The 113,112-nt window shown below is 56.1% G+C and carries 113 protein-coding genes and 1 pseudogene (2 of these 114 cut by a window edge); 69 read left to right on the top strand and 45 right to left on the bottom strand.

Features of this window, described 5'->3' with window-relative positions:
* The 3 genes from QCD60_RS24360 to QCD60_RS24350 all read right to left on the bottom strand — a co-directional run.
* Positions 1-1,571 carry the 5' portion of an AvrE-family type 3 secretion system effector gene (locus QCD60_RS24360; protein WP_279789300.1) on the bottom strand. It extends 3,898 nt beyond the left edge of the window, so the window shows 1,571 of its 5,469 coding nt (coding positions 1-1,571); it begins with the start codon at positions 1,569-1,571; its stop codon lies beyond the left edge, outside the window.
* A 338-nt stretch (positions 1,572-1,909) separates the two neighbouring features.
* Positions 1,910-7,915 (bottom strand): AvrE-family type 3 secretion system effector, encoded by a 6,006-nt coding sequence (locus QCD60_RS24355; protein ID WP_279789298.1) that lies wholly within the window; start codon positions 7,913-7,915, stop codon positions 1,910-1,912.
* A gap of 133 nt (positions 7,916-8,048) precedes the next feature.
* Positions 8,049-9,221, bottom strand: coding sequence for a pectate lyase (locus QCD60_RS24350; RefSeq protein WP_279789296.1), 1,173 nt, complete (start codon positions 9,219-9,221; stop codon positions 8,049-8,051).
* A 679-nt stretch (positions 9,222-9,900) separates the two neighbouring features.
* Here QCD60_RS24350 and QCD60_RS24345 point away from each other — a divergent pair.
* Positions 9,901-10,452 carry an RNA polymerase sigma factor gene (locus tag QCD60_RS24345; RefSeq protein WP_279789295.1) on the top strand — a complete coding sequence of 184 codons (552 nt, stop codon included), beginning with the start codon at positions 9,901-9,903 and terminating at the stop codon, positions 10,450-10,452.
* Positions 10,453-10,572: 120 nt separating this feature from the next.
* Here QCD60_RS24345 and QCD60_RS24340 read toward each other — a convergent pair whose 3' ends face one another.
* Positions 10,573-11,460 (bottom strand): LysR family transcriptional regulator, encoded by an 888-nt coding sequence (locus tag QCD60_RS24340; protein ID WP_279789293.1) that lies wholly within the window; start codon positions 11,458-11,460, stop codon positions 10,573-10,575.
* A 372-nt stretch (positions 11,461-11,832) separates the two neighbouring features.
* Between QCD60_RS24340 and QCD60_RS24335 the strand changes: the two genes are divergently transcribed.
* A complete protein-coding gene (locus QCD60_RS24335) occupies positions 11,833-12,432 on the top strand; it encodes a YfiR family protein (RefSeq protein ID WP_279789291.1) in 600 nt (199 codons plus the stop codon).
* A 19-nt stretch (positions 12,433-12,451) separates the two neighbouring features.
* Complete coding sequence (locus tag QCD60_RS24330; RefSeq protein ID WP_279789289.1) at positions 12,452-14,539, top strand: EAL domain-containing protein; 2,088 nt, start codon at positions 12,452-12,454, stop codon at positions 14,537-14,539.
* A gap of 296 nt (positions 14,540-14,835) precedes the next feature.
* Here the strand turns inward: QCD60_RS24330 and fliB are convergent, their stop codons facing one another.
* From fliB to QCD60_RS24310, 4 genes are all read right to left on the bottom strand, one after another.
* Complete coding sequence (gene fliB / locus QCD60_RS24325) at positions 14,836-16,008, bottom strand: flagellin lysine-N-methylase (RefSeq protein ID WP_279789287.1); 1,173 nt, start codon at positions 16,006-16,008, stop codon at positions 14,836-14,838.
* Positions 16,009-16,178: 170 nt separating this feature from the next.
* Positions 16,179-17,111: an ABC transporter substrate-binding protein gene (locus tag QCD60_RS24320; RefSeq protein ID WP_104153959.1), complete on the bottom strand. Its 933-nt coding sequence runs from the start codon at positions 17,109-17,111 to the stop codon at positions 16,179-16,181.
* Between the two features lie 73 nt (positions 17,112-17,184).
* On the bottom strand, positions 17,185-18,171 hold the full coding sequence (locus QCD60_RS24315) for a ribose ABC transporter permease (protein WP_279789283.1): 987 nt from the start codon (positions 18,169-18,171) through the stop codon (positions 17,185-17,187).
* Between the two features lie 29 nt (positions 18,172-18,200).
* Positions 18,201-19,712, bottom strand: a complete 1,512-nt coding sequence (locus QCD60_RS24310; protein WP_279789282.1) for a sugar ABC transporter ATP-binding protein — start codon at positions 19,710-19,712, stop codon at positions 18,201-18,203.
* A gap of 308 nt (positions 19,713-20,020) precedes the next feature.
* Between QCD60_RS24310 and QCD60_RS24305 the strand changes: the two genes are divergently transcribed.
* The 3 genes from QCD60_RS24305 (at position 20,021) to QCD60_RS24295 (ending at position 22,329) form a co-directional block, all read left to right on the top strand.
* A complete protein-coding gene (locus QCD60_RS24305; RefSeq protein WP_104153956.1) occupies positions 20,021-20,650 on the top strand; it encodes a YbhB/YbcL family Raf kinase inhibitor-like protein in 630 nt (209 codons plus the stop codon).
* Positions 20,651-20,931: 281 nt separating this feature from the next.
* Entirely contained in the window at positions 20,932-21,303 is a 372-nt protein-coding gene (locus QCD60_RS24300) for a hypothetical protein (RefSeq protein ID WP_279789279.1), read from the top strand.
* A gap of 687 nt (positions 21,304-21,990) precedes the next feature.
* Positions 21,991-22,329, top strand: coding sequence for a zinc ribbon domain-containing protein YjdM (locus tag QCD60_RS24295; protein WP_279789277.1), 339 nt, complete (start codon positions 21,991-21,993; stop codon positions 22,327-22,329).
* Positions 22,330-22,639: 310 nt separating this feature from the next.
* On the opposite strand, the gene QCD60_RS24290 is transcribed toward QCD60_RS24295, so the two are convergent.
* From QCD60_RS24290 to QCD60_RS24280, 3 genes are all read right to left on the bottom strand, one after another.
* Positions 22,640-22,852, bottom strand: coding sequence for a hypothetical protein (locus tag QCD60_RS24290; RefSeq protein ID WP_104151513.1), 213 nt, complete (start codon positions 22,850-22,852; stop codon positions 22,640-22,642).
* Positions 22,853-23,086: 234 nt separating this feature from the next.
* Positions 23,087-25,660 (bottom strand): PAS-domain containing protein, encoded by a 2,574-nt coding sequence (locus QCD60_RS24285; protein ID WP_279789274.1) that lies wholly within the window; start codon positions 25,658-25,660, stop codon positions 23,087-23,089.
* Between the two features lie 23 nt (positions 25,661-25,683).
* Positions 25,684-26,406, bottom strand: a complete 723-nt coding sequence (locus tag QCD60_RS24280) for a response regulator (protein WP_279789272.1) — start codon at positions 26,404-26,406, stop codon at positions 25,684-25,686.
* A 355-nt stretch (positions 26,407-26,761) separates the two neighbouring features.
* On the opposite strand from QCD60_RS24280, the gene hpaE reads away from it, so the two are divergent.
* The 3 genes from hpaE to QCD60_RS24265 all read left to right on the top strand — a co-directional run bounded on the left by hpaE (position 26,762) and on the right by QCD60_RS24265 (position 30,227).
* Positions 26,762-28,216 carry a 5-carboxymethyl-2-hydroxymuconate semialdehyde dehydrogenase gene (gene hpaE / locus QCD60_RS24275; RefSeq protein WP_279789270.1) on the top strand — a complete coding sequence of 485 codons (1,455 nt, stop codon included), beginning with the start codon at positions 26,762-26,764 and terminating at the stop codon, positions 28,214-28,216.
* Positions 28,217-28,347: 131 nt separating this feature from the next.
* Positions 28,348-28,572, top strand: a complete 225-nt coding sequence (locus QCD60_RS24270; RefSeq protein WP_347950254.1) for a hypothetical protein — start codon at positions 28,348-28,350, stop codon at positions 28,570-28,572.
* A 62-nt stretch (positions 28,573-28,634) separates the two neighbouring features.
* Positions 28,635-30,227 (top strand): recombinase family protein, encoded by a 1,593-nt coding sequence (locus QCD60_RS24265; protein ID WP_279789268.1) that lies wholly within the window; start codon positions 28,635-28,637, stop codon positions 30,225-30,227.
* Positions 30,228-30,231: 4 nt separating this feature from the next.
* On the opposite strand, the gene QCD60_RS24260 is transcribed toward QCD60_RS24265, so the two are convergent.
* From QCD60_RS24260 to QCD60_RS24210, 11 genes are all read right to left on the bottom strand, one after another.
* Positions 30,232-30,546 (bottom strand): hypothetical protein, encoded by a 315-nt coding sequence (locus QCD60_RS24260; RefSeq protein ID WP_279789266.1) that lies wholly within the window; start codon positions 30,544-30,546, stop codon positions 30,232-30,234.
* The gene (locus QCD60_RS24255) at positions 30,543-30,827 is read right to left on the bottom strand and encodes a hypothetical protein (RefSeq protein ID WP_279789264.1); all 285 of its coding nucleotides are present in this window, start codon (positions 30,825-30,827) and stop codon (positions 30,543-30,545) included. The genes QCD60_RS24260 and QCD60_RS24255 overlap by 4 nt, the downstream gene beginning before the upstream one ends.
* On the bottom strand, positions 30,814-31,107 hold the full coding sequence (locus tag QCD60_RS24250) for a hypothetical protein (RefSeq protein ID WP_279789262.1): 294 nt from the start codon (positions 31,105-31,107) through the stop codon (positions 30,814-30,816). Before QCD60_RS24250 ends, QCD60_RS24255 begins: the two co-directional genes overlap by 14 nt.
* Positions 31,104-31,445, bottom strand: a complete 342-nt coding sequence (locus tag QCD60_RS24245; RefSeq protein ID WP_279789260.1) for a pyocin activator PrtN family protein — start codon at positions 31,443-31,445, stop codon at positions 31,104-31,106. Before QCD60_RS24245 ends, QCD60_RS24250 begins: the two co-directional genes overlap by 4 nt.
* A complete protein-coding gene (locus QCD60_RS24240; protein ID WP_279789258.1) occupies positions 31,438-31,596 on the bottom strand; it encodes a hypothetical protein in 159 nt (52 codons plus the stop codon). The genes QCD60_RS24245 and QCD60_RS24240 overlap by 8 nt, the downstream gene beginning before the upstream one ends.
* Complete coding sequence (locus QCD60_RS24235; protein ID WP_279789256.1) at positions 31,583-31,867, bottom strand: phage antirepressor KilAC domain-containing protein; 285 nt, start codon at positions 31,865-31,867, stop codon at positions 31,583-31,585. The genes QCD60_RS24240 and QCD60_RS24235 overlap by 14 nt, the downstream gene beginning before the upstream one ends.
* A 53-nt stretch (positions 31,868-31,920) precedes the next feature.
* Positions 31,921-32,091 carry a hypothetical protein gene (locus tag QCD60_RS24230; protein ID WP_279789254.1) on the bottom strand — a complete coding sequence of 57 codons (171 nt, stop codon included), beginning with the start codon at positions 32,089-32,091 and terminating at the stop codon, positions 31,921-31,923.
* Between the two features lie 5 nt (positions 32,092-32,096).
* The gene (locus tag QCD60_RS24225; protein WP_279789253.1) at positions 32,097-32,309 is read right to left on the bottom strand and encodes a hypothetical protein; all 213 of its coding nucleotides are present in this window, start codon (positions 32,307-32,309) and stop codon (positions 32,097-32,099) included.
* Positions 32,310-32,505: 196 nt separating this feature from the next.
* The gene (locus tag QCD60_RS24220) at positions 32,506-32,913 is read right to left on the bottom strand and encodes a type II toxin-antitoxin system HicB family antitoxin (RefSeq protein ID WP_279789251.1); all 408 of its coding nucleotides are present in this window, start codon (positions 32,911-32,913) and stop codon (positions 32,506-32,508) included.
* 37 nt (positions 32,914-32,950) lie between these two features.
* On the bottom strand, positions 32,951-33,133 hold the full coding sequence (locus tag QCD60_RS24215; protein ID WP_279789250.1) for a type II toxin-antitoxin system HicA family toxin: 183 nt from the start codon (positions 33,131-33,133) through the stop codon (positions 32,951-32,953).
* A 114-nt stretch (positions 33,134-33,247) separates the two neighbouring features.
* Entirely contained in the window at positions 33,248-34,399 is a 1,152-nt protein-coding gene (locus tag QCD60_RS24210) for a Bro-N domain-containing protein (protein WP_279789249.1), read from the bottom strand.
* A 338-nt stretch (positions 34,400-34,737) separates the two neighbouring features.
* Between QCD60_RS24210 and QCD60_RS24205 the strand changes: the two genes are divergently transcribed.
* Entirely contained in the window at positions 34,738-35,109 is a 372-nt protein-coding gene (locus QCD60_RS24205) for a hypothetical protein (protein WP_279789247.1), read from the top strand.
* Positions 35,110-35,116: 7 nt separating this feature from the next.
* Here QCD60_RS24205 and QCD60_RS24200 read toward each other — a convergent pair whose 3' ends face one another.
* Positions 35,117-36,376, bottom strand: a complete 1,260-nt coding sequence (locus QCD60_RS24200; RefSeq protein ID WP_279789245.1) for a hypothetical protein — start codon at positions 36,374-36,376, stop codon at positions 35,117-35,119.
* The gene (locus tag QCD60_RS24195; protein ID WP_279789243.1) at positions 36,366-37,493 is read right to left on the bottom strand and encodes a nucleoid-associated protein; all 1,128 of its coding nucleotides are present in this window, start codon (positions 37,491-37,493) and stop codon (positions 36,366-36,368) included. The genes QCD60_RS24200 and QCD60_RS24195 overlap by 11 nt, the downstream gene beginning before the upstream one ends.
* Positions 37,494-37,609: 116 nt before the next feature.
* Between QCD60_RS24195 and QCD60_RS24190 the strand changes: the two genes are divergently transcribed.
* Both QCD60_RS24190 and QCD60_RS24185 read left to right on the top strand, forming a co-directional pair.
* Positions 37,610-38,089: a hypothetical protein gene (locus QCD60_RS24190; protein WP_279789241.1), complete on the top strand. Its 480-nt coding sequence runs from the start codon at positions 37,610-37,612 to the stop codon at positions 38,087-38,089.
* Entirely contained in the window at positions 38,090-38,569 is a 480-nt protein-coding gene (locus QCD60_RS24185; RefSeq protein WP_279789239.1) for a hypothetical protein, read from the top strand. It abuts the gene before it with no gap.
* Positions 38,570-38,629: 60 nt separating this feature from the next.
* On the opposite strand, the gene QCD60_RS24180 is transcribed toward QCD60_RS24185, so the two are convergent.
* Positions 38,630-39,847, bottom strand: coding sequence for an IS256 family transposase (locus QCD60_RS24180; RefSeq protein ID WP_279784912.1), 1,218 nt, complete (start codon positions 39,845-39,847; stop codon positions 38,630-38,632).
* A gap of 109 nt (positions 39,848-39,956) precedes the next feature.
* On the opposite strand from QCD60_RS24180, the gene QCD60_RS24175 reads away from it, so the two are divergent.
* On the top strand, positions 39,957-40,928 hold the full coding sequence (locus tag QCD60_RS24175; RefSeq protein ID WP_279789237.1) for a hypothetical protein: 972 nt from the start codon (positions 39,957-39,959) through the stop codon (positions 40,926-40,928).
* A 97-nt stretch (positions 40,929-41,025) separates the two neighbouring features.
* Here the strand turns inward: QCD60_RS24175 and QCD60_RS24170 are convergent, their stop codons facing one another.
* The 4 genes from QCD60_RS24170 to QCD60_RS24155 form a co-directional block, all read right to left on the bottom strand.
* Positions 41,026-41,634, bottom strand: coding sequence for a hypothetical protein (locus QCD60_RS24170; RefSeq protein ID WP_279789235.1), 609 nt, complete (start codon positions 41,632-41,634; stop codon positions 41,026-41,028).
* Between the two features lie 9 nt (positions 41,635-41,643).
* Positions 41,644-41,817 carry a hypothetical protein gene (locus QCD60_RS24165; protein ID WP_279789233.1) on the bottom strand — a complete coding sequence of 58 codons (174 nt, stop codon included), beginning with the start codon at positions 41,815-41,817 and terminating at the stop codon, positions 41,644-41,646.
* A gap of 809 nt (positions 41,818-42,626) precedes the next feature.
* On the bottom strand, positions 42,627-42,845 hold the full coding sequence (locus tag QCD60_RS24160) for a hypothetical protein (RefSeq protein WP_279789231.1): 219 nt from the start codon (positions 42,843-42,845) through the stop codon (positions 42,627-42,629).
* 243 nt (positions 42,846-43,088) lie between these two features.
* A complete protein-coding gene (locus QCD60_RS24155; protein WP_279789229.1) occupies positions 43,089-43,811 on the bottom strand; it encodes a S24 family peptidase in 723 nt (240 codons plus the stop codon).
* A gap of 140 nt (positions 43,812-43,951) precedes the next feature.
* On the opposite strand from QCD60_RS24155, the gene QCD60_RS24150 reads away from it, so the two are divergent.
* The 5 genes from QCD60_RS24150 (at position 43,952) to QCD60_RS24130 (ending at position 47,717) form a co-directional block, all read left to right on the top strand.
* Positions 43,952-44,185: a hypothetical protein gene (locus QCD60_RS24150; protein ID WP_279789227.1), complete on the top strand. Its 234-nt coding sequence runs from the start codon at positions 43,952-43,954 to the stop codon at positions 44,183-44,185.
* 191 nt (positions 44,186-44,376) lie between these two features.
* Positions 44,377-44,904, top strand: a complete 528-nt coding sequence (locus QCD60_RS24145) for a phage regulatory CII family protein (protein WP_279789225.1) — start codon at positions 44,377-44,379, stop codon at positions 44,902-44,904.
* A complete protein-coding gene (locus QCD60_RS24140) occupies positions 44,897-45,124 on the top strand; it encodes a TraR/DksA family transcriptional regulator (protein ID WP_279789223.1) in 228 nt (75 codons plus the stop codon). The genes QCD60_RS24145 and QCD60_RS24140 overlap by 8 nt, the downstream gene beginning before the upstream one ends.
* Positions 45,121-47,358: a VapE domain-containing protein gene (locus QCD60_RS24135; RefSeq protein ID WP_279789221.1), complete on the top strand. Its 2,238-nt coding sequence runs from the start codon at positions 45,121-45,123 to the stop codon at positions 47,356-47,358. Before QCD60_RS24140 ends, QCD60_RS24135 begins: the two co-directional genes overlap by 4 nt.
* Positions 47,355-47,717: a hypothetical protein gene (locus QCD60_RS24130; RefSeq protein ID WP_279789219.1), complete on the top strand. Its 363-nt coding sequence runs from the start codon at positions 47,355-47,357 to the stop codon at positions 47,715-47,717. Before QCD60_RS24135 ends, QCD60_RS24130 begins: the two co-directional genes overlap by 4 nt.
* A 98-nt stretch (positions 47,718-47,815) precedes the next feature.
* On the opposite strand, the gene QCD60_RS24125 is transcribed toward QCD60_RS24130, so the two are convergent.
* A complete protein-coding gene (locus QCD60_RS24125) occupies positions 47,816-48,193 on the bottom strand; it encodes a hypothetical protein (RefSeq protein WP_279789216.1) in 378 nt (125 codons plus the stop codon).
* A gap of 58 nt (positions 48,194-48,251) precedes the next feature.
* Between QCD60_RS24125 and QCD60_RS24120 the strand changes: the two genes are divergently transcribed.
* The 39 genes from QCD60_RS24120 (at position 48,252) to QCD60_RS23930 (ending at position 83,498) form a co-directional block, all read left to right on the top strand.
* Positions 48,252-48,575 (top strand): phage holin, lambda family, encoded by a 324-nt coding sequence (locus QCD60_RS24120; protein WP_279789214.1) that lies wholly within the window; start codon positions 48,252-48,254, stop codon positions 48,573-48,575.
* Between the two features lie 43 nt (positions 48,576-48,618).
* Positions 48,619-48,885, top strand: a complete 267-nt coding sequence (locus QCD60_RS24115; RefSeq protein ID WP_279789212.1) for a hypothetical protein — start codon at positions 48,619-48,621, stop codon at positions 48,883-48,885.
* Entirely contained in the window at positions 48,878-49,363 is a 486-nt protein-coding gene (locus QCD60_RS24110) for a hypothetical protein (RefSeq protein WP_279789210.1), read from the top strand. The genes QCD60_RS24115 and QCD60_RS24110 overlap by 8 nt, the downstream gene beginning before the upstream one ends.
* 286 nt (positions 49,364-49,649) lie before the next feature.
* Entirely contained in the window at positions 49,650-50,585 is a 936-nt protein-coding gene (locus QCD60_RS24105) for an antA/AntB antirepressor family protein (protein WP_279789208.1), read from the top strand.
* A gap of 131 nt (positions 50,586-50,716) precedes the next feature.
* Positions 50,717-51,052, top strand: a complete 336-nt coding sequence (locus tag QCD60_RS24100) for an HNH endonuclease signature motif containing protein (protein WP_279789206.1) — start codon at positions 50,717-50,719, stop codon at positions 51,050-51,052.
* A gap of 132 nt (positions 51,053-51,184) precedes the next feature.
* Positions 51,185-51,715 (top strand): phage terminase small subunit P27 family, encoded by a 531-nt coding sequence (locus QCD60_RS24095; RefSeq protein ID WP_279789204.1) that lies wholly within the window; start codon positions 51,185-51,187, stop codon positions 51,713-51,715.
* Positions 51,681-53,450, top strand: a complete 1,770-nt coding sequence (locus QCD60_RS24090; RefSeq protein WP_279789202.1) for a terminase TerL endonuclease subunit — start codon at positions 51,681-51,683, stop codon at positions 53,448-53,450. Before QCD60_RS24095 ends, QCD60_RS24090 begins: the two co-directional genes overlap by 35 nt.
* Before the next feature lie 9 nt (positions 53,451-53,459).
* Entirely contained in the window at positions 53,460-53,648 is a 189-nt protein-coding gene (locus QCD60_RS24085; protein WP_279789200.1) for a hypothetical protein, read from the top strand.
* Between the two features lie 17 nt (positions 53,649-53,665).
* Positions 53,666-54,946, top strand: a complete 1,281-nt coding sequence (locus QCD60_RS24080) for a phage portal protein (protein ID WP_279789198.1) — start codon at positions 53,666-53,668, stop codon at positions 54,944-54,946.
* Complete coding sequence (locus QCD60_RS24075; RefSeq protein ID WP_279789195.1) at positions 54,943-55,899, top strand: S49 family peptidase; 957 nt, start codon at positions 54,943-54,945, stop codon at positions 55,897-55,899. The genes QCD60_RS24080 and QCD60_RS24075 overlap by 4 nt, the downstream gene beginning before the upstream one ends.
* A gap of 152 nt (positions 55,900-56,051) precedes the next feature.
* Positions 56,052-56,339, top strand: coding sequence for a hypothetical protein (locus tag QCD60_RS24070; protein WP_279789193.1), 288 nt, complete (start codon positions 56,052-56,054; stop codon positions 56,337-56,339).
* Between the two features lie 216 nt (positions 56,340-56,555).
* Positions 56,556-56,918, top strand: coding sequence for a hypothetical protein (locus QCD60_RS24065; RefSeq protein WP_279789191.1), 363 nt, complete (start codon positions 56,556-56,558; stop codon positions 56,916-56,918).
* 117 nt (positions 56,919-57,035) lie between these two features.
* A complete protein-coding gene (locus tag QCD60_RS24060; RefSeq protein ID WP_279789189.1) occupies positions 57,036-57,302 on the top strand; it encodes an antA/AntB antirepressor family protein in 267 nt (88 codons plus the stop codon).
* Between the two features lie 260 nt (positions 57,303-57,562).
* Positions 57,563-58,615: an antA/AntB antirepressor family protein gene (locus QCD60_RS24055; protein WP_279789187.1), complete on the top strand. Its 1,053-nt coding sequence runs from the start codon at positions 57,563-57,565 to the stop codon at positions 58,613-58,615.
* Between the two features lie 76 nt (positions 58,616-58,691).
* The gene (locus QCD60_RS24050) at positions 58,692-59,627 is read left to right on the top strand and encodes a hypothetical protein (RefSeq protein ID WP_279789185.1); all 936 of its coding nucleotides are present in this window, start codon (positions 58,692-58,694) and stop codon (positions 59,625-59,627) included.
* Positions 59,628-59,689: 62 nt separating this feature from the next.
* Positions 59,690-61,000, top strand: a complete 1,311-nt coding sequence (locus QCD60_RS24045) for a phage major capsid protein (RefSeq protein WP_279789183.1) — start codon at positions 59,690-59,692, stop codon at positions 60,998-61,000.
* Positions 61,001-61,082: 82 nt separating this feature from the next.
* Entirely contained in the window at positions 61,083-61,337 is a 255-nt protein-coding gene (locus QCD60_RS24040; protein WP_279789181.1) for a hypothetical protein, read from the top strand.
* Positions 61,337-61,918 carry a hypothetical protein gene (locus QCD60_RS24035; protein WP_279789179.1) on the top strand — a complete coding sequence of 194 codons (582 nt, stop codon included), beginning with the start codon at positions 61,337-61,339 and terminating at the stop codon, positions 61,916-61,918. Before QCD60_RS24040 ends, QCD60_RS24035 begins: the two co-directional genes overlap by 1 nt.
* 24 nt (positions 61,919-61,942) lie before the next feature.
* The gene (locus QCD60_RS24030; protein WP_279789177.1) at positions 61,943-62,260 is read left to right on the top strand and encodes a phage head closure protein; all 318 of its coding nucleotides are present in this window, start codon (positions 61,943-61,945) and stop codon (positions 62,258-62,260) included.
* A 74-nt stretch (positions 62,261-62,334) separates the two neighbouring features.
* Positions 62,335-62,946, top strand: coding sequence for a type VI secretion system-associated protein TagO (locus tag QCD60_RS24025; RefSeq protein ID WP_279789175.1), 612 nt, complete (start codon positions 62,335-62,337; stop codon positions 62,944-62,946).
* Positions 62,947-63,007: 61 nt separating this feature from the next.
* Positions 63,008-63,559 carry an HK97 gp10 family phage protein gene (locus QCD60_RS24020; RefSeq protein ID WP_279789172.1) on the top strand — a complete coding sequence of 184 codons (552 nt, stop codon included), beginning with the start codon at positions 63,008-63,010 and terminating at the stop codon, positions 63,557-63,559.
* Positions 63,556-64,245, top strand: a complete 690-nt coding sequence (locus QCD60_RS24015; protein WP_279789170.1) for a hypothetical protein — start codon at positions 63,556-63,558, stop codon at positions 64,243-64,245. The genes QCD60_RS24020 and QCD60_RS24015 overlap by 4 nt, the downstream gene beginning before the upstream one ends.
* A gap of 74 nt (positions 64,246-64,319) precedes the next feature.
* On the top strand, positions 64,320-64,685 hold the full coding sequence (locus QCD60_RS24010; protein WP_279789168.1) for a hypothetical protein: 366 nt from the start codon (positions 64,320-64,322) through the stop codon (positions 64,683-64,685).
* A 58-nt stretch (positions 64,686-64,743) separates the two neighbouring features.
* A complete protein-coding gene (locus tag QCD60_RS24005) occupies positions 64,744-64,887 on the top strand; it encodes a hypothetical protein (protein ID WP_279789166.1) in 144 nt (47 codons plus the stop codon).
* 276 nt (positions 64,888-65,163) lie between these two features.
* Positions 65,164-66,189 (top strand): Bro-N domain-containing protein, encoded by a 1,026-nt coding sequence (locus QCD60_RS24000; protein ID WP_279789164.1) that lies wholly within the window; start codon positions 65,164-65,166, stop codon positions 66,187-66,189.
* A 107-nt stretch (positions 66,190-66,296) separates the two neighbouring features.
* Positions 66,297-66,482, top strand: a complete 186-nt coding sequence (locus tag QCD60_RS23995) for a hypothetical protein (protein WP_279789162.1) — start codon at positions 66,297-66,299, stop codon at positions 66,480-66,482.
* A complete protein-coding gene (locus QCD60_RS23990; RefSeq protein ID WP_279789160.1) occupies positions 66,482-67,444 on the top strand; it encodes a hypothetical protein in 963 nt (320 codons plus the stop codon). Before QCD60_RS23995 ends, QCD60_RS23990 begins: the two co-directional genes overlap by 1 nt.
* Positions 67,445-67,446: 2 nt before the next feature.
* On the top strand, positions 67,447-67,746 hold the full coding sequence (locus QCD60_RS23985) for a hypothetical protein (protein ID WP_279789158.1): 300 nt from the start codon (positions 67,447-67,449) through the stop codon (positions 67,744-67,746).
* A 41-nt stretch (positions 67,747-67,787) separates the two neighbouring features.
* Positions 67,788-68,102, top strand: coding sequence for a DUF1799 domain-containing protein (locus QCD60_RS23980; RefSeq protein ID WP_279789156.1), 315 nt, complete (start codon positions 67,788-67,790; stop codon positions 68,100-68,102).
* On the top strand, positions 68,102-71,536 hold the full coding sequence (locus QCD60_RS23975; protein ID WP_279789155.1) for a hypothetical protein: 3,435 nt from the start codon (positions 68,102-68,104) through the stop codon (positions 71,534-71,536). Before QCD60_RS23980 ends, QCD60_RS23975 begins: the two co-directional genes overlap by 1 nt.
* Before the next feature lie 2 nt (positions 71,537-71,538).
* Positions 71,539-71,883: a phage tail protein gene (locus tag QCD60_RS23970; RefSeq protein ID WP_279789152.1), complete on the top strand. Its 345-nt coding sequence runs from the start codon at positions 71,539-71,541 to the stop codon at positions 71,881-71,883.
* A complete protein-coding gene (locus QCD60_RS23965) occupies positions 71,880-72,581 on the top strand; it encodes a phage minor tail protein L (protein ID WP_279789150.1) in 702 nt (233 codons plus the stop codon). Before QCD60_RS23970 ends, QCD60_RS23965 begins: the two co-directional genes overlap by 4 nt.
* A 17-nt stretch (positions 72,582-72,598) precedes the next feature.
* Positions 72,599-73,333 (top strand): NlpC/P60 family protein, encoded by a 735-nt coding sequence (locus QCD60_RS23960; protein ID WP_279789148.1) that lies wholly within the window; start codon positions 72,599-72,601, stop codon positions 73,331-73,333.
* Positions 73,330-73,599 carry a hypothetical protein gene (locus QCD60_RS23955; protein ID WP_279789146.1) on the top strand — a complete coding sequence of 90 codons (270 nt, stop codon included), beginning with the start codon at positions 73,330-73,332 and terminating at the stop codon, positions 73,597-73,599. Before QCD60_RS23960 ends, QCD60_RS23955 begins: the two co-directional genes overlap by 4 nt.
* Positions 73,596-74,213 carry a tail assembly protein gene (locus QCD60_RS23950; RefSeq protein ID WP_279789145.1) on the top strand — a complete coding sequence of 206 codons (618 nt, stop codon included), beginning with the start codon at positions 73,596-73,598 and terminating at the stop codon, positions 74,211-74,213. The genes QCD60_RS23955 and QCD60_RS23950 overlap by 4 nt, the downstream gene beginning before the upstream one ends.
* Entirely contained in the window at positions 74,191-81,714 is a 7,524-nt protein-coding gene (locus QCD60_RS23945; RefSeq protein ID WP_279789143.1) for a phage tail protein, read from the top strand. Before QCD60_RS23950 ends, QCD60_RS23945 begins: the two co-directional genes overlap by 23 nt.
* Before the next feature lie 3 nt (positions 81,715-81,717).
* Entirely contained in the window at positions 81,718-81,909 is a 192-nt protein-coding gene (locus tag QCD60_RS23940) for a hypothetical protein (RefSeq protein ID WP_279789141.1), read from the top strand.
* Between the two features lie 3 nt (positions 81,910-81,912).
* A complete protein-coding gene (locus QCD60_RS23935) occupies positions 81,913-83,178 on the top strand; it encodes an SUMF1/EgtB/PvdO family nonheme iron enzyme (protein WP_279789139.1) in 1,266 nt (421 codons plus the stop codon).
* An 8-nt stretch (positions 83,179-83,186) separates the two neighbouring features.
* Positions 83,187-83,498 carry a tail fiber assembly protein gene (locus QCD60_RS23930; RefSeq protein ID WP_279789137.1) on the top strand — a complete coding sequence of 104 codons (312 nt, stop codon included), beginning with the start codon at positions 83,187-83,189 and terminating at the stop codon, positions 83,496-83,498.
* Positions 83,499-83,563: 65 nt separating this feature from the next.
* On the opposite strand, the gene QCD60_RS23925 is transcribed toward QCD60_RS23930, so the two are convergent.
* Genes QCD60_RS23925 through QCD60_RS23915 form a run of 3 tightly spaced genes read right to left on the bottom strand, consistent with a single transcriptional unit; the run spans position 83,564 to position 85,283 of the window.
* Positions 83,564-84,142 carry a tail fiber protein gene (locus QCD60_RS23925; RefSeq protein WP_279789134.1) on the bottom strand — a complete coding sequence of 193 codons (579 nt, stop codon included), beginning with the start codon at positions 84,140-84,142 and terminating at the stop codon, positions 83,564-83,566.
* Positions 84,143-84,179: 37 nt separating this feature from the next.
* Positions 84,180-84,719, bottom strand: a complete 540-nt coding sequence (locus QCD60_RS23920; protein ID WP_279789133.1) for a tail fiber protein — start codon at positions 84,717-84,719, stop codon at positions 84,180-84,182.
* A gap of 39 nt (positions 84,720-84,758) precedes the next feature.
* The gene (locus QCD60_RS23915; RefSeq protein ID WP_279789131.1) at positions 84,759-85,283 is read right to left on the bottom strand and encodes a tail fiber protein; all 525 of its coding nucleotides are present in this window, start codon (positions 85,281-85,283) and stop codon (positions 84,759-84,761) included.
* Positions 85,284-85,595: 312 nt separating this feature from the next.
* Here QCD60_RS23915 and QCD60_RS23910 point away from each other — a divergent pair, with 312 nt between their 5' ends.
* The gene (locus QCD60_RS23910; RefSeq protein ID WP_279789129.1) at positions 85,596-86,249 is read left to right on the top strand and encodes an SOS response-associated peptidase; all 654 of its coding nucleotides are present in this window, start codon (positions 85,596-85,598) and stop codon (positions 86,247-86,249) included.
* A gap of 66 nt (positions 86,250-86,315) precedes the next feature.
* On the opposite strand, the gene QCD60_RS23905 is transcribed toward QCD60_RS23910, so the two are convergent.
* Positions 86,316-86,996 carry a hypothetical protein gene (locus tag QCD60_RS23905; RefSeq protein ID WP_279789127.1) on the bottom strand — a complete coding sequence of 227 codons (681 nt, stop codon included), beginning with the start codon at positions 86,994-86,996 and terminating at the stop codon, positions 86,316-86,318.
* A 321-nt stretch (positions 86,997-87,317) separates the two neighbouring features.
* Here QCD60_RS23905 and QCD60_RS30660 point away from each other — a divergent pair.
* Positions 87,318-87,689 (top strand): annotated as a pseudogene (locus QCD60_RS30660) (Bro-N domain-containing protein); the annotation flags it as partial.
* Positions 87,690-88,392: 703 nt separating this feature from the next.
* On the opposite strand, the gene QCD60_RS23895 reads toward QCD60_RS30660, so the two are convergent.
* Positions 88,393-89,181, bottom strand: coding sequence for a hypothetical protein (locus tag QCD60_RS23895; protein WP_279789123.1), 789 nt, complete (start codon positions 89,179-89,181; stop codon positions 88,393-88,395).
* A 245-nt stretch (positions 89,182-89,426) separates the two neighbouring features.
* Between QCD60_RS23895 and QCD60_RS23890 the strand changes: the two genes are divergently transcribed.
* From QCD60_RS23890 to QCD60_RS23870, 5 genes are all read left to right on the top strand, one after another.
* Positions 89,427-90,281: a TRAP transporter substrate-binding protein gene (locus QCD60_RS23890; RefSeq protein ID WP_279789122.1), complete on the top strand. Its 855-nt coding sequence runs from the start codon at positions 89,427-89,429 to the stop codon at positions 90,279-90,281.
* Between the two features lie 23 nt (positions 90,282-90,304).
* Positions 90,305-90,853 (top strand): TRAP transporter small permease subunit, encoded by a 549-nt coding sequence (locus QCD60_RS23885; protein ID WP_279789119.1) that lies wholly within the window; start codon positions 90,305-90,307, stop codon positions 90,851-90,853.
* Positions 90,853-92,181 (top strand): TRAP transporter large permease, encoded by a 1,329-nt coding sequence (locus QCD60_RS23880; RefSeq protein WP_279789117.1) that lies wholly within the window; start codon positions 90,853-90,855, stop codon positions 92,179-92,181. Before QCD60_RS23885 ends, QCD60_RS23880 begins: the two co-directional genes overlap by 1 nt.
* 69 nt (positions 92,182-92,250) lie before the next feature.
* The gene (locus tag QCD60_RS23875; RefSeq protein ID WP_279789115.1) at positions 92,251-92,631 is read left to right on the top strand and encodes a 5-carboxymethyl-2-hydroxymuconate Delta-isomerase; all 381 of its coding nucleotides are present in this window, start codon (positions 92,251-92,253) and stop codon (positions 92,629-92,631) included.
* Positions 92,632-93,427: 796 nt separating this feature from the next.
* Positions 93,428-93,934: a DUF3592 domain-containing protein gene (locus tag QCD60_RS23870; protein WP_279789113.1), complete on the top strand. Its 507-nt coding sequence runs from the start codon at positions 93,428-93,430 to the stop codon at positions 93,932-93,934.
* Positions 93,935-94,046: 112 nt separating this feature from the next.
* On the opposite strand, the gene QCD60_RS23865 is transcribed toward QCD60_RS23870, so the two are convergent.
* From QCD60_RS23865 to QCD60_RS23820, 10 genes are all read right to left on the bottom strand, one after another.
* A complete protein-coding gene (locus QCD60_RS23865) occupies positions 94,047-95,636 on the bottom strand; it encodes an EAL domain-containing protein (protein WP_279789112.1) in 1,590 nt (529 codons plus the stop codon).
* Positions 95,637-95,982: 346 nt separating this feature from the next.
* A complete protein-coding gene (locus QCD60_RS23860; protein WP_279789111.1) occupies positions 95,983-96,303 on the bottom strand; it encodes a hypothetical protein in 321 nt (106 codons plus the stop codon).
* Between the two features lie 671 nt (positions 96,304-96,974).
* Positions 96,975-98,822: a tannase/feruloyl esterase family alpha/beta hydrolase gene (locus QCD60_RS23855; RefSeq protein ID WP_279789110.1), complete on the bottom strand. Its 1,848-nt coding sequence runs from the start codon at positions 98,820-98,822 to the stop codon at positions 96,975-96,977.
* Between the two features lie 208 nt (positions 98,823-99,030).
* Positions 99,031-100,317, bottom strand: a complete 1,287-nt coding sequence (locus QCD60_RS23850; RefSeq protein WP_279789108.1) for a TRAP transporter large permease — start codon at positions 100,315-100,317, stop codon at positions 99,031-99,033.
* A complete protein-coding gene (locus QCD60_RS23845; protein ID WP_279789106.1) occupies positions 100,307-100,834 on the bottom strand; it encodes a TRAP transporter small permease subunit in 528 nt (175 codons plus the stop codon). The genes QCD60_RS23850 and QCD60_RS23845 overlap by 11 nt, the downstream gene beginning before the upstream one ends.
* A gap of 124 nt (positions 100,835-100,958) precedes the next feature.
* Positions 100,959-101,972 (bottom strand): TRAP transporter substrate-binding protein, encoded by a 1,014-nt coding sequence (locus QCD60_RS23840; RefSeq protein ID WP_279789103.1) that lies wholly within the window; start codon positions 101,970-101,972, stop codon positions 100,959-100,961.
* Positions 101,973-102,173: 201 nt separating this feature from the next.
* On the bottom strand, positions 102,174-102,866 hold the full coding sequence (locus QCD60_RS23835; protein WP_279789102.1) for a 4-carboxy-4-hydroxy-2-oxoadipate aldolase/oxaloacetate decarboxylase: 693 nt from the start codon (positions 102,864-102,866) through the stop codon (positions 102,174-102,176).
* Positions 102,867-102,899: 33 nt separating this feature from the next.
* Complete coding sequence (locus QCD60_RS23830) at positions 102,900-103,925, bottom strand: amidohydrolase family protein (protein WP_279789099.1); 1,026 nt, start codon at positions 103,923-103,925, stop codon at positions 102,900-102,902.
* Between the two features lie 210 nt (positions 103,926-104,135).
* Entirely contained in the window at positions 104,136-105,419 is a 1,284-nt protein-coding gene (locus tag QCD60_RS23825; protein ID WP_279789097.1) for a gallate dioxygenase, read from the bottom strand.
* A gap of 10 nt (positions 105,420-105,429) precedes the next feature.
* The gene (locus tag QCD60_RS23820) at positions 105,430-106,530 is read right to left on the bottom strand and encodes a 4-oxalomesaconate tautomerase (RefSeq protein WP_279789095.1); all 1,101 of its coding nucleotides are present in this window, start codon (positions 106,528-106,530) and stop codon (positions 105,430-105,432) included.
* A 231-nt stretch (positions 106,531-106,761) separates the two neighbouring features.
* Here QCD60_RS23820 and QCD60_RS23815 point away from each other — a divergent pair, with 231 nt between their 5' ends.
* From QCD60_RS23815 to QCD60_RS23795, 5 genes are all read left to right on the top strand, one after another.
* Positions 106,762-108,027, top strand: a complete 1,266-nt coding sequence (locus tag QCD60_RS23815) for a LysR family transcriptional regulator (protein WP_279789093.1) — start codon at positions 106,762-106,764, stop codon at positions 108,025-108,027.
* Between the two features lie 139 nt (positions 108,028-108,166).
* Positions 108,167-109,429, top strand: coding sequence for an alanine transaminase (alaC, locus tag QCD60_RS23810; RefSeq protein ID WP_279789091.1), 1,263 nt, complete (start codon positions 108,167-108,169; stop codon positions 109,427-109,429).
* Positions 109,430-109,944: 515 nt separating this feature from the next.
* A complete protein-coding gene (locus QCD60_RS23805; protein WP_279789089.1) occupies positions 109,945-110,373 on the top strand; it encodes a MarR family transcriptional regulator in 429 nt (142 codons plus the stop codon).
* A gap of 55 nt (positions 110,374-110,428) precedes the next feature.
* The gene (locus QCD60_RS23800) at positions 110,429-111,550 is read left to right on the top strand and encodes an HlyD family secretion protein (protein WP_279789087.1); all 1,122 of its coding nucleotides are present in this window, start codon (positions 110,429-110,431) and stop codon (positions 111,548-111,550) included.
* Between the two features lie 67 nt (positions 111,551-111,617).
* Positions 111,618-113,112, top strand: the 5' portion of a protein-coding gene (locus QCD60_RS23795) for a DHA2 family efflux MFS transporter permease subunit (protein ID WP_279789085.1). 101 nt of this gene lie beyond the right edge of the window; only the first 1,495 of its 1,596 coding nucleotides appear in the window; the start codon lies at positions 111,618-111,620; the stop codon falls past the right edge of the window.

The following is a 113,112-nucleotide window of genomic DNA, read 5'->3' as shown; positions in this document are numbered from 1 at the left end:
TGGGTGTCGTCGACCTTACTGCGCAGTTCAAGGCGGTTGAGATCGTCATGATGGCTGAGTAACGCCAGTTGCCCCTGCTGATTGACCGCATAGGAGCGCAGGGGAAGCGCCAGAGGTTCGCTGTTGGTCTGGTCGGTGAGATTGAGCAGGGTATTGCCATCTTTGATGGCATACAGCTTGCCATCCGCCGCGCCAGCCAGTTGTGAGTGAGCAGCGTCACTGCTGCGCTGCCAGATCGACAGCGCAGGTTCATGCTGGAACAGCTTGCCGTCCTGCAGGCGTAGCAGATTACCCTGTTCATCACTGTGGACGCCGGTTAGCTGAGCCCGATAGCTGCTGTCAGGCAGATGCACCAGCTGTGGTGCCGCCGCGGGTAAACGGGGATTGCCTGCAGGCAGGCTAATGGCCAGACTTTCGCTGCTGGCGCCCGGTGACAGTGTGACCTTGCTTTTATCGCCAGAAGTGGCCCTGCTGTGCTGTGACGGGGCATCCAGCAGTGGTCGACTGGAATGCAGCGCGAGATAGCCGGTTGGCGTACTTTCAAGATGGAACAGACGGCCCAGATGGTCGAGCAGCTGATGACTGTCCTGTGCTTCGGTCTGATGATGAGCGAGATAGTGTTGTGCTTTGGCGCCGAGGGTTTCCTGCAGCAACGGGCGTAGATGTGTTGGTGTCTGTTCGTTAATGACCAGCTTGCCGTGCTGGTCAAGGCTGAGGTCTATGGGCTGGGTAGCGGCTTGGGGAGGTTCAGTCGCGCTGTCGGCGTGCAGTGGAGGGGGGAGCGGGGACGATGGAGGCTCACTGGAGTCTGCATTCTGAAGGATATGATTAAAAACCTGCTCCAGGTCATGATGGCCAGATTCTTCTGTGGTGCTGTGTGAGCTGCCGTGTTCGGTGTTTACCGGCGAGGTGTGCTTGGTGGCCTCATCGGAGTGGCTTGCCGTGGCGCCGCCGTTATTGTCATTCGGGTCGGCCGCAAACAGCGCCTGCAGGGAATTGCTTTTTAGCGGAGGAGCGTCCATCGTCCCATTCAGTATGCGCTGACGGGTATCCATCCAGTTCTTTTGCACCTGAGCCCGTTCTGCCGCTGTCGGCTGCTCGTGATCTTCACTATGCAGGGCAATGGTATGGCGTTCAGTCGGGCTGGTTTTTGATGAGGAAGGGATCAATCCACAGCTCAGTCGGTTCAACAGTCCCTTACCCGGTGTCCTATGCGATGTGGACGGCTGTTCAGTGCCCGGTGAAGCAGTTGTGTTGTCTTTCGTGCCGGATATGCCGTGCCGGTTTGATGAAGAGGAACGGGTAGGGTGTTTGCTTTTGCCGGGCAGCAGCGACTTCAGGCTAAAACGGCGCTTGTTGTGTTTAGCTGGGGAGGTGCCATCCGGTGAGTGCTGTGTCTGGTGCAGGTTCTCAGGTAGAGGTAGCGTCCCACCGGTCGCTGCCAGTGACGTAGTGCTGCTTTGCCTGCTCAGTACAGGGGAGGCGATCTGCCTGATGGAAGAAGCTGAGGTGTCCGAATGGACAGACAGACTGTCTGAGACGCTGCGGGAGGTGGTTCCCTGAATTTCCATTATTTCATCCTGATATTGACAACATAGAAGTCATATCAGGGTGGCTCGCTTACCCTGGCTCAGGCTGGCGGTTTACCAGACGCTGTATGCCGTTCAGGTACAACTATCTGCTACCCGAGTGATGCAGGGCAGGCAGATAAACATCTGGGATATGTAGAGGGTAGACAGATCGTAGCCGCCCGATACGGGTTGCCCACGCATCCGACAACTTATTTTTATACGCATGCATGGTGGCTATATGGGTGGTCGCCGCCGATGCACGGTTCCGCATATATGTCGATTTGATGACGAAAAGATGACAGCCGGTGCTGCTGTCATCCTGCCTGTTGTTATGGCTCTTAGTGATTGCGCACTTCCAGTCCTTCGTTCTTCAGTCCACTCATGGCGCTGACCAGCTCCTGGTCAGGGGTCGTCACCTGACCGGCCAGCGTGTAACTACGCGGAATGTCCTGATCGGCACCGTATTTAAAGTTAATGGTACCTGCGGCACGCTCCATATAGACGTTGGCACTGCTTGACCCTCCGACGAACAGTGTCGGTGTGGTAAAGCCTTCCTTATGCTGGCCTGTTTCAAAAATGGTGATGGATTTAATACGGCGGTTCTCCGGGTTCTCCAGCGCCTGCTTGACCTGATCGAGGCCGGCCTTGCCTTTGATAAAGTCAGCCTCCAGCTTCATCCGTGGCTCGTCCTTCAGCTCCAGAGTGACCCAGGTGTAGCAGTTGGGGCGATTGCGGATGTCATTGAGCACTCCGGCAAAGGCGGGGTCATCTTTCATCATCTGGCTGACCTGACTGGCCAGTGCATCCTTACGAGATGGTGCAACCGCTGCCGTCAGCATATTGAGCACACCGCCGTGGTCCAGATGCCGGGTGTTGTAGTGAGCCACCACGGCCTTGGCCACGGTCATCACATCGGTCTTGTTGGTAGCTGCTTCATGCTGAGTTTCGGTTGCGCCGATGCTGCTGAGTGCCGCGTACTGCTCGTCATTGGTATGGGTGACCACGCCAGACTCGACGAAGTGGTTCTTTAGCAGCTGTAACTGCTGTTTGATATCGGTCATCTCTCTGGCGACATTCACGACTTCCTGACTGGCGGCATCTTTGAATGCGCCGGCCAGACCGCTGAACAGCTTGTCCATGGTGCCGGAGGTGACGGCATCGGCCTTTTTCGACTGCACCTCGCCACGTACTTTGACGCCATTGTCTACTGCTACCGCTGCAGCGGTACGCAGGTTGGCAAAGGACGATAGCGTCGTCTGCTGATCCTTGGTGGTTGTAGTGCTTTCCCCGGTATCCGGGTCGGTGGAGGTAGTGGTCGTGTGGCCAGTCGTAAAACCTTCAATAAAGCCCAGCGTCGCTGCCAGGTCGAAGCCCGCGTTGGCGCTGTTCAGCACACCGCTCTTGTCATTGGTGCGATGTTTGGCTTTATCCAGCCCTTCATATTTCAGTTCGTCCTTATTGACGGAGACCAGATTGAACCCTCCCGTCAGGCCACCACCCAGACGCACACCCACGGTAGGATTGCCATCCTTGTCGGTCAGGTCCAGTCGGGCACGGGCGGTGAAGTTAAGTCCCAGATCAATACTGAAATTGGTCTTGGTACCGTGCATGGTGACGTGCTCCATGCCCTTGTTGAACAGCTCATCGGGCGTAATCTTGCCGCTGGTCAGGCCATCGACAAAGGCGTCGATGTCCTTGCCACGCACGTTGAAGATAAACTCATTATGCTGGGCTCGACCTAGTGCTAAGGTTAATCCTGCACCTGCCACCAGATCGGGTTTGAAAGTCATGTGATGCTCGTTGACGTTGACCGGTTTGTTGTTGCTTTCCTGCCCGGTGATTGCCGGCAGGGCATTTTTGCTGATACCGATATTGCCGTTGAAGGTCGGGCCCAGGTTGCGGCTGATGGTGACCTCAACCCCGTCATCCAGCCCATAAAACTCAAGATTGTAGTTGCGCTTCTGCTCCGCACCGGCACCGGGGAAGATGTCGACGGCTTTACCCTGCAGGGAATGGGGAATCACACTGGCCGAGGCATTGGTGTTGTAGCTGCGGGTGAAAATCACGTCATCCATCGGCTTGAGGGAGTGCAGCATGCCCTTCATTTCCTGATTCAGCTGCTGCTGATCTTTAGTCTGGGTGACGGCACGGGCAATCAGGTTGATGCCGTGATCTTCATGGCTGAAAGCACTGATCATGACTTTGGCTGAGTCATACATGCCTTCCACATCCTTATGACTGAGCATGCCGCGGTCGGTAAGATGCTTGACCTGATTCTTCTCGTACTGGTCATCGCGCAGCTGATTGAGATCATGCCTGAGGGTGGCCAGCTGGCCGGCGTCGGGTTGCTTGCCTGACAGCAACTCAGCCTTGTCGATCAGCTTGTCGAGCTTCTGCAGCATCAGGGTGTCGAGTACCAGTCGTGATTTGACCAGTGCCATCCTGTCACTGGGGTCACGCTGGCGGCCCATCATGATCTCGGTCTTCTGATGGCTCATGTTGACGTTGAGATCGGTAAAGGCTTTCAGCAGATGCCCGACATTACTGTCGGCGGAGGCGGGGGCGTGCTTCCAGGTGTTAAGCACTTCGGCACTCAGGGAGTGGCCGGAGCGGTTGGGGTTGAAGCTCTGTTTGAAGTCTTTGAATTTCGATGGTTTGTAGTCAAGCTTTAGCTCACCGCCTGCATCCAGCACACCCTGATGTTTACCCAGTTTGATCAGCTGACGCTCAGCACTCAGCTCCAGCTCGTTGCGCAGTGATTCGATTTCTGACTGTAACGCCTGACCGGCTTCGCCCAGATCCAGTCGCTCCAGACGGGTCTTGATATCCATCTTTTCGCGCTCGGGAGCGAGGCCTGATTTGAGCAGGGTATTGTTGGCTTCAAGTTCCTTGAACAGCGCATGTTCCTGCTCGTACAGCGGCTTCAGACCTTCACGCCCCTGCCACTGATGCTGCACGTAGTTGCCCGCAGTCTTGAGGGGGCGAGGGATTTCCAGGCTGGGCTTGAAGACATGCGCTTTCAGGCGGTCGGTAAACTTACTACTGATCTTGTTGGTTTCCATACCCAGTACGCCACCCACCTGAGCGGTTACTACGTAGTTGGCTCCGGTTGATCCAAACTTCATGCCTTTGGTGGCCAGCGCCAGGTTATCGAATAACTTGTCACGGCTGGTCGCCCCTTCGGCCGCTGGCTGTGGCGGCTGACGCTGCCAGCCATCGGCGCTGTGGCGCAGCTTCTGGCCATTGGCCGTCACCACCTGCAAATCGTGCTGTTCGCTCATGGACAGTTTGGCGCCGTGCAGTTCTTCGGGCAGTTCACGGTGCCGGACTTCGCGCCATTCGCCGTTCAGCTTGCTGCTCTTGGGGCTCATCCAGGCTTCCGCAGGCAGACGGAACAGTTTGCCTTCGTCGGTCAGCGCAAACAGGGTGTGGTCTTTATCCACCTGCAGGTGCGTTATTTCGCCCTGCAAGCCGTTCTGGTGGATGGGCACATCAGGGTGCATGGCACGGCTGGTGTTGGGGCGAACCGAACTGAACTTGAGTTCACCAGCATGAGTCAGGGTGACGGCCTGATAACTGTTGAGCACCGCCGCAGTCTTGATATCGCCGTCCGGCACGCCTTTGGGGCCACCGCCCAGCGCAGGGTTGCCACGGGTTTTAGTGAGAGAAAAGACGTTGTCGGTGCCAAAACGGATGCTGCTGCTGTTTTCATCGATAGTGATCTTTTTCAGCTTGCCACCCTGCAGGGCATAGGGTTGCCCATCGAGGCCTCGCTGTAAGTCTTCAACATTGTCAGCAGCCTTGGTCCACTCCTGAGTGAGTTTATCCTTGAAGTAGAGCGCGCCGTCGTGAGTGGCGAGGGTGCCATTCTTGCCGAAGTCCTGTTCCTGAGTACGCAGGTGGGCCTCCAGCAGACCGGGTTCAACCTTGCTCAGGCCCAGACTATTGTCGATATGCAGCACATCGGAGAGGTTCCAGCCGGGTTTGAAGGATTTGCCGGAGTCGTTCAGCGGGCAGGCGTGACGCTGTTTACCATGGTCCTTGACCAGCGCATGCAGTTCGCCGTTGTTGTCGTGGGTAAAGCCTTCAAACTGCACATCCTTGCCAAACGCATTCTGCAGTTCATGTTGTGGCAAGGTACTGAAGCGCAGCTCGGTTTGCCCGTCGGGCGGCACGCTGGCTTTGAGCAGACGGTTTTCATTATCAACAGCGAACACGTCCTTGCCGTGCAGAGCGATGCTGGTCAGACTGGCCGGTTCATTGTCCTGTCGGCCAACGAGATCGAGTCCCCCGGCATAGCGTGGCTGTAAATCGCGGGCGTCTTCAATGTTGGCCGAGAGCGAGGGCAGCAGGCAGATGGTGGCAGGAATGCCACCGGATGAGAGTTCCCCAGCACCTTTCAGCAGGAGTGCTGTTTCACCCTGTTTGTTAACGCTGAAGGCACTGATCGGGCTTTCGGTAGTGAAGCTGCTTTGCTCGGAGTCAAGTTTGAGCAGCTTGTTACCATCCTTGATGCCGTAGACTCCCTGATCCGCACCGGCGTTGAGCGCTTTTACGCCGCTCTGGTCTTCTTTCCAGAGCTCCAGCCCTGTCAGCTTGTACAGCTCACCTTCGTGTATACGCCAGTGGTTGCCGTTGGCATCGGCATGAATACCCGTTGCCTGGGCGAGAATGCTCGAATCGGCAGGCGCATGGCCTGTTTCACACAGATGGTCGTGAAGGGATGCTGGAGGCGTATCGGTTTTCATGACTGGCGTGGAGCTATGCAGGGCGATAAACCCGGTATGCACATCAGTGCTGAGTTGAAATACCTTGCCCTGCCTGTCCAGAAGCAACTGATCATGGCCCTGATTGCGGCTTTCATGAGCCGCATAGGTCTGGAACGGACGCCCCAGCGTCTGTTGCAGCAGGGTGGCGAGATGAGGGGAGGCCTCTTTGTCCACCGCCAGTTTGCCATTGATGAGCTGCATCTGTGGCGGCTGGATGGCTTCTGTAACAGTAAACGAGGGTAAGGATGACTGACTGCTGCTTGAGGAGTTTGAACCTGGCGGACTGTTCGGGGGTGTCTCCGGAGACTGTGAACTCTCACCTCGATGCATAATCAGCGGATCCGGCCGAAACGGAAGCGGTTCCAGCACCGGGCTGGATACGGGTTCCTTGCCGGGACGTTGGCTGGGAGGGGATGCTGTGCCTGTCTGTTCAATGTCGGATAAGTGGCTGTGTGTCGACGTTGCGGAATTAAATGAGGTTTGTCGGGATGGTATGGCATCGTCATCCAGTCCCTCGTTGTCTCCCTCGGGAATCGACTCAAGAATATCGACCTTGGGCTTGGCTTTTTCAAACGCACTGGCTCCGCGTTGTTGCAGAGCCGCTAAAGCAGCCTGCACATCGGCATCATCATCTGCCTCATCGGCTTCTGGCTCGACAGGAAGCTGAAACACATCCTCAGTGGCAAAAGCGGAAGGCCCACGGGCAAGCATGGCATCCAGCGCCTGCTGCACCTCCGGATCTTCAACCTCAGAGCCAGAATCCGACGCTGAGTCGTCGGAGATATGAAAGACATCCTCAGTGGCAAAGGCCGATGGGCCGCGGGCACGCATGGCATCAAGGGCTTGCTGTACCTCCGGGTCTTCGGCTTCTTCTGTCCGGGTGGGCGGGCCTTGTAGCTGGGAGGCTGAGTTGCTGGAACCGGGCGTGTCCAGAGCAGAACTCAGTACACGATTGCGCATGGTGGACCGTTTGTCAGACTGCTGCCCTTTAAAGGTATCTGATACAGGCTCATATCCCAGCTGATCTTCTTCAATCATTCTGACCAGCAGTGAGTTGGGAGGGTAGTGATGGGCCTGTCTGACAGGTGGAGGCGAAGACTCGCCATGCGTCTTCGCTTCCGATTTTTTGTGATGCCCAAGGCCCATGCCATGCATCAGTTTGGAGGTGAAGGACTTGCTTGATTTATGCTGCTCTGCCGGCGGATTACGTAGCAGCGCCTGAGCCTGTTCCGACAAATTGACATCACTACTGACGGGGTGAGTCCCGGCACGCAGCTGAGCCGACTGTCTGGCGCTGCTGCTGGCCTCATTTTTCTTACCAAAACCAAACTTGCCTTTCAGAAAGCCAGCCTTCTTGTGCTTCTGTTTGCCAACGGGCTGACCATCACTCGATTCTGTTCGCTGATGGAGCTGTGCCGGCAGTGTAGCCTCGCTGCCTTCCCGGGCCAGACTGATGGCCATTCCCTGAGTGCTGCTGTTACTGCCCTGACGCAGTGCAACTGGATGCTGATGCTGATTGCTGTTGTGGATACCGTGGATTTCATGACTGGAACTGCCAGGGATTCTTGTACTCATGTTCAGTGTCATCCGTTATATGTTGATGCCCATGCTCTTGTGGCATTTTTAATCAGCAAACGCCTCTAACCGGACGCTTACAGAGTCTTAGTGACGCGGTAAGCCATCCGGTTGCGTGAAAAATAAGGAGCAATCAGGAAATGTCCAGTGTGCCGGACTTGGGTATGACATACAGCTCTTTGACATTCTCGGTCTTGACGTTGTTGGCGTGTACCTTGACCGCGTTGCTATCACTCTGTAGCAGGTTAACCTTGCCGTTGGTGGCGGTGACGTTGTTGAGATAGATATCCCAGTCGCCTTGCTGACCACCGTTAGTGCGTACTAGCTTGCCAAAATCATCTGCCTGCACATTGTCGAGCTTCAGGGTGCCCGGGGCGTTGAGCTGGAAGATCTTGTCGGCGGCACCTTTGGCACTGCTGTTGGAAATTTCGACCGTACCGCTGCCTTTCATCGTCAGAGCATCTTCGCCGACATTGGTCCAGTGAACTTTGTCCAGTTTGGCATCACCCTTGGTATGAATACCGTCTGCGCCGTTATTACCAATAATCACGTTCTCCAGCTTTGCTCCATCTTCGAGAATAAACAGCGGCTTCTGATTTTCTGACTGGCCACCATCACCCAGTTTGCTACTGGCGGTGTAGGTCTGACCATCGCCATTAAAGGTTTCGCCGGCTTTCACGACGATGGGTTCATCCAGCACGATGGGATTGGAGGAGGCTTTGGGGAACATAGCGGTGGCAACATTGCTGGCGCCTGTGCTGGAACTGGTGGAGCTGTTATTAGTGACGGTCGATTCGCCGTTGCTGGTGGTAGGGGAAGACGCCGGGCTGCTGTCTGACTTGCTGGTGTCTCCCTGACTGTAGCCTCCGCCTTTACCTGTTTCTGCGGGCGTCTGCGGGCTGGTGGGATTACCAAAGGATTGTGGGTTGTTGTCCATCATCTTGCCGACGTCGCGGCTCAGTGGTTTGGTCGTATCAGACAGCTGGTTGCCATTGCCATTACTGCTAAACAAGTTATTCAGCAATTCCTTACCCAGATCCTGCAGCATATTGTTGCTGTTGCTCTGGCTGCTAAACGGGTCTTGCGGGGATGACGAGTTACTGTTGCCTCCTGACTGGTTCTGTCCCAGACCCTGTAGTGCCTGCATCAGCGCCATGACCAGTTGCCTGAGCGGGTCATCACCCTGGCTTTGACCCGTCTGATCGGGTTGTTTGCCCGCGTTGGCTTGAGAACCACTGTTTAAACCGGTGGAAGACGACTGGGGCCAGTCGTTGGAGAGGGGTATGCGTATTTCAAGGCTGATCATGGTGCTCTTCCTCAGCATAGCGACGTTCGTTAACTGACAAAGCGGACGGCAAAAACCTTGTCGTGAAGATGCTGCATGAAGCCATGGGAGGCTTATTTGAGCAGCGGGCGTAGGCCTAAGCTGGGTGGTGAGGGCATTACAGTGGTTCCGTTTTTTTGCACATTTATCTGCACCGTTGTTCCAGCTGGCGGAGCCTGAACCGCAGCGCAGTGACACAAGCAAAAATGAATATCACGATGTGCTGATATTGCAATTTCGTCATTTGTGATTTCTAAATTGCTATATCGGTGTTGGGTATTGTCTCTATTAATTCTTATATTCTTTGTAGGGATAGTCCTACACTAATTGTTGGCGGTTTTTACGTATATTGTTGATCCAAAAATAAGCCGTCTTGTTAATAGCTAATTTCCAAAATGTAAACAATTGGTAAGGGTTCCGAAGAACATGGTAAATGTTTATAAGGTGTTGATTTATAAGAATTAAATTGGTTTTTGTGCGAGTCTTGGATAGATTTTAACTATACGGTTAATATTCTTTCTTAATTGATATTGATTAATTCTCTTTGCTATATCTTTACCCGCCGATTGCATTTGATAGGAATTTGTTTCAGATGAAATCGATTTAGCGTACTTCGAATTGCAGCAGCTACTGCGTAGTGAAGGGTTATAAGGGGATGGATATGCAGAGTATCAGTGCGATGCCAGTCAATACTGCCAGTGAGAGTCCGGCAGTCATCAATATCGAAGCACTTTGTCGTACACAGAATGAGCGGCTCAAGCGCTTTATCCAGAAGCGTATCTGGAACCGCGAAGATGCAGAAGATGTACTGCAGCTGACCTATCTGGAGGCCATGCGCTGTAAAGACAGATTCAATGGTGGTTCAAAACCGGAAACCTGGCTGTTTGGTATCGCAGTGAACCTGACCCGTAATTACTTCAAGCGTCACTATGGTCAGCCGCAGCTGGACGAAATGACGGACGTGCTTTTGTCAGAGCTACAGAGTGAAATCGAAGATGATCCCGGCATGCTGGTCGAGCATGAGCGGATGCTTGATCGTGCTGTCGCAGCCATGGATGCCTTACCTGATGACATCCAGTCCATGTTTCAACTGATTGTGGATGCTGAGTACAGCTATCAGGATACCGCTGACCATGTTGGGGTACCGATTGGCACTATCCGCTCACGCCTGTCGCGCGCACGACAGAGCCTGAAACGGCATATGGAGATGTAAATGGGAGATATAGTGAGGCCATCCGCTCATTATCAAGGCTGGCCTCTGATGTATACGGCTTCTATGCCGCTGGCATCAGGCAGAGCGCTCGTACCCGCGACGTATACTGAGCCGTGCTGCTTAGCCCGGAGGATGATTCCAGATATCCTGATCGCGGAAATAGTCCGCCAGAAAATCGACAAAGTACGTAATCTTGCAAGGCACATGCGTACGGTGCTGGTAGATGGCATAGATGCCCACCGGTGGCCGGCGGTGCTGCGACAACACTTCTACCAGTGATCCCTCGCGCAGATAGGACAGCACCATAAAATTGGGCTTGGTGATAATGCCCGCACCATGGGCTGCTGCTTCACACATCGCCCGTCCATTATTGCAGGACATGGTCCATCGGCTCTTCTGTAATGCACCGCCGAATTCGCGGCCATTCATCACATAACGTAAGGTCTGATGCTCGCTCAGCTCCTCCAGGGTTTGCGGGGTGCCGTGCTTACGCAGGTAGCGCGGAGCTGCATAGTGGCTGAGATAGGTGGTACTCAGACGTTTGGCAACCAGCGTTGAGTCAGGCAAGTCACCAATACGGATCGCGACATCCAGCCCTTCATCAATCAGGCTGACAAACTGGTCACTGAGATTGATATCCAGCTGAATCTTCGGATGGCTCTGCTGAAAGGCGGTAAAGACATCCATCAGGTACATGGTAGAGAAATCAATGGGAGCACTGATTTTCAGCACACCCTGCGGTTCCTTGCCCTGTTGCTCGATCATGCTCTCAAGCTCGCCGAGGTCGGTCAGAATCTGCTGGCACTTTTCATAGTAGAGCATGCCAATTTCAGTCGGGCTGACTCTGCGCGTGGTGCGGTTAAGCAAGCGTACCTTGAGGTGAGATTCCAGCGCGCTGATTTGCTTACTGATCTGTGCGGTTGATACACCAAGATCGGTGGCTGCACTGGCAAAGCTTTCCAGGTCAACGATTCTGCAAAAGCACTGCATGGCATTGAGGGTGTTCATGAGGCGGCCTGTACTGCGTGATGCGAAAAAACATTCCAGCCAATATCCCTAAAAAAATATCTGCCATCAATTGCGGCTCAAACGTTTAAGTATATTGGAGCTGTCAGTTGAAATATTGACTTCATGATATGTAGGGAAAGCCCTACAAAGATTTGCAGTACTCCTTCCTTTTATACCGTCCGGTCAGATCCGCGCAGTATCAGCGGGGGCTGCAAATAGTCAGATTGCTCAGTAATTGAGCGACAGGAAGGGAACACAGACCTGAACTCTGACCACCTATTGCCAGCAGGTAACGATTATCTGATTGCAGGTTAAACCGGGCGCACATACGCAGTAGATCCTGAACACCTATTGAGCAGCAGGTGGCGGTAAATGATTCATCAGCAAGGCACATTGCACGACATGGAAGGGGGCAGATCCAAGACGTTCCGCAGGTCCGTCCGGCGCTTCGTTTCCCTGCATCTGCTGATCATCGTCGCCTCCCTGGCCGGGTTGCTGGCCAGTAGCTGCCTTGCTGATACGGCCAGCCGTTCGGTCAAGGCGGCCTATCTCTATAACTTTGCGCTGTTTACTGAATGGCCCGAGCGTATTGGTGCGCCGTTCCGCCTCTGTGTGCTGGGCGACTCCTCGATGGACGAAGCCCTGCACCGACTGGAGGGCAAACCCGTGCAGCAGGGCTCACGGGTAGAGATTGTCCATACCGAACTGGATCAGGACTGGAGCAGTTGCCGCATGTTTTTTCTCGACAGCGAACATCAGGACAGCCTCAGTCAGGCATTGCACAAGCTGGCATCGTTGCCGGTGCTGACGGTGGCCGACGGAGAAGAAGGCGTACCCCGTGGCTTCATGATTGGTCTGGCCAACCGGGACAACCGTCTGCAGTTCGATATCAATCTGTATGCAGCACGCAATGTGGGGCTGAACTTCAGCGCCCGCCTGTTGAAGCTGGCCAATGATGTGGCTTCGCGCTAGCGCCAGAGAGGGAGATGAGATGGCGACCACTGAGACAAAATACCGCACGATTCGCTGGCAGCTGGTGATGCTGGGGGTGCGTCTGACCGCACTGGCACTGGCGATATTGCTGATATGCACCCTGAGTTATGAAGTGCTTGGCAAGCGTCAGGCTTTGCTGGCAGATATGCAGGTGAATGCCAGCATTACCGGGCGCAACATCGCCGCTGCCATTGTTTTTGGCGACAAAGGCGATGCGCAGGAGGTACTATCGGCGCTGGAGGTGGTGCCCGCTATTCGTCAGGCATCCGTGTTCCTGCCGGATGGGCAAGTGCTCGGACATTTTGCGCGGGCAGGTGACACGACCTGCCAGCCGTTGCAGGCGAACGGGCAGGGTTGGCATCTCAGCTGGTGCAGCCTGACGCTTTATCACCCTGTGACGCTGCACGAGCAGGTGATCGGCACCCTCGCTCTTGAAAACAGTCTGGCCGCACTTTATCGCAGTCTGGGTTTTGACCTGTTGTTCGGCCTGCTGGCGGTGATTATCGCACTGGCAGTCTCTCATCAGCTCTGGTGGCGCTTTGCCACCCGCCTGACCAAGCCCCTGTATCAGCTGTTCCAGCTCACCCAGAAAGTTGAGAAGTATCAGGACTTCAGTCTGCGTGCTGATGTACTGCCTGACAATGAAGTGGGGCAGCTGGCCCACAGTTTTAACCGGATGATGGGCCAGCTTCAGCGCCACCACTCGCGCTTGAGTGAGGAGCTTGAGCAACGCAAGCTGGCGGAGTTTCGGCTCAATCAGCTGGCTTACTACGACAACGTCACCTCTCTGCACAACCGCCATTACTTCAAGGAAAAGCTGGAAGAGGTTGTTCTTCAGGCGGAGCTTCAGTCAGGCAGCTGTGCGGTGCTGTTTATCGATCTGGATGGCTTCAAGAAAATCAATGATACCCTTGGCCATGAGGCCGGTGATGATCTGCTGCGACTGGTAGCTGAACGCCTGCAGTCCAGTGTGCGTGGGCATGACATGGTGTGCCGGCTGGGTGGTGATGAATTTGCCATCATCATTCAGCATCAGGCCAGCAGCAGTCAGCTGGAGTATCTGGGTAATCGCCTGCTGGAGGTGATGTCACCGTCTTTCAACGTGGCGAACACCAAGGTCTTTGTCACTGCCAGTATTGGTGCCTGTCTTTATCCCGAACAGGCTAAGGACAAGCACTCACTGGTGCGCTATGCCGATATGGCCATGTATCAGGCCAAGGAGCAGGGCAAGAATGCCTACTGTCTCTACCTGCCCGGCAGCGTTGACGACATGGATATCAAGTTTCGCCTGGAGCATGACCTGCACGATGCTATCCAGCAGCGTCAGCTGGTATTGGAATATCAGCCGCTGTACGGCTCGCAGAGCCATGAGCTGTTTGGTTTTGAAGCGCTGTTACGCTGGCATCACCCCGAACTCGGCGCCATTGCACCCAGTGAGTTTATCGGCATTGCAGAAGACTGCGGCCTGATCATCCCCATTGGTGAATGGGTGTTGACTGAGGTCTGCACCCAGCTGACCGAGTGGCAGAGGATCAAGCCAGACCTGCGTGTCAGCATTAATTTGTCGGGCTATCAGCTTCGCAATGAACCGGCCATGGCTAGTCTCTGTGCCATTCTGGAGCGCTTTGCCCTGCCGGAAGGCAGCATTGAGCTGGAGCTGACCGAGGGCTCACTGCTGGAAACCACCGAAGTGATGCGTACCCGGCTGCAGCAGTTGCTGCGGGTGGGCTTCCTGCTGGCTATTGATGATTTCGGCACCGGCTACTCTTCGCTGTCCTATCTGCATTGCTTCCCCTTCAATCGCATTAAGGTGGACCGCAGCTTTGTCTCCCGCCTGAACAACGGCCGCGAAAGTCTGGCCCTGATCAAAGCCGTGGTGGCGATTGGCGAGGCGCTGAATATGGAAGTCATTGCTGAAGGAGTGGAAGACGAAATGCAGGCCAAATTGCTGCGCGATATTGGCTGTGACCAGATGCAGGGCTACTTCTTCAGTCGCCCGGTGCCCGCCATGCAGGCCACCCAGATTCTGGTGGCAAGAAATCGCTCTGCTGACCGGGAGCGGGTGAGAAGTGGTGTGGGGACATAAGGATGTATTCGGCGTGGGGGCGGCAACAGCCGGATCCGTCGCTGATGCTATCTTCGTTTATACAATGAGGTTCTGAAGTACAGGGCAAGGCAGGTCAATCGCCCTGCTTTCTGCTATCCGGCAGGCTGAGCCCTCTCCCGAGGGCTCAGTGCTATTTTCCTGATACGTGCTTTTACTGAGTTTTCCTCTACTGAACTTTCTTCTACCAGGCTTGCCTTTCCAAAGCTTTCTTCTGTTCAGCTTTGTATGGCTGAATTGTTTGCTGAAAGCGGGGAAACGCCACCGCCGACAAATCACTATAAAGCGTTGAAATCCAGACAAGTCGCCAGACGGGGCAGTCCCTGCTCATTCAGTTCCAGTCGCAACGCCAGTTCACAGGGGCCAACAGGCTGGTGATTCACCTTGCGGCTGAATTGATAGACCCACTCCACCCACTGCTCATCTGTTGCCAGGGCTGTCGCATCGCTATTGCCGCTGTTGATGACCACCAGTAAGCGCAGTGACATGACCCGGATCACCAGGGTATGGAACCATTCGCGCAGGCTAAGGCCGTAATCCTGACCGGCCGAGGTGTTGGACAACAGCGGAAAGCCGGTTCGGGTTATTTCTGCGGCGGTATAGCGCTGCAGTCGCTGATCCAGCGCTTTGCTGAACTGAGCATAGTAGTGCTGATAACGCGGTTGCAGACGAAACTCAGGCTGGCCTTCGGTGGGCAGCACATCAAAGGCATTGAGGACGCCCTGACGCATACTTTCCGGTGTGCCGGGCCGATCCAGCTGCTCCAGCAGGACGACCAGAGGCAAGGTGGAAGAGCCGGGCGTATTGGCATTACTGGCTGGCTGCCGTGCGACCGGGCTGTCGAACAGTGTTTGCCACTCGGTCACAGGCTGCTGCTCCATCGCTTCCACCTGCAGGGCTAACCGCTGTAATACCTCTGGCAGGCTCCGTTCACTATCCAGTATCTGGCCAATCAGCGCCGTCTGTAGCTGTTGCCAGCGGGAGGCATCCAGCCCCTGCGTCTGTTGCTGAATCAGCCCCTGGCCGTCCTGATGATGGTCAGGCAGTACACTGTCAACCAGTGCGAAAGGGTGAGCATCTGTCAGGCACTTGCGGGCAATTTCGGGACAGCTGAGGGTGCCTGCCTTGGTCTGGAAGTGGTCGAAGGCGCGGTACATGCGCGGGTAGTTCATGCAGGTATCGGACAGCAGGGATTCGCCATAGTCGCGGTGAATGGCGCAAAGGCCCTGATCCAGTGCCGGGCACTGCGCCTTGTCGCGGCGCATATGATAGCCCGAGTCATCTTTGGCGATGATGTCATACAGGGCCGGGTAGGTGTGCTGGTACAGCCTGGCGTGCTTTTCATCGATGGCGATGCGCCAGTCATCATGGCAACAGTTATCCGGGCAGCGGTCTGTCAGACAACGGAACTCTTCGATATAGGCAAAGGCCAGAGTGGTGGGCTGCGCCATGGTTTTCCCTCAATCTGCATGACTTTGATGCCTTGAGTGGCGCAAATGCCTGATCGGGTTCGGCCTGGGGCGTTGTGTTTAGATGGCTAAAAAACAGGCCCGATAAACAGCATCGGGCCTGCAAAGGGTGATAACAGCTTGTTCCGAAAGACGGAGCGTGGAGGCGTCAATTACCAGCCACGGTAATCCTTGACGTTGTCTTTGTTGACCAGTTCAGCCGGAATCAGGATGACCTGCTGGTCAGGCATGGTGCCGTTGAGCATGCCGTATCCCACTTCAACGGCTTTTTCCGCCATCAGGTTGGGGAACTGGGCTGCAGTGGCCACCAGCATGGATTCAGGTTTCTTCAGGTCTTCCTGTGCTACCGGTGCACCATCGACGCTGGTGATGATGAAGTCGCTGCGACGTGCCTGCTTGGCGGCCAGTTCCGCACCGATAGCGGTTGGGTCATTGATGGCAAAGACGCCTTTCAGTTTGGGGTAGGCGGTGAGCAGCGAGGTCATTTTCTCCAGCCCGCCTTCACGGCTGCCACCTGCGTTCTGCTTGTCTGACAGCAGCTTGATATCGGGGTACTTGCTCAACACGTTCTTGCAGCCTTCGACGCGATCAACCACGGCGGATACGGGTGGGCCGTTGATGATCACCACGTCACCCTTGTATTCCATCTGCTTGGCCAGAAACTCACAGGCAATATCACCAGCCTGAACGTTGTTGGTGGTGATGGTGGCATCGGCACCTTCGGCTGCTACATCGACTGCCAGTACCTTGATGCCTGCCGCTTTGGCACGCATGACGGCTGGGGCAATCCCTTTCGGATCAGCAGCAGAAATCAGAATCAGGTCGACTTTCTTGGCGATAAAGTCGTCGATCTGGCTGACCTGACGCTGCAGATCGTAGGCGCTGGACACCACGGTCACCTTGACGTTATCACCGCCGAGTTCTTTGGCTTTCTTTTCCGCGCCCTTAGCAATCTGCACAAAGAAAGGGTTACCCAGGTCAGAGACTGACAAACCGATGGATTTCAGCTCGGTGGCCTGAGCAGCGGTGATGCCAAGGCTGGCAGCAAATACGGCAGCGACACTGGTTTTTAGCATTTTTTTCATCGTGTACGTTCTCGTTCAGGGATTGCTCGTTGGATCGAATGGGGGTGGTCCGGTGAGGGCGTTGTGTACGCCCTCAGGTGCGGGCACCCGAGGAGCTGCGATACTTGTCGAGGATCACAGCGAGGATGATGACAGCCCCTTTGATGACGAGCTGCCAGAAGTAAGACACATCCATCAGTACCAGTCCATTGTTGAGGGTGGCGATGATCAGCGCGCCAATCAGGGTGCCGATGATGGTGCCGACACCGCCGACAAAGCTGGTCCCGCCCAGAATTACCGCGGCGATGGCATCCAGCTCATAGCCGATACCCAGATTGCCGTTGGCACTGTACAGGCGTGAGGCGCTCATCAGCCCGCCAAGGGCAGAGAACAGGCCGCTGATGGCATAGACGAACAGCAGAATGCCGCCGACCTTGATACCGGTAAGACGGGCCGCCTGCATGTTGCCGCCAACGGCATAGATGCGTACGCCGAGCACGGTGTGGTGCAGAATCAGCCAGCTGACCAGAATGACGGCCAGTGCAATGATGACCAGCCAGGGGAAGGGGCCAAGATAATCGTTGCCGATCCAGGCAAAGCTGATGTCGGCATTGAACAGGGTCTGGCCGTCTGCCAGCAGGTAGGCCACGCCACGCAGGGCGGTAAAGGAACCCAGGGTGACGATAAAGGGCGGCAGCCCGACAAAGGCAATCAGCAGGCCATTGGCAAGACCCATGCCCAGACCCGTCAGCAGGGTAAGGGGGACGCTCCATCCGGCAAATCCGGGGTCAAGGCTCAGAGCGAGGGCGACCACTGCGGAGGAGCCGAGAATGGCGCCGACCGACAGATCGATTCCCCCCGTCAGAATGACAAAGGTCATGCCTGCGGCCAGCACGATATTGATGGAAGCCTGCCGGGCGATATTGAGCAGGTTGTCCTGAGTCAGGAAGTTTTCAGACATCAGCGAGAAGATCAACGCCAGGATGATCAGCACCGGCAGGATGCCCATCGCCCGCATGATGTTTTTCAGCTCGCGTGGTTTCCCGGGCTGAGCCGTAGCGGTCAGTGTTGTTGTATTCATTGGTGACTCCGTAACGCAGGGAATTCGGTTCAGGCCGCGGTAGCCAGCGCCATGATGGCTTCCTGAGTGGTGTTGCCCGGCAGCTCACCGGCGATATGGCCATCGCGCATGACCAGTACCCGGTCACTCATGGCCAGAATTTCCGGCAACTCGCTGGAAATCATCAGCACCGCCACACCACGCAGGGCCAGCTCACTGATGGCCCGGTAGATTTCACTTTTGGCGCCGATATCCACGCCGCGGGTTGGCTCGTCGAGAATCAGCACTTTGGGGGCGATTTCCATCCAGCGTGCTACCAGCAGCTTCTGTTGATTACCGCCGGAGAGGGAGCCTGCGCTGACGTTGCGATGGGCAACCTTGACCTTAAGCTCGTCAATGCATTCATCCGCGCGCTGATTGAGGCGGGGATGTTTAAGCCAGCCCAGCCAGGAAAAGCTCGGTAACACGTTGAGCAGCATGTTGTCGCGGGCACTCATATCGAGGAACAGGCCCAGCTCCTTGCGGTCTTCGGTGAGATAGCCAATGCCTGCGTTGATGGCATCCTGCGGATGTCTGAATTGCATGGTCCGGCCCTGCATGGAGAGCGAGCCGGCACTGGCCTTGCTTGCACCAAAGATCAGTTTTGCCAGCTCGGTGCGGCCTGAGCCCACCAGACCGGCCAGACCGACCACTTCACCTGCGCGCAGGCTGAGCGAGCAGGGGGCGACGTCAGTCCCGTCGGTCAGGCCGTCGATTTGCAGCACGGTGTCGCCAAAAGCGTGAGGCTGGCTTTTCTGATACAGCGAGGTGAGCGGGCGGCCAACCATCATCTGTACCAGGCGTTCAGCATCAATCTGCTGCTTTTCCAGCGTACCGATATAGGTGCCGTCGCGCAGTACGCTGACCCGGTCAGCCAGAGCATAGATTTCAGCCATACGGTGGCTGATGTAGACGATGGCCAGCCCCTGGTCACGCAGCTGGCGGATCACCCGGAACAGGGCCTCGGTTTCTCGGTTGGAAAGTGCAGCGGTGGGTTCGTCCATCACCAGCACCCGGCACTGCCTTAACAGTGCCCGGGCGATTTCCACCTGTTGCTGTTCAGCAATGGACAGGCTGGCGACCTTGCAGTCAGCGGCAAAACTGCACGACAGGCGCTGCAGTACCTGCGTGGCCTCCCGATTCATGGCGGCACGATCCACGCGCCAGCCTTTTTTCAGCTCGGCACCGAGAAACAGGTTTTCCGCCACGGTGAGATTGGGCGAGAGCTTGATTTCCTGATGGATGATGGAGATACCTGCCGCTATGGCATCGGCGGGGCCTTTCAGCTGGCAGGCCTTGCCATCCAGCAGGATGCTGCCGTCATCAGCCTGATATACACCGGACAGAACCTTCATCAGCGTGCTTTTGCCTGCGCCGTTCTCGCCCATCAACGCCAGGATTTCCCCCGGATAGAGTTGCAGATCCACGCCCTTGAGGGCATGTACTGCGCCGAAGCGTTTGCCGATGTTTTGCATCACCAGCAGCGGGGTCAGTTCGGCAGGAGTCGGTATCGCCGCGTGCATCTCGGCCTCCGGTCAGTTGTTCTTGAAATTGTTTTCTGATGGAGGGGATTACACAGGGCTTATGTGAATGGCAGATTTGATCGGGGCATGGGCCCGTTAACATTTGAAATATTCGTGATTGAAAACATTGGTGATTGTGAAGGGCAGAGAGGCGGTCTTTTCCGCAAATATTGATCGATTCTATTCTGACCCCATGAGTACAATCGGCGAGGAGCTGACGGTACAAAGGTTGCATTGGCTGCCGTCACGACTACCGTGCAAGATCACTGTGAGTAGTTTTTCTTTCTTCAACAATCAGGTGACCACAGATGAAATTAGTCAGTACCAGCTTCAAACATGGGGATGCGATCCCGCCCCGTTTTGCCTTCGGCAAGATGGACCCGAACAGCCATGTGGCGCTGTCCGACAATGTGAATCCCCATATGGCCTGGAGTGATGCACCGGCAGGCACTCAATCCTTTGTGCTGGTCTGCCACGATTACGATGTGCCGAGCAAGGGAGATGATGTCAATCAGGAAGGCAAGGCTGTGCCTGCTTCATTACCTCGCGTCGATTTCTTTCACTGGCTGCTGCTGGACATCCCCGCCACGGTGAATGAAATTGCCGAAGGCAGCCAGAGTGCGGGTATTACTGCCCGTGGCAAGGCAGGCCCCGCTGCCGCGGAAGGGTTGCGTCATGGCATTAACGACTACACGGCCTGGTTCCATGGCGATGCAGATATGGGCGGCACCTATTATGGCTACGATGGCCCCTGTCCACCCTGGAATGATGAGATCCTCCACCATTATGTTTTCACGGTTTATGCGCTGGACGTACCCGGTATCGAAGTCAAAGGCAGCCTGACAGGGCAGAACATACTGGATGCACTGGACGGCCATATTCTGGGGCTGGCCAGTATGGAAGGGACATACACCCTGAACCCGGCAGTGGCGGGGTAAGGTCTGGTAGCCGGGCGGGCCTGACAGGCCATCCCGACTGAGGAAGACCACACCGGCAACATTAACGTGGTGGTCTGGTCGGCTACCGCCCGTGCCCAGAAGCAACCCTTCCTGACCGCCAGGCTGCTGCAGGTACAGGGGGTGCTGGAGCGCGAGGGGAGGTTATTCACGCTATAGCCGGGCGCATGACGGATCTGGGAGATCAGCTGCATGGGCTCGGCGTCCGTTCCCGCGATTTTCATTGACGGGTCATCTACAACCGCAATCACACCAGAATCACCATGGATGCCTATCGCCCACGCTTTGATCGTCATCATCGCCCGCCACGCAAGCCTCGCATTGCCGATGAAAACATCGACAGGCAAATCAGAGTGCTGCATCAGGCCATGGCAGAGAAACTACTGGCCCAGCCGGCGCTGGTGGAGCAGGTGCTGGCAAAACTGGAAGAACGCTACAGGGCAGGGCTGATCCGGCATGGCGCTTACATGACGTGGTTTTCACTGCTGGACAATATCGATAACCGCGAGCAGTTTCTGGCGGGGTTGCTGGATGATGGTTTCTACATGCGTAAGCTGCGTCGTCGCACCCCTTTTGTAGGTATTCTGACTGAAGAAGAGCGGCAGGCTGCGCTGCTCGCCGATGCGGTCGGGTAGTGGAAAAGAAGCGAGCTGGCATGGTTGAGCCTGCTGATGTCAGGTAGATTGTGCCCACATACAGGCATAGGTGCAGGAGGCCTTGTGGTCGATAAATCTACGCGGGCAATCAGGATACTGGCTGAAGACACCGAGGTGATAATCGGAATCTTCGTAGCTGTTAAAAGGACAGGTTGTTTCCCACCGGCTCCTTTTCTCAACGAGTTTCTTGAGCAGGGTCATGACCCCTGTGATCAGGATGGAAGAATGGACAGTTGGGAGCCCTTCAGCCTGTCATCCGAAGAATACCAAACCGTGTTGTTGTGGTGGTTGTCTCAGTACCCAGGTGCAATAGTGGAAGGCTTAGGTGCAGTGAACTGGAGTGACTGGACTAGTGAAATGCTGAGTTTTGAAAGGTAGGCGTATCCAGCGTCAACAGCGCAAAAGCATAAAAGCGCCAGGAGGAAATGATTAGGCCCTTGCTAATTCGGCGTGCGCAGACAGTTTTTAGTTGAGAAAAACGTCACTACCCATGGCCAGCTGACCGGGCAAAAGGCAGGGCCTGTAACAGGCTGAATGGTGCATGAATACTGGACTCAGGGAAGCTCAGATGACTTTTTACGTCATTTCCCTATATAATGTGCGGCCTTTAGCGCTGTACCGATGATCCGTCGATGCAGTCAGTACGTTCAGAAATGAGGAAACCGCGTGAGCACTTTGCCAGCTTGCCCCCAATGTCAATCCGAATACGTCTATGAAGACGGTAGCAATCTGGTCTGCCCAGAGTGTGCCCATGAGTGGAACCCGAACGAGGCGGCAACCGCTGAGACGGATAAGGTCGTGCGGGACTCCGTAGGGAATATTCTGCAGGACGGCGATACCGTTACCGTCATCAAGGATCTGAAAGTGAAGGGCTCTTCACTGGTGATCAAGGTAGGCACCAAGGCGAAGAATATTCGTCTGGTGGACGGTGATCATGATATCGACTGCAAACTGGATGGTATCGGTGCCATGAGCCTGAAATCCGAGTTCGTCAAAAAGGTCTGAGGTCGCTGCGCGATCCAGACTGATCAGTACCCAGCGTGAGGTAAGTAATGCTTGCTTCACGCAACCTCTCCGAGCTATCTCACCTGCAGACAGTCTCACCTCCAGACAACTCACCCAGGCGCAGTCATACCGGGCACGCAAGCCTGTTCTTCAAGGTTAACGCTGGTGATACGAAGTGATCGACAGTAGGCAACCATCCCTCATCAGAAATGCTGAAACGTCAGAAAAGCAGGAGGTCTTGCAGAAGGATGTCCCCTGAGCGGGGAAGGTCGTGCGGAGTCTTACGGCAGGGGAGGCGATGCGCGGCCCATCAGGCGTGGCGCGCACCGGCAACAGACAGCTCGTCTTTTTTGCTGACGAACAGGGCTTTAACTTTGTTGACGAAACCGGTGATGCAGGCCGCTACAAACTCAGCGCGTTCTACTTCTGCACGCAGGCGGATGATTTCAGTCTTGTCGTAGTGAGACAGGTCTACACGGTCCAGCAGTTCAACAACGCTCAGGTTTTTGATGTCGTCTTTCATGATGTGCTCCAGAAGTAGCTATTAGACTTTAGATGTAGGTATGTTAGTGCTTCTGCCGCGCTGCACAAAACGACATATTTTTAGGTGATTGCTTAGATATTTTCATTAATCGATATTGTCGAGGGTGGCTGAGTGCCTGTATTGATTGAAAGGGATGGAAACAACTCATTAATTTTTTGCAGTAAAGCCTGGAGCTGAACAGCCTTTCTATGAAGGCTTGGTGCTTAACCCGTCTCAACCCGTCAGACATTCCGCCAGTTTTCGCGCCAGAGTGTCGAGGCGATAGGGTTTGGGGAGCAGGGGGAGTGCGGAGGCCAGCCCGTAGTCCTGCAGCAAGCGCTCTTCGGGTAGCCCGGACGTCAGGAGTACGGGCAGCGTCGGGCAGTGGTGCTGGCAGAAGTGCGCCAGTTCAATGCCGCTCTCCCGCGTACCTAAGTTGACGTCACTTAACAGCAGGGCGTAGTGCTGTTCAGCGTTACCTGTGGGGCCAGGCTGCAGTCGCTCGCGGGCCTCACTGGCCGAGCTCACGGCGGTCACCCGGTAGTGCAGATGCTCCAGCAGGCCGATGGCAGCCAGCTGGACCTGCGGGTCATCCTCCACCAGCAAAATATGCTGTTGCTTGCCCATGGGCAGTGTGCGGTCAGTAGTGACAATAGATGGCACTGGCTGCGGATGGTGCAGGGGCAGCCACAGCTGGAAAGTGGTGCCTTCACCGAGGCGGCTGCTGACGGTGATATCCCCTCCTGACTGACGCACAAAACCGTACACCATGCTCAGCCCCAGTCCACTGCCCTGGCCCACCGCCTTGGTCGTAAAAAAGGGTTCAAAAATGCGGTCGATAACCTCTTCGGCAATGCCGTGGCCGCTGTCCTGCACTTCAATCAGTACCCCGTCACTGTCCTGCTTATCCGCTCGACAGGCCTGCCTTGTCCGAAGTGTCAGCTGACCGCCATCGGGCATGGCGGCACAGGCATTCAGCACCAGATTCAGCAGGCTGTTATCGAGCTGGCTGGCATCTACGTAGATCCAGGGATCGCTTTCACAGAGCTGTACCTCAATGCTGATCTGCGGGCCGGCGCTGTATTCAATCAGATCAAGCATCGCCTCAAGCAGTTCGTTGACCTGCACGGCTTCCGGCTGCAGATGCTGACGGCGGGCAAAGGCAAGCAGTCGTTGCACCAGCCCTGCACCTTTCTCCGCTGCGGCCAGTGCTCGCTGGCTCAGGCGCAGACTGCGTTCATCCAACGGTTGATCCGCTGGCGCTTCCTGCAGCAACTGCAAGTTACCAATGATGGCCGACAGCAGATTGTTGAAATCATGGGCGACGCCGCCGGTCAGATGGCCCAGCACATCCATCTTTTGCGCTTGTCGTAACTGGCTTTCGATGGCTTTGCGTTCGGTCAGATCGGAATAAAGAGTGACAAAGCCGCCGTCCGGCATCGGCCGGCTGCGGAACTCCAGCACCTGACCGTTGTGAAAGTAGCGCTCAAAGCGTTGAGGCTCTGCCTGTCGGCGCAGGTTGATTTCAACCATGTCCAGCGGGCTGTTATCGAGGGTGCGGTTGTGATGGGGCAGCTGATTCATCAGGGTCTGAATGTCATCCAGATACATCCCGGCCCGGATGCGCTCAGCAGGCAGTGAAAACAGCGCCAGATACTGCGGGTTCCAGGCGAGCAGGCGATTATCGCTGTCGAACACGCTGAGGCCGTCGTTGATGTTGGCAAAGACGGTTTCCAGCAGACGTGTTTGCTGCTGGAGGTCGGCCGTGAGCGCCTGCAGATCAATGGTGCGCTGACGAAAAACCAGAAATGCCCGGGTCAGACTGCCGACTTCATCATGCCGTGTGGAAGAGGGGGCGGGCTGGTCAGTGACGCCCTGTGCCAGCAGGCTCATCTGCTGGGCGATGGTCTTGAGGTGTCGGCTCAGATCAAGCACCCAGAAGATGCCGATAATCAGCATCAGTAACGCCAGCAGCGTCAGCAGCAGAATACGGCTCTGGCCCCACTGTACTGCCCTGCTAAGTTGCTGCTGCTGGTCACTCAGGCGCTGTTGCAGTTGTTCGACGAAGTGGCGGACCTCGTCAGACAGCGCCGCAGAGTTGGCTCTCACTGCGGCCAGCAGGAAGGCTTTTCGCTCCAGCAACGCATTCTGGTGGCGTTTTTGTTCGATGAGCGTATGGCTGTCGTCCATGAGTTGCTGTAAGGGCAGAGAGAGTGGAGAAGTACCACCGGCATACTGCTGGCGGAGCTGCGCCAGCTGATTTCTCAAAGACTGGGAGAAGTTATCCAGCTGACTGCCACTGACGTTAATGATCAGATGGGTCTTGTCGAGCAGCCCCGGCAACAGGGGCCGCAGCGGTGGAAAGCGTTCCAGCTGATCGAAGCGCTGATTGATGGCATAGAACGTTTGCAGCATATCTTCACGCAGGAACAGCTCCTGCTCGGTATGGTTGATCAGTTCAGACAGCGTGGCGTTCATCTGCGCCAGCTGATGCTGTAACTGCGGTGCCTGATCCAGATGATGAATCTGTGTGGCCAGAGAGGTCAGTTCCTGCTGTCGGGATTTGAGCTCTTCGCTTTCCCGTTGCACCTGAAAAGGGGTTACCGCTTCGGCCACATAAGGCGCCAGCGCGGCCAGACTGGCAGTACGCTCGGCCAGCACCAGTGACGATGAAATGTCCGGCAGAATATCGCGCTGCAGGGCGCTCATGGCGGACTCGGTATTGCGCAGACCAAACCAGCCGACCGCGGCGATCACCACACTGGCCAGACAGACAACGCCCAGGGCAAACAGCAACTTGGTACGCATGCTGGCGTGATGTCGCTGGCTGCTTAGCATTGGCAGATGTGTGCGCTGAAAATGTAGCCTAGACCACGCTCGGTGCGGATCAGCGAAGGTTGCCGGGGGTTGGGCTCAATTTTGCGTCGCAGGCGCAGAATCAATACGTCGATAGTGCGGTCAAAGACTTCCGTCTCGTTGCCTCGTGTCAGCTCCAGCAACTGATCTCGGCTGAGAATGCGATTAGGTGCCCGCACCAGCGCTTCGAGCAGATTGAACTCAGCGTAAGTCAGCTCAAGGGGCTGGCCCTGCGCATCGAACAGTTCGCGGCTGGTGAGATCGAGTATCCAGTCATTGAAGCTGATGCGCTCATGGCTGGATAGATCATCACGTCGTGCGGGTACGCTCAGTTCGGTGGTGCGTCGAATCAGGGCGCGCACGCGTGCCAGAAACTCGCGGTTGTTAAAGGGCTTCATCAGGAAGTCGTCGGCAGCGAGTTCAAGGCCCAGAATGCGATCAGTCTCATCACCCTTGCCGGTCAGCATCATGATAGGAATGACGGACTTGTGCCGTAGCTGGCGGGCGACATTCATGCCGTCCTCCTTGCCCAGTCGCAGATCAATTACTACCAGTGCATGGGGGAGGGCCGTCAGGGCGCTGAACATGGCGTCACTGTCGGCGACAGCAGTGACGTCAAAACCATGCTGCTCCAGTAGCTCAGTCAGCAGGTCTCGCACACCTTGCTCGTCATCGACGATAAGAATCCGGGTTGTCATCTTTCGCTATACCCTGTGGTTATTCTTCTACCGGGCTGCGCCCGCTCTCGCGGCCATAAACAGACATGAGAGGGCATTAGCGGCATTTTTACCAGAAAGCCGCATTTGAAAAATTACAATTATTACAGATCCCGCCTGCCGCAGTGTCATCTGCGAATGCCTTTTATTTATTCCCTCAGCGCCAGCCAGCAAAAAATTCTCTCAGCACGCGGTTGACTAAAATTAAGATGTTAACTAGTTTATTAATATCTTAATTAATGGCTCTGTGCAGCAGGGCTGTGATCAAAACAAGACGTGCTGACGGAGCCGTGACCCGGTTCTGAGTTCGCAGACAGCAAGTGCAGGAGTTCGCAGCGTGATAAAGCATCTGATCAATGGCAAGTGGGTAGAGAGTGCCGACACCTTTGAAACCATTAACCCGACCACAGGGGAAGTACTGGAGGTTGTCGCCCATGCCTCTGCCGGGCAGGTAGCCGAGGCGGTACAGGCAGCCAAAGCAGCCTTCCCCGCCTGGGCTAATATGCCCGTCAAGAAACGCTCCAAAATCATCGAACGCATCGGTGATCTGATTGCAGACAATGTCGATGCGCTGTCTGAACTGGAAACCAAAGACACCGGCTTGCCGCTGTATCAGACTCGCAATGCGCTTATTCCACGCGCTTCGGAGAACTTCTACTTCTTCGCTGAGATGGCCAAGCAGATGAATGGCCACACCTATCCGGTCGATGACCAGATGCTGAACTACACCCTGCACAAGCCAGTCGGTGTCTGTGGTCTGATCTCTCCCTGGAATGTGCCGTTTATGACAGGCACCTGGAAAACGGCACCCTGCCTGGCTCTGGGGAATACCGCTGTGATGAAGCAGTCGGAGCTCAGCCCGCTGACCACGGACTTTCTCGGCAAACTGATCATGGAAGCCGGAGTGCCTGCCGGGGTATTCAACGTGGTACACGGTTTTGGTCGCACCACGGGGGATGCACTGATCCGCAACCCGGACGTCAGCGTCATCTCCTTCACCGGTGGCACCTCTACGGGCAAGCACATTATCGCTAATGCTGGCCTCAAGAAGTTCTCCATGGAGCTGGGCGGCAAGTCGCCTGTGATGATTTTTGACGACTGTGATTACGAGCGTGCCCTCGATGCCACACTGTTTGGCATCTTCTCCATCAATGGAGAGCGTTGCACTGCCGGGTCTCGCATCTTCGTTCAGGAGAGCATTTACGACCGTTTCGCCTCTGACTTTGCCGCCCGTGCCAGTGCCATCAGTGTGGGCGACCCGATGGACATGAACACCAAGGTGGGCTCGCTGATTTCCAGAGATCATTACAAGAAAGTCACCGGCTATATCCAGATTGGTGTGGAAGAGGGCGCCAAACTGATCGCAGGCGGTGACAAACCAGCGGTGCCTGCTCATCTGGCGCAGGGGTATTTCGTTGCACCGACCGTCTTCCGGGATGTCACCAACGACATGCGTATCGCCCGGGAGGAAATCTTCGGCCCGGTGGCGGTGCTGATTCCGTTCAAGGATGAGGCAGATGTCATTGCTATGGCCAATGACAATGACTACGGGCTGGCCTCTTACCTCTGGACTTCGGATAACGGCAAGGTGCATCGCATCGCCAATCAGATCGAAGCAGGCATGCTGTTCGTCAACAGCCAGAACGTGCGTGACCTGCGTCAGCCGTTTGGCGGTATCAAAGCGTCCGGTACTGGCCGGGAAGGTGGTGTGTACAGCTTTGAAGTCTTCACCGAGTTGCGCAACGTCTGCATCAGCATGGGTTCGCACCACATTCCGAAATGGGGAGTGTGATGTAACCGTGCACTCATAGGTTTCAGGCTACGGCAGGCAGCGTCTGCCGTGGCTTTCAGCCTGCACTACAGGAATACGGCAATACCACACAGCGAAACACCTTATTCATAACAATAAACAGGTGATACACCATGAAAATGCCTCGCTTCTCCCTGAAGCAGCTTGCTCTCGCTTCTTTCTGCTCACTGTCTTTTTCCTCTGCCACCTTTGCTTCGACCGTCATGCATGTGGCGAGCTGGTTGCCACCCACCCACACCCAGAATGCCGTGGTGTTACCTACCTGGGGCAAGTGGATTGAAGAGGCGACGGAAGGGCGGGTCAAGGTGGAGATTGATTACAGCCACGGTAATCCCTAACACACCCAAAGTAGATTTAGTGTAAAATTGTCTGCATCCCAGTCACCACGCGGGTTTGCGGCATGCGTGTATACTCCTATCTGCGTTTTTCTGATCCCAAACAGGCGGCCAGCACGTCGGCAGAGCGTCAGCGGTCTTACGCTGAAACCTGGGCGACAGAGCGCGGCCTGGTGTTGGATGATTCACTCACTCTGCGTGACGAAGGCTTGTCGGCGTACCATCAGGCACATGTTAATAAGGGGGCGTTGGGAGCGTTTCTGCAGGCGGTGGATGCCGGTCAGATTGCGCCAGGCTCTGTACTTATCGTCGAAGGCTTAGACCGCCTCTCTCGTGCTTCCCCCATTCTTGCTCAGGCGCAACTGGCGCAAATCATCAATGCCGGGCTGACCGTGGTTACGGCAGCGGATGGTAAGGAATACAACAGCGAGTCTCTCGAAGCGCAACCGATGGATCTGGTGTATTCGCTGCTGGTGATGATTCGTGCGCACGAAGAGTCTGCCACCAAAAGCAAGCGCGTGAAGGCCTCCATCACCCGACGCTGTGAGCAGTGGCTGGCTGGCACCTACCGTGGCCGCATTGCAGCAGGGCGCGACCCGGAGTGGACCCGCTGGGATGACGAGCAGCAGAGAATGGTACTTGTCCCGGAGCGGGCGGAAGCGGTGCGCTACATCGTTCAGCGTTATCGGGAAGGCATCGGCTTTGTGCGGATCGCCAGAGAGATGCAGGAGCGCGGCCTTAAGCATGGTCGCAAGCGCTCCGATTCGCGCGCCTTCGCCAAGCTGGTCAGGCTGCGTGCCTTATTGGGGGAGAAAGCCCTCAAGGTGCAGGGGGAAGAGCACGTATTGCCCGGCTATTACCCGGCACTGGTGACGCCGCAGGAGTTTGATGAGATGACTGGCGTCAGCAAGTCACGGGCCAGAGCCGTGGGGAAGGGTGACGTGCCCGGCTTTCTCACCGGGGCGTCGATCTCAGCCTGCGCCTATTGTGGTTCGCCCATGGCGGGCGTGACCTATCACCACAAATGGCGGGAGGATGGCACTATTGCGCCAGGCCACCGGCGGCTGATCTGTGGCCGGCACAACATGCGGCTAGGGTGCCCGAAAGGAGGCTCGGCGACGCTGGCTGTGTATGAGTCAGCATTGCTCGACTGGTGCTCAGACCAGATGAATCTCGAAGACATGACCCGCAGCAAAGGACAGGCACAATTGCTCCGGGCTGATATTGCCGCACAACGCAGTGAGCAGGCTGCCTTGCAGCAGCAGATCGACAAGCTGATGACGCTGATCCTGCAGGCGGATGAGCCTTCCGTCGCGGTGATGAACAAGCAGCGTGAGCTGGAGAAGCACGTTGCGCAGTTATCGCAAACCATCGAGGCCATGCAGCGAGCGCTTCACCGGGAAGCGCAGCAGGCCCAGCCACAACAGGCAGAGCAGTGGCGAAGCCTGCACAAGGCCGCCGTGGACGCACTGGATTTTGATGCACGCATGCAGCTACGGAAGATGGTGACAGACACCTTTCAGCAGATTCAGTTTGCGTTGTCCTGGGGGGAGAAGGGCACTGGCAGAATGATCGTCACCGGTAAGTCAGGCGTTACCCGGGTGATCGACGTCAAGAAAGGTAAACGGGCTGTCCCACGGAAGCCCGTTGCCTGTTGAGCCGTCAGGCTGCCCGATGCACTGCCTTAGCCAGAGGCTGTAGCGCAGCGTTGAGCAGCAGCGGTGCACTGTTGCCGTTGGTCCACTCCCGGCACTCGCTGTTGGCCTTGCGCTGCACCTTCATATAGCCCTGACACAGCCAGATATTGTGCGTGACCAGCTCGGCCGCCGCATACGCCTCGTGGGCCAGATGCGGCCCCCGCTCAACGATGGTGCCATCTTCCCTGATGATCGCCAGTTGCAACGGTGTGCCGTGCTCATCAGTGGCAGTGATGCCATGAGCGGCGCTAGCCATCAGGAAAATCAAATGTTTGCTCATACCCCCTCCCTCATTAACGGCGCATCCATCCCCTGCAATAACTGGATAGCCTGCTGGCCAAGGCCAATCAGCTGCTGTTGAGTGGTCATCAACTGCTGAGTTAGCCGCGACTGCTCGGCGACCAGCCGCTCACGCTCTGCCAGTTGCTCGGCCATACACTGCTCAAGCCGCTGGTTTTCTCGCCAGAGGTTTTGCAGATCGGCGCAGATCTCCTGCGCTTTCATCGGCTGGCCGTACTTGGTGATGCACTGGTGATCTTCAATGTAGTTATGGCTGTACATGGGCAGCCTCCTGCGCTTTCTCTTTGAACAGCAGCACCTCATGTGGCCGGGCCAGCAGGAAGAAGCCGCATTCCTCCGGGTCTTCATTCCACTGGAACACATGGCCAGTGGGGGAGACCAGCGTGGTGACGGGTGCTGTACCACGCCACGACTGCATCAGTGAGGTCAGCGCCTGCTCTTGTGACTGCTTGTTTTTGCGGACGGCGCTGAGCCTCTGGACCAGCGCTTGCTCCTGATCACACAGCGCGCTCAACTCCGCCAGAACCTTGGACAGTGTCATTGGGAACCCTCCTCATCCTTACTCGCAACGATGCGCTGTGCCTGAGATTGCCCCTGTGCTTCATCAGCGGCGTAGGCCTGAGCGTCGATAAAGGCCGCAAAATGGCGGATGTCGATAAACATCGGTGCTTTGCGGCTGTCATACAGCGTGGTGACTGGCAGCGGTATCTGCCCCTTGCTGATGGCCTCGCGAAAGGTCGAGGCATTCAGATTGCGAAAGTAGCGCTCGCGGATCACCTCCGCTGACACCAGCACATCCCCCAGTGAGCGAAACAGCAGCTCCACCGTGTCAGCGCGGGGTGCCAGCGGCAGGCGCAGCGTGGGCTGGTCGTTATGCATGGGCTTTGCTCCTTGCACTGCGTTGCCATGCGCGCGCCACGTTGCGGCTGACCAGCGAGCGGAACTGCTCCGGCACGTTGGCCAGCGTGCTGCTGCGCTCATCACGGGTGAGCAGACGTGCCCTGCGGCGTTGATATTCACGCGGCGCCATGGTGATCCTCCTTCACGGGAGGCAGCGAGAGGGAGAGCCGCTCGGCCAGCCACGGAATGCCCGGCTGCGTCACCCGGGTAGACAGGCTGTACTGATGGCCACACTCCGGGTGCCACCAGCTGCCCTCTTTAGTCGTGAGGTAGAGGCGGTCACGGCTGGCGTGCTGCGGAAGGTTATGACGATTGAGCAGATCAGCCTCGCGCATACGGCTGATCAGCTCTGGTCGGGTGATGCCGAAATAATCGGCGGTTTGCTTCAGGGTGCGTTGCATGATGCTCCCTCGTCAGTGTGGCTGAGCGTGCCGGGTGGTGGGCCGGCCGCTGCTCAGGGTTTGGGGTTGCGGAAGGGGCGTTGCGCCCACTCACTGCGAACGTACTCTTCAACCCGCGCCCGCATGGGCTCGGGAACCGAGCGAAAGGCCGCACGCCGCTCCTCAAGGGTGGGAAGCGCCAGGATTTCAGCGGCGTAGTGCCTTGGCCGTTTGGGCTGATCCATCGTGCTCAGCCTGCCAGTGGCGCACGGTGCGCAGCCGGGGTGGTGGATGGCAGGGCGGTGGTGGTCGCCATGCCCGTCGGGTGCGCAGCGTGCGTTATCGCAGAGACTAAAACGGCAGAGGTGCCAGACAGCACCGCCCACATGCCTGTTTCGTGCTGGGCACGGGCAATCAGAGCGGGGCTGGAGCTGACGGTGGGGTGGAGGTAGATGGTGTGCATGATAGTGCTCCTCTGTGGTGTAGGAGTAATATCACCTATATGATGTTTTTATGCAATATCAAAATGATGTTAACGATGATTTTTTGCAGGTATGAATATCTTTTAGATTATGAATACCTTCTAGATGCTGCAGACTGTCTATCCCCCTAAAACAACAAGGCCCGCAACTGCGGGCCTGGGTTATGCGCGATGTACATCAGCGCTGGTGCAGCTCGTGCATGGCCGCCACCTGCAAAAAGTGGCTACGGCTGGTGTAACGCTTGTCCTGTTTGATCAGGTTATCAATCTGATAGGTCAGCAGGCGGGGCAGCGTCACGTTCACCTTCTCTGACTTGCCAAGGAAAGGCTCCGGATCGATGTCGATCACAGCCCAGACCCACCCCGCGTAGGCTGCATTTTTAACGTGGTCTTTGACCTGACTGGCTTGAGGCGGGGTCACGCCTTCTTCAGCCAGCATTTCCAGATGCAGGCAGATGGCTTCTTTTGCGTTATCCATGGCCTCATCCAGCGTATCGCCAGCGGAATAGCAACCGGGAATATCCGGTACGACCACACCATAGGCTTGAGTCTCAGACCCTTCCTCAATCGCGATGGGATATTTCATTATCATCTCCACTGAGTGACACCGTGCAGGCAGGGCTTCACTTGAGGCCCGCGTCCTTCAGGATTTTATCTACCAGCCCTTTGCCCAGATCTTTTCTGGGGTGGGGCACCGTTAGCAGCTTGCCGTTCACTGAATGTTTGAGCTGATGGTGGCTACCAGCCACGCGCACAATCACCCATCCATTGGCCTCAAGCAGCTTGATCAGTTCTCGGCTGCTCACGTGTCAACCTCGCTTGCTCATGTGGCGGAAACTATAACTCCAATAACCCTTTGGTGTCGACTGACAGTAACCCCGATAACCCCAAGGTCGGGGCTATCAGGGTGAAAGCGTCCCTCAACCACCGTGCCTGCGCAGATAGTCATCACCGAAGGTGTGCGCCTTTTGCTCCCACTTTGTCAGTGAGGCCTCAGCCAGAGTGCGCTCGTAAGGCGTGCAGCGCTGGGCGAAGCGGGCAAAGGTCAGCCACTCGGTGATCAGCTCGTGGCAGGCCAGCAGATCGCTGACGGGGATGCCCGCCACCTGCTCGCGCTGCTGCTCCAGCCAGAGGCGCTCCATCACCTCGGGCAACTCGTCGAACTGCCGGCGCGGCAGGGTGCCTTTCTGCGCTTCATGTAATAAGCGGTGGCGATACAGCGGCTCATGGCGTTTGGCCAGCACCACGGCGGCAGCGTGGATGGCCTCGCTCACGGGTGGGGCAATCAGCGGCTCGGCCACGGCAACTGCCTGCTGCGGGCTGAGCACCGGCACGGTGACGGTGCCAGGTGGGGTTGAGCCGGTGTGGCGACGGTTGCCGGGCACGTCGGGCGGGAAGGGCACGGCGATTTTGTCGAAGGCTTTGGCCACTGCTTCGCGCACGGTGTACAGCGCAGGCCCGCTGCACTGGTCAATCACCAGCAGGGCGGCATCGCGGCTCAGGCTGCGGAAGGTGGTGGCAGTACCGTTGATATAGTCGGTCAGTGTGCTGATCTGGGTGCGGCGGAAGGCGTCAGAGCAGGGCACCCGATCGATCACCGCGCAAAGGGTGTTGTGGTCGAGGTTGAGCAGGGCGGCCAGTGACAGGCTGGTGATGGCGAAATAGCCGTGGATTTTCCGCACCAGCTCGGAGGCGGGGGGGAAGGCGGTGACGGGGGTCACAGGCACCAGCGTGCGGGCAGGGGTGCCTTCGTAGCGGCCGGTTTTGCGAATAGTGGGGAGGACTTCTGCCGTGACCCATTTCTTAAAGCGTTTCGCTTCGGGTTTACGGCTGGTGAGGATCAGGGAATAAAGACCAGACTCGTTTATACACGCAACTTCCTGCGATCCACCAAGGGTGTCCACATTAAGGACACCCTTTTCATCTTCATCAAGACGACTAATTACTTGTCGTGGATTTGCCAAATCAAGGGCAGAGCAAACATCTACCGCGACGAACCAAGGCTGGTCGTTTAATAGAGTTGAACGGATATCGTGTGAGTCGAAGCTGAAAGAGGTGAGATGCTTTGACATAGCTAGCTACCTGTACTTTAGATCAGTTAGCCCGCTTCCTCGCCGCCAAACGTGGAGAGCGGAACCGTGCGGGTTGGCGGACCGGGTACAGGAACCGGCGCATCCGAAGATGCCCCACACGGCCCGCCCATTACGGGTAGCCATGCATTAAGCACAAAAAAACCGCGAACGCGGCTTATTTGTTCGTCTGTACCTTTCAGGCCGCCAAGCCTGGCACCGGATTTTGCCGGTGCGTGGGGAAGTGTAGGGGGAGTGGAGAGGGGGAGTCAACCGGTGCTTTAAAACTAGGGTCAAAATTACTATATTATGCAAACACTGAATTTCTAATGGATTTTGAAATGGATAATACTAAAGAAGAAAATAATAAAGAAGAAAGCGCAAAGTTAAAGCATACTGACTATGTTAAGTTGGTCTTTGATCATATTAGAAATTATATAATGTGTGGAGCAATTTTTTCTTTAAGTCTTTTTTCAGAAAAAGATCCAAGGAACTCAGGTGTGGCAGTAGTCTTATTTATTCTGGCATGTGCACTTTCTTTACTAAATGCGATGCCGGTAATCATATACTTTTTTAAAAACTGCCATTTTCTTTCCGCGACCAGCAAGAGAGGGCACTCGATAAAGTTCTGGGCATCAGCAGGGTACTTATCTATTGTCATACCTTTAGTCTATTTTGCTGCTACAAAGGCTGTCAATGAAATTGTCAAATAAGGTTTTCTTATAAATTGGATTCTGCAATCTGCCAACAGCTAAAGAAAAATCCAAAAAGTATTGCAATGAGTAGTAGAAACCTAAACCATACAAGTTTCTCTTGTGACTTCTTAGTATGTATTTTGAGGTCTTCAATTGCTGCCATTGCATTGCTTTTTATGTTTTCATCTTCGCTCTCAATAAAATCCTTATATACTGTCCCCACTGACTTCTCTAATGACCTAATTGAGTCTGCTTGAATGTTTAGCATTATATAAACTACGACGGATGCCAACAGCATCGTTGCTAATGACATCAGAACTTTTATGATACTTGAGCCATTATCTACTAATGCTGGAATCAATGCTGTAGCTGGGATTGCTATAAGCTTCTCTTGTTGGCCAATAAGTATTTCATTAGCTTTAGCCATTAGCTCAAGTTTGTTCTTTTCAATGGCTGCAATATGGTTGGCTAGGGAGAATTTACGTATATAAATTTCATAGGTGCTTTTGTATTTTTCGATTATTTCTTTTATGTTAATCAGCATGTTAAATGTACTGCTCTTTCTTCCCTCGCTTAAGCTGGCGAGATCAGAAATAACATGCGTGAGTATCATTCTTCTTTCTGTTGTGTGCACATCAGCAAGATTGATGATGCTTTCAAAGTTGGTGAGAAGCTCTTCATTTATAGATGCTAATTGTAAGAGAGAATCTGCATTAATTTTTGTTGAAATATAAGTTTTATTGTAGCCATGTTTTCCTTCTTCCAGAAAGATAAAGGCAGTAGCACTGTTTTGCCTGTCTTTATGATGTGCTATTGTTTCCAGGGTACGGTTGAAACGTAAATATTTCTCTACCGCAATGAATGAGTTTATTTTTGTTTCTGCACGCTTCCCAAAAAAATATAACTGCTTCTCTTCACATAAGTAGGCAACGCTTGGTGATCTATTGTCTGATATGTCGGAGATGTTTTTATCTAGCCATGAGCTCTCACTGTCTACGATTTCATGGATAAACCTTGCAGGATCAAGCGTGATTTCTAAATCGCCACCTTGAGGGCAGTTATTAATTTCTTCTATGAAGTCTATATCACCGTGCTCTTCACCATTAATTTCATAAATGAAACTAATGTCGATATTCACAGCCTCCAATAGTAGTTCCTTGATGTCACTACCGACATTAGATAGTGAAAATATCAACATATTTCCACTTTTTTCAAAGTCTTGACCTCTGTGGAGTTGGGCAAAGATCTCTACAAGTCTATCCCTTCCACTGGTATTAGTCGTCATTTTCTTCAGGTTCTTCAGTGATTTCGTCTAGCGCACTAATGATAGCATTTTTGAATTTATGTGGCAGGTTTTTGAATGTTAATGAATTTGAATTTTTGTCATAAACAATATTTGCACTGCGTTTGTCATCGTCGGCATACTTGGCGCTATTGACTTCAAAATTGATATTCCAGTCATCTTCTTTGTGATCTATTCTCGTATTTCTCTTTATGGCAGACTCTTTTGGTTGGAATTCATTGCTGATCTCATAATTATTTTCTGAAATGAATTTTCCAAAATCTGCCTCAATGCCAGTGATAGCTTTAACTTTATTATTGATCATATCCACTATGTCAGATAAGAGAATGCTCTTATTGCGACTAGATAACGCATTTTTTAGCATGGTGGACAGGTCATCTTTTATGTCTTTTAGCTGGGTTTTGTCCAGCCCGCTTTCTGTGCAAAACAGCTTTTGGGCTTTATATACATTATTGGTCGATGATAATGATGGTATATAGTCAGAGCAATCAAGAGCTTTTCTAAAGTACCCGCTTGTTTCAGTGTCTCCACGACTAAAGAAACTGAGGTGAGAGTCATTTTTATTGCCTGATCGATATTGAGTTAAGTTTATTCTGACGGCTTGATGTAGTTTATCAATATTAATGCTAATGTTTTCTTCTGGCTCAAGGTTTGCGTTGAACATCAAGCCAGCCTTATCTTTTACCATAACAACGGCTAGAAAATCACAATCTGTGCCCTTATAGTTTTCCTCATATCTAATGAATACTAGATATCCGCCTGATGCGAATCTTTCAGTATCGGCTTTCTCTTGAATAAGCTCAGCAGTTTTGAATGTGAAGTCAACAAAATTTGAGTTAGAACTATTTATGAATGCTTCTAATAATCCTACGTACTTGTAGGTAGATACGTTTGGTTGGAATGTACCATAATTTTTTGTGGTGGATTTACTGGCGTATGCCTTGATTACATCGGATGCCAGCTTAATAACGAATTCGTTGCTTGCATCTAACTCTTTCTTACGATCTTCAATACTGGAGGTTTCAGTATATCCCGGTTTTGATTTTTCGTTACTGCTATATTTAATGAAATTGTGCACGATAATATTTTTTAAATTCATATTCTTTCATGCCTAAAAATCGAATGGAAATTCATGTAAATAATATGTATATAATGGTAACAAAGTTATCACAACTACCTTTTAGGTGTATAGGTATCTAGCTCAAGGACCGAAGCATGTACAAATCCATCACCACCTCACTTCTGCTTTCCGCTGTTTCCCTGGCCGCTGCTGCGGCCCCCACACCCGCCGAGATCGGCCAGCAGGCCCAACAATACGTCAGTATGGTGGCCTGCGACCCGGTGAAAGATAGCTTCCGCACCCTGAAGCTCTGGACCAACCCCAGCGACCGGCCCAGCGGCGCACACCAAGACATCAAAGACATCTACGTGACCCGATGGGTCGGGGATTATGGCTGCCATGAAGGCTATGAGGGGATGAATCTGGTCTTCACCGTGGTGCGCCACGATGGCCGCTCGTATATCGACGTGGCTGCCAATTACCCGCTGTTACCCCATGCCGATCCCTTCAAAGCCGACATTCAGCAGGGCGATAACGGCCAGCTCACCGTGCTCAACGCCGATCAGGATGGCGGCTCGGTGGTGTGGCATTTCGACGAGTCAGACATGGGTGTGGCGCTGAAGGAGGGGGTGTAGTTGGCAAAGTGGTGGTTTCGCGATAACGCCTTGCCGTTGCACTGGTCGGTGTATGTAGCGGTCTTTGTGCTCGGCACGCTGTTGATGTCGCCGGGCCTGCTGGGCGTGTATACCGACTATCGCATCAACCACCACCTGCGCACCGCCACGGCGACGGTGGTGGGCTGGGACACCGTGCCGATCCCGAGACTCAACAGCGAGTATCACACCGTCCGCTATGTGTTCGCCGCAGACGGCCAGCAGTACGGATGCACCACGCTCTGGTGGGATGGCGGCTGGTGCCGCATCGACCCTGACCGCTGGACAGAATCCAAACAAACCAAACGCATCACCATAGACTACGACGCCGAGCTTCCTTTTCTGAACCGCGCCACGGCCGACAACCCGCAACCCAGTTTTATCCTGGGTGGGATAGTCTGGCTCTGGATGCCGCTGATGTGGTGGGCTCAAAGGCGGGAGAGTGCAGGCCGGTGGCGGTGAGGACGGTAGTCTTATAAATATATAAAGGGTCTGTCAAACGAACTGTGTAACTGCTCCCTTTCAGAGTGCGGCCAGCGGCACGCGCTCCTCCCCAAACATCACCTGAAAACTCTGTAGTGCCGGTTTCCAGTGATGAATAGCCTTCCAGTTCTTCGATGCTTCGCGGATAGCCAGAAAGAGTGACTTGAGTGCCGAATCGTCGTTCGGAAAAATGCGCCGATTACGTGTCAGTTTCCGCAGGCTCATGTTCAGGGATTCGATGGCGTTGGTCGTGTAGATCACTTTCCGGATCTCCGGCAGGAACTGGAAGAACGGTATGATGTTGTCCCAGTGACCGCGCCACAACCGCACCACCGCCCGATATTTCTCACCCCAATCGCTCTCAAAGTCATCCAGTTCGCGCACGGCTTCGTCCGCTGTCGCCGATGTGTAAATTCGCTTCAGGGCACCCACAACGACCTTGCTGTCTTTGGTGTTGACATAACGCAAGCTGGCGCGCACCAGATGCACAATACACAGCTGGGTCAACGTTTTCGGAAACACCGCGTTGACCGCTTCCGGCAACCCCTTCAGGCCGTCCATACTGGCGATGTAAATATCCTGCACGCCACGATGACGCAACTCCGTCAGCACCGACAACCAGAACTTCGCCCCTTCGCTTTCGGCCAGCCACAGACCCAGCACTTCTTTCTCGCCGCGCAGATTGACGCCAAGCACAACGTGCGCTGACTTGTTCACCACCTGCTTGTTGTGCTGTACCTTGACCACCAGACCATCCAGCCAGACGATGGGGTAAATCGCTTCCAGCGGTCGCGTCTGCCACGCTTTGGCTTCCTCCAGAACCGCATCAGTAACCTGGGCGATGAGTGTGTGCGAAATCGTCACACCGTATAAGTCCACCAGCGCACTCTCGATATCACGCGTGGTCATGCCCTTGGCGTACAGTGTCAGGATCTTGTCTTCCATCCCCGCCAGCCGAACTTGCCGCTTCTTGAGCAGCTGTGGCTCGAAGCGGCCTTCTCGGTCGCGGGGAGTCTCTATGAGCAAGTCGCCGACATCACTCTGCACCGTTTTACGGCTCTTGCCGTTACGGGTATTGCCCCGCTTGGCACCGGGCTCGGCTTTGTCGTGGCGGTCGTAGCCAAGGTGGTCGTCCATCTCGGCTTGCAGGCTGCGATTGATCATGTGTTGCAGCATCTGGGCGTACAGCTTGCTGACATCCTCCGGGGTCTTACATTCCTGAGTCAGCTCATCCAACATCTCTGGCGTTAGTGCCATGTAACTGCTCCTCGCGGTGTTCCCGCATCATCCCATAAACGCAGTTACACAGTTCAATTTACAGACCCTATATAAAAGTATTTTGAGTAATAAATTGCAGGAGCTCACTTTGGATAAAGATAGCAAAACTCAGGATTCGCTAACTAAAGAAGAAATAGAATTACAGAAATTAATTAAGCCTTTTGTTCTGGCTTTTGTTTCGGTTACATTAATATTTATTCCTTTTCACAGGTTGACTTTTCCGCTGCCCACGCCTTTGCATGCTCTTCAATTGTTACCTGTTTTGTTTTTTGTTGGTGCAATAATAAAATATTTAGTCAATATAGATTTTAAGTTAATTTACTCGTATTTAATGAAAAAATATGGATTGGAGCTGAATAAGGACTCAGAATTAAGGACATCAGGATGGATAGGGATGTTTGGCAGTTCCATATTTGTCTGTGCGTATTATTTTGCGGACAGTGAGGCTTACCTTTACTTGATTGGAGCGTCGTTAATACTGATGCTGTGGTCGATGATGCTTTTTCTAGAGGATATTGCTTTAGTGAAGACGTTAGTCAGTTATTCGTCTTCCAAGGTTCTTATATCATTCTTGTCTATATGCTTGGTTTATTGGGCGAGTGCAGTCTCTCAATCAACTCTAAATGAAGTTTATGGTGTCAGCCCAAGTTATTTTCCCTTTGCTATAGGTTTAGGGATTTTTATAAATATTCTGAAAGTACTTAATTGTTTATCTTTTATTACATTTCCTATTTCGGCAGTTGCAAGTGTTCTAAAATTTCTATCGAAGAATGGCATGAAAGAATTTAATCATTATAATGTTTTTTTCAATGTTTCCCTTCTGGTTAGTATTTTGGCATTGCTGACTTTACCTTTGGTGTGGTCTGACAGTTTTTTAAAGAAAGGGTTAATAAAAGCAGCGGAATCTTTTGATATGAATAGTAATCACCATTGTCAAAATTCGTTATTAATTGATTCTAGTGGCACTAAACGATCTGTAATATTCCTAGGTCAGGACTCTAACAAGGTTTTATATAAGTCAGGGGAAGAGTACAAAATAGTCGACTGTAAACCAGACTAGCAGATGAAGTATTGATATAAGCAATTTTTTTGTTTTTTAAAGTTCATACTAAGCACGCTTCAATTAGCCCAGATTTTACTGGGCTAATTACTTTCCCTTAGACTCGCTTGAATGATGTATCTCTGTCTCTGGGAATGAAATAGCCTTTAATACAATTAGGGTTTCTGATAGCAATCTGAATATGGTTCTGTTTGCGGAACCCGGCAGTAGGATACAGTTCGTCACCTTCAATGAAGGCGGCCCGCACTGAATCAAACTCTGTAATGAGCTCACGGGGCAGGCTGGGGTCACGAAGGCGATTCCACAGGAAGTTAAACAGGCCACAATCAAGGCGGCGGACTAGCCTGTCAGGGCCCAAATGATTAGTTGGGACGGGGAAGCCCGTTGATTGCAGTGTGTCGATATAAAGCTGGTAGTTATCAGCCAGCATATCAATATAGGCTTGGTTCAGCAGGTCGAAACATTCACCAAGGTCAATAACGGCGCCTACTACAAAAGGCGTTTTGATTGAGCTGCTGGGATTACCTTTGCTGGCCCAGTCTTTGGCGCGCTGGAGGTTGTTTTCCCAAAAGTACATGCCGGGGCCAAGCCAGTCGTGGTCATTTGTACTTTCTTTTAAGGGTATTGTTCCATTTACCAGGGCTCGTCCGACTTCTTCGTCACATCCGTGTAAGCCCAACACCAATGTGGGGTGTGATACGTACATGCCATCCTCTTATGCATGTTTTGGATACTGTGCACCTTCTCTGTAGAAGGGAGTCATATTGCCATCCTGATCAAGGATTCCTGCATCCTGAAGCAGTTTTTTTGCTTTGTTCTGGTCTTTGCGCAGCTCTTCGCTCTGCTTACGCAGGGCGTCAGCCAACTGGCGGGCTTGTTCTTCTCTCATATTCACATCCCCTGATGAGAGTGCTGCCTACTACCACAATGCTGTTGCAAGCATCGTGAGGTGTTTGGGGTTTAAGTTTGATCGTTAGATCCACTAGCGGTGGCTGTTGTTGCTATGTGGATGTCGTCTAACAAGCGATAAACGTCAAACGATATATGCTCGCTTCTTAGCTTTGTTTGGCCACGAGGATGGTGGGTCACATAATCTGGATACTCTTCCATGTAGTATGAGACGAGTGCAGGTACTGGGTCTTTGACTACCACTGTTCGACGGTCGATGTTAATGGCGTATGCGAGGGCGCACTCGAGCGTTATGGGGTAAATAAAGCCTTTAAGTGTGCTGTCGGTCCTTTCTACCATGTCAATCCGAACGCGTTGGTTACCCTTTGAGGCGCGCCCAAATGAGACGCCTTGCAGCTTGTCGCCATACCAGATTGATAGCTCAAAACGCCGTGGATGGCGCAGGTATGAACCTGCCTTCTTTTGCCAATTAAGGCCGATGAATCCAGTAGGGCTACTTGGTGGCACCAGGGCTAAAGTTTGACGGTTTATAGGGGCAAGCTTAATCAGCCTGGAATCTACTGAGCTGGGTAGGTCTAGATCTCTAAGGTAGTCAGACTCTACATATCGGTAAGCATCGTCACGCTGTGCTTGATAGTGACTGCGTGCGTCTTCGTATGTTTGCCTAGCTTGACTTTGTGTTGCCGTCACCTTCAACACCTGTTGCTTTTGAACAAGAAATTGAAGGTGAGGGTATCAGGGAAGTTAAGTGAATAGAAGGAGCGAAATAAAGCGACTTGTGCGTTCAGGTCAACCAATACTGCAGTAGTGTTTGGGCTCGTTTGGCACAGGACGCACCTTCCGATTCTTGCGCATATGAACGAGAAGTTGCTTCTTATCAAACGGCTTATGCTCAACTTCAGGTGTGCCGTTATCTACAACTGCTACAGCGTCTTGCTTCGCCTGAGCAGACGCTGAAGGAGCATGAGTGTGCTCTTCTGCTTCTGGTGTTGGGGCGTAAGCTAACATTTTCTTCTCCTGCATTAAAATCAAACAGCATCAGGCTACTAGCACCGATGCTGTGAAGTAATAATATCGATCAGATATTATTCAACTGGGAGTCTACCGCAAACAAAATAAAACATCCATTAAGTGTACATCCATACACTTTGAAGTTGGTTATGCAGTTGAAGCCTTTAAACATCAAGGTTTGAGAGGTGGTAAGACACACCTATCCCTTTTTTAACTGTGCAACTGGATATCTTCGCTGACTCACAAAGCCCCACTAATAATCCTCACCACTCGCCCAATCACTCTCAGGTGATGCTCATCCTGGGGGGTGATCAGCTCATCCCGGTAGGCCGGATCGGCTTTGTTATCTGAGCTGATCAGGATGCCGCCGCCAATCTTCTTGAACAGCCGCTTTACCCTCAGTTCGTCTTCTACGGCGATGGCGTAGACCTTGCCGTCTTTGATCTGTTTGTCGGCGGTGTCGATCAGCACGCGGTCGCCGTTCTGCAGGCGGGGCGTCATCGAGTCGCCGCTGATGTGCACGGCCGCCAGGCTGAGGGCGCTCAGGCCGTCACTGGCGATAAATTCGTGGGGTATTTCAGTCCATTGGGTCACTTCTTCTCTATCCACTACTGTGCCAAAGCCGGCTGCGAGGTGTACGTCGAGCACGGGGATGGGCACATAGACCGGGCGATTGTTGCCGAAGGGGGATTGTTCGGCTTCTCGAATGTAGATGGAGGGCTGGGCGTCACCGTCGATGGTGTCGTGCCAGTGGTCCATCCAGCCATCTGGCAGGGCAAAGGTGTCTTCCAGCAGTTTGGCCAGCTTGTTGCCGATGTTGCGGCTGGGGTTTTCTCCCATGATGGCGCTGATCTGCGACTGGGATTTGCCGGTTTTTTCGATCATGCCTTTTTGTCCGCCTACGGATTCCTGCAGCAAACGGGCGTTGTTGAGGCGGATTTCGGAGAGGGTTCGTCTTTGCATGATTGATGGTTTCTGGCTGCTTAAAGGTGTTTTGATGATACTAATGATTTTATTTGAAAGGTAAAACATCAAAACGGTGTTGTTTTATGATCTTTATGATGGTAATTTGGCAGGGCAATCGGCTGAGGAGGCTTTAGCCCATGTCTAGCTTTCGAGTTTTTATTGCGCAGTTGAGCGCTGAGGAGTTGGCTGAATACGCCGCGCGTTGCGAGAGTTCGCCACGTTATGTGGATCAGTTGAAGTTCAGCCAGAAGGTGCCGCGCCGTGAGTTGATGGCACGTCTGGTATTGCATTCGGGGGGGAGAGTGTCACGGGAGTGCTTGCTTGAGCACTTTTATCCGCCGGCACTGTTTGCTTCTGATAAGGCAGCCTGACCCGCTGCTGAGAGATTGGCCCGGTGCTCACCACCACAGTTCACACCGGGCCACGGCGTAGCCGTTAGGGCGCGGATGGCCTTTCCACCACAGAGCAGCCATCCGCTGGACACAGTCATGCCTGTGCCGTACTGCGTACTCTATCAAAGGTGTACGTGCTTGGGCACTGGCAGCGTTTAGGTATTTTTGCCATGTCTGATTCTTTTGATCGCCTGGAGCGTGAGGTGTTGCCTCTGCCGGAGGCGCTGCGTTTAGTCGCGCGGAGTGAGGCGTATTGCCGGGGCGGTATCACCGGCTTTGCGTATGCCACGGGCCGCAACCCGACAACCCTTTCTCATAAGTTTGATCCTGCCCATACCCACCATGTGCTGAATCTGGTCGAGGTGATGGACTTCCTCCGTTATGTGGAGCCGAAGGGCCGCGCCATTGTGCTGGATGCCTTGCACGCTGAGCTGGGTAATACGTTGTGGTTTGAGGTGGCCCGGCTGGAGTTTGAGGAGGTGCCGGCCAATCTGGTGGCCAGTGCCAGTGAGTTGCTGCGTACTGCCGCCGATACGGTGGAGGCCACGGCGCAGCATATCGAGGACGGGGAGATTTCCGCCAGTGAGCTGGCTGCCACGCAGAAGCTGAGTAACCGGCTGATTCGTGCGGCGGTGGGGTTGTATCAGCGGGCCAGGCTGGTCCATCTGCAGGGCAAGGGAGGGCACTCCCATGGATAACGTCGATAGAGCCAGTGAGCTGATCGAGCTGCGGATGGATCACTGGCTGTCTGCGCGTCAGCCTCTTCTTAGTGGCCCGGTGTTGTTTGAGTGCGTCGATTGCGGCGGTGAGATTCCCGCCCGGCGCAGGCTGGCCATGCAGGAGGGCTGCTGCCGGTGTGCTGAGTGTCAGGCGATAACCGAGAAGCGTGACGCGGCGGCAAGGAGGGCGCGGGGATGAGCTTTGAGGCGCTGGATGAGGTGATGAGCCAGCTGCGGCAATACGGCCTGCAGCCTTCCACTCCGCTGGAGCTGGGTAAGCTGTCACGTTGCCCGATGGAAGGCGACAAGGGCAAGAAGGCGACCGGCTGGTATGTGGTGCATCAGTACCATACGACATCTGGCCGGGTGATGTATTTCGGTGCCTATGGTGACTGGCGCACGCAGGAGCCGCACAAGATCAAGACCAAGGGCGTGCCGCTGACGGCGGAAGAGCGCGAGGTGTTGAAGGCCCGGCAGGCTGAGGCCATGCAGAAGGCGCGGGAGCGTAAGGTGCACGCTGCGCGGGTCGCGGCGAAACGGGCGCGGCAATTCTGGGAGCGTATGAGCGATAAGGGTGCCAGCCCGTATCTGTTGCGCAAGCAGGTAGTGCCGGTTGGGGTAAAGTTCACGCCGAACGGTTCGGTGCTGGTGCCCATGCGTGACCGTAAGTCGAATATTGTCGGCCTGCAGGTGATCTACCCGGCGTCGCACCCGGAGTCGGGGCTGACCAAGCAGTATGTGCCCAAAGGGATGGATAAAGAGGGCGCTTTCCATATGCTGGGCCGTCACCCTGACCCCGGTGAGCCGATTCTGGTGGCGGAAGGCTATGCCACGGCGGCCAGCATCCATATGGCGACGCAGTTTACGGTGGCGGTGGCCTTTGATGCGGGCAATCTGCTGTCGGTGGGTAAGGCCATGCGGGAGCTGTTCCCCGGCCGTCCGCTGATCTTCTGCGCCGATGATGACTGGAAGACCAAGCGCCCCAGCGGTGAAGCATGGAACCCCGGTGTAGAGAAGGCGGACGATGCGGCGCTGGTGTTGGGCGGGCAGTGGCTGAAGCCGACCTTTGGCCCGGATCGGCAGGATAGCTGGACGGATTTTAATGACTTGCACCTGGCCGAAGGACTGGAGCGGGTGCGTGATCAGATCATGGAGGTGGTGCGGCCGGAGGCGGTCGGCGGCTGGAAAGACAAGCTGCAATACACTCAGTCAGGCGCACTGGTGTCGCACATGAGCAACGTGGTGCTGATCCTCTCGAATGATGTGCGCTGGCAGGGTGTGATCCGCCGCGATGATTTCAGCACCAAGGTCTACAAGGCGAAAACGCCGCCCTACGGTGGTAGCACCGGCGAGTGGTCGGATACTGATGACACGATGACCCTTAACTGGCTGTCACAGACCTACAACTTCAATACCAAGATTGGCGCGGTGGTGGAGGCCGTTACGGTGGTGGCGGCGCAGTCGTCGTCGCATCCGGTGAAGGAGTATCTGCTGTCGCTCCAGTGGGATGGCACGCCGCGGCTGTCGTTCTGGCTGAATCAGTGCCTTGGGGTGGCGCCGGGTAAGTATTCGGAGCTGGTAGCCGAGCGCTGGATGGTCGGCGCGGTGGCGCGGGTGATGGATCCCGGCTGCAAGATGGATAACGTGTTGATCCTCGAAGGCGGGCAGGGCGCGGGCAAGAGCACGGCGCTGTCGATCCTCGGCGGTGAGTGGTTTATGGATACGCCCTTTACTCTGGGCGACAAGGAAGCGTTCCAGACCATTCGCGGCAAGTGGATTATCGAGCTGGGCGAGCTGGATGCCTTTAACAAGGCCGACAGCACCAAGGCCAAACAGTTCTTCGGGGCGCGTGTAGATACCTTTCGCGAGAGTTACGGGCGACGGGCGATTGATCTGCCACGCCAGTGTGTGTTCGCTGGCACCACCAATCAGGAGGAATACCTCAAGGACAGCACGGGCAACCGACGTTACTGGCCGGTGACGGTGACAACCATCCACCTGGATGCCATCCGTGAGATTCGTGATCAGCTGTGGGCCGAAGCGATGCAGTGCTACCGGGATGGGGCGATCTGGTGGGTGGAGCCGGAGGAGCGAACGCTGTTTGAGGAGCAACAGGACAGCCGCTATGCGGTGGATGCCTGGGAGCATCAGGTTCTGAACTGGCTGGAGTATTACATTGGTGAGTTTGTGACCAGTGATGTGATTCTGTCGGATGCGTTGAAGCTCGATTTTGGCCACTGGGGCAAGCCTGAGCAGATGCGTATTGGCCACATCATGCACCGGCTGGGCTGGCGTCGGGCACGGCTGACCAAGCCGACGCGCTCCGGCGCCCGGCCCTGGGGTTATAAGCGGCCCGATAACTGGATCAAGTATGAGGAGCAGACCACCCCCGAAGCCAGCCCGGCAGTGGAAGAGCTGGAGCCGGTCCTGTGATTGCCGCGATGGATGCTTTGCTGAAGGACTGGGCGCAGGAGTATCACCCGCCACGTCAGCAGGAGGAGGAGCCGCGCGGGCAAAATATGATTGCCCGTCTGATGGAGAGCAAGGGGGTGTTGATTCGTGGCAGCCCCGGCGGCAAGGTGCTGACTGACCGTGGCTATGACATCGAGCTGATTGTGACGCGACAGCTATCGGAGGCGCTGCGGTTTATCGTGCTGGAGCATTACACCAACCATGACAGTCTGGAGGAACAGAAGATAGCTGCCTGCCGTATTAGCCGGGCGACCTATTACCGTCGCCTGCATGAGGCCCATCTGGCCATTGCTCAGTTGCTGCTGGAGCGCGCAGCGTGAGCCTTCACCTGATCTTGTCCCACCGTCCCAGCTGGCTGTCATGCTGGGACACCGCTACAGCCCGCGCCGTTACTGGCGTGTCCCACTGTCCCACCTTGCTACGCACGCGCGTATACGCGCGCCGCGCGCACGCCTTCTTTTTTCTTTCTTTTATAGGTGAAGAAAGTAGTAGGACAAGTGGGACAGTGGGACAAAGCCAGAAGCCACAAGGGATACAGCCGTCTAACCTTGTGTCTCACCCTGAATTCGCCAGACAGCACCTGATCACCGCTGCTGCGTTTTGCCCAAAACCGGACTTTTTCACCGGGATTGGCCGGGTGTTCGCCTACATTCGCCGGTGGCAGCAAAAAGCCCTTGCTGCCATGAGAATCGGGGTGTTCAATGTCGCTATCTTCGAAGAAGTGCACCCGTAGCAATCGCACTTCACCACTGCAAACCCGGCCCCGTGCCGGGTTTGTCGTTTCTGTAGCACTCATTCTGAGCCTCGCCCTGTGCGGGGCTTTTTCGTTTCTGGGCTGATCGTGGGAGGGCGCAATGCCGGAGAAAGAACCGCAGTTCTGGCTGGCGATCTGGCATGCGTTATCTACCTCGCCAACCTGGCAGGGGGCTGTGATGGCTGCCGTAATTTCCATCTTGCGTGTGTTGTACGACGGCAAAGAGACCAAGCCGGTCCGGCTGGCACTGGAGGCACTGATCTCCGGTGCGCTGACGTTGTGCTCAGGCAGTCTGATTGCCTGGCTCGGTTTGCCGGAGAACGTCGTCATGGCCGTTGGCGGGGCCATCGGTTTTCTCGGTGTGACTACGTTGCGTGGTCTCGCCATCAAATGGGTCGGCAAGCAGGTCGGCTCTGAACGTTAAGCAATCCATTCAGCGATGCATCCCGATGGGGAGGAGGTGAACCATGCCTGCATGGGCATTACAGCTGGTGCTGTTCGTCGGCCGTATCGTGCTGCGAACCGCCATGGATAAACAACTGCGCCACGCCGTTACCTCGGCCATTCTCAGCGCCGAGCAGCAGGGCGGCGATGGCCAGCAGAAGATGGGCAAGGTGCTGGAGCAGGTGAAGGCGTCAGGCATTCAGGCGGTGAAACATGCCACTGAGCCTGAGCTTCGGTCTGTGATCGAAATGCTGCTGCCAAAGGTAGTGGGGAAGGTGGGCAATGAGTGAAGTCGATTACAACGCGATCCGCACGGGCATCATCCAGCCTGCCTTGCAGCTGCTACCGGAGAAGATGCGAAGCCCGCAGGCAGAAGTGATGCTGCTGGCCATCGGCGGGCAGGAATCACGCCTGCACTATCGCCATCAGATCGGTGGCCCTGCCCACGGGTTATGGCAGTTCGAGCAGGGCGGTGGGGTCAAGGGCGTGCTGGAGCACAAAGCCACCCGCGCACTTGCCGCAGAGATCTGCGCCGCACGCCAAGTGCCACCGACCATCCCGGCGGTGTATGCGGCTATCGAGTTCGATGATGTGCTGGCCTGCTGCTTCGCCCGTCTGCTGCTCTGGACTGACCCCGGCCGCCTGCCGAACCGCACCGAGGAGTCGCTGGGCTGGACGGTCTACCACCGCAACTGGCGACCCGGCCAGCCCCACCCGGAAACCTGGCCATTGTGCTGGGGTAAGGCGGTGGAGGGGGTGTATGGGTAGGCGTAACGGCTAAAACACGATTTCTGATTGACGTCTTCAAGGAGTCGCACCTAAACTGCACCCCGAGGCGTAGAAACCTCTTACATACACGGATTACTCCAACCCCGTCAGCGTTGGCTTTTTTGTGCCTGCAACAAGCAGGTGCGCCAGCTATGGCTGCCCGGTTTATGCCGGGAGGGCGACGAATACAATACCCGAAAGGGGAATAAGTCCGCGGTTTGTATGGCCGTTTCTACCCTCCCGACTCCCTATTTCTCGTAGAAAAGAACATACAGGAGTGCCAGACATGGCCAACTCAACTACAGCACTGGTCCCAGTGTTTTCCGGCTCTATCAATAACGAACCCGCTCAACTGGTCGATGCACGCGAGCTGCACGGCTTCCTCAGCGTAAAGAAAACCTTCGCAGCCTGGATTCAAGGTCGAATCACACAGTACGGATTTAAAGAAAATCAGGACTTTGTGAGTTTTTTCCAAAACGGGAAAAAACCTACAGGTGGTCGCCCAAACATTGATTACCACCTGACCCTCGATATGGCCAAAGAGCTGGCGATGGTTGAGCGTAATGAGAAAGGCAGAGAAGCACGCCGATACTTTATCGAGTGTGAAAAGCGATTCCATCAGGCTGCCACCGCCGCAACCACCCCGGCGGCGTTACCAGACAACACCATTGCGCTGGAGTTTTACGAATACCTCTACGAGGGCAAAACGCTTCTCGTCACCGTGGAAGGCAACGATATCTGGTTCTCAGCCGGTAGCCTGACCGAGGCGCTGGGGGTGAGCGAACCCGCGTTTGCATACCGCCGCATTCATCCCCGCTTTGTGCGGGACGATATGCCGCATAAAAACCGCAGAGCGCGGATGATCAAACTGGAAGGGATGGAACAAGTGTTCCTCTACGCGCACGACCAGCGCGTGCCCCCGTTCAGAAAATTCCTGAGCGAGCTGCTCACCCGACCAGAGCTGCTGGAGAAGCCAAGTCAGGATCCGGTCGCACTGGCGGCCCAAGCGCTGGGCAAACAACGCTTCATCATGCAGTTTGACCTCAACCATCAAATGAAGCTCACACCCATTCAGCCCGACACACTGCTGATCAACCCACAGGATCTGGCGAGCATCCACCAGTTAATCAGCGAGCGCATTCCGGCGCAGTTACTGCCCGCCCTGATGGAAGCCGGGCTGCAACGCCTGACCAAACTGACTGGCCGGTATCTGACCAAGTAGCGAGACAAGCCCCGTGCTTTTAGTGCGGGGAGGATGTCAACAACGAGCACTAAGGCCCGCAATAGCGGGCCTTAGTGCTTTTGGGCTAACAGAAATAATCATGAACAACAACTGATCGGTGGGGAGTGTGTATGGCAGCCAGTCCTGAGCGGCGGGCGTCGTCATCCCAGCGTGGGTATGACTATGCCTGGCAACGGGCGCGTGATGGTTATCTGCGCCGTCATCCGCTGTGCTGCCTGTGTGATCGGCAGGGCAAGGTGGTTGCGGCATCGGTGGTTGACCACATCGTTCCGCACCGGGGTGACAAGGCCCTGTTCTGGGATCGCAGCAACTGGCAGCCCCTCTGCAAGCATTGCCACGACAGCGTCAAGCAGCAGCTCGAACGGTCGGGCCGGGTGGCGGGGTGCGGTGCCGATGGCCGCCCCCTCGACCCGAACCACCACTGGAACCGCGCCTCCCCCGGCTGACCATCGCAGGGGGTAGGGGGGTACCCAGACTTTTGCCGATTTTTCTTCTAGACCGCATGCCCCCCTCTTCTTGCACAACCGGGAAAAATGGGGAGGGGGGGTATCTCACGAAAGCCTGATCAGGGAGGGCTTATGGCGGGTAATGCCAACTCAGGACGGCCGGCCAAACCGGCAACTGTCCACCTGCTGCAGGGGAATCGCAGCAAAAAAAGCATGTCGGAGCTGCTGGACGAAGCCGCCACACCGGCGGTGCCTGTGGCAGCACCGCCCATGCCCGACTGGCTGACGGAAGATGCCGCGGCCGAATGGCAGCGCGTATTGCCTGACCTCATCACCCTTGGGCTGATCTCCACCCTCGACATGATGGCCCTCGCCACCTATTGCGAAGCGGTCGCCGACTGGCAGCGGTTTCGCTGCATGATCGCCGAGCAGAACCAGCGCTCAGAATCGGGTGACAAGGGTGACGTACAAACCTTCGCGACCGGTGCCAAACAGATCTCTGTCTGGCGACAGCTGGCCAACGATGCCGAAAAACGCGCTAACGCGGCGGGGGCACAGTTTGGCTTCTCCCCCATGGCGCGGCGAACGCTGAAACCTGCCGCCCCCGCGCAAGGAAACCTGTTCCCCAATGAGCATGAAGAGGCCGCGGCCAAGTACTTCTGAGCTGCGCGAGCTGACGCAAGCAGAAGACAGAGCCACCGCCTATGCTCAGGCAGTAGTGAAAGGGGAACTGGTAGCCGGGCCAGACATCCGCAACGCCTGCAAGCGCCACCTGCGTGATCTGAAAAACGGCCACAAGCGTGGGCTGGTGTGGGATCTGGCTGCTGCCCGGCGCGTGATCGGTTTCTTTGAAGACGTGCTGTTTCTCAACGGTGGTGACTTCGAAGGCATCCCGTTCCTGTGCGCGCCCTGGCAGGCATTCATCCTTGGCAGCCTGTTTGGCTGGAAAGACAGCGACGGCGCCCGACGATTCCGGCTGGCGTACATTGAAACGGCCAAAGGCTCGGGTAAAAGCCCGCTGGCTGCCGGGATCGGCCTGTACGGACTGATGGCCGATGACGAAGCCCGCGCCGAAGTGTACGCCGCCGCCACCAAGAAAGATCAGGCCATGATCCTCTTTCGAGACGCCGTGGCCATGTACAACCAGTCGCCTGCACTGGCCTCGCGGCTGGTGCCTTCAGGCATCGGTGAAAAGGTCTGGAACCTTTACTACCCGCGGACTGCCTCCTTCTTCAAACCGATCAGCGCCGACGATGGCCAGTCAGGTCCGCGCCCACACATCGCCTTGCTGGACGAGATACACGAGCACCGCAACGGCAACATCGTCAACATGATGCGAGCAGGCACCAAGAGCCGCAGCCAGGCGCTGATCTTCATGATCACCAACAGCGGCTCGGATAAAACCAGCGTCTGCTGGGAATACCACGAAATGGGCTCGCGCATCTGCGCAGGCAAAGAGCACAACGACGCCGTCTTCGCCTTCATCTGCAGCATCGACAAAGGCGACGACCCGTTTAAGGACGAAAGCTGCTGGGCCAAGGTCAATCCGTCCCTCGACTTCATCCTCGAAGGCCGCAAAGACGGCATCCCCGGCCGCAAATACCTGCGCGAACAGATCGGCGAAGCGCAGGGCATGCCCTCGAAAGAAGCGGTGGTGCGCCGCCTCAACTTCTGCGAATGGACACAGGCCGCCTCGCCCTGGATCTCATGGGAAATCTGGACGCAGGCCGAAGAGCGGGTGCGCATACGCCTGCTGCGGGATCGCCCCTGCGTCGCCGGGCTGGATCTGTCCAGCACCACCGACCTCACCGCGCTGGTGCTGCTGTTTTACCCCACAGCAGAAGACCCGTGCTGGCGACTGCTGCCGTACTTCTGGATACCGGAAGAAGGGCTGCTCAAGCGCGAAGAGCGTGACCGCGTGCCCTACACCCAATGGCTGCGGGAACGCTTTCTCGAAGTGACCCCCGGCCGGGCTGTCAGCAAAAGCCATGTGCTGCAACGGCTGGTGACCATCTGCGACTACTTCGACGTGCGCCAGATCGCCTACGACCGCTGGCGCATCGAAGACCTCATGCGCATGATCGAAGACGACGGCATCAGCCTGCCCGCGCTGGTACCCTTCGGACAGGGCTACCGTGACATGGGGCCAGCGATAGACGAATTTGAACTGCGCCTGCTCGGCAATCAGCTCCGCCATGATGGCAACCCGGTGCTGACCTGGTGCGCAGGCAATGCCGTCACCAGCTCCGATCCGGCAGGTAATCGCAAGGTCGACAAACAAAAAGCCACTGGCCGCATCGACGGCATCGTGGCCAGCATCATGGCCGTCGGCACCAGCGGCAACGTGGCGGCGGGCAGCGGCACCTCCATTTACGAAGACAGCAATGTCAGCATCTGAGGACAACCCGTGAGATTCATCGCCTTCCTCACCTGGGTCATTGGCCTGAGTGGCTTTGCCGTGCTGATAGCAGGCATCGCCATGATCCACATCCCCAGCGCCATGATCGTCGCTGGCACCGGCATGCTTGGCTGGGCATGGCTGGCAGACAAAGCCGTCGCCAGCCATCGCGCCCGGCAGCCCACCCACACCCCCTAAGCAGCGCAGGAGCCACCATGTTCTTCACCAGCCAACGCCTTGGCGACAGCGCAGACGTCGGCACCGTATCAGACAGCACCAGCAGCTTCTGGCGTGGCCTGATCGGCTCCGGCAGAGCCGTCACTGGTGTCAGAGTCACAGCAGAATCCGCCATGGCCCTGACCGTCCTGCAAAACTGCGTCAGCCTGCTGGCCGAAAGCATCGGCCAGCTGCCCCTTGAACTGTACCGGCGCAAAGAAGGTGGCCAGCGCGAAACAGCCAGCCACCACCCGCTGTACGACGTACTGCGCTACCAGCCCAACCCCTGGCAAACCGCCTACGAACAGCGCGAATTCAGCCAGCTCTGCCTTGGCCTGCGCGGCAACGCCCTCAGCCGCATCGAGCGTCGCAACGATGGCAACGTCGTCGGCCTATACCCGCTGGAGCCGTCACGGGTCATCGTCTGCAAAGGCGCAGACCTGCTGCCGTATTACCGCATCGACGGCAGCGAGCCCGTGCCCATGCGGCTGATCCACCACGTTCGCTGGCTCAGCAAAAACAGCTACACCGGCCTGTCGCCCATCGAAGTGCATGCCGACGCCATCGGCATGGCACAGGCCGTGCGGCAATACACCGGCAAATCCTTCGCCAATGGCACTGCCGTATCAGGCGTGATCGAGCGGCCACGCGAAGTGCAGCCCATCAGAGAACAGGCCACCATCGACCGCATACTCGACGCCTGGCAGACCAAGTTCGGCGGCATCGACAACGTCAAAAAGGTCGCCATGCTGCAAGAAGGCATGACCTTCAAACCGGTCTCCATGACCAACGTCGATGCCGAAATACTCGGCATCCTCAAGGCCACCGCCGTCGACATCGCGCGGATATACAAAATCCCGCTGCACATGGTCAACGACCTCGACAAAGCCAGTTACGCCAACGTCGAAAACCTCGTGATTCAGTACGTCGTCTTCACCCTCATGCCGTGGGTAAAGCGCCATGAACAAGCCATGATGCGAGACTTCCTGCTGCCGAAAGACCGGCGGGACTACTTTATCGAATTCAACCTCTCAGGCCTGCTGCGAGGTGACCAGAAGAGCCGCTACGACGCCTACGCCGTTGGCCGGCAATGGGGCTGGCTGTCCGTCAATGACATCCGCAGGCTCGAAAACATGCCCCCGGTCGAGCACGGCGACATCTACCTGAGCCCGCTCAACATGGTCGACATCGCCAACGGCTACCCCGACACAACCAACCCCGACGTGCGCGCCAGCCTGCAAGAGCAGCGCACACTGATAGACAGGATGCTCGCCGCATGAAACGACACCTCCGCGCAGCCAGCCTGCTGTTTAACCAGCCGCTGCTGACCACGCCCGACATGCTTGATCTGGCCGTGCGCTGGGCCAACCAGACCATGCACCTCAACATCATCAACCTCAGCGTCGGCCAGATCACAGAGCCACGCATGCTGGACGATGCAGACTACCCCGACCCGCAGGCCATCCGCGAAGAACAACGCCGCCGCACCATCGCCGATACCGGGGTCGAAGTGATCCCCGTGCACGGCGTGCTGGTCAGCCGTGGCGCGCACCTCAACCCCTGCGAAACCATGACCAGCTACGAAGGCCTGCGCAGCCAGATCAACCGCGCTGTGGCAGACCCCATGGTTGAACGCATCGTGCTCGACATCGACAGCCCCGGCGGCAGTGCGGTCGGCGCCTTCGAGCTGGCCGCCGACATCCGCGCGGCCACGGCCAGCAAACCCATCACCGGGCTGGTCAACTACATGGCCTATTCCGGTGGCTACCTCATCGCCTCTGCCTGCAGCGACATCATCGTCAGCCAGACCTCCGGCGTAGGCTCCATTGGCGTCATCGCCAGCCACCTCGACCGCTCCAAACTGGAAGAAGGCATGGGCGTCAAAATCACCACCGTCTACCGAGGCGCCCACAAAAATGACCTGACGCCCCACGCACCGCTGAGCGAACAGTCACTCAACGTGCTCGAAGAGATCGTCGAAGAGAGCTACCAGATGTTCGTCAGCGCCGTGGCAGACTACCGCAACCTCAGCACAGCCAGCGTGATGGCCACCGAAGCAGGGCTGTACCGTGGCAAAACCGCCATCAGCGCCGGGCTGGCTGATCGGCTGGAATCACCGCAGGCAGCCGTCGACAACATCGCCCGCGCCATTGCCACCAGCCGCACCGAACGTCAGCAGGCCCGGCGCATCGGCATACGGGCACGCGCACTGGCCGTGCAGGCGAGGCTGTGAGGGGCTCTTGTTGAGCTATGATGGCTCTGGCAGAGATTGCAACTGGCTACCCGGTACAGAGCAGGCGGTGTGATTTAGTTTGGCGCGAGGGTAGTTTTTTAAAAACTGGTTGATATATACTTTGTATATACAAAGTAGATACAGGGAGTGTCATGGAGTTAGTGATCAGCAGTAACATACGCCAGAAGCTTGCATCTAAGCATGGCGTAAGTGAAGAGGAGATCATCCAATGCTTTGCCAACAAAGATGGTAAAGATCTATTGGATGAGCGGGAAGAACACTACACTGACCCACCTACACGGTGGTTTGTGGCCGAAACGGATTTCGGTAGAGTTCTTAAAGTCATGTATATCTATGACCCCGAAATTGGGGTAATCATCAAGTCGTGCTACGAGGCGACAGAAACAATACAGCAGATTTACCGAAGGCACGCCTACTGATGTAGGCGTCTTAACTACGCTGGCTCACTAGCAAAAACTACTTTGTATAAGGGAACTCAAGTTCCCTAAAAGCGCACCTTAAATGAGGTGCTTACTGCCTTTTCAGGACTCCCCTGTAAGGATGTGACTGCTTTCAGCAGTCGAAATGCTGTCGGGCTTCAATCCGCAGCAATGATGGCCGTACACATCCCGTATCGCCATATGAAGGAGCTAAGCATGAACGAACAAGCCAAAATTCCAGGAACTGCAGAAGCGTGGGAATCAGGCGAGTTAGGTCAGGATGAACGGTTCGTTAAAGTAGCAGATCCGATTGACGAAGCGGCGCTGAACGATGCGCTGGATCTGCAGTTGATTTCAATCCGCCTGCAAAAAGCGCTGATTGAAGACTTTAAAATGATCGCCAAAGCTAACGGCATTGGCTATCAACCGTTGATCCGTCAGGTACTGAAGCGGTTTGCCGACTCAGAGAAAAAACGCCTGATCCGTGAAATGATGGCAGAGCGCGAACAGCGCGAAGCCTTTGAAGAGCAACAAGCGAAGAAATTGCAGGAAGAAGCCGAGCGCAAGCAGTACGCGTGATTCGTATCGGAACAACCTGCCTGACCAAAGCCCAGCACCGCTGGGCTTTGTCGTTTCTGTGCCGCCGGGAGGGCGACAGTCATACAATACCTTCGGGAAAAACTGTCCGCGGTCCGTTTGAACCGTTTCGAACCTCCCGGCACCCACACCCTGTACCAAACTCGTGAACGCCATACATTTCTTGGTGTGGGCAAAGTTTTCGCTGCTTGGGTTCAAGAGCGAATCGAACAGTACGGCTTTATAGAAAACCAAGACTACCTGTTAACGGTTTCCAAAACGGGAATCCGTCGAAACGTTACGCAAAAGGATTACCACATCACCCTCGACATGGCCAAAGAGCTGGCGATGGTCGAACGCAACGATAACGGCAGAAGTGCACGTTGACAGGCGTAACCCCCACTGCCTACACTTGTCAGCACTGAACTCATAAGCGGACATCCGCACCCGACAGCCTTTGCGGTTTTTTTGTGCCCGTAAAAAGGTACAAACTCGCCTATACGAAAGTAATGGCCGGGTGGAGAGGCGTTAATACAATACCCTTCGGGGGAATAGGCCCGAGCAGCTTATGAGGCTCAGTTGACACCCGGCTGCCAGCGACTAACTGGCAGACCGCTACTAACTAAACTCATAAGGAGGCCATCCCCATGGCTAACCAATCGCATGCACTGGTACCCGTGTTCAACGGTGTACTTGATAACCAGACTACTCAACTTGTTGATGCCCGACAGCTCCATGCTTTCTTGGAGGTGGGCAAAGACTTTTCTACGTGGATCAAAGATCGAATTGAAGTCTACGGATTCGTCAAAAACTCTGACTTCATAGCTATTCCCCAAAACCGGGGAATAGGGCATGGGCGTGGTAGAACTGACTACCATCTAACCCTAGACATGGCCAAAGAGCTGGCGATGGTTGAGCGTAACGATAAAGGCAGAGAAGCCCGGCGCTACTTTATCGAGTGCGAAAAGCGCCTTCACCAGCAGAGCACACACCCCGCACTGGCCAGTGACAGCGGCAAGCCCTACACCCTGGCCTATCAGGATGGTCGCCACTTCCGTATCATCGTTGAGCCGGGCCGCATCTGGTGCCTTGAAGCCGACGTAATGCGCGTGCTCGGCCTGTACCGCCAGAGCCCGATATTGAAGCAGATTCCTGCAGAGCGTCGCAGCCGCCGCCTCTTCGGCAAGCAGGAATACCCCATGCTCGATGCCGCTGCGGTCAAATGGCTGGCGAATCCTGCCTATGCCGAGCAGGGCAAGGCCAAAGCATTGCAGCAGTTTCTGGAGCAACTGCAGGAAAGTGAACTGTTCAGCAGCGCCAGGCCCAGTGCAGAGCCGGTCAGCCGTGATCGCCTGACCAGCGCCCGCGACGCAGCCAGCCAGTATTACCATGAATGCCAGAAGGTGCTGGCCAACGCAGGCGTCGCCATGCCCCAGCCACAGATAGATCAGGAAAGCGCCGCCCTCGGCCTGCTGACCGAGCTGCTCACCCAGCAGCGTTTTGTGCTCCAGCTCGACCACAACCTGCAAATGCAGTTAGCGCCGATCCCCCAGAGCGCCGTATTCATCAACCCGGCCGATGCCGCAAGCATCACCCAGCTGGTCAAAGAGCGCGTACCCGCGCAGCTGCTACCCGTCGTCATGGAAGCCGGGCTGCAACGCCTGACCCAACTGACCGGCCAGTATTTAACGCAAGGCTGAGTTAAGTCACCACCCGGAGTGGAAAGCCAGCATGGTGACAGCTATGCTGGCTTTTTTTCTAATGGAGATTTGAGCAGTGAGTGGAGATAAAAAGGAAAAAGACTCGACATGGGTTATTTCTACTATTGTAGGGATCATAATTGTCGCCATAGGCATTTTGTATATATGGAAAGTTCAAATTCCTTATATAGGTGAAGGGTGTGGAAAAGACTGCACAGTTGATCACATTAAGCTCCGCGAACAATTCGGTGTTGTTGGAGATTTTTTCGGCGGTGTACTTAACCCTTTAATGGCCTTTGCTACGATTGTTTTGCTTATTATAACTTTAAGGCAAACTCAAGAGTCGCTGAGTATTTCCCAAAAAACACTAGAGCAAACTGAGAATCAGCTTGCTCTGAGTAAACAGGAAATGGAATTAACAAGGCAGGAGATGAAAGAAGCTACAACAATTCAAAAAGAAATTGATAATACTCAGAAACAGCAGAAGTTTGAAAGTACGTTCTTTATTCTTATTTCTCGTATTGAAGAATTGAGAAATAAAGTTACTAAACAGTATGAGGGTATCGACGATCAAGGTTTTGAGAATAAATTTCATGATCGTCTAAATTTTAAAGAATTTCATGAATTGGAAAAAGAACCAATACCTGAAATATATCAAACCTACTTATTCTCATTAGGTCACATTCTTGATTTTCTTAGCAGTAGCTCGTTGGAGAATTGTGATTTTTATAGAAATATCTTGAAAGATATAGTAGGAAAGACAGCACTTAGACATTATCTGTTTTTTGTAGTTTGGAAAAAAAATTTTGATGATGATGTTATTAAAAGTACAATTTTTCACGAAATAGATCTGAGTTTGACAATTAAAGAATTCATACAAGAACAAAGTGACCGCGTTTTGTCTAAAGATATATACAAAGAAAATATCAAACATTTCTTTGATAAGTTTTCATCACACTTAGAAGGTGCCCCTTTTCATAGGGAGTGGCTGAATGTCAAAAGCGATCTTTAAACAATAGGAAATTTTAAACCCGCCCCGGCGGGTTTTTTTTCGTCCGTAAAAAGGAGGACACCATGTCCCTTATTACCCAATTGCGCCATGAGCGCGCTGTAATTAATGATCAGCTTCAGGCACTGGGGCGGGTGGAAGCCGACGGCGGCACCCTGTCGGCTGAACAGCTGGCCGAGTTTGAAACGCTGGAAGCTCAGTTTAACGGCCTGAGCGACAAGCTGGCCCGCGCCGAAGCCAACGAGCGCCGCAATGCCCAGACCGCCGTGCCGGTGGAAGAGGGCGCGCAGGGCAACAAAGGCAGCCCGCGTATTGAAGGCCCCTTTGCTGCCGAGCTGCCCAAGGGCGCGCGCATGGCACAAATGGTGCGGGCGCTGGCCGCCGCCGGTGGCAACCAGCAGCACGCCGCCCAGCTGGCCGGTGATTACGGCATGAGTGCCGATGTCGCCATGGCCCTGAGCACCGTCACCCCCGGCGCCGGGGGCGTACTGGTGCCCACCAACTTCAGCGCCGAGGTGATCGAGCTGCTGCGGCCCAAGTCCGTGGTGCGTCGGCTTGGCACCGTGTCGCTGCCGCTCAACAACGGCAATCTGACCATCCCACGCATCAAGGGCGGGGCGGTCGTGCAATACATCGGTACCGAAGAAGATATCCCCGTCACCACCATGAGCTTTGAAGACCTCAAACTCAGCTCGAAAAAGCTCGCAGGCCTCGTGCCCATCAGTAACGACCTGCTGGCCTATTCCGGCACCAACCCCAACGTTGACCGGCTGGTGGTGAGCGATCTGACCGTGGCGATCGGCCTCACCGAAGACCTGCACTTTATCCGCGGTGCAGGCACCGGCAACCTGCCCAAGGGCCTGCGCTTCTGGGCGCCTGCCTTTAACGTGATCACCGCCCCGGCAGCCACCGACCGCGACACCGTCGAGCTGGCCCTGTCGAGCCTGATCCTGCGGCTGGAGAACGGCAACGCCAACATGATTGCCCCGGCGTTCATCATGGCGCCACGCACCAAACGCTGGCTGGCCTCCCTGCGCGATGGCAACGGCAATTTCATTTACCCCACGCTGGAAAACAACCTGCTCAAGGGCTTCCCGGTGGCCACCACCACCCAGATCCCCACCAATCTGGGCGATAACGGCGACGAGTCAGAGATTCACTTCACTGACTTTGCCGACTGCTTTATCGGCGAAGACGACGATATGGTGATCGACCTCAGCAAAGAGGCCACCTACAAAGACGCCGAAGGCAACATGGTCAGCGCCTTCCAGCGTGATCAGACGCTGATCCGCGTGATTGCCAAGCACGACTTCGGCCCACGCCATGTGGAATCCGTCGCGGTGCTGACCGGCGTCACCTGGGGTAAATCGCTCTAACCGATAGCCACACCCTCAGGGCGGGGCACCGCCCGCTCTGATATTCCCTTACTGAACTCCTCAACCCGACAGGTGACTCACCATGGCGACCGACATCGTGCGCTTTCTAAAACCCTGGCGCGGCTACGCAGCGGATGAAAAGGCCGGCTTCGAGGCCGACACCGCCGCCGTGCTGGTCGACAAAGGGCTGGCCGAATACAGCGGCAAGTCAGCCAGTAAAAAGAAAGCCAGCAAAACCAGAACCAGCAAAGAGCCAGACGCAACGAGCACCGTGGCCCCCTCGGCCCCCTCAACGAACGCACCCGACAACCCCGACGATGACGATGAGAAACCCTGATGGCCGAGCTGCTGAGCTATACCGGCGACGAGCCGCTGACCTTCGCACAGGTGGCAGCGCACTGCAGGCTGGATGACGACGACAGCGAGCGCGGCCTGATCGAGCAGATGCTGATCCCCGCGGCGCGGCAACAGGCAGAAGTCAAAACCGGCGCCGCCCTGCGTCAGGCGATCTACCGCGAATACTGGCCCAGCACGCGGCCAGACCATCAGCGGCTGGATAAAGGGCAGGTGCGGCGGCTGGTCGGCGTAGGGCAGTTTGATCTCTCGCCTGACTCGGCCAGTTACGGCGCAGTGCAGCCGCTGGCCATGCCGGGGCATATCGTCAACCGCAACGGCGAAGCCTTCCTGCATCTGACCGGCCCGCGCCCGCCGGGGTTGCTCATTGTCGATTACGAGGCCGGGGCTGACCTCAGCCACTACCCCGGCGTGGTGCAGTGGCTGCTGCTCACCGTGGCGGCGCTGTATGAAAACCGCGAAAGCCTGATTGTCGGCAATGGCGCAGGGGTGGCCATCGCCGAGCTGCCCGCCCGCTTTACAGACAGCCTGCTGGCCCCGCTCACGCTGCCCGGCCTGTTCTGACTCAACCACTGCGGAGGCACCACCATGCGTGCAGGCAAACTCAGGCACCGCATCACCCTGCTGCGCGGGGTGAAGGTGCACAACCGAACCGGGGAGGAAGTCACCGAATGGCAACCCGTTACTACCCGCCGTGCTTCCGTTATCGCCGTCAGTGGCAGCGAGAGCGACGCCGATCAGGGCACTGTCGCACACATCGTCTACGACGTGCTGCTGCGTTACCTCGACGGCGTCACCAGCGATATGCGCCTGCAGACCGGCGGCAAAACACTGGAGATCACCACCGCCTACGACCCCACCGGAAAGCGGGCACAGCTGCGAATACTGGCTAAGGAGGTGAAGTAACAGTTTGACATAAGTGTGATTGACCTCCTTGTGGGCGTGTATCTATAGTCAGCGTTTTGTAAGGGAGGTGGCGAATGAAAAAGTGGTTAATTGCAGCAATGCTGGCTGGCGTATCGCCTTTACTACACGCAGATGAAAAGCAGGAAATTGCCAAGTGTGCTGCAATCAAGGGCAACGGAGAGCGATTGGTGTGCTTTGATACTCTGGCAGAGAAGCTGGGTGTTGATAAGAACGTTGTGACAACGAAAGCTATCGACAAAGGAAAATGGGTCGTTAGAACTGAAACCTCACCTATTGACGACAGTACAAACGTATTTCTTACACTCGAAGCAGAGAACTACATTACCTCAAGAATGACAACCACCAAACCCACACTGATGCTCAGGTGCAAGGAAAATAGTACAGATGCATTCATCATCTGGGGGGTATATCTAGGGCTTGAGACAACGGAAGTTCTCACGCGGTTGGACAAGGAAAAAGCGAAAACTACTACGTGGACACTCTCAACTGACAACACTGCTACCTTCTACTACGGGAAAGATATTGCGTACATCAAGTCGCTGATGACCCATGATCAATTGTTGGCGCAAGTTACTCCATATTCTGAAAGTCCGGTAACAACTACCTTTGATCTGCGTGGATTATCAGAGGCTATCAAACCACTGCAAGAGGCTTGTAAGTGGTAAATCCCTTTTAACTTCATAGTTTTCAAACCCGCTTCGGCGGGTTTTTTATTTGGAGGTGCATATGTCGCTCGAACTGCACTACCAGCAGCAGATCAGTCAGGCACTGGATGATCTGGAAGCCGGCCTGCGTGACAAGGCCATTAAAGCCGGGCTGCGTTACGCCGCCCAGCCCGTCACCCGCGCCATGCGGCAAACGGCCCCGGTGAAAGACGGCGAACTAAAACGGGCCATTACCTCCCGCACACTGACGCCCCGCACAGCGCAAAAATTACGCGGCTTTACGCTACCGGAGATCGGCGCAGGTAAGGCCGGTGTAGCGGTCGGGCCGTTGCGCAAAGTGGGCGGCTACGCTCAGGACTACATCGGCAGCCTGAACGAGCACGGCGTTGAGGCGGGCATTCGCCGCCGTTCACGGCGCAAAACCCGGCAGATCGCGGGCCAGCGTAAGCGGGTACTGAACCCGGCATACAACCGTTTTTACTTTCACCCCGGCCAGCGCGCCACCTGGTTTATGCGCCGCGCCCTGAATGCCGCCGATGGGCAGATACTGCCGCGTTTCTATCAGGGCTTGCAGCGCTACCTGCAAAAACAGCGTAGCGAGGGGCCGCCATGATGATCGCAGCGTTGTTGCAACAGGCCGGGCTGACCGTCTGGCAACCACCGGCGACGGGGCTGGAGGCCACAATCGAAGTGCCGTCGCTGGTGGACAACCTCAGAGCCGCCTTTGAGCGCGTCTACCCGGTGCGCTTTACGGATACTCCGGCGATGCCCTTTGTGGTGTATCAGCCGGTCGGCGGCGCACCGGTGTACGTCGATGGTGTCGCTGTCGCCCGTGAGGCGCAGTTCGTGGTGACGCTGCGGCAGGGCAGCTTTCTGGCTCTGTCTGACACGGCAGACGTGTTGTTTACCGTGCTCGCCACTGACCCCAGCACCCAGATCACCGACCAGATGGTCGACAACGAGCTGGAGCAGTCACGCCTGCGCCTTGACGTGGAGCTGTCAGTGCTGCAACTGGCACACACGCTGCCTGCCGTCGCGGTATGGCAGGTGGATGAAAGCGCGGGGGAGTCTCTCGCGACCTACACCCTGCAGCCCATCACCCAGCGCTGGGCAGTGTGCCATATCTGCCAGCATGACGATCTGGAAGCACAGCGGCTGGCAGCCCGCACGGCCTTGCTCGGCCACGACATCGGAGGCCGTTATGAGCCGCTGGAGTTCGGCGGTGGCCAGCAGGTCGGGCAGTTTGGCCGGGTGTCGCTCTGGCGCGATTTCTGGACCCAGCGTCAGTACGTCAGATAGGTGCTATTCAAGGTTATTGACCGAATTAAGGGCGCATAACTATAGTTGAATCGTCAATTTAATGAGGTTCAGCCATGAGAGTTATTGCCTTGTCTTTTTTGCTGCTATCTGGATGTGCAGTGAATGATATTGCACATAGATATACGCCTACACCTGATCCCGACTTGACGGGCTATTGGGTGGGAGAGGGTGGTGGTCAAACTCAATATGTGAACATTAGGGCAGATGGCACCGGTGAGGAATGCTGGGAAACCCAAGGGCAATATAACTCAGCCCCGGCGGTGATTAGTAATGGAAAGCTCATCAGTAAAGGTGAGATGACTATTAAAAAAAACGGTCCGGACTATTTTCAGAAATGCATGTGGGGTATTTGCATAGACATGCACAAAATTCCATTTAACCGAGTCGCTGCTCAATGTAAGCAGTGGTTTACTCAATAACAGACCATTAATGCTAACCAGCCGCCTTCGGGCGGTTTTTCATTTCAGGAGATTCCCCATGCGTAGCCCCCTGAGCGGCGGCAGCTTTGTGCTGGTCGATGGACTGTGCATGCCTGACATGGTGGCAGAAGAGGGCGCAGCCGCGCCTGCCAGTAAAACCGCTTCGGCGAAAACCAAACCCACCACCGGGAGTAACAGCTGATGGCTTGACGCTATCCTGCAAGTCGCCCTACACTTCCCATGCCGGTGCAAAATCATTGGCCTGGGATTGGCGTCCCTGAAATCAAAGGTGGACAAAACCACCGCCTAATAGCGGTATTTTTTTGTCTTCGGCATGGTCACGCCTACATTATGGGCGGTCCGTGCGTGGGAGCCTTCGGGCTCGCCAGTCCCTTTGAGCTGGTACGCCAACCCGCACGGTTCCGCTCACCCAAATTGGCGTTTGGGTGCGGAAACTCAATATCAAAGGAGTTTCATCATGTCGAACATCATTCCGTTTTCTTTCGATCAACACGCCGTCCGCACCATCGAACAAAATGGCCAAGTCTGGTTCATTGCTGGCGACGTAGCCGCGGCTCTCGAATATCGCATGGCTAGCGATATGACCCGTTCTCTCGATGATGACGAGAAGGGTACGCAGATTGTGCGTACCCCCTCTGGCGATCAAGAAATTCTGATTATCAATGAGTCCGGCTTGTATTCTGCGATCTTGCGAAGCCGCAAGCCCGAAGCCAAACGCTTTAAAAAATGGGTCACCGCCGAAGTGCTGCCCGCCATTCGTAAAACCGGCCGCTACCTGCCACCGGAACTGCGCTTCCACGACTTTACCTATCACGACAAACCCCTGCGCATCACCGTGGAAGGCAAAGGCATCTGGTTAAATGCGGGCGATCTGACGCAGGCACTGGGTATTGTCGAGCCTTATAAAGCCTATGAGCGCCTGCCATCCTTCCATATCAAGCCCATGCAGCACCGCAAAGCCCAGCTGCGCATGGTGCATATCGACGCGCTGGAGCACGTCTACCTCAAAGCCGATGCCGAGCGGGTAGGGCCGTTCCGCCATTTTCTCGCGCAATTGCTGGCCACTTATCACTTCACCGATGCCCCGAGCACCGACATCAACACGCTGGCTCAGGCCCGACAGACCGCCCTGAGCTACTGGCAGGAGTGCGAGCTGGCGATGAAGCAGGGCAACGTGGCCATGCCCGCGCTGCCGGTGGATCAGTCCACACTGGCCATGGGCCTGCTAACTCAGATGCTGACCGAGCAGCGCTTTCTGTTGCAGTTCGACAGCCACCTGACCCCGACGCTGGTGCCCTTACAGCAGGATGCCGAAATAGTGCAGGTGAGTGATGCCCGGGCCATGGGCCGCCTGATCGGCGAGCGGATCAACCGCAAGGTGCTGACCGAGGTGATGCGCGTCGGTATAGACCGGCTGGCCTGTGAAGTGAGCGGTGCAGTCATGCCGTCAGCAGCAGGAACCCATCGAAGCGACTATGCGTGAGGCAACTCATTCGTAGCACCATAGGAATCCCCTGCCTTTAGGCAGGGGAGGATGTCACGTCACATCACACCGCCTTCGGGCGGTTTTTTTATTTCAGGAGATTCCCCATGCGTAGCCCCCTGAGCGGCGGCAGCTTTGTGCTGGTCGATGGACAGCGCGTGCCTGCCGCATCGAAACCGAGTGCCGCAGCGCTACCTGACACGGTGGCAGAAGAGGGTGCAGCCGCGCCTGTCGAGCCTGCCAGTAAAACCGCTTCGGCGAAAACCAAACCCACCACCGGGAGTAACAGCTGATGGCCATGCAACCTATGACATTCCGGCAAAAAATCCTGCTGGCTGCCATTCAGTCGACCAGTGGCGCACCTGTCGGCCTCACCGGTGCCCATGCCATAGACGTCAATAATCTGGTGATCAGTTACCAGCAGGGCGACGCTATCAGTAAAGAGGTAGACCGTCTGGGTGAAGGCAACTTCGGCGAGATCAAAACCAAACTGCGTACCGAGCTGAGCTTCGAGGTGTATGCCGCCGGAGCCGGGGTAGCCGGTACGGCGCCGGGTTATGGCCCGTTGCTGCGGGCCTGTGGCTATGCCGAAACCCTCACCGCCGGTACCGCCGTGACGTACGAGCTGGCCGATGGCAACTACGAAATGATCACCGCCGCCTTTATGCGGGTGGCGGCGGGCAACAAGATGCAGCAGCACATTATTGATGGCGCCCGGGGTCTGGTAGAGCTGAGCCTGAAAGAAGGTGAGCTGCCCAAATTCAGCTTCAGCAGCATGATGGGCGGCTACAACGCCCCGTCTGAAGTGGCTGTGCTCACGCCGGATACCAGCGCCTTTAAAGACCCGGTGCCACCGAGTGCGGTCAACACGCCCACCGCCACAGTAGACGACATTGATATTGCGCTCACGGAACTGACGCTGGCCAGCGGCGGCACGGTGGAGCGCATCGACCGGCCGAATCAGAAAGAAACGGCGCTCTACAAGATGCAGCCCACCGGCAAGCTGACCTTTATTGCCCCGGCGTCACTGGCCGCCGTGAACTGGTTCAGCAAAACCCGCTCAGATAACGGTGTGCAGGTCAGCACCCTGAAGGTCGTGCACGGCACCGTGGCGGGCAACATCATCGAGCTGGAGGTGACAGCCCAGCTGACCAACCTGTCGGAAAGCGAAATCAACGGGCAGGTGGCTTACTCCTTTGACCTCAAACCCCTGCCTAACGCCAGTAACGTGGGCATCAAAATCACGGTGCGCTGACCATGCAATTTCAACTGACTAAAGACCGCAAATTTACCCGCCTTGTCACCGTGCACATCCCCAACGAGCAGGGCGAATTTGACCAGAGTACGCTGCGGGCCACCTTCCGCATTGCCCCGACAGACGAAGTGGTCAGCTCTGAAAAGCGCCTGCTTGATCTGGTGCTGGTTGATCTGCCGGAGCTGGAGCAGGAAGGCTTCAGCAAGGCCGAGCTGCTGGAGGCCGTTAAGAATGACCCCTGTGCTGGCCCGGCACTGATCCGCGAATACAACGAGGCGGTGGCAAAAAAGAACTACGGCTGATCGACCTGGGCCGCTGCTGGGCGGGCCATCGGCCTGTCACGGTGGCAGAGCTGCACGAGCGAGAGCAGGAGCTGCAGTTTTATGGCTACTCGCCGGAATACATCGCGCAGCAGCTGGCCTCGTTGCGGCAGCAGGAGCAGGTCGAGATCTGGCCGGAGCATCATCAGGCATGGCAGGTGTTTGTGCGCTGTTCGACGGACTGGCGCCTGACCGACGCCGGGCCGCTGGGCCTCGATGGCAACGTCATTCTCGGTGTGATCACCCTTACTCAGGCAGCTCAGCCCCTGCAGGTGTTTGATCAGGTCAAGCTGATCGAGCAGGGCGCACTGCAACATTTCGCAGAGACAAAACGCTGATGGTCAATAAATACGAAGCCGCCATCGTCATCACCGGCGACAGCAAAGGCGGTATCAGGGCAATCCGCACCACGCGGGAAGAGCAGGAGAAACTGCAACGCAGCAGCGGCGTGGCACAACGGCAGGTCAGAGCGCTGGCCAGAGAGATGGATGCCAGCACCGGCATTATCCTCCGTGCTGGTGCTGCCTATGCCCGCTTCAACACCGGGCTGGGCACAGTGACGGCGGCCATCGGTGTGCTTGCCACCAAATTCCGGGTGGAGGCGGTGAGTGAGGCGGTGAACCTCGCCGACACCCTGGGCATGTCATCGCAAACGCTGCTTGCCTGGCAATACGCTGCCGACAAGGTCGGCGTGAGCGGCAAGAAGATGGGCGACATCTTTAAAGACACCGCCGATAAGGTGAACGACTTTATCGCCAACGGCGGCGGTGAGGCGGTTGACCTGTTCAAGACCCTTAACCTCAACGTGGAGGAGTTCAAAAACCTCGCACCGGATCAGCTGATCCTCAAGCTGGCCGAAGCGGTAACGCAATTGCCCACCGGCGAGCAGATTACCTTTATGGAAATGCTTGCCGACGATGGCAGCCGCCTGCTGCCGTTGCTGCGTGGCAATGCCGAACTGCTGAAACGCTTCACCGCTGAAGCGCGCAGCCTCGGTGTGGCTATGCCCGATCTGGATGCGCAGGCCGTCAAAGACTACGAGCTGGCCATGAAGCGGCTGGTGGGTGTGTATGACGGCCTGATGAATCGCCTGAGCGGCAGCAGTGCCAGCCTGCTGACGGACCCCGTCAACCGCTTTGTGGATGCCATGCAGCAGGGCGGCGTGGTGGCCGAGCACTGGGACGAAGCACTGATTGCCCTCTCAGGCGTGGTGGCATCGCGCTATCTGCCTGCTATTGCCTCAGCCACTGCCGCGAAAGTGGCAGAAGCGAAAGCCAGTTATCAGCAACTGAAACAGGAGGAGGCGCTGGCCGCCGCAGAGAAGCGCCGCGCCGATGGCAAGGTGTGGATGGCCGCGCAGGCCCAGCGGGAAGCCCAGCAGGCGCTGGCCAGCGCACGCACTACCGAGCAGCACAATGCCGCCATTACCGCGCTGACTACCAGCAGCCAGAAGCTGTCAGCCGCGCAGTCTGTGGCGGCCACGGCCACCGCCAACTATGCCGAAGCGGCCCGCCGCGCCAGTGTCGTGTCGCGTGGGCTGCAGGGGGCGCTCAATCTGGTAGGCGGCCCGGCGGGGGCGCTGATTCTGGGAGTAACGGCCTACGCCACTTACATTTCCAGCCTTGAGACTGCGAAAGACCGCACAGAGAAGCTGACCACCCAGACCTCTGCGCTGCGTGAACAGCTGGCCAGCCTGTCGTTGTTTCAGCTCAACGATAAAGCCTTCGACATCAGCCAGCAGCTGAACACGGTTGATCAGCAGATTGCCGATGCCAAACAGCGTTACCAGCAAGCGCTGGCCAGTGGATTCGGCGTGGCATCGGACGAGGTGTTTTCAGCGGTGGATATAACACAAGAGCTGGCCGAGCTTGAGAAACAGAAGACGCTTCTCAAGGCCACGGCAGGCTATGTGTCTACTCAGATGAATCAGGTGTTACGCGCTGGCTCAGCGTCATCAGTGCCTGATACCCAAACGGGCTTTCTCACGCCAAACGAGCAATCCCTGCTGAGTAAATATCAGCCGCAGATCGACAAGCTGAAAGCCGATCTGGCTGAGCTGGAGGCCGCCAGAAAACGGCTGGGCGACAGCGACCCGGCCAAAGCCGCCGAGCTTGAAGCGGCCATGGCCAATGTGCGTGAGCAGATGGCCGATATCCACGCACGCAAAGCCAAAGAGGCCGCCACCGCATCGGGCGACACCGTGATGACCATCGAGCAGATGATGAATGCCTACCGGGCATTGCGCGGTGAGATGGACCCACTGTGGGAGGCAAGTCAGAAGCGTATTGAGCAGGAGCAGATACTGGGTGAGCTGCTCAAAAACAATAAGATCTCGCTGACGGAATACGAGCAGGCCAAGCAGTATCTGGCCAATCAACCGAATGCGCTGGTCAGGGATGACAGCCTGTTCAAGGCCCTGCAAAACCAGCATCTGGCTAACCGCTACACCGGGAAGGATGGGATGGCCGTCGCCAACACAGCTCAGGGCAACCTCAACAGGGCGCTGGTCGAGAATGCACCTACCGTGCCGACCTTAAGCCCCGAAACCGGTGGTGCGTTCAGTGAGCTGAGCCAGCTGAACCGGCAGTATGCTCAATATAAAGAGTGGTATGACCGTCGCCTTGACTTACTGAGAGACTTTGAAAATGAGCGTTACGGCGTCAGCAGTGAAGCCGCCGCCGCCCGCTCGCAGCTTGAGCAGCAGCATACACGGCAGGTCGAGCAGTATGAGCAGGCCAGCCAGATCGCCCGTATGCAAGGTTTTGCCCAGCTATATGACACCTTTGCCGGTAGCCAGAGCGGCGCCTACAAGGCCATGCTTATTGCGCAAAAACTCTACACCCTGCAAAGCATTCTGCTCAGCAGCAAGGAGGCACTGGCCAATGCCTGGGCCAGTGCGCCTTTCCCGGAAAATCTTTCAGCGGTGGGAACAGTTCTTGTTGAGACTGGGGCTCTACAAGCAGCGGCAGCCGCAGTGAGCACCAGCTTTGCCGGTGCCTACGACAAGGGCGGCCATATCCCCGGAGGGAAATGGGGCATTGTCTCGGAGTACGGCGATGAGCTGGTCAACGGCACCCTGATCAAGGGGCCGGCAACCGTGACCGGGCGCGAGGATACCGCCGCGCTGCTGAGCCAGGCGGCTAAGGTCGTCGCCATGTTGCCCGCTGCGCAGGTGTTGCCGCAGCTGACATTGAGCCGCCGCGATAGCACCAGTGAAATACTGCGGGAAGTTGAACGTATGTCGGCACTGCCAGCGGCTCAGATGTTGCCTGCGGCTCAGATGTTGCCTGCGGCTCAGATGTTGCCTGCGGCTCAGATGTTGCCTGCGGCTCAGATGTTGCCTGCGGCTCAGATGTTACCTGCGGCTCAGATGTTGCCTGTGGCTCAGATGTTACCTGTAGCAAAGCGAGTGCCCTATCTGGGCGCCTTTGATAACGGCGGCAAGATCGCGGCCGGTGGGGCGGGGGTCGTGGCCGAAAAAGGCAACGAGCTGGTCAACGGCGTGCTGGTCAGCGGACCGGCAACAGTAACCAGCCGTACCCAAACGGCTGACTTACTGAACAAGGTGGTTGAGACCCGCCGCAGTGATAGTGCCATCAGCGTCACCTATGCCCCGGTGATCAGCGTCAGTATGGATGGCAACGCCCAGCAAAGCGGCAACAGCCAGGCGCTGATGCAGCAGATGGGCAAGCTGATTGATGACCGCACCAGGGCCAGCTTTACCCAGTTCCTGATCGAGCAGAAACGCCCCGGCGGCCTGTTGAGTAAATAAGCATGCAAACCCTCCCTGATATTCCCCATGACTACGGCACGGCGGGGCAGGTCGCCTTTGCCATCGATAAAGTCAGCTTCGGTGATGGTTACAGCCAGCGCAGGCCCAAAGGGCTGAACTCGGTGGCGGATACCCTGACGCTGAACTGGACCCTGCTGGAGCCGGAAGACTGGCAAACCCTTTATGACTTTCTGCGCGGTACGCAGGGCGTCACCGCCTTTTTGTATCAGCCCGCGTGGGAATCGCAGCCGCGCCAGTGGTTGTGTTCGGCACTCAATTACGTCAAGCCGACGTCGTACCGGCGCGGCGCCATCACCGCCCAGTTAGAGGAGAACTTTGACCCATGAGCGACATCATCGCCCGCGAGTCGCAGCAGCTGGAGCAGGAGGCTATCGTCGAGTTGTTCGAGATGGATGCCACCGCCTGGCAGCTGGGCGTACTGCGCTGGATTACCGCCCCCGTCGATGGCGGCCCGGCACGCTTCAACGGCTATGAGTACACCCCGATGCCCATTCAGGCAGAAGGGTTTCAGTGGAATGGCACAGGCACCCTGCCGCAGCCGTCGCTGACCATCAGCTGTATTAACCCGGATGTAGTGGGGCTGGTGATCGGCACCCACGATATCCTCGGCTGCGAGATTCGCCGCCTGCGGACCTATCGCCATCATCTGGATGACGGCAGCGACCCCGACCCGGAAGCGCTGTTCCCGATCGATTACTTTGTGATTGACCAGAAGGCCGAGCACACCAGCGAGTACATCCGCTTTACCCTCAAAACCCAGCTGGATCAGCAGGGGGTCAAGCTGCCCAGGCGGCTGGTACTGCGCGATACCTGCACCCATGCCTACCGCTATTACCGCAACGGCCAGTTTGTTTACAGCAATGCGACCTGTCCCTATGCCGGTGATGCCTGTTACAACCCGCAGGGTGAAGCCGTCAGCCCGGCGGAAGATCGCTGTGGTAAGCGCCTGCGTGACTGCAAACTGCGCTTTGGTGAAAACGCCACGCTGCCCACCCGCGCCTTTCCCGGTGTCAAACGCTACTGATCTTTCAGGAGTCTCCCATGTTTGATGACTACAGCGATGCGATCCGGCGTATGGCGCTGGAGGCATACCCTTGTGAGGGGGTGCTGCTGATCACACAGGCCGGTGCCCGTGTGGTCCGCAATACCGACCCAGACCCCGAAAACGCCTTTCGTATCAGCACGGCTGACTGGCAGCAGGCCATGACAGAAGGGCTGCTGGCCGTGGTACACAGCCACCCGGACGGCCCTGACTGCCCGAGCGCTGCCGATATGCAGGGCCAGCGTGATACCGCTGTGCCCTGGGGCATCGTCTCCTGTTATGACGGTGAGCGCTGCGGCCCACCGTTCTGGTGGGGTGAGGGCATCCCGCCTGATCCACTGATCGGGCGCGGCTTCCGCCATGGCGTGACAGACTGCTATAGCCTGATCCGCGATTACTATCGCCTTGAGCTGGCGATTGCCCTGCCTGAGTTCCCCCGCGACTGGGAATGGTGGCGCAGTGGTCAGCAGCTATATCTGCAGGGCTTTGCCGAGGCGGGCTTCAGCCCGGTAAGTCAGGCAGCTATCCGCCCCCATGATGTCTTCCTCTGCCAGATTCGCTGCGATACCCCCAACCACGGCGGCATTTACCTTGGCAGCGGTCTGGCGCTGCATCACCTCACCGCACGCCACCCGGTGGACGCCAGCCGACTCAGCCACCGCGAGCCGATCAGCCGCTGGCAAAACCATATCTCCCATGTTCTTCGTCATCACTCACTAGCAGGTGAACCATGAGCGCATACCCCGACATTGATGCTTTACAAGACACCTTCACTGCCTCACGCATTGCCCTGGAGCAGGCGGTTAAGCAGCACATCCCCGAAGGGGCAGACGTTGACCTGTTACTGGGCGGCGAGTGGGTCGGCCCCTATCGCGTGCTGCCTTATGAGCACCTGGCGGCCGGGCAGGTGAAGATTCAGCGCGGCAGCAACCCGGAGCGCTATGCCGGGTTTGCCCAACTGCGCCCGTATCAGCCCGATGAGGGCGAGGCGCCGGCATGAAAACCATCCATCTTTACGGTGCACTCAGGGCTCGCTTCGGCGGGCCTTTTCATTTGCAGGTCAGCGACGGTGCTGAGGCGATCCGCGCACTGTCGTGCCAGCTGCCCGGCTTCCGGCAGGTGCTGGAGTCAGGCCACTGGCGCGTTGCCCGGGGCAGCGGCAGGCAGCGCACTTACCTGAGTGAACAGGGGCTGCAGCTGGCACTGGGGCAGGCCAGCAGCCTGCATATCTTGCCGCCCGGGCGTGGCCGCAAAAACGGCGGGGCAGGCAAGGTGATTGCCGGCGTCGCCATGGTCGCGCTGGCGTTTTACACCGGCGGCGCCTCGCTGTCGGGGAACGCCTTTACGGTCGGCAGCTTTGGGGTGTCGGCCAGCTCGCTGGCTGTGTTTGGTGCGGCTATGGCGGTTTCCGGGGTCAGCCAGATGCTGACTCAGGCCCCCACGGCCAGTTACGACGCGGGGGACAGCACCGACCAGCGTGCCAGTTTTCTGTTTAACGGCCCGGTCAACGTGGCCAGTCAGGGGGTGCCCGTGCCCATTGTTTACGGGGAGGTCATCACCGGCTCGGTGGTGGTGTCGTCAGGTATTTCAAGTGAGCGAGTTGCCGATGGGTAAGCAGCAGGTATTGGGCCGCAAAGGGGGCAAAGGCGCCAGTTCGGCGGCGAGTCGGGTGGCGGTGGAGGATCCGAACACCCTGCAAAGCACCAGCTATGCTCGTGTGGTCGATCTGATCTCTGAAGGGCCGATTGTCGGGCTGGTGAATGGGTTGCAGTCGGTCTATTTCGACAAGACACCGCTGGCCAATGAAGATGACAGCACTAACTTCAGCGGCGTGACCGTGGTCAGCCGTGAAGGCTACCCCGATCAGGAGCATATCCCGGGCTTTCCCAGTGCTGAAACCGAAGTCAGCGTCAGCACTGAAATCACATTCGGCACGCCCGTGGTACGCAGCATCAGTAACCCGGAAGTGGATGCCGTGCGGGTCAAGATCCAGATCCCGACCCTCAGTTTTCAGGATACCTCCACCGGTGATATGCACGGCAGCAGTGTGCAGGTAGCCATTGATGTGCGGGCTGCCAACAGCACCTGGGCCATCGCCACCACCGATTACATTCAGGGCAAAACCACCTCGACCTATGAGCGCCAGTACCGGGTGAACCTGACGGGTAATGCACCGTGGGATATCCGCGTGCGGCGACTGACCGAAGACAGCGACCAGATCAACCTGCGCAACCAGACAATATGGTCGACCTATACCGAAATCATTGATGCCAAGCTGTCCTACCCGGACAGCGCGCTGATCGGGCTGGAAGTGGATGCCCAGCAGTTCGGCAGCAGCATTCCTGAGCGGGCCTATCAGGTGCGCGGGCGTATTATCAGCGTGCCGGGCAATTATGACCCGGAGAGTCGCAGCTATACCGGCCTGTGGGACGGCACCTTCAAACAGGCATGGAGTAATAACCCGGCCTGGGTGTTTTACGACATGGCCACCAATACCCGCTATGGCGCGGGGTTGAGCAAAACCGATAAGTGGTCGCTGTATGAAATTGGCCGCTACTGCGATGAACGGGTGCCCGATGGTCAGGGCGGCACCGAGCCGCGCTTTGTGCTCAACACGGTGATCAACAGTCAGGCCGAGGCGTATAACGTCCTCAATACGCTGGCCAGTGCCTTCCGCGGGATGATCTACTGGGGCGCCAACGAAGTGGTGGCGGTGCAGGATGCTCCGGCCGATGCAGTGAAAATTGTCACCCCGGCCAACATCATCGAAGGCTCGCTAAAGATCATCGGCAGCTCCCGTACCGCGCGGCACAGTGTGGCCCGTGTGACATGGAATGACCCGGCTGACTTCTATCAGAGTGCCATTGAAGTGGTGGAAGATGCCGACCTGATCGAGCAGTACGGCTACACCACCACCGATGTCACCGCTTATGGCTGCACCACCCGCAGCCAGGCGCACCGGTTTGGCCGCTGGATTCTTTATTCCGAAAGTGCCGAGACAGACAGCGTGGAATACCAGACCGGTACTGACCATGCCGATCTGCGCCCCGGCGACATTATCAAACTGCACGACCCACGTTATGCCGGTCAGCGGTTGGGCGGGCGTATTCTTGAGCCGGGCCTGCAAACCCTGACGCTGGACGCCGCACCCGACACGCTGGGCAATGCCAGCTGGTATCTCAGTGTCGTGCTGCCCAATGGTGCGTTAGAGCGGCGACAGGTGCAGCAGCTGACCGGGCAGCGTATCACCGTGGCGGAGCCCTTCAGTGCTGCCCCCATCAAGGCCGCACTGTGGCTGCTGTCATCGGAGAGCGTCGAGCCGCGTCAGTTCCGTGTGCTCGGCGTGGTGGATGCCGGGGAGGGCAAATACACCGTCACCGGCCTGCAGCATGAGCCAACCAAGTATGCCCGGGTGGAGCTGGGGCTGGACCTGCCGGAAACCCGTTACACCTTGCTGCCCACCGGGCGCATTGCCACCCCACTGGCACTCAATGCCGAGGTATACACCTATCTGGCCGGGGGGATCACCCATCAGGGGCTGACCATCAGCTGGACGCCTGCCGATGACCCGCGCGTGCAGTTTTATGCGGTGGAAGTGATCGCCCCGGCGGCGGTGTCGTGGCAGACCCTGGGCACCACCTCGCTGACCAGCATCGATGTTAAGGATGCTGACGAAGGGGACTGGCAGATCCGCGTCCGCTCCGTCACCGGGACAGGTCTGCTGAGCGCCTGGACGGTGCTCACGACCACTATCAGCAGCCTGCTGGCCCCGCAAATGCCCGGCACGGTTGAGATCACCACCGACAACTTTGCCATCACACTGGTGCCGCAACTGGCGAAGTATCGCTACGGCGCGCAGCTGTTTGAGTTTTACCGCTCAAACACGGCGTTAGCGTCGGCGGCCATTCTCAGTAATGCGGTATTTCGTGGGCGTTCGGAGTCGCTGGCTGATACCGGCCTGACGCCGGATACCACCTATTACTACTACGTGCGTGGCTATAACGCGTATGGCGTCAGCGGCTGGTACCCGCTGCAGGCCACCACCAAAAACGACCCGGCAACGATTCTTGAGGTGCTGAGCGGGCAGATCAGCGAAGGCCAGCTCTATCAGGATCTGGCAGCGCGAATTGATCTGATCGATGCCCCGACCGATGTCGCAGGCTCTGTGTCACAGCGCCTGCAGGCGGCGGTGGAAGAAGTCGACCAGCGGCTGGAGCAGACCCAAACCAGCCTGAGTGATGCGCAGACGGCACTGACAGGCCGGGTTGACACCGTGACCGCGCAGGTTGGGCAGGTGCAGCAAGAGCTGGCCGAAGCCGAGGCCACGCTGAATGGTCGTGTTGATGCCGCTGATGTGCAGATCCGTCAGGTGCAGCAGGGCTTGTCAGAGGCAGCATTAGCACTGAATGCCCGCGTTGATGTGGCGGATCAGCAGATCAGTCAGGTGCAGCAGGACCTGGCAGAGGCTGAAACGGCACTGGGTGGCCGTGCTGATGCGGCAGATCAGCAGATCAGTCAGGTACAGCAGGGCCTGTCAGAGTCAACATCGGCGCTGAGCGCCCGCGTTGATGTGGCAGGTCAGCAGATCAGTCAGGTGCAGCAAGAGCTGGCAGAGTCGACATCGGCACTGGGTGCCCGTGTCGATTCGGCCGCCGTGCAAATCAGCTCCGTGCAGAACGACCTTGCCACTGCCGAAGCCGGGCTGATCAGCAAGATAAGCGTTGAGCAGTCTGCCCGTATTGCTGCGCTACAGGCTGAGCACGCCGAGCGTATGGCACAGGGGGATCAGCTTTCTGCCTCCATCACTGAGCTGCAACAGGTCAACACGGAGCAGGATCAGCTCTCTGCCATCCGGCAGGCGGGTCTTCAGGTGCAGCGGCAGAGTACGGCAGCGTCAATCCGCGTGGAAGAAACCGTGCGGGCCGCTGACGATGAGGCACTGGCTGAACGCATCACCACGCTGAGTACCGACCTCAATGGCAATCTTGCCGAAGTGCGCACCGTACAAACGGCGCACAGTACCGCGTTGTCAGCACAGGCAGATAACCTTACCCAGCTGACGGCCATCACCGGGCAGAACAGCGCCGCCCTGACGGCAGAGCAGGCTGCGCGCGCGGAAGCTGATGCGGCACAGGTGGCCCAATTGGCGGGGCTACAGGCCACGGTCGCGGGCAACAATGCAGCCATCGTGGCAGAGCAGCAGGCAAGGGCGAATGCAGACAGCGCGCAGGCCAGCCAGCTGAGCAGTGTGCAGGCGGCCGTTGCCGGTAACACGGCGGCGATCACCTCTGAGCAAAGCGCCCGGGCTAATGGCGATGCGGCACAGGCGGCGGTGGCTGCGTCGATCCGGGCAGACCTCAGTGGTGCTGAAGCGGCCATTACCGAGCTGCAGCAGGTCAGTGCGGATAATGGTCTGCTGGCTGCGGTGCGTGCGGCAGCCACACAGGTGCAACGGGATGCCCTGACGGCAGCGGTTCGCACGGAAGAGGTGGTAAGAGTGTCGGCGGAGGAGGCCGTCGCAGAGCGCTTAACCTCACTCACCGCCAGTGTGGCCAGCAACGCCGCAGCCATTACCACCGAGCAGACTGCCCGTGCCTCGGCAGACAGCGCGCAGGCCAGCCAGCTCAGCAGCTTGCAGGCCGATACAGCAGGGAATGCCGCGGCTATTAGCGCTGAACAGACCGCCCGCAGCAGTGCCGATGCCGCCCTGAGTAGCCAGATCAGCAGCATACAGGCCAGTGCCAACACCAACGCGGCGGCGATTACGGCAGAGCAAACCGCCCGTGCCAATGCGGATGCGGCGCTGAGTACCCAGCTCACTGCTGTACAGGCTAAAGCGGATAGCAACGCGGCAGCCATAACGAACGAGCAAACCGCGCGCGCCAATGCTGACAGTGCGCAGGCCAGCCAGCTCGCAGCGTTACAGGCTGATGTGGCGGGTAACGCCGCTGCCGTCGTGGAAGAGCAGACTGCCCGGGCCAATGCGGATGAGTCGCTGAGTAGCCAGATCAGTTCGGTACAGGCCAAAGCCAACACCAACGCGGCGGCCATCACTACAGAGCAGACCGCACGCGCCAATGCAGACTCAGCCCTGAGTTCGCAACTGGCGACGGTGCAGGCCAAAGCAGACAGCAACGCGGCAGCCATCACCACGGAACAAACCGCCCGCGCCAATGCAGACGCTGCGCTTAGCACCCAGCTCACCGCCGTAGAGGCTAAAGCCGATAGCAACGCAGCTGCTGTCATCACTGAGCAAGCCGCTCGCGCCAATGCTGACAGCGCGCTCAGCACCCAGTTGGCAGCAATGCAGGCCAGTGTGGATGGCAACAATGCAGCCATCGTGGCAGAGCAGCAGGCAAGGGCGAATGCAGACAGCGCGCAGGCCAGCCAGCTCAGCAACCTGCAGGCGGCCGTTGCCAGTAACACGGCGGCGATCACCTCTGAGCAAAGCGCCCGGGCTGACGGTGATGCGGCACAGGCGGCGGTGGCTGCGTCGATCCGTGCCGACCTAACGGGTGCTGAAGCGGCCATTACCGAGCTGCAGCAGGTCAGTGCGGATAATGATCTGCTGGCTGCGGTGCGCGCGGCAGCCACACAGGTGCAGCGGGATGCCCTGACGGCAGCGGTTCGCACGGAAGAGGTGGTAAGAGTGTCGGCGGAGGAGGCCGTCGCAGAGCGCTTAACCTCACTCACCGCCAGTGTGGCCAGCAACGCCGCAGCCATTACCACCGAGCAGACTGCCCGTGCCTCGGCAGACAGCGCGCAGGCCAGCCAGCTCAGCAGCTTGCAGGCGACTGTTGCCAGTAACACGGCGGCCATCACCACCGAGCAGAGCGCCCGCAGCAGTGCCGATGCGGCCCTGAGTAGCCAGATCAGCAGCGTTCAGGCCAAGGCCAACAGCAATACCGCTGCTATTACCACCGAACAGGAGGCCCGCGCCAATGCCGATACCACCCTGAGCACCCAGCTGACCGCCCTTCAGGCGATAACAGGTGAGAACAGCGCCGCCATCGTGGCGGAGCAGCAGGCAAGAGCCAATGCAGACAGTGCGCAGGCCAGCCTGCTCACAGCGTTACAGGCTGATGTGGCAGGCAATGCCGCTGCCGTCATGGCAGAGCAGACTGCCCGGGCTAATGCGGATGAAGCGCTGAGTAGCCAGATCAGTTCGGTACAGGCCAAAGCCAACACCAACGCCACTGCCATTACCACCGAGCAGACCGCCCGCGCCAATGCAGACTCAGCCCTGAGTTCGCAACTGGCGACGGTGCAGGCCAAAGCAGACAGCAACGCGGCAGCCATCACCTCTGAGCAAACCGCCCGCGCCAGTGCTGATAGCGCCCTGAGCACTCAGCTCAACAGTGTGCAGGCCAAAGCCAACAGTAACGCAGCAGCCATTACTGGCGAACAAACTGCCAGAGCCAATGCTGACACTGCACTCAGCACCCAGCTGGCAGCAATGCAGGCCACTGTGGATGGCAACAATGCAGCCATTGCAGCAGAGCAACAGGCAAGGGCGAATGCTGATAGTGCGCAGGCCAGCCAGCTGAGCAGTTTGCAGGCGACCGTTGCCAGTAACACGGCGGCGATCACCTCTGAGCAAAGCGCACGGGCTGACGGTGATGCGGCACAAGCGGCGGTAGCTAGTGTGATCCGCACTGATCTGGGCACTGCGCAGGCCGCCATCACCGATTTAAAGGAGGCCAATACCGAACGTGACTTACTGGAGGCCGTGCGAAGTGCTGGCACACAGGTGCAGCGCGACGCCCTGGGGGCAGCGGCACGCACAGAAGAGGTGGTAAGAGTGTCGGCGGAGGAGGCCGTCGCAGAGCGCTTAACCTCACTCACTGCTAGTGTGGCCAGCAACGCCGCTGCCATCACCACCGAGCAGACCGCCCGCACCACGGCAGATGCCGCGCAGGCCAGCCAGCTCAGTAGTGTGCAGGCCAGCGTGAGCAGCAACACGGCAGCCATTGCTTCAGAGCAAAGCAGCCGCGCCGATGCTGATGCTGCCCTGAGCACCCAGCTCAGCAGCGTACAGGCCAAAGCCAACAGCAACACGGCGGCGATTACGGCAGAGCAGACCGCTCGTGCCAATGCCGACTCATCGCTGAGCTCGCAGATCACTACCGTGCAGGCCAAAGCCAATAGCAATGCGGCGGCCATTGCCACCGAGCAAACCGCCCGTGCTAATGCCGACAGCAGCCTTGCCAGTCAGATCACTACGGTACAGGCACAGCTGGGGGATGCCCTCGGCTCGGTGCAGCAAACCGCAACAGCGACGGCCAATGCCGTCGGCCAGGTAGTGACGCAGTACATGGTCAAGCTCGACAGCAATGGCCGGGTGATCGGCTTTGGGCTGTATAACGATGGCAGCAGCAGCGAGTTTGGTATCCGTGCTGACCGCTTCTACGTTGCCAGCCCTGACAATCAGGTCGGGGCGATGCCGTTCATCATCGATGGCGGCAAGGTCTATGTGGCCGCCGCCGTGATCAAAGATCTGGTGGTTAGCAAGCTAAAAAGCTCAACCGGCTCGCTGGTGTTTCAGAACGACAAGCTGAAAGTCGATTATCTGGACGTCGCCAGCCTGCAGGTCGGCAGCGCCAATATTGCTGATGCCGCCATCACCTCAGCCAAAATCGGCCAGCTGGCTGTGGATACGGTGCACATCAAAAACGGCGCCGTCACCCTCAGTGCCTTTGCAGCCAGTAACGGCTTCAGCCGTTTTCTGTCAGCGGGGTCATTCACGGCCACCAGCGGCGATGATGTTTTCAGCACACTGGTGGTGCCGGCAATCAATGGCGACCAGATGAACATCGATGTTGCCTGTGACCTCAGCGTCACCGATTACAACGCGACAGCCGGGGCGGCGGTGAAGATCAGGCCCGCTTTGTTCATCAACGGAGCAGCCGTGCGCAGCTATAGCGGCTTTCTCGCGGTAGACCGGTTTAACGACCCGATCAGCGGCAAAGTATTTATGCGCTACTACCTGCAGGCCACCGGCGCGTTCACCGCTCAGCTGGTGATCAGCTACACATGGACTGCTTTCACCAACCCCAGCAACTTCAAATACACCGTCTCCAACTGCGTGCTCAGCGCCTTTACCAGCAGGAAATAACCCATGCCTACCGTCGCCGCTGTGGATGCCAGCGGCGTCGTCACTCAGGTCACAACCTATTCAACCGATGAGCAAGTCCAGCAGGTGCAACAGCTGGATAGCGCGCATCGGTATTTCAGCGTACCCGAGCTGCTCGACGCCCAGCATTACCGCTATGACCCGATCACCGATACCGTTCAGAAAGCAGGAGACTAACCCATGGCAGACGCCACCGAACTGCAGAGTAAGTTCGACACCCTGTCGCAAAGCACCCAAACCCTGATCACTGCGGTGGAAACGCTGACCACGGCGCTCAATAGCAAACAGACCGCCGTCAGCAATAACGCCAGCGCCGCCCAGACAGCCGCAACGCAGGCCGCCACCTCAGCGGCCAATGCCGCGCAGATTGCCCTCGCCAGCGCACAGTCTGCCCTGCAGACCAGCTTCCAGATCTACGTGCCCGACCCGATGCGCCGGGCTGTGGAGTACGCCACTGGGGGTAAAAATACCGTGATCTACGACGATCAGGGCAACCCCAATGTGATGGTCGTCATCCCCCGGTTTAACTGTGAAGACCTCGGCCTGACGGCGCTCAACCTCGGCACCGGCACGCACCCGGCCTTTCTCACCAACGGTGTAGCGCGGCCAGAGATACTGATTGGCAAATACCTGGCTTCTGCCGTGGGGAGCAATACGGCAATCATTGGTGGAGCGACGCCGATGACGGGAGTCTCGTTTGAAGAGGCTAAAGTCCTGAGCACTCAGAAAGGGGCGGGGTGGCATCTTATGTCAGCATGGGAATGGGCCGCTGTCGCCCTGTGGTGCATTGCAAATGGCACGATACCGCGAGGTAACACTAATTATGGCCAATCTCATTCACGTAAATGGGAAGTTTCCCGACGTGTAGATGGCGGCATGCCTGGAGACTCAGCAGGAACCCCGTGTACTAAAACCGGAAGAGGGCCTGATACATGGAGCCACTGTTTCAATGGGTGGGGGATACATGACTTAGTCGGAAATTTGTGGGAGTGGAATGATCAGCTAAATATTGTCGATGGCCAGATTCATTGCTCTCAGGATAACAGCCCGGCGTCATCAGAATCGTCATGGTCGTCTCTCCCGGTCTATTTTGATAGCACGTCAACATCGGGTGGGGCGCCGGTTCTATCTGGATCCATAGAAAACAGAATGGGAGCTATCGGAGACGATAGCAACTCAGGCTATTTCAATTCTGTTGCATGGGGGAGCATGACAAAAAGCGCATCATATTCATCAAGCCAGCTCCTGCGCCGATTGCTTATTGAACCAGTTGCCGCGGTTGCGGATGGATCAATCTACACCAGAAACTTCGGTACACGCCCTGCTATGCGTGGCGGAAGCTGGAATAGTGGTTCTGTAAGCGGGGTAGCAGCGTTGCTGCTTAGCAATTCGCGGACGAACAAAAGCTCGGCTTTCGGCTTTCGCCCCGCTTACTTCCCAGCTTGAGGTGCCCTATGACGTACATCCACAATGGCCAGTACCACACTGATTATTCTGAACAGTACATGGCAGAGCAGGGTATCGATGCAGAGGACCGGGCCGCCATCCTCGCTCAGCGCACATTTGAACTGAGCGGGCTGGCTGACCAGCTGCGAGCAAAACGCAACCACCTGCTGCAACAGGCCGACAACCTGATCAATAAAGCCATTGATAACGGCGACGATCCACAAGCACTGCGCGCTTACCGGCAGGCCTTGCGGGATGTGCCAGAGCAAGAGGGATTCCCGGAGGAGGTGGGCTGGCCAGCGTTGCCTGCGCTTACCTGAATGCACAAATGAAAGGAGCCCATGCCCTGAAGAATCAGGGCATGGACTAAATAATACGACTAGCGTCATGAAGGTCGTGGTGGATAGACCCCATCCAGGCAAATACACATATTCAGGGGTAGATAGGGTTGGCGGTTTTCATGTGCCTGGCCACCGCCTGCCGAGCCAATCGAAGCGGGGTGTAATGTGGCGTTGGGGGCGCCGTCTTTTTCCAGCGCAGTGAGTTGTGTAAAGGTGGTAGGCCCCGTTTGATAAGTGTAGGAAGACAGATAGCTGCCGGTGCCTGGCGCAGAAGACTTATTGGTAAAGTCGCCCGGAACATTTAAGCGGTGCAGTGTGTGAGTGTGAGCGGGCATTTGTGACTCCGTCAGCGTTACAGACGCGACACCTGATGACACACCGTATTGAACATTTTGCACCATTCCCGGCGTGACTGTTGTTGTCGGGTGGGCAACTACTTTTTGGCGAAGGTCTGGAATACCAAAGGTATTCCTGTTATCTCCACCAAACTTAAAACCGATAACCGCGCACAATGCCTGGTACTGCTGAATACTCAGCAATGCTCCATCACAGAACGCCCAGTCCTGAGGGGCAAACTTAAAAGCAAATGACCTGATTTCCCCAATGAAACAGTCACTCATCATAATTCTCCTGAGTTATTCAATTAGGCTAAATGGCTGACTATGGCTGAGTTGGGTAGAGGCCCTGTAAAGCGATAATATAATTGAGGCCGATATAGGGCATCATATTGTAATGCGCGGCATTGCTCCCCGTTGCACTGATGGCCTGAGCGTTGTAATTCACATCTTGTGTAGTCTGGCCTTGCTGCGGATTGGTGTACACCAGATAGATGCTGTCTGCCGTATCTGCGAAAAATAGATCTTGGGCGGGAGTAGCACTGGTGGCGGTTAACGTACTGCAATACAGATCATGGGTATGAGCTGGTATTTGCGCCTCTGTTAAGGTGACCGTCTGGCTGCCGCCACTTTGCCCCATCACCCGGTTGGTCAGCCCTGTTCCCTGGCCTTGTCCGATAGGGACACTGCCATTCATATTAGGCAGCTGAAAAGTGCTCCGACCATCACCGCCGTATGTCGTCCCTATTAAGGCATATAAAGCCTGATAATCAACAATTGCTAACAACTGGCCATTACAGAAAGCCCAATTTTCCGGCGCGTAATTGCCGGCAAAAATACGGATTTCACCCAGATATGGTTCCATTTTTCTACCCTCTTTTTTCGTAATAGAGACCGTTGAAAATCACCATGGTCTAGGTGGATAAATGCCCGATATACAGATACAGAAGTTCGTCACCAAAAAGGGCTGCATATTGTTATGTGCCTGCCCACCTCCTGTGCTCGTCAATGAGGGTTGAATCTTCACTAAGTTGGAAGATGCCTGCCCATACAGATTGGCAGGAGTGGGGCCGACCCCCTGGGGGACGCCTGCATAAAAGGTATCTTTAGCAGCAGCATCGGTGCCTGTCTCCGTGGTGACCTGCACATCGTGATTGTGAGGAGGTATCTGAGCGACGGTAAGCGTAACCGCTTCAGCGCCGCCGGGCGTGGTGGCGGCATTCGGATCGGTATTACCCATCGGGGTGCGGCCACGCAGGTCGGGCAGGTTGAAGTACGTTTGTAAATCCCCCCCGTAGCTGTTCCCAAGCAGTGAAAACAGCGCCTGATTCTGTGCAACTTGCATGGTTGCACCATCGCACTTCGCCCAGCTGGTGGGGGCGAAGGGGAACGAGAACATCCTGATTTCACCTAAATACGCGTCACTCATAAGAGCATCTCCTGGCTTCCTGAAAGAGCGTTGACAGCGCATCAAGGTGTAGCTGATAGAGTGGTTATATGTCCAGAAGGTGTGAATTTATTTTAGTAAAAGGCGATGTTTATCAGCATCAGCATCCCCGGCCACACGTATAAGTAATTCATATTCAGCTACTTATCCTGTGGAGAGCTCGCAAGCTAATAGCTCCGGTGTCAGAACACACGTGGGCACGTTTGATCCACGTAGCCTTGATAAGGCAACTACTCAAAGGAATCACTAGGGTCTATAACTCTCATTGACCCGTTAGACAGGGACGTCACCCCCATGTGCGGCCGCTACAACCTCACTGATTCGCCTGTTGTTCGCCAGTTGATGGAAGACGTGGGTATGCCGCTCGACATGCCCGAGCCGCGGGAGAATATCGCGCCGGGGGGCTGGGGGCAGATTATCTGGGAGTCGGGGCAGGGCAGAGCGCTGTCGGAGGCGATGTGGTCGCTGCTGATCGAGCCCAAACCTGACCGTCCGGGGTATCGGCCTGTGCCGAAGTACAGCACTTTTAATGCCCGATCGGGCAACCTGGGCAGCGGCAGGCTCTGGAAAGAGCCGTTTACATATCACCGGGCGATTATCCCCGCGTCGGGGTTTTATGAATGGCAGGGCGAGCCGGGGCATAAAACCCGCTACTACATCCAGCCGGTGGATCAGGCCATTGCCTTTGGTGGCCTGTACCGGCAGTGGCAGTTTGGTGAGGAGCGGGTGATGTCGTACAGCATTATCACCTTGCCGCCCCATCCGCGTTTTTCTCATATCCACGATAAGAGCATCCCGCTGATGCTCCAGCCTGACGACTTTGATCTCTGGCTTGATCCCAGCTATACGAATACTGACGCCTTTCAGCATTTGCTTAAGACGTGTGTGCCGGTGGATTTGAGGGTGGAGAGTAGTCACAATTATGAGTATATATCCGCAGGATTCTAAATTTAATTTAAGCTATGTCTGCATTCACAGCTGCATAATAAGGATTGTGAGTGTAAGTAATTTTTATTAGTTGTTATTATATTTGTTTCTAATGTCTAGCAACTTTCTATACTCATTTACAGCGTCATATATTAATCGTTCTTTATCATCTTTATTTTCTGAATTTCTTAAAGTGTAGTTGCTTAAAATAATCGAAATTAGTGTCCTATCATTTATTGATTCCTCAGTATTTATATACTTGTTGAGAGTTTCATTGTTGACACTGCTGACTGATAATGCATGACGAAATTGAGTTTTGCATAAGAAATTGACTGTTTGATATATTTCATTTTTTATTATCATGTCTAGTCTTGATTTTTTGATTGAATTAAATACTTTAAGAAAAGTGTCAATTCTTGGATCCTTTGGTCCTTCGGTGGAAAATCCGCCAGGAGGATTTTTTGACATTTCTAGCATAAGTATAAAGAGGGCTGCTTGAGTATCTTGTATCTTTTCCAGGGCATTTTCTGCTTCTTCTTTTGCTTCTCGCAGTTTTATGATATTTCCTCCTATTGATAGTTCTTCGATATTTCCAATCAATGTTATGGCGAGGCATATTATGAGTGTGCTAACTGTTAGCGCAACAAATTCAGTGCCAGATATTTTATTCCATATCAATAGTAGATAGCTGCCACTTAGTATCTGAACGCCTAGAGTAATCGAAAAAATTATCTTTAATAAAAGTGGGATATATTTTTTGATTCTCATTTTTCCCTTTATCCATGCTCAGTTATTACAAATCCATAGTAGTTGATGAGGGTTGGTATTGACACCCCTCACCAACCCAACCTAAACTCCACCCCACTAGAAAACATAAGGCGGACATCCGCACCCGACAGCCTTTGCGGTTTTTTTGTGCCTGCAATTTAGGTACAGCCGCGCCTGCGTGACACGTAATGGCCGGGTGGAGAGGCGTAATACAACACCCGCAAGGGGAATAGGCCCGGAGCTACCTTATGTGCTCTAGTTGACACCCGGCTGCCAGCTACTAACTGGCTGTTGTGAACTAAAAACATAAGGAGGCCAGTCATGGCTACTCAAGCACTTGCTACCCCTGTAGTACCTTTCCAGTTTGACTCAATCCAAATTCGAACAGTCCTGATCAACGACCAGCCTTGGTTTGTAGCATCGGATATCGCTGACGCACTTCAGTATCGCGACGCTCACAACATGTGTCGAAATCTCGATGATGACGAAAAGGGTACTCAGAATGTGAGTACCCCTCAGATTCGCAGCCAGCAGAAGGTTCAGAACACCTCTGGCAATCAAGAAATGCTGATCATTAACGAGTCTGGTCTGTACTCAGCGATTCTTCGTAGCCGCAAACCCGAAGCCAAACGCTTTAAAAAATGGGTCACTGCCGAAGTGCTGCCCGCCATCCGCAAGACCGGCCGTTACCTGCCACCGGAACTGCGCTTCCACGACTTTACCTATCACGACAAACCCCTGCGCATCACCGTGGAAGGCAAAGGCATCTGGTTAAATGCAGGCGATCTGACGCAGGCACTGGGTATTGTCGAGCCTTACAAAGCCTATGAGCGCCTGCCATCCTTCCATATCAAGCCCATGCAGCACCGCAAAGCCCAGCTGCGCATGGTGCATATCGACGCGCTGGAGCACGTCTACCTCAAAGCCGATGCCGAGCGGGTAGGGCCGTTCCGCCATTTTCTCGCGCAGTTGCTGGCCACCTATCACTTCACCGATGCCCCAAGCACCGACATCAACACGCTGGCTCAGGCCCGACAGACAGCCCTGAGCTACTGGCAGGAGTGCGAGCTGGCGATGAAGCAGGGCAACGTGGCCATGCCCGCGCTGCCAGTGGATCAGTCCACACTGGCCATGGGCCTGCTAACTCAGATGCTGACCGAGCAGCGCTTTCTGTTGCAGTTCGACAGCCACCTGACCCCGACGCTGGTGCCCTTACAGCAGGATGCCGAAATAGTGCAGGTGAGTGATGCCCGGGCTATGGGCCGCCTGATCGGCGAGCGGATCAACCGCAAGGTGCTGACCGAGGTGATGCGTGTCGGCATTGACCGGCTGGCCAACGATGCCCAGAGGGCGTAACCGAGATAGCACAAGGCCCGCATTTGCGGGCCTTGGTGTTTTAGGGGTGAGTGCAGTCAGCGAAGCTGATTTTGGGGAGGCGTGGGCCTTCAATGATCTTGTCTGATATGCGGTAAATACGTGCTTTCCCATCGGCATAGATCGCAGCTATGTCAGGCGTATTGGCAACAAGAAAGCCTCTGGCTACCAGCGTTTTGCCATCGGCTTCATAGATTGTGGTTTTTCGCTCATCTTCTGCTGCGCACTGGTTGTAATACGCCAGACTGAGTGCAGCACTCTCTTTGCCTTCGTTAACCGCCAGATAAGCTATGAGCTTGAAAGCTACACCGAGTGTGAAGGGGGCAACAATTGCGACGAGGGCGATCAATCCGACCTGTCGCCCCAGAACCTTCATTTCCTTCTTAAACTTGTGAAGTTTCTCATCCGTGATGGCACTTGAGTTTTCAGTGTCGCTCTCGGCGGCTTCATTTTTTAAGGTGTATTGCCGCATTTTAGTGAATAGATAGGTGAAGAGGCTTATCTCTGCGAAGAGAACGAGGGCTGTCACTATCACTATGGCGGCATTGAGATACCAGGCCTCATTTAAACCTTTAATGGTGAACAGGTAAGCATACATAAGCACATGAGCGACGCTGAAGTCGAAGTAGTCAAAATTAAGGCCGTAATCTTCTATAAGAGCTGCCAGATACATGTACCCAAACACGTAAAACACGGCCGTGAACAATCCAGAAAGACCAGCGATGTTAGTAAGGGTGCTGATCCAAGCGCTTGGTGTTGGTATCTGCGGTTTCTCTTCCGCTATGGCGGTGGCGGGTTCCTGATGTTGCATTGTGTTCGTCCTTGCCTGAAGTTTGCCTGACTCTACCCTGAGCCTGTCTTTGGGTGAAGAGTGGGGTGTTAACGTTGCTCTCCTAGTTAACTTGTTAAATAAAATCCTTCCCTCTTTAAAGTTAAGATGTTAATAATGTGCCCCGGTACAGGCGATCAGTTTGGCGAAGCCGGAGGGGCGTGGTATGGTGCTGGAACCCGCATATCTCCTGCCTTTTTCAGCCTGAAACCCGATTGGTGGATGGCATGTTTTCAAGTCTATTTTCGACCCCCTACAGTAATCCCAAGGGCTACTACGACCTGGTTCAGGATGGTGTGGTGGAAGCCAGCTGGTCTCTCAATGACTACGTCCCCGGGCGCTTCAAGCTGACTGAAGTCGCCGAGCTGCCCGGTATCAATGCCGGTGCCGAAGCATCTTCCGTGGCTTACTGGAAGGTCTACAACCAGTATTTCCTGAAAAAAAATGAGTTCGACGGGCTTGAGCTGGTAGGGCTGTTCACCCATGGCCCCGGCAATATTCATCTGACACAGCCCATCAGTGACCTGAGCCAGCTTAAGGGCAAGAAGATTCGTGTTGGCGGTGGAATTGCCGCGCAGATGGGGGAAATGTTCGGGGTGACCGGGGTCAGTGCACCGGCTACCAAGGTCTACGAGTTACTGCAGCAGGGCGTGGTGGACGGTGTCTTCATTGCCATGCTGGATCAGAAGGTGCTGCGCCTGAATGAGGTAACCAAACAGGTGATCAACTTGCCCGGAGGCCTGTTCCGCGGTGGCTTCTCGGTCTTCATTAATCCTGACTTCCTTGATTCACTCGATCCGAAGGATAAGCAGGCCATTCTTGCTGTATCGGGGGAAAAACTCTCAGCAATGGCCGGGCGTGCCTGGGATGAAGCGGATAAGGAGGGCATGAAAACCGCGCTGGACTCAGGCATTCAGGTGATTAACGTCAAACCCGGCGATGCGATGGACAAAGAGTTCGAGGCTGTTCGCCAGCCCGTCGAGCAACAGTGGCTGGAGTCAGTGAAAGGCGAAGGCGTTGATGCCGGCGCGGCACTGGAAGAATTCAAACGCCTGGCGACCAGCTATCAGCCAGCGCAATAGCAGAGCGGCAGCGGAGAATGATCATGGGCCTGCGTACCTGGATACGCGCCCACTATGACGAGGCAGGGCCAATTCAGGGATTGGCCTTTGCACTTGATCTGGTGACGGCGCTTGCTCTGATGACCCTGATGTTGATCACCTGCATCGACGTGGTGGGTCGCTATTTCTTCAACAGCCCTCTGACCGGCTCAAGCGAAATGACGGAAGTCTTTATCGCCGTCGTCGTCTTTGCCCAGATGCCGCGTGTGACCTGGCGGGGCGGGCATGTGGTGGTAGATGTGCTGGACCATTTTGTACCTCCGGTCTGGAGCCGTCTGTGTGCCTGTATCACCGTCCTGTTGGTCAGCGGTTCTTTTTTCGGCCTTGGGTTACGGGTGTGGGAGCTGGCCGAGCGCTCGCTGAAGCGCGGCGAGGCAACCGAATATCTGGCGATTCCGGTTGGTCACGTTGTCCAGTACATCGCACTGATGAGCTGGATCACCGCGGCCACCATGCTGGTCTATGGTTTTTTCACCATGGTATGCCGACCCGGCAGGCTGCGGCACTTAAGCGCTGAAGGGGAGGGGGAATAATGGACATTGCACTCTGGGGATTTGCAGTACTGCTGGTACTGATTATCGTCGTGCGCGTTCCCATTGCATTTGCCATGGGCGCGGTGGGCTTCTTTGGTTTTGCCATCCTGCAGGGGCTGGAGTTCGGCAATCTGCTCAGCTTTCGCTGGACCGGTACGCTGACCATGGCTGCCGTACGGCTGATCGAAACGGCGCAGGATTACAACCTGTCGGTGATTCCCCTGTTCATTCTGATGGGCAACCTGATTACCCGTTCCGGCATGTCGCAGGAGCTGTACAACGCCTCCTATGCCTTTTTCGGTCACCGTAAAGGTGGCCTGTCGATGGCAACCGTGGTGGCCTGCGGCGGCTTTTCTGCCATTTGCGGCTCCAGCCTGGCGACGTCAGCCACTATGGCCAAAGTCGCTATGCCGCCCATGCGTAAATTCGGCTACTCGGATGAGCTGGCGACGGCCTCCATTGCAGCGGGCGGTACGCTGGGCATTCTGATTCCCCCCAGTGTCATTCTGGTGGTTTATGGCCTGCTGACGGAAACCTCCATCCGTGAACTGTTCGCAGCAGGATTCATTCCCGGTCTGATCGGGATTCTGTTTTACCTGCTCGCCGTCCGTTATGTGGTATGGCGTAATCCGGCAGCGGGGCCGCGGGGCGAGCAAATGAACTGGAGCCAGCGGCTACAGGCACTCAAAGGCGTCTGGAGCATTCTGCTGCTGTTCACTCTGGTCATGGGCGGCATCTACGCAGGCATCTTTACCCCGACCGAAGCCGCCGGAATCGGCACCGGCGGTGCCTTTGTCATCGCTCTGTGGCGCCGGAGTCTGAGCTGGTCGTCGCTGTTTTCCCTGCTAACGGATACCGGCAGAACCACAGCCATGCTGTTTGCCGTACTGATTGGCGCCCTGATCTTCTCTACTTTTATCAGCCGCACGGGCATGCCGGAAATGCTGCTGGATTACGTCAGCGGTCTGAACGTCGCACCGATGGTCATCATCTTCGCCATTCTGGGCATTTATATCCTGCTGGGCATGGTGTTTGAGTCACTGTCTATGCTGCTGCTGACCGTGCCGGTCTTCTTCCCACTGGTGCACAGCCTGGGATTTGACATGGTTTGGTTTGGCATCGTGGTCGTGGTAGTCACTGAAATCAGTCTGATCACGCCACCGGTAGGAATGAACGTCTTTGTGCTGAGCGCGGTGATGAAGGACATCAAAGCCTCGACGATCTTTAAAGGAGTTACCCCATTCTGGGCGATGGATATCCTCCGTCTGTTGCTGATCACCCTGGTCGCTCAGTTGTCACTGTTTTTACCCAGTCTTTTATACCGTTAACTTACGTTGTTCTGCATCACGCCCAAACAGGTGTGATGCAGAGCACAAGTTATTCAGGAAGGAGAGAACATGCCGCATTTTATTGTCGATTATTCCGCCAACCTGCATGACAAGCTGGACTTTCAGCCCCTGTTCAAGGCATTACACGACTATGTGGTGTCGACAGGGTACTTCCCGCTGGGAGGCGTGCGCAGCCGGGCGATTCGTTGTGAGGATTATCGTGTCGCTGATGGCAGGGAGGAGTTCGCCTATCTGAATCTGTCACTCAAAATCGGTCACGGGCGTGATATGGCAGTAAAGCAACAGGTCGCCGAGCAGGTCTTCGCCATTCTGACAGACTGGTTAGTACCGGTGACGGATCAGCACTATGTGGCTATCTCCTTTGAAATGACTGAACTTGACCCAGTTTTGAAGTTCAACAAGAACAATATTCATCCGTTGTTTAAGTAAAGAGCTTGTACTTTAAATATTTAATACGTACCAAGGCGATTTTTCAGCGCATGCTGTGCTACGAACCGGCTTGCTTGTGTGAACCTTCAAAGGCTGAGCCGGTTTAATCCGGCTTTGGCTATTTAACTCTTTAAAAAGTCACTATGACTGCAGCGCCATCTTCCATCGCTCGTCAATCATCCCTGTCCTCTCTTTACCCATCTTTAACACCGTCCATCCGACAACATGACCGCGGTACTCCTTGTTCTGAGGTGGTGCTGATCCAAAGCTGCTCGTATAGTGGCGTCACCGTAATACAGGCGAGAGAGGGATAGTGGTGGCTAAGGCATTCCCGGGGCATGCAAGGCGCTCTATCTGTTGGCACTGTTGGTGGTTGCCGGAAGTGGCTATGACTTCTATCGGACGAAGTAGCTGGATGAGCACTTAAGTACGGCACAGGCAGAGGTGTATGAGTGGACGGTCAACGAAAGTTCGCTCAGCGGGACGGGCTGGCCTAGTTACTCATTGCCATATCGCTTTAAGGTAACTGGCTGTGCTGAGCCTTTTCAGGCTCCCAGACTGTTCGGTATCAACATGGGGGCGCGGTTGCCGCTGCCACAATGGGAAGTCAGTAAAACTACCAGAAAAATAGCGGTGGAATATGATGCAACCAACCCAGCGAACAACCGCCTGGCGGACTCTGGCAAGAGTATGGTTAATCTTATATTGATGGCCTCTGGCCTGATTATGTTTGCAGCATGTATATGGCACACCTCAGACACAGGCGAAAAGCAAACGTGTGGTCGTAAGGGAGAGGATGTTGGCAAGATTTAACAAGGATCGAACTGGCCTGTTTCTGCAGGTTCCGATGGTGCTCGTAGGCGGATGGTTCATGCTGACGGCCGTTACTCAGCTGTATTTCGATCATCGTATTGATACACATATGCATACCACGACTGCGATGGTCGTTGAACAGAGGGCCTATACGGACGTCAAGAGCCACTGGCAGCATCATCAGGTGCGTTATGTGCTTGTGGTAGACGGTAAGCAGTATGGCTGCACGACCTTTCTGGGTGATGGCGGCTGGTGTGAAGTGCCTTCAGCCAGACAGGAGGAGGTAACGCAGACTGGGCTGATTGACGTGGAATATGACGCTGAACTGCCATGGATTAACCGTATTTCAGCGACAAAATCACTCGTCTTTCCGTTGTTTAGTTCTTTGGTAGCGTTACTGTTCTGGGGAGCGGTGCCCTTCGTACTGTGGGCTGTTGCACGGGATGAGCGGTTGAGGCGGAAAAGAGCACAACAGGTTTACTGGAAGTAGCGCATTCAACGGTGCAGACGCCGTTGTCTGGCGATAACAGGGCGATGAAATACAGGCCATCGCCACTTGTGCTTCTGCCAGCTGCCTGCCCCCAATGGCTGGCAGACTCTGGCTATTTCATTGCCTGATCTGCTCTGTTTTTCTCAATCAGCCCCTTCAGCACTTCAATGCTGACCGGTTTGGAGAATAACCAGCCCTGACCAATGGCATCGGTTGAGTGCTTCAGGATGTAATCGACCTCGTGCTGCGACTCTATCCCCTCAAACACCAGCTGGACGCCAAGTGCTCTCACCAGCTGGAAAATAGCGGTAAGCATGTTCTGATTGATCGAGCTGGTGCCGATGGCCTGAGTAAAGATGCGATCGACTTTGATCTCATCCGCGTCCAGCTGGCTTAACCAGGAGAGGTTAGAATAGCCGGTGCCAAAGTCATCCAGTGAGATCTTATAGCTGTGAGCTGCAAACTGCCGGGCCGACTCGGCCATCTTGTCATCCCCGGCAGCACTGCGCTCGGTGACCTCGAAAGTCAGCTGGTTTGGGTTGAGCTCATATTGCTTAGAGAGGTCATTGATAAAACCAAGGAAGAGCGGGCTGACCAGATTCTCCATGGAAAGATTGATGCTCAGGCCCAGGTCGGCATAGAGCGTCAGCAGCCCCTGCATTTCGCTGAATGAGGTTTCTACCACTACCTCGGTCAGTTCCTGAATAAGGCCTATTTCTTCAGCGATAGGAATAAATACATCAGGCGGGACAAAACCAAGCCGCACATCATGCCAGCGCACTAAGGCCTCAACGCCAACCAGCTTGCCCGTATTCAGCTCGTACTGCGGTTGATAGACCATAAACAGGGTCTTGCTCCGAACGGCCTTCCGGAGCCGACGGTACATCACCAGCTTGCCTGACAGCATGAAAAAGGCCAGCAGATACAGCCCGGCTCCGAGGAAAATGCCAGCAGAGGCAATCGCCGCAATAAATGGCCAGCTGTAATTGGCGAGCCCAACGTGGCTCTTTACACCGGTAACGCATAACGCCGGGTCATTGCTGCAGCGGGAAATAGACAGAATATTGGTGGTCAGGCTGAAGCTGCCATCAAGATCTTTTTCAATTCTGGCGTTGTCGGGAATATCGCCCACTATTCGGTAGACGTTGTTAATGTCCGCGCCTGTAATCAGAAAGCCCGTATAGGCATTGGGAATTCTCAGCCGCTGAAAAGCGAAAGGGGAGGTGAAGGATACGGTGTCCTGAAAAACACTAATTTCACCTGCGACACTCGCTGCGATAAGCCCATTGATACCACGCCAGTGGCTATAGCCGTTATTGGCAAAACTGGGTGGCTGAGGCAGTGCAACGGGCTGCTTTAATACGCCCCATCCTGCGGTGCACAGGATGTTGCCATCGACGACCCTGCCCAAATCCTTAACAAAATCGTTTTGCCACAGTGCTGATCGCAGCGCTGCCAGATCTTCATCAGAGCAGCGCGGGAAGGTGAGCTGGCTGGCTTCGGTAAGGGAGTTTTTCATATTGACGGAAACGGCTGACGCGTAGTCAAAAGCACTGTTTGTCTGTGCTTCCAGCTCACGTTTTTCGCTGTCGAGCAGCAGGAATTGAGTGGCAGCAAGTAAACCACAGGAGCAGGCAATGCCAAGGAGACTTCCGTTTACGGTGAGTACATAAGACAACGACTTTATTAGCTTTCTTCTCATGACAACCAGATAGGCAGGAGACTTTAAGTCACAGCGACTACAACGAGTTGCAAATGATAGGTATTCGTAAAGTGAATGTCATTAATAGCTTGTGTGAATGTGTACTTCAGAAATTGTCTATTTATGTTCTCGGTAGGCGTGTAGATCTGAGAAAACCATTAATAGTCGTTATGAATTGAACTGGAGGATAGTCAGCTGACTGGCGGCGCGAATTCATGGGTGCATTACGTAGTCTGAAGTACCTCTGACCCACTCCAATATGTATGTCAGCTGCTTGTTTGACGTTTTAAGTTTGAACGGTGAGAGCATCAGATGTTGATTTTGACGGTTGGCAGACAGCGAACTACTAATAGTTCTGATGCCAGTACGATACATGGGCGGTCTTGATCCATATATTGCCTGCGACATCCAGATAGTTGATCTCATTTTCGACGCAGAAATCAGCATGTTCGCGGCATAACGCGTTGCATACCAAAAGCTTGCTGTTACCCATCTGAATAAGGCCATTCAGGGTGGCCTGATACTTAATATGACGCTCCAGTACAGCGAACTGCACACAACGGCCACTGATTTCCAGTTGCAACGTGGTTCTGGCAATCCGTTCTGCTCTGATGCTGTCTGGCAGATGTCGCATTGCCTGCATCAGCAAGGGAGTAGGGGTATCCATATACAGCCTCTGGTCATATAAGTCCTCGTGTAAAGACTAGTGGCATATCGAAAAATGGCAACTCCACAACCAACGTGTTGTGCTGTGTAGCCGTTCACTCTGACGCCAGAGGTGAAAGCGTCATATGGGGTAATGACGTGACGGATTTATCGACGGTGCGTCAGTAGAGGGAGGAGGGCTGATGGAGATGTGATAGCTGCGAGAGGCGATCATTCTGGTTGAAGGTTAATTTCACAATCAAAAGCTCAACTAACCTTGGCTAGCGGCTGGTACTGAGGTTCGGATCCTCCTAATGTCCAATCAGGCAGTTTTGGGTTCTTCGCGGATGCTTGGGGAAGTGTGGGTGGGCATACTTCAGATCCGTCATACAGGCTTTCTGGTTCTTGCTGGCAACGTATGTCATCGAGTTACGGATCTGATGGATCACACGGAGCTGCACTTCGGTTTTCGGGAAAATAGAAGAAGCCTATCAAAAGTCACCAGAGGATGATCTCTGGGTGGTTGTAATGGCAGCAACCGCTCTTGCTTGTGATGAGCTGTCAGTCATATCCAGATTAAGACGTTCATTGCCTGGGAAAGGTCTGCCTGTTGCTTTACAACTTTGTAGTGGTCTGCCGGGATTAAAACACGCTGTGCCACCCCAAGAAGGACACAGCGTGCTCCGCTAACCCCTAGTCCTTGAACTGATAGGGGGTGAAGAAGGCTTTACCGGCCCAGTCGATTTCACTGAAGGGCTGGGCGGGTTCACCTCGTACATAGCTGCTTGCCAGATTGGGGTTGCCCTTGCCGGAATATCGGGCAAGGGCTGGGAAGGGGTAGACCGGCCGGGTGCGCTCGGGTTGAGTCGGATTCAGCTGGGCCATTAGCTCCTTCGAGATTGGCGGCATGGGCATACCACGGGGCTTGTCACCCTTGCTGCCTGCGGTGCCCGGCTTGTCTGCCATCTCTCCGGCTTTACCTGCGCCTGCTTGCTCACCCTTGGGCTTATTACCGCCATTGGGATCACCAAAGCCTTTATCGCTGTGACGGTCTGCATTGCTTTGTTGCGACAGAATGGCATCGGGGGCATTGCCCTGTTCCACCCAGGACATCATCGGGGTCAGCAGATCAACCTTGTTCGGGCCTTCGCCGCCCTGACAGTGATACATACCGGGAAAGAGATACAGCCGCTCGAAGCTGGCGGCGACCTCTTTGCCCATCACTTTCTGCACCGCTTCATGATAGGCGATGGTATTCAGCGGCGAGATGTGCGGATCAGCCCAGCCATGCCAGAGAATCAGCTTGCCGCCATGAGCGTGAAAGCCGCTGAGATCGGGGTTGGTGGCATCGTACAACGGATGCAGGGCACGTAACTGATCAAAGGTGCTCATATCGAATGCATAGTGAGCCAGATCGAAGGTTGCCGGGTTGTGCTCAAAGGACAGGTACTGAATGGCTCCCTGCGCAATCATGGTGCTGAAGATCGGCTGGTCTGTGCTGTAAGGCACATAGACACCGGCCCACGCCAGTTCTGATCCATATTGTGGTCCACCGACGATCAGCTTCTGTCCGCTCTTTTGATCCACCGGCCCCTGATAGAACTTCTGCACGACATCCACTTCGGTATCGCTCAGGCAGTGGCTGTTATTCGCGCTACCTGACGGGCAGCGCAGGGTGGCGGGATCAAAATGGCAGGCAAGAGGATCACTGATCAGGCCGTCTTCTAGTCCATCCAGTGTGTCACACTGCGCCAGCACGGCACTGTGCAGCAGCGGCAGGCGTGCTGCAGTCAGGATGGCTTTGCCATCTGCACCGGTGTTGACGTGGGCCATCCAGGCATGGAATACCGCATTTTGTGCCTGAAAGTTCATGGCGGGCGCGCCGGCGATCACGCCGTCAAAGTCATCGGGGAAACGCTGAGCCTCCATGACGGCTTCACGACCACCGTCAGAGCAGCCATTGAAGTAGGCATACTTTTGCGCCCGTCCGTAGTAACTGGCGATCAGTTTCTTTGCCACTGCCGAGGTCAGGTGGACGCCACGGTAGGCAAAATCCCGGCGCTTCTGCGGGTCATTGCCGAAATCGCCACTGTTGCCCTGATGGCCCATATCAGTCGAGGCCTGTACAAATTCTCCCCGGGTTAGTGGCGCACAGCCATCGGATGCCCCTGAGGTCAGATTGATTTGGCCACACAGGCCGCCACAGCCCAGCTGCAGATAGCGTTGAGTCCAGGTCGAAACGGGCAGGGTGACAGTAAAACCGATGCTGGGTGCCAGGGTACCGTTGACGGTGCAGTACTGGGTGCCATTCGTGGTAGTTTCAGCAGCGCTGGTGATGGTACTGCCCGTGCCGCCAATCTCGGTAAGGTCCGTGGCGGCAAGATCACTGCAGCTTTTGACCGGTGTGACGGTCGTCAGTTCGGCAATCGGGTAGGTGCCGGGGGGCTGATCGTCAGCATGAGCGGCTGTCATGCCGAGCAGGGTGGCGAGTGACAGGGCAGCGGCGCACAGGAGCGAGCGACGCAGTTTGGCATAGTCCATTGTTCTACCTCTTGATTTATAAGTAGTTTTTGCCTGTTTATATCCTGATGACGGTGTTCTATAGCGTGGGTGGCCAATGGCTACGGTGTGTGTTGGCCTCCTGATAAAGTGTTGACGGCGTTCATGCCGTTGCCAGATGCAAAAAGGCACAAGAAGAACGGGTCTTCTTGTGCCGAAAAACGCTGTTGTGTTCAGTGAGAGACGAATACTAAACCAGCGCTGTTGCCATCAAGGGAAACGCCAGCAGCGCCCCAAGCCGTATAAAGTCACACAGGATAAAGGGCGTCACACCGCGGAAAATCTTGTTGACGGCGATATGCGGCGCCATAGCCTGTATGACGAAGACGTTCATCCCCACCGGCGGTGTAATCAAGCCCAGCTCAACGGTCAGCACGGACACCACACCGAACCACACCGGATCGATACCCATGCTCTGCACCACCGGGAAGAACACCGGCACGGTCAGCAGCAGCATGGCGATGGAGTCCATGAAGCAGCCCAGTACGAAGTACATCAGGATGATGCAGGCCATCACACCGAACGATGACATGTGCAGGCTCATGACGAAGTCGAAGATGGAGAACGACAGGCGCGAGGCGGACACCAGATAGCCAAACACCTGAGCACCGGTCAGCATAAAAAAGATCACCGCAGACAGTGCCAGTGTTTCCTTGACTGCGCTGATCAAACCTTCGCTGCGCATGCCCTGCACCACAGCGTAAACCAGAGTGATGAAGGCTCCCACGGCAGCGGCTTCGGTCGGGGTAAAGATACCGCCGTAGATACCACCGATGATCAGCAGAAATACGATACCGAAGGGCACCAGACCCAGGACGGCCTGAAACTTTTCTTTCCAGGTGGTGGGGTCTGAGCCCGCGGCCATTTCTGGTTTCACCTTGACGACGACCGCAATGGTGAGGATGTAAAACACCAGACCGGCCAGACCGGGGATGATACCGGCCATAAACATGTCACCCACCGACTGCTCGGTGATGATGGCATACAGCAGCAGAGCAATGCTGGGAGGGATCATGATGCCCAGTGTGCCGCCAGCGGCCAGTGCACCGGCCGCCAGACCGGGGTTGTAACCGGCCTTTTCCATCTCCGGCAACGCGACGCGGCTCATGGTGCTGGCGGTCGCCATGGATGAGCCGGAAATGGCAGAGAACACGCCGCAGGCGCTAACTGCTGCCAGTGCCATACCACCGCGCCAGCCACCGAAGATGTCACGGGCAGCGATGAACAGTTGCTTGGCCATACCGGAGTGAGAGGCCAGCACACCCATGAAAATGAACATGGGGATACAGCTGAATTCGTAGTTGGCCATCACCTCGGTGGGGATGGACTTCAGCATGGCGATGGCGGCATCCATGTTGGTGACGCCGACAAAACCGAAGAAACCGACCAGCAGCATCGCCAGCGCGATGGGGATGCGCACAATCAGCGCCACCAGCAGGATACCCAGGCAGCTCAGGCCAATTTGTTCAGAACTCATGTCCAGCTTCCTCTACAGCACTGGGGTTGATCAGCTTTTCCAGACCCTGAATGGCGCTGCGAATCGCCAGCACGCCAAACATAAAGAAGGCGACGAAGTAGATGGGGCCTTTGGAGATGGCCAGATCCTGAGTCACTTCACCGAATTCCAGCGCATCCACTGCGTCTGACCAGGAGCCGATGGCCATCAGCACGCCAATCACGGTAAAGCCGAACAGATACACGCCCGCCAGCACGGTCTTGCCGCGGCGTGACATGCTCTGAGTAAACAACTCCACAACGATCTGGCTTTTTTCAACGCTGGCCGCCATGGCGGAAAGAAGAGAGATGTACAGCAGGTACGTAACCAGCTCGACGCTGCCCTTGATATTGATGCTGGACAGGCCGTTGGTCAGCTTGTAAAGGGTACGCAGGATCACATCCAGTACCGTGACGCCCAGCAGGGCAATCAGGGCCAGACCGGCGATCAACATGCATAGCTTCGCCAGAGCTGTTGACAGCTTCAACAGGTTTGACATGGAAACACTCCAGATACGACGGGGGTCGTGGGGTAAAAGCGGGCGGCGGAAGTGCCCGCCAAAGGGTCATGTCTGCCAGTGATGCAGTCGGGTGATGAGGATGTCACCACCCGGCTTTCAGCACTTAGTTAGCAGCGCACTGCTTCTGCAGTTCCATTGCTTTCTGGTAGACGGCGGTGGCGTTCTTGCCTTTGCTGTCCAGTTCACCGAGGTAATCACTGGTGGCTTTCTTCAGTGGTGCTGACCAGGCAGGATCGTTCAGCGGATCAGCCACCTGAATAAACTTGCCATGGGCACCCGCGCGGCCAGCGGCGTCTTCGGCATCCATCATCGCACCGCCTTTCTTCGCCCAGCTCATGCCGGAATTGTCATCGATGACTTTTTTCAGGTTCTCGGGCAGACGGTCATAGGTGCGCTTGTTCATGGTCACGACGAAAGCCAGAGAATAGAAGGGCACTTCAGTATGCTGATCAGACAGCTCGTTGATACGGAAGGCTTTCATTCCTTCCCAGGGCAGGCTCACGCCATCCAGCAGGCCACGCTGCATGGAGGTGTAGATTTCCGGTGCAGGCATACCGATGGGCTGGGCGCCCAGCTCTTCCAGCAGTTTACCGACCACCGCGGTGGGGCGACGGATACGCAGACCTTTCAGGTCTTCGGGGTTCTGGATAGCCTTGTCGATGGTGTGGATGTAGCCGGGGCCAGTGGTGAACATGAACAGTACATGAGAGTCACGATACTCATCGGCGATCAGGCCAGCGTCATACAGGCCCTGCTCGATACAGCTGCCCTGGGTGGCGCTGAGGGACACACCGGGCAATTCCACCACCTGGGTCAGGGGGAAGCGACCTGCAGTGTAGCCCTGCACTACGGCAGAAATATCACTGATACCGTTGACGGTGCCCTGATAGGCCGAGTCAGCCTTGGTCAGCGTCTGTGAAGGGAACAGCTGCACTTTCAGCTCGCCGTTGGATTCTTTCTCAACGGCTTCGGCCCATTTTTCGAACAGATCTTTCTGTGCGGCGGCGGTGGCAGGCCAGTGGTGGGCAAAACGCAGTACGGTGGTCGCTGATGCCATGGTGGACAGGCAGGCGGAAGCCATCAGTACGGCAGAAGCAATCAGGCGTTTCTTGTTCATAGGATCACCTTTCCTCATTGTTTTTTTCGGTGGAGCAATTGCTGATCTTGGTTGGTTTAGTGCCTGGCCTGACCGGGCACGCCGAATCAGGCCTGTTAAAGCCATGCTGGGTTTCTGTCGACGCTTGCCTGCTTCATCACTGGCGCTGGAGACATGTTCCTCTCCAGATGGACTGAAGCGGGCAACATCACCCGGTCAGGGTCAGTCGATATACTTCAAACCCAGCCTGGCCAGGGGTTCACGCATGTTGTAGATGTCGAGGCCCAGTTCACCGGCGGCAAAGCGCAGGCGCTTGGCTTCCTCATTGGCTTCACGTTTGGCTGCCGCAGCCAGCACTTCTTCAGCCAGCTCACGCGGGATCACCAGTACGCCATCGTCATCGGCAACCACCACATCACCGGGTGTCACCAGCTGACCGGCGCAGATCACCGGTACGTTGACTGAACCGAGTACGGCTTTGGCGGCACCGCGGGCATGAATGGCACGGCTGAACACCGGGAAGTTCATTTCAGTCAGGGTGGCTACATCGCGAACGCCGGCGTCGGTAATCAGGCCGCGTGCGCCGCGGGCCTTGAAAGAGGTAGCGAGCAGGTCGCCGAACATGCCGTCATCGTTCTCGGTGGTGCATCCCACCACGGCCACATCACCGTCCTGCAGCTGCTCGGCAGCAACGTGCAGCATCCAGTTATCACCGGGCTGTGCCAGCACGGTGACAGCAGTACCGCAGATACGTGCACCGGGGAAAATCGGCCGCAGGTAAGGCTTCATCAGGCCCAGACGACCCATGGCTTCGTGCAGTGTCGCCACACCAAACTTGCCGATTTCGGCCACCAGCTCTTTGGACGTGCGCTGGATGTTGCGTTTGACGATGCCAAGTTGATGGATATGGTTCATAGCTTTTCTCCGCTAAACGGGTGGCAGCGACAGTTACAGACCGCGTTGCTTGAGCAGCGCGTCCAGGCGTGGGTACACGCGACGGGCGTTGCCTTCATAAATCATCTTGCGTTCTGCATCGGACAGGGCAGCGTTGTCGATATAGCGACGGGTGTCGTCGAAGTGGAAGCCGGTATCCGGGTCGATGCCACGCACGGCACCGATCATTTCCGAGGCGAACAGCACGTTCTTCACCGGAATGACGTCGGTCAGCAGGTCGATGCCGGGCTGATGGTAGACGCAGGTGTCGAAGAAGATGTTGTTGAGCACGGTATTCTTCGGCTCGTCCTGACCCATGGCCTGCGCCAGACCACGGAAGCGTCCCCAGTGATAGGGCACTGCGCCACCGCCATGGGGAATGACAAAACGCAGGCCGGGGAAGCGCTCAAACAGATCGGAGGTCAGGCACTGCATAAAGGCCGTGGTGTCAGCGTTCAGGTAATGTGCGCCGGTGGTGTGGAAGCAGGCATTGCAGCTGGTGCTGACGTGCACCATAGCGGGAATGTCCAGCTCGACCATCTTTTCCCACAGCGGGAACCAGTAAGGATCGGACAGGGGCGGGGAGGTCCAGTGACCACCGGACGGATCCGGGTTGACGTTCACGCCAACAAAGCCGTACTCCTTCACGCAACGCTCAAGCTCGGGCAGGCAGGTTTCAATGGCCACGCCGGGAGACTGCGGCAGCATCGCCGCGCCCACGAAATACTGGGGGAACAGCTGGCTGACGCGATAGCACAGCTCGTTGCAGACGCTGGCCCAGGTGGAGCTGGTATTGAAGTCACCGATGTGGTGAGCCATGTAGCTGGCACGCGGCGAGAAAATGGTCAGATCGGAGCCACGCTCCAGCATCTGCCTGAGCTGGTTGGTCTCGATACTTTCGCGGATATCGTCATCGCTGATGATCAGCTCGGACACCTTGGGTGACTGCGAAGGGTCTTTCAGACCTGCGATCTGTTTATTACGCCAGGATTCCAGCTGCGCTGGAGCCGTGGTGTAGTGACCATGACAATCAATAATCATGACTCTGTCCCGTATGCTTGGGCGTCAAGGTTGCCGTTGGCGCCGACTGTACTGTTGTTTGTTATTTGTTCTTGGGTGGGGACTCCGCACTGCCGTCCAGGTGCAGTGAGAGGCCCCTGCTCACCAGTCAGTACGCTTGTCCCAGTACTAACCGGTGAGAATCTGTGAGCACCTGCTAGTTCACAGGTGGCTAGTGCTTGTCACACGTAGCTAGTTCTTGTCCCAGCTGGTCTTGCCCTTATCCTTGCCTGCGACGGAGTAGAGGGCCTGTGCATTGCGGGTGGCCATCAGCCGCTCCAGGCTTTCACCACGCATGGCGGCGTAGATGTGCAGGTTGGACACACCGACCACGGCACCGAGCTTTTCCAGCATGAAGAAGATGGCGCCGTAGCGAATCAGCGCATCCCAGTTGCGGGTCAGTACCATCTCCACTTCTTCGCCGCTCAGACCCGCACGCTCCATGGTGCCCTGCTCATCGGCCAGGAAGGCTTCACGCACTTCAGGCTTGATCAGTGAGTGCAGGAATTTGTTGATGCGGTAGCCTTTACGGCTGCGGGCATGGGTGAAGGGGTGCGTGCCGGGCAGGTTTTCTGCGCCTGCCAGCTGATGATTCATATGTGCCCGGTGCTCTTCGGCTTCACGTTCAGACATCGGTGACGCCTGATTTTCCAGAATCAGGGTGCAGATGTTGGTCATCGAGGGCAGATAGAAGGAGTCGTGCACCTTGTTGACCTGCTGCGACAGCGCGCCGCGCATGATCAGCCACATGATGATTTCAGCACCTTCCACACCGCCCAGCTCCGCGTACTCGGCGATGGTCATGCGGGTCAGGCCTTCAGGGTCGTTGACGAAACGCTCAACGAACTGACGGTCCCACTCCGGGTTGTTGAAGCCGCAACGGGCACCGTGAACCTGGTGCGACAGGCCGCCGGTGGCGACGATGCCTACCTTCAGATCTTCCGGATAGCTTTCAATGGCGCGACGCAGCGCCTGACCCATGCGATAGCAGCGACGGGCAGTCGGAACAGGGAACTGCAGTACGCCCACGACCAGCGGGATAAGCGGTACGGGCCAGTCAGGCTTGAAGTCACACATCATCGACAGCGGTGAGAAACAACCGTGATCGAGTGGCTTGTCCTGAAAGAACGACATGTCGAATTCGTCTGCCATCAGTGAGGCACCGATATGGCTGGCCAGTTCAGGATGGCCTTTCAGTGAAGGCAGGTCACGCTGACCGCCGCCTTCATCCGCCACGTCGTAGTGATCGTCAATGCCCAGACAGAAGGCGGAGTAGTGATCGAAGAAGAACGAGGTCACGTGGTCATTCATGATGTACAGCAGGACGTCAGGCTGGTTGTCCTTAATCCACTGCTTGATCGGTGCGAACTGTTCGAAGATCGGTGCCCAGACGGCATCGCTCTGTTTGTTGGTGTCGACTGCAAAGCCGATGGTCGGAGTGTGAGAGCAGGCAATCCCACCGATAATACGGGCCATAGGATTCTCCTTATTTATTGTTCGGGGTCAGGGCAACGCCGCGCATCAGCGGGCGGGCGGTACGTAGCAGGGCGACAGACTGAATGCTGAGGCGATCTTCCGCCAGCGTCAGCCGTACAGTGAACTCACCTGTGGGGTGCTCCACCGAAAGGTCGTTGATACCTGCTACTGCGTGGTAGGTATCACCGCCTGCCGCACGAGGGTCGATCAGTGCCGAAGCCACCGAGGCGGCACCCAGCACGCCGATGGCTTCATGGCAGGTATGGGGAATAAAGGTGCGGGTCATCACCGCGCCGCCTTCCTGTGCCGGAGCAATCAGCGACATCTTCGGCACCACTTTACTGCTGACATCACCCAGCCCCATGGCAGCACCTGCCTGCAGGCGGATGCTTTCGATACGGGCCTTCAGCTCAGTATTGGCGTTCAGTTCCGCAGGTGTCTCATAGCCACTGATGCCGAGGTCAGCGGCCTGCATCAGCACCACGGGCATGCCGTTGTCGATGCAGGTGACGGCCACGCCGTCGAATTCGTCTTTGGCCTGACCTGTGGGGTACAGAGCGCCACAGGAGGAGCCGATGGTATCGAAGAAGTGCAGCTCGATAGGGGATGCTGTACCCGGCACACCGCTGATGGCGGTGCTGCCGTGGTAGGCGACCTGACGATCAGGGGTCTGGATAACCGCATCACAGCGGCTTTTGGTGTTGACCATATAGATGCTGACAACGGTGATGTCGTCCTTGGCGGCGACCAGCCCTTCCTCCAGCGCAAACGGGCCGACCGCCGCCAGAATATTGCCGCAGGTGGGTGCATAGTCGACGCGCGACTGACCGGCAACGACCTGACCAAACAGATACTCGACATCGCAGTCGGGACGGCTGGAAGGGGAAACGATGGCCACCTTGGTGGTCAGCGGAGTACCGCCGCCAATACCGTCGATCTGGCGCGGCTCGCCGTGTCCCATCAGTGACAGGATGAGGGCATCACGTGCAGCGGCGTCAGCGGGCAGATCACTGGCATGGAAAAACGCAGCCTTGGAAGTGCCGCCACGCATCCAGACGCAAGGGATCGCTTGCAGTCCGGGATAGGCGGGTGTTGATTCTTTGCAGTCCATAACGGGCATCTCGAACAAAAAGTGTTGTTGTTCTTGGTTGTTTTTAATGGCTCTGGCTCATGGTGTTACTTTAGCGACGCTTGCCAAGGCCCGCATTGCCACTCTGTGATCGAGCAGTCTAATTTTGTGATGTTGGTAAATTTGCTTTACGCTCTATAGCCCCCATTTTCAGCCAGTGTTCTGATCAGGATCAGTTATCACCCATAACCTGTCAGATGAGGAGTGACACTCTTGCAGCCGAACCTACCTGCCAGTCGCGGCGAGCAGAGTCGTTTCAGTGACGACGAGCTGCAGCTGATTGAAGAAAGTCTGCAATACCTGCGCACCTTTGCCGTGGTGGCAGAGCAGGGCAGCATTGCCCGTGCAGCCGATAGCCTCTATCGGGCGACCTCAGCGGTTAACCGCAGTATTCAGGAGCTGGAGCAGCGTGTCGGGTGCAGTCTGTTCGACCGCCACGCGCGAGGCATGCTGCTTAATCGCATGGGGGAGAGTGTGCTGATCCGTACCCGCAGGATTCAGGAAGAGGTGGATCAGGCACTGGATGAAATGCTGGGTGCCAGCGGCAGGCACAGCGAGCGTCAGCATCTGACCACGTTGCTGCTCAATGGCCGCAAGTTGATGTTACTGGTGTGGCTGGCAAGGGTCAGACAGATCAGCAGTGTGGCGCGTCACTTTGGCATGTCGCAGTCCGGAGTGAGCATGTTTCTGTCGCGCTTCGAGGAAGCCGTGGGGCAACCGTTATTTCAGCGCATGGCCCAGGGCCTGATTACCACTGACCGGGGCGCACGGCTGGTATTTCGTGCCAAGCGTATACTCGCCGAGTTACGGCATATTCCGTCTGATCTGTCGGCGATGCATGGCATGCTGACGGGTGAGGTGACCATTGGTGCCTTGCCACTTGGCAGGACGCATATTCTGCCGACGGCGCTGGCGAAGATCGTCAGCCAGCATCCCGGTATTCGTATCAAAACGGTGGAAAGCCCTTACGAATCACTGGCGGCGGGGCTGCGCAGTGGCGAGATTGATTTCATCTTCGGTGCTCTGCGCCCGGCAGACAAAGAGCTGGCGGCTGAGCCGCTGTTTATTGATGAGGTCAGTGTGGTGGTAAGGCAGGGCCATCCTCTGCTGCAGCGCACGTCTCTGACGCTGGCTGATCTGCGTGACATGCCCTGGATTCTGTCCCGGCAGGACTCGCCCTCACGGCAGGGGCTGGAGATCAGTTTTCGTGATATTGGCCTGCGCCCACCACAGCCCTCCATCGAAACCGGCGATCTGGCCATATTACGCTCGATGCTGCTGCAAACCGACTGTATCACTGCTATTTCCCTGCAGCAGCTGGGGGGGGAGCTGAGCAACAGCGCGTTTGCCACCCTGCCTATCGGCCTTGAGAAAACCCGCCGCCAGATCGGCATCACCACCCGTGCAGGCGGGTTACAGAGCCCGGCAGTGAGTGCCGTGGTGGAGGCCATTCGACAGGTCTGCATCAGCAGGGAATAAACGAACGCGGATCAGAAAAAATAGCCCGACAGGGGGCTAGGCAAATCGGCTGGCGCAGGTGTAGGGTGTTGCCTCAGGTCACCGCTGTGTGACCGCGTCGCTCGGACGGTTCCGGGCGCTTACGTATGTCGAGGACAACATGGCTAAAGATTCTTCCGTACCCCCAGTACGTCGTTTTTCCCGTATTGATCGTCTTCCCCCCTATGTTTTCAACATCACTGCTGAACTGAAAATGGCCGCCCGTCGTCGTGGCGAGGACATTATCGATTTCAGCATGGGGAACCCGGACGGCCCGACGCCCCCTCATATCGTCGAAAAGCTGTGCACGGTTGCTCAACGGGAAGACACCCACGGTTACTCCACCTCCCGTGGTATTCCTCGCCTGCGTCGTGCTATTTCCCGCTGGTATGCTGACCGCTATCAGGTTGATATCGACCCTGAAGAAGAAGCTATCGTCACCATTGGTTCAAAAGAAGGGCTGGCGCACCTGATGCTGGCGACCCTTGATCATGGCGACACGGTGCTGGTGCCCAATCCCAGCTATCCGATCCATATCTACGGCGCGGTTATTGCCGGTGCGCAGGTGCGCTCAGTCCCTCTGATTCCCGGTGTTGATTTCTTCGTGGAGCTCGAACGGGCCATCCGCGAGTCGATCCCCAAACCGAAAATGATGATCCTTGGATTCCCCTCCAACCCCACAGCCCAGTGTGTCGAGCTCGAGTTTTTCGAGCGTGTGGTCGCGCTGGCCAGGCAGTACGGGGTGCTGGTGGTGCATGATCTGGCCTATGCCGACATCGTTTACGATGGCTGGAAAGCGCCCTCTATCATGCAGGTACCGGGTGCCAAGGATGTGGCCGTGGAGTTCTTCACCCTGTCGAAGAGCTACAACATGGCAGGCTGGCGCATCGGCTTCATGGTGGGTAACAAAGAGCTGGTGCAGGCACTGGCGCGGATCAAGAGCTACCACGACTACGGCACATTCACGCCTTTGCAGGTAGCCGCCATTGCTGCCCTGGAAGGAGACCAGCAGTGTGTGCGGGATATTGCCGAGCAGTATCGCCTGCGCCGCAACACCATGGTGAAAGGGCTGCACGAAGCTGGCTGGATGGTGGATAACCCCAAAGCTTCCATGTATGTCTGGGCCAAAATTCCTGAGCCTTATCTGCACCTGGGGTCACTGGAGTTTGCCAAGAAGCTGCTGGCCGAAGCCAAAGTCTGCGTCTCACCCGGTATCGGTTTTGGTGACTACGGCGATGACTACGTGCGCTTTGCGCTGATCGAAAATCAGGACCGTATTCGTCAGGCCGTCAGGGGCATCAAAGCGATGTTTCGTGCCGACGGGCTGGTCAAGCCGGAACAGAAAGCCAAACCCGAGGTTCATAAAGAGCCCGGCGAAGCCTGATAACGCTATCCGTTGCAGGTAACAGAATGCCCTGAGGGATTGCCCTCGGGGCATTTTTGTTTCTGGCGGATCAATAAAGGGCATTGCTCAGGGCTGAAAGCGAATGTCCAGCCGCATCAGGGTAACAATCCGACACCTATCTGTTGCCTGCCTTTTTTGGGTAAAAGGGCAGTAAAATGCCGCGGAGCTGATTGGATTCAGCAACAGGCTGCTTGAAAATGCGGCACTGCGGCGTTATCGAACCAGTCGCTGACGTTTGTGCGTTACTTGCCCGGTATCTGCATGAGCCGTCGGTTTGTGATGAAAGGGATCGGCTGAAGACGCGGTGTACTCCGAGGACACCTCTGACAGCCAAGATCACAGCATCAACTCACTGTCTTTTTATAAGACGCTTTTCCCGGTTGTTAGAAAGTAAGCAGACCATACAATAAGCAACCTATACTAAATTGCCGTTCCTTCTGGTCTTGTTGCTTCAATGCAGCATGGGGAAACGGATGAGCAGTAGAAGCACACCTATGAAGTTGAATGACCAAAGCATCGGTTTCCTGATCGGTGACATCTCACGCCATATGCGGCGCATGTTCCAGAAACGCCTTACCGACAGCCCCTTCACCACGGCACAGGCCAGGGTGCTGGTGCATCTGTCACGCAACGAAGGGTTGCGTCAGGTGGATCTGGCCGAGTTGATGGAAGTTCAGCCTATTACTCTGGCACGTCTGATTGACCAGCTATCGGAAGCCGGGCTGGTTGAGCGTCGCCCTGACCCGGATGACCGTCGTGCCTACCGGCTGCATCTGCTGGAGAAGGCCACGCCTCATCTGGAAATGATTGATCAACTTATTGCCGAAGTGACCCAGCATGCACTCAAGGGCCTCGACCACATTCAGGTCGGTATGGTCATGGAAGCGCTGCAGGTCATGCGTAATAACGTTAACAACCGCTGATTTGAATCACCCGGCGCAAGCGGGCACTTGCGCTGTCGTCCTCGGAGTTTGTTGTATGAGTACTCAGTCTTCGGCGGCACCCGCGGGTGCTGCTCCTTCCGCCAGCAAAAACAACAACGGTGGCAAACGTTTTCTGCTGCTTGTCGTGATCCCGCTGGCGGCGATTGTGGCCGGGGGCTATGTCTACCTGCAGGGCGGGCGTTATGTAGAGACGGAAAACGCCTACGTCAAAGCCGACAAGATCCCGCTCAGTGTTGAAGTCTCTGGCCGTGTGCAGCAGGTGCTGGTGCAGGAGAATCAGCCCGTTAAAGCCGGTCAGCCGCTGTTCACTCTGGATGCGGAGCCATTTCAGCTTGCCCTTGAGCGCAAGCAGGCCAGCCTGGAACAGGTCCGCACCGATCTCAACGTCACCAAGGCGTCCTATCAGGAAAAGCTCTCCGAGCTGGCACTGGCGCGCACCCGCTATCAGTTTGCTCTGAAAGATCAGGGGCGTCTGAGTAACCTCAAATCACAGAACTTTGTCTCGACCTCACAGCTGGACGACGCCCGTCAGGCAGCTGACGTGGCCAGCCAGCAGATTGACAGCCTGCAGAAAGAGCTGACCCGCATCGCTGATTCCCTCGGTGGCAGTGTCGATACGCCGGTTGAACAATTGCCCAGCTACAAGGAAGCGCTGGCAGAGGTCAGCGAAGCGCGACTGGATCTGAAACGTACACAGCTGGTGGCGTCGCAGGATGGCATCGTCACCAAGCTGCCCAAGGCCGGTCAGTATCTTGATGCAGGCAGTTCAGCCCTGATACTGGTGGCGGATGATCTGTGGATCGAAGCCAACTATCCGGAAACTGATCTGACCTACGTCACCCCGGGGCAGACGGTCGACATCAGGGTGGATACCTATCCTGATACGCAGTGGCACGGCGTGGTGGAAAGCCTGAGCCCGCTGACCGGCTCCGAGTTCTCGGTTATTCCTGCACAGAACGCCACTGGCAACTGGGTGAAAATCACTCAGCGTGTGCCGGTACGGATTCATCTCACCCCGGTACAGAATGCACCGCAGCTGCGCGCCGGGCTCAGTACCAGCGTCGCGATTGATACCGGCCACCGCCGTGAGTTACTGGGGCTGGCATTGGGTGATGGGAGCTGGCTGCCATCCGCTCAGGCGGCTGAGGCTCACTGAGGTCTGTCTGTGGCCACAGCTCCGCTCACACTGAGTGACAGCACCGGCCACTCCTGATGTTGAGATCATGCCGCAGACTACGTCCAGCGGCGTGACCCGTTTTAACCGAGAAGGTCAGGCCATGAGCCACACTGTCGAAGAGGGCAGCGGACATCGCTCCCTGGTCACCCTGTCTGTCATGCTGGCGACCATCATGCAGGCACTGGATACCACCATCGCCAACGTCTCCTTACCCAATATGCAGGGCGCGATGGGGGCCACTCAGGACCAGATTTCCTGGGTGCTGACATCCTACATAGTCGCCGCTGCCATCTTTATGCCGATGACGGGATTCCTTAGCGCCCGTTTTGGTCGCAAGCGTCTGTTTCTGTGGTCAGTGGTAGGTTTCACACTCACTTCCATGCTCTGTGGTGCCGCGCAAAGCCTGCCGCAAATCGTGCTGTTCCGGCTGCTGCAGGGAGTGTTCGGGGCCAGTCTGGTGCCGCTGTCGCAGGCGGTACTGCTCGATACCTATCCCCGTGAGCAGCACGGTTCCGCCATGGCCATGTGGGGTGTCGGGGTGATGGTCGGGCCGATTCTGGGGCCAACACTGGGTGGCTGGCTGACCGAGTATTACAACTGGCGCTGGGTGTTCTATATCAACATTCCCTTTGGGGTGCTGGCATGGCTGGGGATTGCTGCCTATGTCAAAGAAACCCCCATCGACCTGAGTCGCCGCTTTGATCTGCTGGGGTTTGCCTTTCTCAGTGTGGGTATCGGTGCCCTGCAGATGATGCTGGATCGCGGTGAGTCGCTGGACTGGTTCGCTAATGCCGAGATTGTGATTGAGACCTGTCTGGCAGTGCTGTTTATGTACCTGTTTCTGGCACATATCTTCACTCACTCCCATCCATTTATAGAGCCGGGACTGTTCAGGGACCGCAATTTCAGCGTCGGGCTGGTGATGATCTTTATCGTTGGCGTCATTCTGCTGGCAACCATGGCATTGCTGCCTCCCTTCATGCAGAACCTGCTGGGCTACCCGGTGCTGGATGTGGGTTATCTGCTGGCGCCACGCGGGGTAGGTACCATGATTGCGATGATGCTGGTGGGTAAGCTGTCTGGCAGGGTCGATGCGCGGGTACAGGTGCTGTTTGGTCTGTGCCTGACGACGGCGTCCATGTGGGAAATGACCTTCTTCAGTCTCGACATCAGCGGCTGGGATATTGTCCGGACCGGCGTTGTACAGGGGCTTGGGCTGGGGTTCATTTTTGTCCCGCTGTCGACCATCACCTTTTCAACGCTGGCGGCGCGCTATCGTAACGAAGGTACCGCGCTGTTCAGTCTGGTGCGCAATATTGGCAGCAGTATTGGTATCTCCATCTGTATGACCAAACTGGCGCAGAACACTCAGGGCAACCATGAGTCTTTTGGGGCCTACATCAGCCCGTTCCATCTGCCGCTGAAAATGGCTGTGGAGCAGGGTGCCTATAATCTGAGTAGTACAGAAGGGCTGGCCGCGCTCAACGCAGAAGTGACCCGGCAGGCGCTGACGCTGTCCTATCTGCAGGACTTCAAGCTGA

It is taken from the genome of Pokkaliibacter sp. MBI-7 (assembly GCF_029846635.1).
GTDB lineage: Bacteria > Pseudomonadota > Gammaproteobacteria > Pseudomonadales > Balneatricaceae > Pokkaliibacter.
The sequence above is the reverse complement of the archived record's forward strand: the minus strand, read 5'-3'. Positions and strand labels throughout refer to the sequence as shown.

Excerpts from the sequence above, each read along its gene's own strand:
- QCD60_RS23875 (WP_279789115.1), top strand. The coding sequence starts at position 92,251 with ATGCCGCATTTTATTGTCGATTATTCCGCCAACCTGCATGACAAGCTG.
- QCD60_RS23820 (WP_279789095.1), bottom strand. The coding sequence starts at position 106,530 with ATGGACTGCAAAGAATCAACACCCGCCTATCCCGGACTGCAAGCGATC.
- QCD60_RS23890 (WP_279789122.1), top strand. The coding sequence starts at position 89,427 with ATGTTTTCAAGTCTATTTTCGACCCCCTACAGTAATCCCAAGGGCTAC.
- QCD60_RS24030 (WP_279789177.1), top strand. The coding sequence starts at position 61,943 with ATGCGTGCAGGCAAACTCAGGCACCGCATCACCCTGCTGCGCGGGGTG.
- QCD60_RS24240 (WP_279789258.1), bottom strand. The coding sequence starts at position 31,596 with ATGGCGCCGCGTGAATATCAACGCCGCAGGGCACGTCTGCTCACCCGT.
- QCD60_RS24245 (WP_279789260.1), bottom strand. The coding sequence starts at position 31,445 with ATGCATAACGACCAGCCCACGCTGCGCCTGCCGCTGGCACCCCGCGCT.
- QCD60_RS24310 (WP_279789282.1), bottom strand. The coding sequence starts at position 19,712 with ATGCACGCGGCGATACCGACTCCTGCCGAACTGACCCCGCTGCTGGTG.
- QCD60_RS24350 (WP_279789296.1), bottom strand. The coding sequence starts at position 9,221 with ATGATCAGCCTTGAAATACGCATACCCCTCTCCAACGACTGGCCCCAG.
- QCD60_RS23845 (WP_279789106.1), bottom strand. The coding sequence starts at position 100,834 with ATGTCAAACCTGTTGAAGCTGTCAACAGCTCTGGCGAAGCTATGCATG.
- QCD60_RS24265 (WP_279789268.1), top strand. The coding sequence starts at position 28,635 with ATGCGTGTATACTCCTATCTGCGTTTTTCTGATCCCAAACAGGCGGCC.
- QCD60_RS23860 (WP_279789111.1), bottom strand. The coding sequence starts at position 96,303 with ATGGATACCCCTACTCCCTTGCTGATGCAGGCAATGCGACATCTGCCA.
- QCD60_RS23840 (WP_279789103.1), bottom strand. The coding sequence starts at position 101,972 with ATGAACAAGAAACGCCTGATTGCTTCTGCCGTACTGATGGCTTCCGCC.
- QCD60_RS24355 (WP_279789298.1), bottom strand. The coding sequence starts at position 7,915 with ATGAGTACAAGAATCCCTGGCAGTTCCAGTCATGAAATCCACGGTATC.
- QCD60_RS24315 (WP_279789283.1), bottom strand. The coding sequence starts at position 18,171 with ATGAATACAACAACACTGACCGCTACGGCTCAGCCCGGGAAACCACGC.
- QCD60_RS24250 (WP_279789262.1), bottom strand. The coding sequence starts at position 31,107 with ATGACACTGTCCAAGGTTCTGGCGGAGTTGAGCGCGCTGTGTGATCAG.
- QCD60_RS23925 (WP_279789134.1), bottom strand. The coding sequence starts at position 84,142 with ATGATGAGTGACTGTTTCATTGGGGAAATCAGGTCATTTGCTTTTAAG.
- QCD60_RS24090 (WP_279789202.1), top strand. The coding sequence starts at position 51,681 with ATGAGCATGAAGAGGCCGCGGCCAAGTACTTCTGAGCTGCGCGAGCTG.
- QCD60_RS23855 (WP_279789110.1), bottom strand. The coding sequence starts at position 98,822 with ATGGACTATGCCAAACTGCGTCGCTCGCTCCTGTGCGCCGCTGCCCTG.
- QCD60_RS24065 (WP_279789191.1), top strand. The coding sequence starts at position 56,556 with ATGAACGAACAAGCCAAAATTCCAGGAACTGCAGAAGCGTGGGAATCA.
- QCD60_RS24165 (WP_279789233.1), bottom strand. The coding sequence starts at position 41,817 with ATGAGAGAAGAACAAGCCCGCCAGTTGGCTGACGCCCTGCGTAAGCAG.
- QCD60_RS24345 (WP_279789295.1), top strand. The coding sequence starts at position 9,901 with ATGCAGAGTATCAGTGCGATGCCAGTCAATACTGCCAGTGAGAGTCCG.
- QCD60_RS24020 (WP_279789172.1), top strand. The coding sequence starts at position 63,008 with ATGTCGCTCGAACTGCACTACCAGCAGCAGATCAGTCAGGCACTGGAT.
- QCD60_RS24255 (WP_279789264.1), bottom strand. The coding sequence starts at position 30,827 with ATGTACAGCCATAACTACATTGAAGATCACCAGTGCATCACCAAGTAC.
- QCD60_RS24125 (WP_279789216.1), bottom strand. The coding sequence starts at position 48,193 with ATGAGTGCTACAGAAACGACAAACCCGGCACGGGGCCGGGTTTGCAGT.
- QCD60_RS23830 (WP_279789099.1), bottom strand. The coding sequence starts at position 103,925 with ATGATTATTGATTGTCATGGTCACTACACCACGGCTCCAGCGCAGCTG.
- QCD60_RS24300 (WP_279789279.1), top strand. The coding sequence starts at position 20,932 with ATGGATGCCTATCGCCCACGCTTTGATCGTCATCATCGCCCGCCACGC.
- QCD60_RS23985 (WP_279789158.1), top strand. The coding sequence starts at position 67,447 with ATGCAATTTCAACTGACTAAAGACCGCAAATTTACCCGCCTTGTCACC.
- QCD60_RS24010 (WP_279789168.1), top strand. The coding sequence starts at position 64,320 with ATGAGAGTTATTGCCTTGTCTTTTTTGCTGCTATCTGGATGTGCAGTG.
- QCD60_RS23850 (WP_279789108.1), bottom strand. The coding sequence starts at position 100,317 with ATGAGTTCTGAACAAATTGGCCTGAGCTGCCTGGGTATCCTGCTGGTG.
- QCD60_RS24270 (WP_347950254.1), top strand. The coding sequence starts at position 28,348 with ATGAAAATGCCTCGCTTCTCCCTGAAGCAGCTTGCTCTCGCTTCTTTC.
- QCD60_RS24005 (WP_279789166.1), top strand. The coding sequence starts at position 64,744 with ATGCGTAGCCCCCTGAGCGGCGGCAGCTTTGTGCTGGTCGATGGACTG.
- QCD60_RS24015 (WP_279789170.1), top strand. The coding sequence starts at position 63,556 with ATGATGATCGCAGCGTTGTTGCAACAGGCCGGGCTGACCGTCTGGCAA.
- QCD60_RS23825 (WP_279789097.1), bottom strand. The coding sequence starts at position 105,419 with ATGGCCCGTATTATCGGTGGGATTGCCTGCTCTCACACTCCGACCATC.
- QCD60_RS24160 (WP_279789231.1), bottom strand. The coding sequence starts at position 42,845 with ATGTTAGCTTACGCCCCAACACCAGAAGCAGAAGAGCACACTCATGCT.
- QCD60_RS23940 (WP_279789141.1), top strand. The coding sequence starts at position 81,718 with ATGCCTACCGTCGCCGCTGTGGATGCCAGCGGCGTCGTCACTCAGGTC.
- QCD60_RS24100 (WP_279789206.1), top strand. The coding sequence starts at position 50,717 with ATGGCAGCCAGTCCTGAGCGGCGGGCGTCGTCATCCCAGCGTGGGTAT.
- QCD60_RS24235 (WP_279789256.1), bottom strand. The coding sequence starts at position 31,867 with ATGCAACGCACCCTGAAGCAAACCGCCGATTATTTCGGCATCACCCGA.
- QCD60_RS24180 (WP_279784912.1), bottom strand. The coding sequence starts at position 39,847 with ATGGCACTAACGCCAGAGATGTTGGATGAGCTGACTCAGGAATGTAAG.
- QCD60_RS24290 (WP_104151513.1), bottom strand. The coding sequence starts at position 22,852 with ATGAAAGACGACATCAAAAACCTGAGCGTTGTTGAACTGCTGGACCGT.
- QCD60_RS23950 (WP_279789145.1), top strand. The coding sequence starts at position 73,596 with ATGAAAACCATCCATCTTTACGGTGCACTCAGGGCTCGCTTCGGCGGG.
- QCD60_RS24070 (WP_279789193.1), top strand. The coding sequence starts at position 56,052 with ATGGAGTTAGTGATCAGCAGTAACATACGCCAGAAGCTTGCATCTAAG.
- QCD60_RS24195 (WP_279789243.1), bottom strand. The coding sequence starts at position 37,493 with ATGAATTTAAAAAATATTATCGTGCACAATTTCATTAAATATAGCAGT.
- QCD60_RS24155 (WP_279789229.1), bottom strand. The coding sequence starts at position 43,811 with ATGCAAAGACGAACCCTCTCCGAAATCCGCCTCAACAACGCCCGTTTG.
- QCD60_RS24280 (WP_279789272.1), bottom strand. The coding sequence starts at position 26,406 with ATGACAACCCGGATTCTTATCGTCGATGACGAGCAAGGTGTGCGAGAC.
- QCD60_RS24170 (WP_279789235.1), bottom strand. The coding sequence starts at position 41,634 with ATGTACGTATCACACCCCACATTGGTGTTGGGCTTACACGGATGTGAC.
- QCD60_RS24225 (WP_279789253.1), bottom strand. The coding sequence starts at position 32,309 with ATGCACACCATCTACCTCCACCCCACCGTCAGCTCCAGCCCCGCTCTG.
- QCD60_RS24230 (WP_279789254.1), bottom strand. The coding sequence starts at position 32,091 with ATGGATCAGCCCAAACGGCCAAGGCACTACGCCGCTGAAATCCTGGCG.
- fliB (WP_279789287.1), bottom strand. The coding sequence starts at position 16,008 with ATGGCGCAGCCCACCACTCTGGCCTTTGCCTATATCGAAGAGTTCCGT.
- QCD60_RS23935 (WP_279789139.1), top strand. The coding sequence starts at position 81,913 with ATGGCAGACGCCACCGAACTGCAGAGTAAGTTCGACACCCTGTCGCAA.
- QCD60_RS24140 (WP_279789223.1), top strand. The coding sequence starts at position 44,897 with ATGGATAACGTCGATAGAGCCAGTGAGCTGATCGAGCTGCGGATGGAT.
- QCD60_RS24035 (WP_279789179.1), top strand. The coding sequence starts at position 61,337 with ATGGCCGAGCTGCTGAGCTATACCGGCGACGAGCCGCTGACCTTCGCA.
- QCD60_RS24055 (WP_279789187.1), top strand. The coding sequence starts at position 57,563 with ATGGCTAACCAATCGCATGCACTGGTACCCGTGTTCAACGGTGTACTT.
- QCD60_RS24335 (WP_279789291.1), top strand. The coding sequence starts at position 11,833 with ATGATTCATCAGCAAGGCACATTGCACGACATGGAAGGGGGCAGATCC.
- QCD60_RS24025 (WP_279789175.1), top strand. The coding sequence starts at position 62,335 with ATGAAAAAGTGGTTAATTGCAGCAATGCTGGCTGGCGTATCGCCTTTA.
- QCD60_RS24095 (WP_279789204.1), top strand. The coding sequence starts at position 51,185 with ATGGCGGGTAATGCCAACTCAGGACGGCCGGCCAAACCGGCAACTGTC.
- QCD60_RS23870 (WP_279789113.1), top strand. The coding sequence starts at position 93,428 with ATGTTGGCAAGATTTAACAAGGATCGAACTGGCCTGTTTCTGCAGGTT.
- QCD60_RS24340 (WP_279789293.1), bottom strand. The coding sequence starts at position 11,460 with ATGAACACCCTCAATGCCATGCAGTGCTTTTGCAGAATCGTTGACCTG.
- QCD60_RS23835 (WP_279789102.1), bottom strand. The coding sequence starts at position 102,866 with ATGAACCATATCCATCAACTTGGCATCGTCAAACGCAACATCCAGCGC.
- QCD60_RS24040 (WP_279789181.1), top strand. The coding sequence starts at position 61,083 with ATGGCGACCGACATCGTGCGCTTTCTAAAACCCTGGCGCGGCTACGCA.
- QCD60_RS23960 (WP_279789148.1), top strand. The coding sequence starts at position 72,599 with ATGTTTGATGACTACAGCGATGCGATCCGGCGTATGGCGCTGGAGGCA.
- QCD60_RS23965 (WP_279789150.1), top strand. The coding sequence starts at position 71,880 with ATGAGCGACATCATCGCCCGCGAGTCGCAGCAGCTGGAGCAGGAGGCT.
- QCD60_RS24105 (WP_279789208.1), top strand. The coding sequence starts at position 49,650 with ATGGCCAACTCAACTACAGCACTGGTCCCAGTGTTTTCCGGCTCTATC.
- QCD60_RS24260 (WP_279789266.1), bottom strand. The coding sequence starts at position 30,546 with ATGAGCAAACATTTGATTTTCCTGATGGCTAGCGCCGCTCATGGCATC.
- QCD60_RS24145 (WP_279789225.1), top strand. The coding sequence starts at position 44,377 with ATGTCTGATTCTTTTGATCGCCTGGAGCGTGAGGTGTTGCCTCTGCCG.
- QCD60_RS24220 (WP_279789251.1), bottom strand. The coding sequence starts at position 32,913 with ATGAAATATCCCATCGCGATTGAGGAAGGGTCTGAGACTCAAGCCTAT.
- QCD60_RS24305 (WP_104153956.1), top strand. The coding sequence starts at position 20,021 with ATGAAATTAGTCAGTACCAGCTTCAAACATGGGGATGCGATCCCGCCC.
- QCD60_RS23800 (WP_279789087.1), top strand. The coding sequence starts at position 110,429 with ATGAGTACTCAGTCTTCGGCGGCACCCGCGGGTGCTGCTCCTTCCGCC.
- QCD60_RS23910 (WP_279789129.1), top strand. The coding sequence starts at position 85,596 with ATGTGCGGCCGCTACAACCTCACTGATTCGCCTGTTGTTCGCCAGTTG.
- QCD60_RS24210 (WP_279789249.1), bottom strand. The coding sequence starts at position 34,399 with ATGTCAAAGCATCTCACCTCTTTCAGCTTCGACTCACACGATATCCGT.
- QCD60_RS23975 (WP_279789155.1), top strand. The coding sequence starts at position 68,102 with ATGGTCAATAAATACGAAGCCGCCATCGTCATCACCGGCGACAGCAAA.
- QCD60_RS24330 (WP_279789289.1), top strand. The coding sequence starts at position 12,452 with ATGGCGACCACTGAGACAAAATACCGCACGATTCGCTGGCAGCTGGTG.
- QCD60_RS24080 (WP_279789198.1), top strand. The coding sequence starts at position 53,666 with ATGTTCTTCACCAGCCAACGCCTTGGCGACAGCGCAGACGTCGGCACC.
- QCD60_RS23865 (WP_279789112.1), bottom strand. The coding sequence starts at position 95,636 with ATGAGAAGAAAGCTAATAAAGTCGTTGTCTTATGTACTCACCGTAAAC.
- QCD60_RS24110 (WP_279789210.1), top strand. The coding sequence starts at position 48,878 with ATGAGTGAAGTCGATTACAACGCGATCCGCACGGGCATCATCCAGCCT.
- QCD60_RS24000 (WP_279789164.1), top strand. The coding sequence starts at position 65,164 with ATGTCGAACATCATTCCGTTTTCTTTCGATCAACACGCCGTCCGCACC.
- QCD60_RS23930 (WP_279789137.1), top strand. The coding sequence starts at position 83,187 with ATGACGTACATCCACAATGGCCAGTACCACACTGATTATTCTGAACAG.
- QCD60_RS23920 (WP_279789133.1), bottom strand. The coding sequence starts at position 84,719 with ATGGAACCATATCTGGGTGAAATCCGTATTTTTGCCGGCAATTACGCG.
- QCD60_RS23995 (WP_279789162.1), top strand. The coding sequence starts at position 66,297 with ATGCGTAGCCCCCTGAGCGGCGGCAGCTTTGTGCTGGTCGATGGACAG.
- QCD60_RS24205 (WP_279789247.1), top strand. The coding sequence starts at position 34,738 with ATGGATAATACTAAAGAAGAAAATAATAAAGAAGAAAGCGCAAAGTTA.
- QCD60_RS23955 (WP_279789146.1), top strand. The coding sequence starts at position 73,330 with ATGAGCGCATACCCCGACATTGATGCTTTACAAGACACCTTCACTGCC.
- QCD60_RS24135 (WP_279789221.1), top strand. The coding sequence starts at position 45,121 with ATGAGCTTTGAGGCGCTGGATGAGGTGATGAGCCAGCTGCGGCAATAC.
- QCD60_RS23885 (WP_279789119.1), top strand. The coding sequence starts at position 90,305 with ATGGGCCTGCGTACCTGGATACGCGCCCACTATGACGAGGCAGGGCCA.
- QCD60_RS23880 (WP_279789117.1), top strand. The coding sequence starts at position 90,853 with ATGGACATTGCACTCTGGGGATTTGCAGTACTGCTGGTACTGATTATC.
- QCD60_RS24200 (WP_279789245.1), bottom strand. The coding sequence starts at position 36,376 with ATGACGACTAATACCAGTGGAAGGGATAGACTTGTAGAGATCTTTGCC.
- QCD60_RS24285 (WP_279789274.1), bottom strand. The coding sequence starts at position 25,660 with ATGCGTACCAAGTTGCTGTTTGCCCTGGGCGTTGTCTGTCTGGCCAGT.
- alaC (WP_279789091.1), top strand. The coding sequence starts at position 108,167 with ATGGCTAAAGATTCTTCCGTACCCCCAGTACGTCGTTTTTCCCGTATT.
- QCD60_RS23990 (WP_279789160.1), top strand. The coding sequence starts at position 66,482 with ATGGCCATGCAACCTATGACATTCCGGCAAAAAATCCTGCTGGCTGCC.
- QCD60_RS24115 (WP_279789212.1), top strand. The coding sequence starts at position 48,619 with ATGCCTGCATGGGCATTACAGCTGGTGCTGTTCGTCGGCCGTATCGTG.
- QCD60_RS24120 (WP_279789214.1), top strand. The coding sequence starts at position 48,252 with ATGCCGGAGAAAGAACCGCAGTTCTGGCTGGCGATCTGGCATGCGTTA.
- QCD60_RS23905 (WP_279789127.1), bottom strand. The coding sequence starts at position 86,996 with ATGAGAATCAAAAAATATATCCCACTTTTATTAAAGATAATTTTTTCG.
- QCD60_RS23895 (WP_279789123.1), bottom strand. The coding sequence starts at position 89,181 with ATGCAACATCAGGAACCCGCCACCGCCATAGCGGAAGAGAAACCGCAG.
- QCD60_RS23805 (WP_279789089.1), top strand. The coding sequence starts at position 109,945 with ATGAAGTTGAATGACCAAAGCATCGGTTTCCTGATCGGTGACATCTCA.
- QCD60_RS24150 (WP_279789227.1), top strand. The coding sequence starts at position 43,952 with ATGTCTAGCTTTCGAGTTTTTATTGCGCAGTTGAGCGCTGAGGAGTTG.
- QCD60_RS24045 (WP_279789183.1), top strand. The coding sequence starts at position 59,690 with ATGTCCCTTATTACCCAATTGCGCCATGAGCGCGCTGTAATTAATGAT.
- QCD60_RS24320 (WP_104153959.1), bottom strand. The coding sequence starts at position 17,111 with ATGAAAAAAATGCTAAAAACCAGTGTCGCTGCCGTATTTGCTGCCAGC.
- QCD60_RS24075 (WP_279789195.1), top strand. The coding sequence starts at position 54,943 with ATGAAACGACACCTCCGCGCAGCCAGCCTGCTGTTTAACCAGCCGCTG.
- QCD60_RS23915 (WP_279789131.1), bottom strand. The coding sequence starts at position 85,283 with ATGAGTGACGCGTATTTAGGTGAAATCAGGATGTTCTCGTTCCCCTTC.
- QCD60_RS24190 (WP_279789241.1), top strand. The coding sequence starts at position 37,610 with ATGTACAAATCCATCACCACCTCACTTCTGCTTTCCGCTGTTTCCCTG.
- QCD60_RS23970 (WP_279789152.1), top strand. The coding sequence starts at position 71,539 with ATGCAAACCCTCCCTGATATTCCCCATGACTACGGCACGGCGGGGCAG.